At 69.8% G+C, this 111,949-nt stretch carries 102 protein-coding genes, 5 pseudogenes and 1 riboswitch; of the genes and pseudogenes, 51 read left to right on the forward strand and 56 right to left on the reverse strand.

Translation table 11 applies throughout. The features are described 5' to 3' along the window. Nucleotides 1-104: 104 nt before the first annotated feature. Nucleotides 105-950, forward strand: a pseudogene (locus ACFU8W_RS27975) (DMT family transporter); the annotation flags it as partial. Nucleotides 951-1,043: 93 nt separating this feature from the next. On the opposite strand, the gene ACFU8W_RS27980 reads toward ACFU8W_RS27975, so the two are convergent. Continuing rightward, entirely contained in the window at nt 1,044-1,874 is an 831-nt protein-coding gene (locus ACFU8W_RS27980) for an alpha/beta fold hydrolase (protein ID WP_384042614.1), read from the reverse strand. 294 nt (nt 1,875-2,168) lie between these two features. Between ACFU8W_RS27980 and ACFU8W_RS27985 the strand changes: the two genes are divergently transcribed. The 3 genes from ACFU8W_RS27985 (at nt 2,169) to ACFU8W_RS27995 (ending at nt 5,763) form a co-directional block, all read left to right on the forward strand. Then, nucleotides 2,169-3,797, forward strand: a complete 1,629-nt coding sequence (locus ACFU8W_RS27985) for an IS200/IS605 family accessory protein TnpB-related protein (RefSeq protein ID WP_384042617.1) — start codon at nt 2,169-2,171, stop codon at nt 3,795-3,797. A 56-nt stretch (nt 3,798-3,853) separates the two neighbouring features. Continuing rightward, nucleotides 3,854-4,738 carry an RNA polymerase sigma-70 factor gene (locus tag ACFU8W_RS27990; protein WP_384042620.1) on the forward strand — a complete coding sequence of 295 codons (885 nt, stop codon included), beginning with the start codon at nt 3,854-3,856 and terminating at the stop codon, nt 4,736-4,738. A gap of 260 nt (nt 4,739-4,998) precedes the next feature. Next, the gene (locus ACFU8W_RS27995; RefSeq protein WP_384042623.1) at nt 4,999-5,763 is read left to right on the forward strand and encodes a GntR family transcriptional regulator; all 765 of its coding nucleotides are present in this window, start codon (nt 4,999-5,001) and stop codon (nt 5,761-5,763) included. A 48-nt stretch (nt 5,764-5,811) separates the two neighbouring features. Here the strand turns inward: ACFU8W_RS27995 and ACFU8W_RS28000 are convergent, their stop codons facing one another. The 3 genes from ACFU8W_RS28000 to ACFU8W_RS28010 all read right to left on the reverse strand — a co-directional run bounded on the left by ACFU8W_RS28000 (nt 5,812) and on the right by ACFU8W_RS28010 (nt 8,897). Continuing rightward, nucleotides 5,812-6,969, reverse strand: coding sequence for an ROK family protein (locus tag ACFU8W_RS28000; protein WP_384042627.1), 1,158 nt, complete (start codon nt 6,967-6,969; stop codon nt 5,812-5,814). 100 nt (nt 6,970-7,069) lie between these two features. Beyond that, nucleotides 7,070-7,720: a response regulator transcription factor gene (locus ACFU8W_RS28005; RefSeq protein ID WP_266988374.1), complete on the reverse strand. Its 651-nt coding sequence runs from the start codon at nt 7,718-7,720 to the stop codon at nt 7,070-7,072. Between the two features lie 4 nt (nt 7,721-7,724). Further along, complete coding sequence (locus ACFU8W_RS28010) at nt 7,725-8,897, reverse strand: sensor histidine kinase (RefSeq protein WP_384042630.1); 1,173 nt, start codon at nt 8,895-8,897, stop codon at nt 7,725-7,727. 107 nt (nt 8,898-9,004) lie between these two features. Between ACFU8W_RS28010 and ACFU8W_RS28015 the strand changes: the two genes are divergently transcribed. Both ACFU8W_RS28015 and ACFU8W_RS28020 read left to right on the forward strand, forming a co-directional pair. Further along, the gene (locus ACFU8W_RS28015; protein WP_384042636.1) at nt 9,005-9,943 is read left to right on the forward strand and encodes an ABC transporter ATP-binding protein; all 939 of its coding nucleotides are present in this window, start codon (nt 9,005-9,007) and stop codon (nt 9,941-9,943) included. 2 nt (nt 9,944-9,945) lie between these two features. Next, nucleotides 9,946-10,683 (forward strand): ABC transporter permease, encoded by a 738-nt coding sequence (locus tag ACFU8W_RS28020; RefSeq protein ID WP_345511779.1) that lies wholly within the window; start codon nt 9,946-9,948, stop codon nt 10,681-10,683. A 128-nt stretch (nt 10,684-10,811) separates the two neighbouring features. On the opposite strand, the gene mug is transcribed toward ACFU8W_RS28020, so the two are convergent. The 5 genes and pseudogenes from mug to ACFU8W_RS28045 all read right to left on the reverse strand — a co-directional run bounded on the left by mug (nt 10,812) and on the right by ACFU8W_RS28045 (nt 17,873). Beyond that, nucleotides 10,812-11,369 (reverse strand): G/U mismatch-specific DNA glycosylase, encoded by a 558-nt coding sequence (mug, locus tag ACFU8W_RS28025; protein WP_384042640.1) that lies wholly within the window; start codon nt 11,367-11,369, stop codon nt 10,812-10,814. A gap of 19 nt (nt 11,370-11,388) precedes the next feature. Beyond that, nucleotides 11,389-12,831, reverse strand: a complete 1,443-nt coding sequence (gene purB, locus ACFU8W_RS28030) for an adenylosuccinate lyase (protein ID WP_266988384.1) — start codon at nt 12,829-12,831, stop codon at nt 11,389-11,391. Nucleotides 12,832-12,962: 131 nt separating this feature from the next. Next, nucleotides 12,963-14,148, reverse strand: a pseudogene (locus tag ACFU8W_RS28035) (APC family permease). A 281-nt stretch (nt 14,149-14,429) separates the two neighbouring features. Continuing rightward, nucleotides 14,430-17,147 carry an FG-GAP-like repeat-containing protein gene (locus ACFU8W_RS28040; protein WP_384042644.1) on the reverse strand — a complete coding sequence of 906 codons (2,718 nt, stop codon included), beginning with the start codon at nt 17,145-17,147 and terminating at the stop codon, nt 14,430-14,432. Nucleotides 17,148-17,588: 441 nt separating this feature from the next. Continuing rightward, nucleotides 17,589-17,873 (reverse strand): hypothetical protein, encoded by a 285-nt coding sequence (locus tag ACFU8W_RS28045; protein WP_384042647.1) that lies wholly within the window; start codon nt 17,871-17,873, stop codon nt 17,589-17,591. Here ACFU8W_RS28045 and ACFU8W_RS28050 point away from each other — a divergent pair. The 5 genes from ACFU8W_RS28050 (at nt 17,860) to ACFU8W_RS28070 (ending at nt 22,080) form a co-directional block, all read left to right on the forward strand. Next, the gene (locus tag ACFU8W_RS28050; RefSeq protein ID WP_384042650.1) at nt 17,860-18,426 is read left to right on the forward strand and encodes a L,D-transpeptidase; all 567 of its coding nucleotides are present in this window, start codon (nt 17,860-17,862) and stop codon (nt 18,424-18,426) included. The genes ACFU8W_RS28045 and ACFU8W_RS28050 overlap by 14 nt on opposite strands. A 124-nt stretch (nt 18,427-18,550) precedes the next feature. Further along, nucleotides 18,551-18,985 carry a hypothetical protein gene (locus ACFU8W_RS28055; protein ID WP_384042654.1) on the forward strand — a complete coding sequence of 145 codons (435 nt, stop codon included), beginning with the start codon at nt 18,551-18,553 and terminating at the stop codon, nt 18,983-18,985. A gap of 178 nt (nt 18,986-19,163) precedes the next feature. Further along, nucleotides 19,164-19,790 carry an RNA polymerase sigma factor gene (locus ACFU8W_RS28060; protein WP_384042657.1) on the forward strand — a complete coding sequence of 209 codons (627 nt, stop codon included), beginning with the start codon at nt 19,164-19,166 and terminating at the stop codon, nt 19,788-19,790. After that, on the forward strand, nt 19,787-20,548 hold the full coding sequence (locus ACFU8W_RS28065; protein WP_384042660.1) for a hypothetical protein: 762 nt from the start codon (nt 19,787-19,789) through the stop codon (nt 20,546-20,548). Before ACFU8W_RS28060 ends, ACFU8W_RS28065 begins: the two co-directional genes overlap by 4 nt. A gap of 383 nt (nt 20,549-20,931) precedes the next feature. Beyond that, complete coding sequence (locus ACFU8W_RS28070; RefSeq protein WP_384042664.1) at nt 20,932-22,080, forward strand: glycosyltransferase; 1,149 nt, start codon at nt 20,932-20,934, stop codon at nt 22,078-22,080. 372 nt (nt 22,081-22,452) lie between these two features. On the opposite strand, the gene ACFU8W_RS28075 is transcribed toward ACFU8W_RS28070, so the two are convergent. The 5 genes from ACFU8W_RS28075 to ACFU8W_RS28095 form a co-directional block, all read right to left on the reverse strand. Next, nucleotides 22,453-23,295 (reverse strand): SGNH/GDSL hydrolase family protein, encoded by an 843-nt coding sequence (locus ACFU8W_RS28075; RefSeq protein ID WP_384042666.1) that lies wholly within the window; start codon nt 23,293-23,295, stop codon nt 22,453-22,455. A 184-nt stretch (nt 23,296-23,479) separates the two neighbouring features. Then, nucleotides 23,480-24,499: a hemolysin family protein gene (locus ACFU8W_RS28080; RefSeq protein WP_384042670.1), complete on the reverse strand. Its 1,020-nt coding sequence runs from the start codon at nt 24,497-24,499 to the stop codon at nt 23,480-23,482. Continuing rightward, nucleotides 24,496-25,833, reverse strand: a complete 1,338-nt coding sequence (locus ACFU8W_RS28085) for a hemolysin family protein (protein ID WP_384042673.1) — start codon at nt 25,831-25,833, stop codon at nt 24,496-24,498. Before ACFU8W_RS28085 ends, ACFU8W_RS28080 begins: the two co-directional genes overlap by 4 nt. A 196-nt stretch (nt 25,834-26,029) precedes the next feature. Next, complete coding sequence (locus ACFU8W_RS28090) at nt 26,030-26,455, reverse strand: GNAT family N-acetyltransferase (protein WP_345511761.1); 426 nt, start codon at nt 26,453-26,455, stop codon at nt 26,030-26,032. Between the two features lie 54 nt (nt 26,456-26,509). Then, complete coding sequence (locus tag ACFU8W_RS28095) at nt 26,510-27,391, reverse strand: LLM class F420-dependent oxidoreductase (RefSeq protein ID WP_384042677.1); 882 nt, start codon at nt 27,389-27,391, stop codon at nt 26,510-26,512. Nucleotides 27,392-27,511: 120 nt separating this feature from the next. Here ACFU8W_RS28095 and ACFU8W_RS28100 point away from each other — a divergent pair, with 120 nt between their 5' ends. The 3 genes from ACFU8W_RS28100 (at nt 27,512) to ACFU8W_RS28110 (ending at nt 28,654) form a co-directional block, all read left to right on the forward strand. Continuing rightward, nucleotides 27,512-27,739 (forward strand): antitoxin, encoded by a 228-nt coding sequence (locus tag ACFU8W_RS28100; protein WP_345511758.1) that lies wholly within the window; start codon nt 27,512-27,514, stop codon nt 27,737-27,739. Continuing rightward, nucleotides 27,736-28,107, forward strand: coding sequence for a fic family toxin-antitoxin system, toxin component (locus ACFU8W_RS28105; RefSeq protein WP_384042680.1), 372 nt, complete (start codon nt 27,736-27,738; stop codon nt 28,105-28,107). Before ACFU8W_RS28100 ends, ACFU8W_RS28105 begins: the two co-directional genes overlap by 4 nt. A gap of 64 nt (nt 28,108-28,171) precedes the next feature. Next, on the forward strand, nt 28,172-28,654 hold the full coding sequence (locus ACFU8W_RS28110) for a hypothetical protein (protein WP_384042683.1): 483 nt from the start codon (nt 28,172-28,174) through the stop codon (nt 28,652-28,654). 30 nt (nt 28,655-28,684) lie between these two features. Here the strand turns inward: ACFU8W_RS28110 and ACFU8W_RS28115 are convergent, their stop codons facing one another. The 4 genes from ACFU8W_RS28115 to bioB all read right to left on the reverse strand — a co-directional run bounded on the left by ACFU8W_RS28115 (nt 28,685) and on the right by bioB (nt 32,686). Further along, the gene (locus ACFU8W_RS28115) at nt 28,685-29,368 is read right to left on the reverse strand and encodes a class I SAM-dependent methyltransferase (RefSeq protein ID WP_384042686.1); all 684 of its coding nucleotides are present in this window, start codon (nt 29,366-29,368) and stop codon (nt 28,685-28,687) included. A gap of 139 nt (nt 29,369-29,507) precedes the next feature. Beyond that, complete coding sequence (gene bioD / locus ACFU8W_RS28120) at nt 29,508-30,203, reverse strand: dethiobiotin synthase (protein WP_345511754.1); 696 nt, start codon at nt 30,201-30,203, stop codon at nt 29,508-29,510. 1 nt (nt 30,204) lies between these two features. Next, nucleotides 30,205-31,509 (reverse strand): adenosylmethionine--8-amino-7-oxononanoate transaminase, encoded by a 1,305-nt coding sequence (locus ACFU8W_RS28125; protein WP_384042689.1) that lies wholly within the window; start codon nt 31,507-31,509, stop codon nt 30,205-30,207. After that, the gene (gene bioB / locus ACFU8W_RS28130; RefSeq protein WP_384042692.1) at nt 31,502-32,686 is read right to left on the reverse strand and encodes a biotin synthase BioB; all 1,185 of its coding nucleotides are present in this window, start codon (nt 32,684-32,686) and stop codon (nt 31,502-31,504) included. Before bioB ends, ACFU8W_RS28125 begins: the two co-directional genes overlap by 8 nt. Nucleotides 32,687-32,830: 144 nt before the next feature. On the opposite strand from bioB, the gene ACFU8W_RS28135 reads away from it, so the two are divergent. Continuing rightward, nucleotides 32,831-33,973 carry an 8-amino-7-oxononanoate synthase gene (locus ACFU8W_RS28135; protein ID WP_384042695.1) on the forward strand — a complete coding sequence of 381 codons (1,143 nt, stop codon included), beginning with the start codon at nt 32,831-32,833 and terminating at the stop codon, nt 33,971-33,973. Between the two features lie 13 nt (nt 33,974-33,986). Here the strand turns inward: ACFU8W_RS28135 and ACFU8W_RS28140 are convergent, their stop codons facing one another. Together ACFU8W_RS28140 and ACFU8W_RS28145 are read right to left on the reverse strand one after the other, a co-directional pair. Further along, nucleotides 33,987-34,193: a DUF397 domain-containing protein gene (locus ACFU8W_RS28140; protein WP_384042698.1), complete on the reverse strand. Its 207-nt coding sequence runs from the start codon at nt 34,191-34,193 to the stop codon at nt 33,987-33,989. A 27-nt stretch (nt 34,194-34,220) separates the two neighbouring features. Next, nucleotides 34,221-35,078 (reverse strand): helix-turn-helix transcriptional regulator, encoded by an 858-nt coding sequence (locus tag ACFU8W_RS28145; RefSeq protein ID WP_345511750.1) that lies wholly within the window; start codon nt 35,076-35,078, stop codon nt 34,221-34,223. Nucleotides 35,079-35,281: 203 nt separating this feature from the next. On the opposite strand from ACFU8W_RS28145, the gene ACFU8W_RS28150 reads away from it, so the two are divergent. Next, entirely contained in the window at nt 35,282-35,713 is a 432-nt protein-coding gene (locus ACFU8W_RS28150) for an ATP-binding protein (protein WP_384042703.1), read from the forward strand. Nucleotides 35,714-35,735: 22 nt separating this feature from the next. Here the strand turns inward: ACFU8W_RS28150 and ACFU8W_RS28155 are convergent, their stop codons facing one another. Beyond that, entirely contained in the window at nt 35,736-36,653 is a 918-nt protein-coding gene (locus tag ACFU8W_RS28155) for a LysR family transcriptional regulator (protein ID WP_384042710.1), read from the reverse strand. Between the two features lie 72 nt (nt 36,654-36,725). Here ACFU8W_RS28155 and ACFU8W_RS28160 point away from each other — a divergent pair, with 72 nt between their 5' ends. Next, nucleotides 36,726-37,367, forward strand: a complete 642-nt coding sequence (locus tag ACFU8W_RS28160) for a LysE family translocator (protein WP_384042713.1) — start codon at nt 36,726-36,728, stop codon at nt 37,365-37,367. A gap of 41 nt (nt 37,368-37,408) precedes the next feature. Here ACFU8W_RS28160 and ACFU8W_RS28165 read toward each other — a convergent pair whose 3' ends face one another. The 3 genes from ACFU8W_RS28165 to ACFU8W_RS28175 all read right to left on the reverse strand — a co-directional run bounded on the left by ACFU8W_RS28165 (nt 37,409) and on the right by ACFU8W_RS28175 (nt 39,338). Continuing rightward, a complete protein-coding gene (locus ACFU8W_RS28165; protein ID WP_345511745.1) occupies nt 37,409-37,882 on the reverse strand; it encodes a C40 family peptidase in 474 nt (157 codons plus the stop codon). A gap of 3 nt (nt 37,883-37,885) precedes the next feature. Further along, a riboswitch (cyclic di-AMP (ydaO/yuaA leader) is annotated at nt 37,886-38,071 on the reverse strand. Nucleotides 38,072-38,386: 315 nt separating this feature from the next. Continuing rightward, complete coding sequence (locus ACFU8W_RS28170) at nt 38,387-38,695, reverse strand: hypothetical protein (RefSeq protein ID WP_384042717.1); 309 nt, start codon at nt 38,693-38,695, stop codon at nt 38,387-38,389. Nucleotides 38,696-38,702: 7 nt separating this feature from the next. Next, entirely contained in the window at nt 38,703-39,338 is a 636-nt protein-coding gene (locus ACFU8W_RS28175) for an ATP-dependent Clp protease proteolytic subunit (protein WP_384042720.1), read from the reverse strand. A gap of 87 nt (nt 39,339-39,425) precedes the next feature. On the opposite strand from ACFU8W_RS28175, the gene ACFU8W_RS28180 reads away from it, so the two are divergent. Further along, complete coding sequence (locus tag ACFU8W_RS28180; RefSeq protein ID WP_327247675.1) at nt 39,426-39,710, forward strand: type II toxin-antitoxin system Phd/YefM family antitoxin; 285 nt, start codon at nt 39,426-39,428, stop codon at nt 39,708-39,710. A gap of 73 nt (nt 39,711-39,783) precedes the next feature. On the opposite strand, the gene ACFU8W_RS28185 is transcribed toward ACFU8W_RS28180, so the two are convergent. Further along, nucleotides 39,784-40,770: an ABC transporter permease gene (locus ACFU8W_RS28185; protein WP_384042724.1), complete on the reverse strand. Its 987-nt coding sequence runs from the start codon at nt 40,768-40,770 to the stop codon at nt 39,784-39,786. Nucleotides 40,771-40,876: 106 nt separating this feature from the next. Between ACFU8W_RS28185 and ACFU8W_RS28190 the strand changes: the two genes are divergently transcribed. The 8 genes from ACFU8W_RS28190 (at nt 40,877) to ACFU8W_RS28225 (ending at nt 47,871) form a co-directional block, all read left to right on the forward strand. Then, nucleotides 40,877-41,497, forward strand: a complete 621-nt coding sequence (locus tag ACFU8W_RS28190) for a TetR/AcrR family transcriptional regulator (protein WP_384042727.1) — start codon at nt 40,877-40,879, stop codon at nt 41,495-41,497. A gap of 138 nt (nt 41,498-41,635) precedes the next feature. Then, the gene (locus ACFU8W_RS28195) at nt 41,636-41,938 is read left to right on the forward strand and encodes an urease subunit gamma (RefSeq protein WP_266990894.1); all 303 of its coding nucleotides are present in this window, start codon (nt 41,636-41,638) and stop codon (nt 41,936-41,938) included. Between the two features lie 12 nt (nt 41,939-41,950). Next, nucleotides 41,951-42,262 (forward strand): urease subunit beta, encoded by a 312-nt coding sequence (locus ACFU8W_RS28200; protein ID WP_384042731.1) that lies wholly within the window; start codon nt 41,951-41,953, stop codon nt 42,260-42,262. After that, nucleotides 42,255-43,976, forward strand: coding sequence for an urease subunit alpha (locus ACFU8W_RS28205; protein ID WP_384042734.1), 1,722 nt, complete (start codon nt 42,255-42,257; stop codon nt 43,974-43,976). Before ACFU8W_RS28200 ends, ACFU8W_RS28205 begins: the two co-directional genes overlap by 8 nt. Before the next feature lie 13 nt (nt 43,977-43,989). Then, nucleotides 43,990-44,652 carry an urease accessory protein UreF gene (locus ACFU8W_RS28210; RefSeq protein WP_384042737.1) on the forward strand — a complete coding sequence of 221 codons (663 nt, stop codon included), beginning with the start codon at nt 43,990-43,992 and terminating at the stop codon, nt 44,650-44,652. A 37-nt stretch (nt 44,653-44,689) separates the two neighbouring features. Beyond that, nucleotides 44,690-45,367: an urease accessory protein UreG gene (gene ureG, locus ACFU8W_RS28215; protein ID WP_384042740.1), complete on the forward strand. Its 678-nt coding sequence runs from the start codon at nt 44,690-44,692 to the stop codon at nt 45,365-45,367. Beyond that, a complete protein-coding gene (locus ACFU8W_RS28220; RefSeq protein WP_384042743.1) occupies nt 45,364-46,125 on the forward strand; it encodes an urease accessory protein UreD in 762 nt (253 codons plus the stop codon). The genes ureG and ACFU8W_RS28220 overlap by 4 nt, the downstream gene beginning before the upstream one ends. A gap of 168 nt (nt 46,126-46,293) precedes the next feature. Continuing rightward, nucleotides 46,294-47,871 carry an alpha/beta hydrolase gene (locus ACFU8W_RS28225; RefSeq protein WP_384042746.1) on the forward strand — a complete coding sequence of 526 codons (1,578 nt, stop codon included), beginning with the start codon at nt 46,294-46,296 and terminating at the stop codon, nt 47,869-47,871. Nucleotides 47,872-47,938: 67 nt separating this feature from the next. On the opposite strand, the gene ACFU8W_RS28230 is transcribed toward ACFU8W_RS28225, so the two are convergent. Together ACFU8W_RS28230 and ACFU8W_RS28235 are read right to left on the reverse strand one after the other, a co-directional pair. After that, on the reverse strand, nt 47,939-48,988 hold the full coding sequence (locus ACFU8W_RS28230; protein WP_384042749.1) for an NAD-dependent epimerase/dehydratase family protein: 1,050 nt from the start codon (nt 48,986-48,988) through the stop codon (nt 47,939-47,941). A 65-nt stretch (nt 48,989-49,053) separates the two neighbouring features. After that, the gene (locus ACFU8W_RS28235) at nt 49,054-49,764 is read right to left on the reverse strand and encodes a lysophospholipid acyltransferase family protein (RefSeq protein ID WP_327247683.1); all 711 of its coding nucleotides are present in this window, start codon (nt 49,762-49,764) and stop codon (nt 49,054-49,056) included. Between the two features lie 250 nt (nt 49,765-50,014). Between ACFU8W_RS28235 and ACFU8W_RS28240 the strand changes: the two genes are divergently transcribed. Next, a complete protein-coding gene (locus ACFU8W_RS28240) occupies nt 50,015-51,589 on the forward strand; it encodes a DUF4874 domain-containing protein (RefSeq protein WP_384042753.1) in 1,575 nt (524 codons plus the stop codon). Nucleotides 51,590-51,663: 74 nt separating this feature from the next. On the opposite strand, the gene ACFU8W_RS28245 is transcribed toward ACFU8W_RS28240, so the two are convergent. The 5 genes from ACFU8W_RS28245 to ACFU8W_RS28265 form a co-directional block, all read right to left on the reverse strand. After that, nucleotides 51,664-51,822 carry a hypothetical protein gene (locus tag ACFU8W_RS28245; RefSeq protein WP_266988512.1) on the reverse strand — a complete coding sequence of 53 codons (159 nt, stop codon included), beginning with the start codon at nt 51,820-51,822 and terminating at the stop codon, nt 51,664-51,666. A gap of 66 nt (nt 51,823-51,888) precedes the next feature. Next, complete coding sequence (locus ACFU8W_RS28250) at nt 51,889-52,839, reverse strand: cytochrome c oxidase assembly protein (protein WP_384042757.1); 951 nt, start codon at nt 52,837-52,839, stop codon at nt 51,889-51,891. A gap of 111 nt (nt 52,840-52,950) precedes the next feature. Next, on the reverse strand, nt 52,951-53,976 hold the full coding sequence (locus tag ACFU8W_RS28255; protein WP_345511726.1) for a 6-phosphofructokinase: 1,026 nt from the start codon (nt 53,974-53,976) through the stop codon (nt 52,951-52,953). A 158-nt stretch (nt 53,977-54,134) separates the two neighbouring features. After that, on the reverse strand, nt 54,135-54,863 hold the full coding sequence (locus ACFU8W_RS28260) for a type 1 glutamine amidotransferase (protein ID WP_384042760.1): 729 nt from the start codon (nt 54,861-54,863) through the stop codon (nt 54,135-54,137). 34 nt (nt 54,864-54,897) lie between these two features. Then, nucleotides 54,898-56,136, reverse strand: a complete 1,239-nt coding sequence (locus tag ACFU8W_RS28265) for a MurT ligase domain-containing protein (RefSeq protein ID WP_345511723.1) — start codon at nt 56,134-56,136, stop codon at nt 54,898-54,900. A 114-nt stretch (nt 56,137-56,250) separates the two neighbouring features. Between ACFU8W_RS28265 and def the strand changes: the two genes are divergently transcribed. Next, a complete protein-coding gene (gene def / locus ACFU8W_RS28270; RefSeq protein WP_384042764.1) occupies nt 56,251-56,796 on the forward strand; it encodes a peptide deformylase in 546 nt (181 codons plus the stop codon). A gap of 16 nt (nt 56,797-56,812) precedes the next feature. Here def and ACFU8W_RS28275 read toward each other — a convergent pair whose 3' ends face one another. Further along, nucleotides 56,813-57,463, reverse strand: a complete 651-nt coding sequence (locus tag ACFU8W_RS28275) for a TetR family transcriptional regulator (RefSeq protein WP_345511720.1) — start codon at nt 57,461-57,463, stop codon at nt 56,813-56,815. 183 nt (nt 57,464-57,646) lie between these two features. On the opposite strand from ACFU8W_RS28275, the gene ACFU8W_RS28280 reads away from it, so the two are divergent. Next, nucleotides 57,647-58,873, forward strand: a complete 1,227-nt coding sequence (locus ACFU8W_RS28280; RefSeq protein WP_384042769.1) for an acyl-CoA dehydrogenase family protein — start codon at nt 57,647-57,649, stop codon at nt 58,871-58,873. A 152-nt stretch (nt 58,874-59,025) separates the two neighbouring features. Here the strand turns inward: ACFU8W_RS28280 and ACFU8W_RS28285 are convergent, their stop codons facing one another. The 4 genes from ACFU8W_RS28285 to ACFU8W_RS28300 are packed head-to-tail and all read right to left on the reverse strand — an operon-like array spanning nt 59,026 to nt 61,109. Then, nucleotides 59,026-59,514, reverse strand: coding sequence for a glutathione peroxidase (locus ACFU8W_RS28285; RefSeq protein ID WP_384042772.1), 489 nt, complete (start codon nt 59,512-59,514; stop codon nt 59,026-59,028). A gap of 35 nt (nt 59,515-59,549) precedes the next feature. Continuing rightward, nucleotides 59,550-59,930 carry an Lrp/AsnC family transcriptional regulator gene (locus tag ACFU8W_RS28290; RefSeq protein WP_384042775.1) on the reverse strand — a complete coding sequence of 127 codons (381 nt, stop codon included), beginning with the start codon at nt 59,928-59,930 and terminating at the stop codon, nt 59,550-59,552. 15 nt (nt 59,931-59,945) lie between these two features. After that, nucleotides 59,946-60,515, reverse strand: a complete 570-nt coding sequence (locus ACFU8W_RS28295; RefSeq protein WP_384042778.1) for a GNAT family N-acetyltransferase — start codon at nt 60,513-60,515, stop codon at nt 59,946-59,948. A gap of 12 nt (nt 60,516-60,527) precedes the next feature. Further along, on the reverse strand, nt 60,528-61,109 hold the full coding sequence (locus ACFU8W_RS28300) for a helix-turn-helix domain-containing protein (protein WP_384042781.1): 582 nt from the start codon (nt 61,107-61,109) through the stop codon (nt 60,528-60,530). Nucleotides 61,110-61,355: 246 nt separating this feature from the next. On the opposite strand from ACFU8W_RS28300, the gene ACFU8W_RS28305 reads away from it, so the two are divergent. From ACFU8W_RS28305 to ACFU8W_RS28315, 3 genes are all read left to right on the forward strand, one after another. Further along, the gene (locus ACFU8W_RS28305; protein ID WP_384042985.1) at nt 61,356-61,706 is read left to right on the forward strand and encodes a hypothetical protein; all 351 of its coding nucleotides are present in this window, start codon (nt 61,356-61,358) and stop codon (nt 61,704-61,706) included. A gap of 113 nt (nt 61,707-61,819) precedes the next feature. After that, the gene (locus ACFU8W_RS28310; protein WP_384042784.1) at nt 61,820-63,334 is read left to right on the forward strand and encodes an MFS transporter; all 1,515 of its coding nucleotides are present in this window, start codon (nt 61,820-61,822) and stop codon (nt 63,332-63,334) included. Next, nucleotides 63,312-64,328: a glutathione S-transferase family protein gene (locus ACFU8W_RS28315; protein ID WP_384042787.1), complete on the forward strand. Its 1,017-nt coding sequence runs from the start codon at nt 63,312-63,314 to the stop codon at nt 64,326-64,328. The genes ACFU8W_RS28310 and ACFU8W_RS28315 overlap by 23 nt, the downstream gene beginning before the upstream one ends. 151 nt (nt 64,329-64,479) lie before the next feature. Here the strand turns inward: ACFU8W_RS28315 and ACFU8W_RS28320 are convergent, their stop codons facing one another. Then, nucleotides 64,480-65,955 carry a DUF2252 domain-containing protein gene (locus ACFU8W_RS28320; RefSeq protein ID WP_384042790.1) on the reverse strand — a complete coding sequence of 492 codons (1,476 nt, stop codon included), beginning with the start codon at nt 65,953-65,955 and terminating at the stop codon, nt 64,480-64,482. A gap of 219 nt (nt 65,956-66,174) precedes the next feature. Further along, on the reverse strand, nt 66,175-66,858 hold the full coding sequence (locus ACFU8W_RS28325) for a hypothetical protein (RefSeq protein WP_384042793.1): 684 nt from the start codon (nt 66,856-66,858) through the stop codon (nt 66,175-66,177). A gap of 69 nt (nt 66,859-66,927) precedes the next feature. On the opposite strand from ACFU8W_RS28325, the gene ACFU8W_RS28330 reads away from it, so the two are divergent. After that, the gene (locus ACFU8W_RS28330) at nt 66,928-67,158 is read left to right on the forward strand and encodes a DUF6011 domain-containing protein (RefSeq protein ID WP_384042796.1); all 231 of its coding nucleotides are present in this window, start codon (nt 66,928-66,930) and stop codon (nt 67,156-67,158) included. A gap of 6 nt (nt 67,159-67,164) precedes the next feature. Here the strand turns inward: ACFU8W_RS28330 and ACFU8W_RS28335 are convergent, their stop codons facing one another. Both ACFU8W_RS28335 and ACFU8W_RS28340 read right to left on the reverse strand, forming a co-directional pair. After that, entirely contained in the window at nt 67,165-68,037 is an 873-nt protein-coding gene (locus ACFU8W_RS28335; RefSeq protein ID WP_384042799.1) for an acyl-CoA thioesterase, read from the reverse strand. 46 nt (nt 68,038-68,083) lie between these two features. Then, a complete protein-coding gene (locus tag ACFU8W_RS28340) occupies nt 68,084-70,597 on the reverse strand; it encodes a DEAD/DEAH box helicase (RefSeq protein WP_384042806.1) in 2,514 nt (837 codons plus the stop codon). 138 nt (nt 70,598-70,735) lie between these two features. On the opposite strand from ACFU8W_RS28340, the gene ACFU8W_RS28345 reads away from it, so the two are divergent. Beyond that, nucleotides 70,736-71,527, forward strand: coding sequence for a metal-dependent hydrolase (locus tag ACFU8W_RS28345; protein WP_345511705.1), 792 nt, complete (start codon nt 70,736-70,738; stop codon nt 71,525-71,527). A gap of 24 nt (nt 71,528-71,551) precedes the next feature. Here the strand turns inward: ACFU8W_RS28345 and ACFU8W_RS28350 are convergent, their stop codons facing one another. Continuing rightward, the gene (locus ACFU8W_RS28350; RefSeq protein ID WP_384042813.1) at nt 71,552-72,610 is read right to left on the reverse strand and encodes a LacI family DNA-binding transcriptional regulator; all 1,059 of its coding nucleotides are present in this window, start codon (nt 72,608-72,610) and stop codon (nt 71,552-71,554) included. 117 nt (nt 72,611-72,727) lie between these two features. Between ACFU8W_RS28350 and ACFU8W_RS28355 the strand changes: the two genes are divergently transcribed. From ACFU8W_RS28355 to ACFU8W_RS28375, 5 genes are all read left to right on the forward strand, one after another. Further along, complete coding sequence (locus ACFU8W_RS28355; protein ID WP_384042818.1) at nt 72,728-74,023, forward strand: ABC transporter substrate-binding protein; 1,296 nt, start codon at nt 72,728-72,730, stop codon at nt 74,021-74,023. Continuing rightward, on the forward strand, nt 74,020-74,928 hold the full coding sequence (locus tag ACFU8W_RS28360; RefSeq protein WP_384042822.1) for a carbohydrate ABC transporter permease: 909 nt from the start codon (nt 74,020-74,022) through the stop codon (nt 74,926-74,928). Before ACFU8W_RS28355 ends, ACFU8W_RS28360 begins: the two co-directional genes overlap by 4 nt. A 4-nt stretch (nt 74,929-74,932) precedes the next feature. Continuing rightward, entirely contained in the window at nt 74,933-75,799 is an 867-nt protein-coding gene (locus ACFU8W_RS28365) for a carbohydrate ABC transporter permease (protein WP_384042825.1), read from the forward strand. 35 nt (nt 75,800-75,834) lie between these two features. Continuing rightward, complete coding sequence (locus tag ACFU8W_RS28370) at nt 75,835-76,716, forward strand: nucleoside hydrolase (RefSeq protein ID WP_384042828.1); 882 nt, start codon at nt 75,835-75,837, stop codon at nt 76,714-76,716. 377 nt (nt 76,717-77,093) lie between these two features. Next, nucleotides 77,094-77,627 (forward strand): HAD domain-containing protein, encoded by a 534-nt coding sequence (locus ACFU8W_RS28375; protein ID WP_345511698.1) that lies wholly within the window; start codon nt 77,094-77,096, stop codon nt 77,625-77,627. Nucleotides 77,628-77,657: 30 nt separating this feature from the next. On the opposite strand, the gene ACFU8W_RS28380 is transcribed toward ACFU8W_RS28375, so the two are convergent. From ACFU8W_RS28380 to ACFU8W_RS28400, 5 genes are all read right to left on the reverse strand, one after another. Further along, the gene (locus ACFU8W_RS28380) at nt 77,658-79,439 is read right to left on the reverse strand and encodes an ABC transporter ATP-binding protein (protein WP_384042831.1); all 1,782 of its coding nucleotides are present in this window, start codon (nt 79,437-79,439) and stop codon (nt 77,658-77,660) included. After that, on the reverse strand, nt 79,436-81,310 hold the full coding sequence (locus ACFU8W_RS28385; RefSeq protein ID WP_384042834.1) for an ABC transporter transmembrane domain-containing protein: 1,875 nt from the start codon (nt 81,308-81,310) through the stop codon (nt 79,436-79,438). The genes ACFU8W_RS28380 and ACFU8W_RS28385 overlap by 4 nt, the downstream gene beginning before the upstream one ends. Before the next feature lie 199 nt (nt 81,311-81,509). Beyond that, on the reverse strand, nt 81,510-82,970 hold the full coding sequence (locus ACFU8W_RS28390) for a Gfo/Idh/MocA family protein (protein WP_384042837.1): 1,461 nt from the start codon (nt 82,968-82,970) through the stop codon (nt 81,510-81,512). Between the two features lie 232 nt (nt 82,971-83,202). Further along, nucleotides 83,203-86,127 carry an FAD-binding and (Fe-S)-binding domain-containing protein gene (locus ACFU8W_RS28395; protein ID WP_384042840.1) on the reverse strand — a complete coding sequence of 975 codons (2,925 nt, stop codon included), beginning with the start codon at nt 86,125-86,127 and terminating at the stop codon, nt 83,203-83,205. 164 nt (nt 86,128-86,291) lie between these two features. Next, nucleotides 86,292-86,735 carry a MarR family transcriptional regulator gene (locus ACFU8W_RS28400; protein WP_327247728.1) on the reverse strand — a complete coding sequence of 148 codons (444 nt, stop codon included), beginning with the start codon at nt 86,733-86,735 and terminating at the stop codon, nt 86,292-86,294. A gap of 117 nt (nt 86,736-86,852) precedes the next feature. Here ACFU8W_RS28400 and ACFU8W_RS28405 point away from each other — a divergent pair, with 117 nt between their 5' ends. The 3 genes from ACFU8W_RS28405 to mltG all read left to right on the forward strand — a co-directional run bounded on the left by ACFU8W_RS28405 (nt 86,853) and on the right by mltG (nt 90,539). Then, nucleotides 86,853-88,658, forward strand: coding sequence for an ABC transporter ATP-binding protein (locus ACFU8W_RS28405; RefSeq protein WP_384042844.1), 1,806 nt, complete (start codon nt 86,853-86,855; stop codon nt 88,656-88,658). A 66-nt stretch (nt 88,659-88,724) separates the two neighbouring features. Beyond that, entirely contained in the window at nt 88,725-89,333 is a 609-nt protein-coding gene (locus tag ACFU8W_RS28410; RefSeq protein WP_345511689.1) for a hypothetical protein, read from the forward strand. 357 nt (nt 89,334-89,690) lie between these two features. Then, nucleotides 89,691-90,539 carry an endolytic transglycosylase MltG gene (mltG, locus tag ACFU8W_RS28415; RefSeq protein ID WP_384042851.1) on the forward strand — a complete coding sequence of 283 codons (849 nt, stop codon included), beginning with the start codon at nt 89,691-89,693 and terminating at the stop codon, nt 90,537-90,539. Between the two features lie 9 nt (nt 90,540-90,548). Here mltG and ACFU8W_RS28420 read toward each other — a convergent pair whose 3' ends face one another. From ACFU8W_RS28420 to ACFU8W_RS28440, 5 genes and pseudogenes are all read right to left on the reverse strand, one after another. Next, a complete protein-coding gene (locus ACFU8W_RS28420; RefSeq protein WP_384042854.1) occupies nt 90,549-91,676 on the reverse strand; it encodes an NAD(P)-binding domain-containing protein in 1,128 nt (375 codons plus the stop codon). A 38-nt stretch (nt 91,677-91,714) separates the two neighbouring features. After that, on the reverse strand, nt 91,715-92,923 hold the full coding sequence (locus ACFU8W_RS28425) for an LLM class flavin-dependent oxidoreductase (RefSeq protein WP_384042988.1): 1,209 nt from the start codon (nt 92,921-92,923) through the stop codon (nt 91,715-91,717). Further along, nucleotides 92,920-93,077 (reverse strand): annotated as a pseudogene (locus ACFU8W_RS28430) (ABC transporter substrate-binding protein); the annotation flags it as partial. The gene ACFU8W_RS28425 and the pseudogene ACFU8W_RS28430, both read right to left, overlap by 4 nt. A gap of 1 nt (nt 93,078) precedes the next feature. Then, nucleotides 93,079-93,513: pseudogene (locus ACFU8W_RS28435) on the reverse strand (ATP-binding cassette domain-containing protein); the annotation flags it as partial. A 209-nt stretch (nt 93,514-93,722) separates the two neighbouring features. Next, nucleotides 93,723-93,806 carry a putative leader peptide gene (locus tag ACFU8W_RS28440; RefSeq protein WP_345511934.1) on the reverse strand — a complete coding sequence of 28 codons (84 nt, stop codon included), beginning with the start codon at nt 93,804-93,806 and terminating at the stop codon, nt 93,723-93,725. A gap of 93 nt (nt 93,807-93,899) precedes the next feature. Between ACFU8W_RS28440 and ACFU8W_RS28445 the strand changes: the two genes are divergently transcribed. After that, nucleotides 93,900-94,322 carry a secondary thiamine-phosphate synthase enzyme YjbQ gene (locus ACFU8W_RS28445; protein WP_384042857.1) on the forward strand — a complete coding sequence of 141 codons (423 nt, stop codon included), beginning with the start codon at nt 93,900-93,902 and terminating at the stop codon, nt 94,320-94,322. Nucleotides 94,323-94,482: 160 nt separating this feature from the next. Here ACFU8W_RS28445 and ACFU8W_RS28450 read toward each other — a convergent pair whose 3' ends face one another. After that, nucleotides 94,483-96,408, reverse strand: a complete 1,926-nt coding sequence (locus ACFU8W_RS28450; RefSeq protein ID WP_384042860.1) for a DEAD/DEAH box helicase — start codon at nt 96,406-96,408, stop codon at nt 94,483-94,485. On the opposite strand from ACFU8W_RS28450, the gene ACFU8W_RS28455 reads away from it, so the two are divergent. The 3 genes from ACFU8W_RS28455 (at nt 96,370) to ACFU8W_RS28465 (ending at nt 101,492) form a co-directional block, all read left to right on the forward strand. After that, on the forward strand, nt 96,370-97,125 hold the full coding sequence (locus tag ACFU8W_RS28455; RefSeq protein ID WP_384042863.1) for a hypothetical protein: 756 nt from the start codon (nt 96,370-96,372) through the stop codon (nt 97,123-97,125). The genes ACFU8W_RS28450 and ACFU8W_RS28455 overlap by 39 nt on opposite strands. A gap of 104 nt (nt 97,126-97,229) precedes the next feature. After that, on the forward strand, nt 97,230-100,226 hold the full coding sequence (locus ACFU8W_RS28460; protein WP_384042866.1) for a DEAD/DEAH box helicase: 2,997 nt from the start codon (nt 97,230-97,232) through the stop codon (nt 100,224-100,226). Between the two features lie 876 nt (nt 100,227-101,102). Next, entirely contained in the window at nt 101,103-101,492 is a 390-nt protein-coding gene (locus ACFU8W_RS28465; RefSeq protein WP_384042869.1) for a hypothetical protein, read from the forward strand. Nucleotides 101,493-101,547: 55 nt separating this feature from the next. Here ACFU8W_RS28465 and ACFU8W_RS28470 read toward each other — a convergent pair whose 3' ends face one another. Further along, complete coding sequence (locus ACFU8W_RS28470; protein ID WP_384042872.1) at nt 101,548-102,024, reverse strand: substrate-binding domain-containing protein; 477 nt, start codon at nt 102,022-102,024, stop codon at nt 101,548-101,550. A gap of 7 nt (nt 102,025-102,031) precedes the next feature. Next, nucleotides 102,032-102,496: an STAS domain-containing protein gene (locus ACFU8W_RS28475; protein ID WP_384042875.1), complete on the reverse strand. Its 465-nt coding sequence runs from the start codon at nt 102,494-102,496 to the stop codon at nt 102,032-102,034. A gap of 401 nt (nt 102,497-102,897) precedes the next feature. On the opposite strand from ACFU8W_RS28475, the gene ACFU8W_RS28480 reads away from it, so the two are divergent. The 5 genes from ACFU8W_RS28480 (at nt 102,898) to ACFU8W_RS28500 (ending at nt 111,396) form a co-directional block, all read left to right on the forward strand. After that, the gene (locus ACFU8W_RS28480) at nt 102,898-105,729 is read left to right on the forward strand and encodes a hypothetical protein (RefSeq protein WP_384042878.1); all 2,832 of its coding nucleotides are present in this window, start codon (nt 102,898-102,900) and stop codon (nt 105,727-105,729) included. A gap of 49 nt (nt 105,730-105,778) precedes the next feature. Then, the gene (locus tag ACFU8W_RS28485) at nt 105,779-106,075 is read left to right on the forward strand and encodes a hypothetical protein (RefSeq protein ID WP_384042881.1); all 297 of its coding nucleotides are present in this window, start codon (nt 105,779-105,781) and stop codon (nt 106,073-106,075) included. A 147-nt stretch (nt 106,076-106,222) separates the two neighbouring features. Beyond that, the gene (locus ACFU8W_RS28490; protein WP_384042884.1) at nt 106,223-107,449 is read left to right on the forward strand and encodes a hypothetical protein; all 1,227 of its coding nucleotides are present in this window, start codon (nt 106,223-106,225) and stop codon (nt 107,447-107,449) included. Between the two features lie 451 nt (nt 107,450-107,900). Beyond that, a complete protein-coding gene (locus ACFU8W_RS28495) occupies nt 107,901-108,305 on the forward strand; it encodes a hypothetical protein (protein WP_384042887.1) in 405 nt (134 codons plus the stop codon). A gap of 970 nt (nt 108,306-109,275) precedes the next feature. Further along, complete coding sequence (locus tag ACFU8W_RS28500; RefSeq protein WP_384042890.1) at nt 109,276-111,396, forward strand: LamG domain-containing protein; 2,121 nt, start codon at nt 109,276-109,278, stop codon at nt 111,394-111,396. A gap of 222 nt (nt 111,397-111,618) precedes the next feature. On the opposite strand, the pseudogene ACFU8W_RS28505 reads toward ACFU8W_RS28500, so the two are convergent. Next, nucleotides 111,619-111,924 (reverse strand): annotated as a pseudogene (locus tag ACFU8W_RS28505) (RHS repeat-associated core domain-containing protein); the annotation flags it as partial. Nucleotides 111,925-111,949: the final 25 nt, after the last annotated feature.

Below are 111,949 nucleotides of genomic sequence, written 5' to 3' on the forward strand. Positions count from 1 at the left end.
TCCTCATACTGGGCGTATTCGGGCGTTCCGACAACGCAGCGAGGTGCCGTAGCTGTCGTCGTGCGCCCGCCAGGGATTACGGGACAGCCCTTAGCGTCGGCTCCATGAACGTGACTTCCGTACGCGGGGCGCTACTCGCGGCCTTCGCCTGCGTGCTCGTGGGCGCCTCCTTCACCGCCAACAGTGTTCTCGGCGACTATCCGTACGCGGGCGGCCAGGCGCTGCGCTACAGCCTTGCCGCGCTGTTGCTCCTGCCGCTCCTCCGCCGCGGGGTGCACTCCGGCCTCGCTCCCCTCCGCACACTCACCCGCCGCCGGTGGACCCGGCTCGCGCTGCTCGCAGCCGTCGGCATGGTCGGCTTCAACCTGGCGGTCCTGGCCGCCGAACGGTCTGCGGAACCCGCTGTTCCGGGCGTGTTCGTCGGCTGCGCCCCGATCCTTGTCGCCGTCCTCGTCCCACTGCTGGACGGCCGTCGTCCGACCCGGACCGTCCTGTGCGCGGCCGCGCTGGTCGTCGCCGGGGCCTTCACGGTCCAGGGCTGGGGCCGGACCGACGTGGCGGGCATCCTCTGCTCGGTCGCCGCGCTCGCGGGCGAGGTCGGCTTCGCCGTCCTGGCCGTACCGGTGCTGCGGCCGCTCGGGCCGAAACTGCTGTCGGCCGTTGTCTGCGCCATCGCTGCCGTCGAGTCGGCACTGCTCGGTGTCCTGCTCGACGGCAGCGGATTTCTGCGGATGCCCACACCCGCGGAGACGGCGGCGCTCCTGTGGCAGGCAGCCGTGGTCACGGTCGTCGGGTTCGTCTGCTGGTACATGGGCATGCAGCGCATCGGCGCCGAACGCGCCACGCTCTTCTCCGGGCTGATCCCGGTCTCAGCGGCACTCACCGCGCCGCTCGTCGGCACCGGTTCGTACGGGATCGCGCAGGCCGGCGGGAGTCTGCTGGTGGGTTGCGGAGTGGCGCTCGGTTCAGGTGTCCTGCGGCGCAGCAGGCCGAGAGGTTCCTCCGGTTCGAGGACCGGCGCCGACTCCGCGACCGGTACCCGTTCAGCGACTGGTGTCGAGGATGACGCGCGCCACGAGCGCGGGATCGTCGTTCATCGGCACATGACCGCAGCCGGGCAGACGTACCAGCCTGGCACCGGGAATGGCGTGCTTGGCCCTGACCCCCTGCCGGCGCAGCAGCAGCCGGTCGCGGCTGCCCCAGGCGATGGTCACGGGCAGCCCCGGCACATCCTCGGTGAAGGCGACATTGCGTCCGACCGCGAGAGTCTCGTGGAAACCGGTCGCTTCGCGCAGGGCGACAGTCTCCGAGACAACGGCCTCGGGTGAACGGCGCCCGGGCCTCGCGTAGATGGTGCTCGTCAGCGCCGCACGCCCGGCAGCGCTGCGCGAGAGCCGTTCGATCAACGGCACCGGCAGAACCAGTGCTCCCCGCCGCATCGCCCGCAGAGTGCCGAAGGCGTAGAGCCGCTCGCTCTCCGTCCAGAAGCCGGCGGGCGACAGCGCCGTCACCGACCGAACGAGCTTCTCGCGTCCCAACTCCAGGGCCAGCAGTCCACCGAGCGAATTCCCTGCGACATGAGGCCGGTCCAGGCCGAGCGCCTCACAGAAGGAGCTGAGCACCGGGACCACGCTCGCCAGGTCGTACGGAACGCCGTCCGGGAGCGCCGCGGAGACGCCGAAACCGGGCAGATCAATGGCTATGACATCCCGCGCCGATGCCAGTACCGGCAGCACCGGATCCCAGGCCTGACGATGGTGGCCGATGCCGTGGAGCAGCAACAACGGCTCCCCGGAACCGCTGCGCTCGTACGCCACGGACACGGTCCGCGGTCCTCCGGGAGAGTCGACGGTGAACGAGACCGAGGTGGCCATGCTGTTGCTCCCGGGGGGTGTCCGGCACGAATGCGCCTTGCTGAAGCAGCTCTGCGCAAAGGGACTTAGACGTCCCGTCAATAACAATTACCGTTCAGTAGTCCACAGTTCAAGGGGTTGCGAGCTGCTGTCGGTTGGCTGCACTGAAGTGAGTGGTGGTGTGCGGGAGTGAGTCCCGTCAGCGGGTTTGCGGGGGCGTGAACGGGGGTTCTGTGGTCGAATGGGTGACCTTGGCGGCTGCTGCTCGTTGGGCTGGACAGCGGGTGGCTGGCCTTTGAGGGCGGGGGTGATGTGGTGGGTGGTGTGAGGAAGTTGGCCGTGCCCTTCGTGGTGCCCGGGCCTTGCGGGGTGGCGGTCCGGGACCGGCTCAAGCACCTCACCTCCCGGGACGAGGAAGTCCTGCGTGCGGTCGGTGAGCATCAGGGCCGTCTGGCTTCCCGTGATCTCAAGGCCCGCTGTGCGGACGGTCTGGAGCACAGTGCTCAGACGTGGGCGTCGCGCAAGCGGGACCTGACGAAGGAGTCGTCGTCGCGGATCGCCGGTGCGATCACCAAGGCCACACACGATCAGTGGGCGCTCGCGCGCCGCTGCCAGGCAGCGCACATCCAGACGCTGGAAGCCGGGATCAGGACGCTGCGGCACCGCCTGTCCCTCCCGGTCGGTGAACCCGGAACGAAGCGGGCCGCAGGAGGCTACCGCTCCCGGAGCGAGTGGTTCCACAAGTCCCGCCGCCTCGCGGCCCTGGAGGCGCGGCATGCGGCCGTTGTCGCCGACCGGCAGGCCGGACGCGTGCGGGTCGTACGGGGCGGCAGACGTCTGCTCAGCACCCGCCACCACCTCGCCGAGGCCGGGCTCACCGAAGAACAGTGGCGGGAACGCTGGGAGGCGGAGCGGTGGTTCATCGCGGCGGACGGCGAGTCGGGGAAGCGGTTCGGGAACGAGACGATCCGCGTCACCCCGGACGGCGAAGTGTCCATCAGGCTGCCTGCCCCGCTCGCGCACCTGGCCAACGCCGGGCACGGCCGGTACGTCCTCACCACCCGGATCGCGTTCGCGCACCGGGGTGCGGAGTGGGCCGACCGCATCGCCGCCAACCGGGCCGTGGCCTACCGCATCCACCTCGACACCCGGCGCGGCCGCTGGTACCTCACCGCGTCCTGGCAGCGCCCCGTCGTGCAGACCATCCCGCTGGAGGCCGCCCGCGCCCGGGGCATGATCGGCGTCGACACCAACGCCGACCACTTCGCCGCCTACCACCTGGACCGGCACGGCAACCCCCTCGGAGACCCGCACCGCTTCGGCTTCGACCTGTCCGGGACCGCCGGTCACCGCGACGCGCAGATCCGCCACGCGCTGACCCGGCTGATCCACTGGGCGGTGCGTGTCGGTGTCGCGGCGATCGGCATCGAAGACCTCGACTTCACCACCGAGAAGACCCGGGAGAAGCACGGCCGCAGGAAACGGTTCCGGCAGCTCATTTCTGGTATTCCTACTGGGAAACTGAAGGCCCGGCTGGTGTCGATGGCCGCCGAACAGGGCCTGAGCATTGTCGCGGTCGACCCGGCCTACACCTCCCGGTGGGGTGGCCAGCACTGGCAGAAACCACTGGTCACCCCGCACCGCACCATGTCCCGTCACGATGCCGCGGGTATCGCGATCGGGCGACGCGCCCTCGGGCACCCGGTCCGGCGTCGGACGGCACCGCCCCCGCACGACCGGAGTGATCGTGCGGGGCATCGGACCGCCCAGGCCGGACCAGGCACCCGGGGGCGTGAGGGAACCCGCCCACCCGCAACGGACCGGCCCCCCGGAGGGCCGTCGCCGAACGGGACGCGAACGCGGGAACCCAGCGCATCCCACACCGTTCGGGATGCGCCCAGTACGCAGCAGTGGGTCCCGGACTCACTCACGCACACTGGCTAGGAACGGTTGGATGATTTGCGCTGGACACGGCCCGGAGCGTCGGCTGGGATGGGACGGTGACAGCCGACACCGTTACCGACGTCTTCGAAGAACACCGCCCCGTACTGACCGGGGTCGCCTACCGCATGCTCGGCCGGATCGCCGACGCCGAAGACGTGGTGCAGGAGGCGTGGCTGCGCTGGTCGGCCGCGCCACGCGACGACGTACGGGAGCCGCGTGCATTTCTCGTGCGGACCACCACCCGCCTCGCCATCGACCGGCTGCGCCAGCTGCAGATCCGTCGCGAGGCCTACGTCGGACCATGGCTCCCCGAACCGCTTGTCACCGACTTCGGCCCTGCCGTGCCCGACACTGCCGAGCAGGCCGTTCTCGCAGACTCCGTATCCGTCGCCGTTCTGGTCGTCCTCGAATCGCTCTCCCCGCTGGAGCGCGCCGTCTTCGTCCTGCGTGAGGCCTTCGGCTTCCCGTACGGGGAGATCGCCACGACGCTCGACAGGACCGAGGCCGCGGTGCGCCAGCTCGCCGGGCGTGCGCGGCGGCACGTGGAGGAGCGCAAGCCGCGTTACGACGTCGACCCGGCCCAGCGCCGTGACCTCACCGAACGGTTTCTCGCCGCGGCGGCGGGCGGCGACATCGAGGAGCTGCTGATGCTCCTCGCCCCCGATGTGCGTCTGGTCGGCGACAGTGGCGGAAAGTCCAAGGCGCCGCTGCGGATCATCGAGAGCCAGGACAAGGTCGGTCGCTTCCTCCTGGCCGTCGCACAGGATCAGCCTGCCGACTTCGAGATCCGGGTCATGGAGCTCAACGGTGGCCCCGCCCTGGTGGCGCTTTCCGGCGGTAAGCCTGATTCCGTCTTCCAGATCGACGTAAGGGACGGTGTCATCCAATGCGTATATATCGTCCGCAACCCTGACAAGCTTGCCAATCTGGCCGTCGAATAGTCGCCTGTCAGGCACCCTGCCCGGCCTGAGCTCCTCCAAGCCCCACGGACCCTCCGGACGTGGGGCTTTGTGCTGCGCGCGCCGCACGGCACCACGAACGTCCCGTGAACGCTCTGCGGCAGGGACCCGATTCGCAGCGTGACGGAACGAGGATTGGTCTTGACCAAGGTGGTGTGCCGCCCTATGGTCTCAACGTTAAGACAGGAACCTTTAATAAATAACGTCGCGGAAAAAGACGCTGGGTGATTGCGGAGGACAGGGTGGGGACCACGCAGCTGGAATCGGTGCAGGAGCCGAAGTACTGGCACCTCAAGACCGTCCTCAGTGAGGCACTCGACTCGGACTTTGCGGTGGGAGAGATCCTGCCCAACGAGCGCGAGCTCGCAGCCAGGTTCGGCGTCGCCCGGGCAACGCTCCGACAGGCTCTGGAGCAGCTCGAACTCGAAGGCAGGCTGCAGCGTCGCCGTGGCGTGGGGACCACTGTCGCCCCGCCGCGCGTGGGCGTCGCCGTCTCGACCGCGCAGCACGACTGGACGGGCGGCGCCGACGAGGCCTGGCAGCCGATCGGCTGTACCACCGCGACGGCGCCCGCCCCGGTCCTCGCCATGCTCGACGTGGAGAGCGACGAGCCGGTGCACATCGTTCGCCGGATCCGGGTCGCTCAGGGGCAGCCGGTCGCTGCGGAATTGCTGTACGTGCCGTCGGCGTCCGTGCCCGAACTGTCCGCGATCGAGAGCTCGCCGAGTGCCGCCCGCGCCCGCAGCGTCGTGCGGGAACTGCACCGTCTCGGCCTCGACGGCCAGGACCGCTCGGTGGAGCTCGGCTCCGCGCGAGCGGACGACGCCAAGGAACTCGACCGGCTCCCCGGCGCACCGGTCCTCGTCGTCACCACCCGTTACCTCGCGGCAGGCGGCACAGCTGCGGTCTCCGTCGCCACCTACCGGGCCGACACGTGCCGACTCACCTTCGGTGACTCCGGCGATCTGGAGATCAGCCACCCCGGCCAGGAGCGCCACGCGTCCTGAGCCCGGCCGGCCCCGCCGGCTTCGAACGAAACGCACGGCCCGTCGCGCTCAGCGGCGGGCCGTCACCGATCCCTCCACGGCGAAGAGCTGCTCCTCGACATGGTCGAGCGCCAGCCGCAGCGCGCCCGTGGCCACGGCCGCCTCGCCCAGCAGCGACAGCGCGACCCGCGGCGGCCGGAGACAATACCGGGCCAGCTCACCGCGGAGCGGATCCAGCACGCCGTCCAGTCCGGCGGCCCAGCCGCCGATGACCACCAGCTCCGGGTCGAGTGCCAGCACCAGCGCCGCCACATCGTGCACCAGCCGCTGGATGAACCGCTCCACCGCAGCCTGAGCCCGCACATCGCCGTGCCGGGCCTCCGCGAACACCGCGGCGACCGCCTGCTCGTCCAGCGGATCCAGCGGGGTGTCCGTCGTCGACAGCAGCTTCTCCGGTGTGACCTTGCGGCCGAGCAGATGGAGTGCGCCGATCTCGCCCGCCGCACCGCCGTAACCACGATGCAGCCGTCCGCCGATCAGTGAACCGGCCCCCGGGCTCAGCCCCGCCAGGACGAACACGATGTCGTCCGACTCGGTTGCGGCACCCTTCCAGTGCTCTGCCACCGCCGCGGCGTTGGCGTCGTTCTCCACGAGCACCGGACAGCGGAAGGAGCGCCGCAGGCGCTCACCGAGCGCGAGACCGGTCCAGTCCGGCAGCGCGGTGCCCAGGCGTACGGTCCCGTCGGCCTCCACGATCCCCGGACTTCCCACCCCGACCGCACGCAGGCTGCTCCGGGCCACCCCTGAGCGTCGCAGCAGATCGGCGACGACGGCCCGCACCCGGTCGAGCCGGTCGTCCGCGGAAGCCGTCTCGGACACCTCGCGGGAACCGGCGCCGATGATCCTGCCGTCCAGCCCCGACAGAAGTGCGGAGACGCGGTGCGGGCCGATCTCGATGCCGAGCAGATGTCCCGCCTCGGCGCGGAACCGGAACCTGCGGGCCGGCCTGCCCTGACGTCGGGTCTCGCCCTCGTCGGGCGCGGATTCGACGACCAGACCGGCCTCGAAAAGCCCCTCGACGACGCCCTCGACCGTTGGCCGGGACAGACCTGTGATACGAGTCAGATCCGTGAGCGTGGGGGAGTGGGCGCCCCTGAGGGCATGAAGTACCACCGCGGAATTGATCCGACGCAACAGCGACGGGTCCCCACCGGTCAACCGGCCCACGGTGTGTCCTCCCAGCTCGCGAGCATGTCAGGCGGATCGTACTCGCTGCCCGGAGGCGGAGCGACCGTGACCCGGAACAGGGATCCGGGCGCCGTCGGCGTCAGCCCGGAGCCACGAACCCCGACTCGTACGCAGCGATCACCGCCTGCGTCCGGTCCCTGGCCCCCAACTTGGCCAGTACGGCGCTGACATGGGTCTTCACCGTCTCGACACCGACCACCAGCTTGGCGGCGATCTCCGCATTGGACAGTCCCCGGGCCATCAAACGGAGCACCGCCCCCTCCCGCTCGGTGAGCGCCGCGCTCTCCATGGCCGCCTTGGCCTTGCTCGTCCCGTACTCGGCGGCGAGCTGCCGGACCGCGGCCGGGAAGAGCAACGACTCGCCCTCGGCGACCAGACGCACCGCATGCACGATCTCCGAGGGCCTGGCCCGCTTGAGCAGAAAACCGTCCGCCCCGGCGCGCAGCGCCTCGTACACGTACTCGTCGTTCTCGAACGTCGTCACCACCAGGATCTTCGGCGGATCCGGCACCGTGCGCAGCACTACCCGGGTTGCCTCGATGCCGTCCATCAAGGGCATGCGCACGTCCATCGCCACCACATCGGGGCGCAGCCGGCGCAGCAGCGGGATCACTGCGGCACCGTCGGCGGCTTCGCCCACCACCTCGATATCGGGCTGGGCCTCAAGCACCGCGCGCAGTCCTGCGCGCACGAGGGGTTCGTCGTCGACCAGAAGAACGGTAACCGGCATCCGGTCAGCGTAGGCCGTCCAGAGGGAGGCTCGCGTGCACCCTCCACTCGCCGTCGTACGGACCGGTCTTGGCCTTTCCGCCCAGGAGCGCGGCCCGCTCACGTATGCCCCGCAGTCCGCTGCCGCCGCCCGGCGTACCTATCGACCCGGTGAGCGGATTGGTCACCTCAAGCTCCAGCCAGCCGTCCGCGACTGTGATCCTCACCCGCACGGGGACGGACCCGGAGTGACGCAGCACATTGGTGAGGGACTCCTGCAGGATCCGGTACCCCTCGCGGGACACCGGTCCCGGTACCAACTCCACCGCACCGGAGACGTCGGCGTCGACCTTCGCCCCCGAACCGCGCGCCGAGTCCAGCAGCCGGTCCGCCTCGGCGAGTGTCGGCCGCTGTCCCACCGGTGCTTCCGACTCCCGCAGGACCCGGAGCACCCGCTCCAGATCGTCCAGTGCAGTCCGGCCCGTCTCCTCGATAGCGGCCAGTGCCCGCTCGGTGAACGCCGGATCGTTCGCCGCCCGCGCCGCACCTGCCTGGACGACCGCCACGGTCAGGGCGTGCCCGATCGAGTCATGCAGCTCGCGCGCAATGCGATTGCGCTCCAGCAACTGCTCGGTGCGCTCCTCCAGCGCGGTCAGCCGCTCCACCGGTGACGGACCGAGCAGTCGTCGCGCCGCCGCCGTGATCACCTTGCCGCATATCACGACAACTGCGAGCAGCAGGAGAAGAGGCACGGGTGCAATCAACGCGTACCACCAGTGCGGCTCCACCCCGCGGATCAGCCAGTCGTCGCTCGGGCCCGAACCCGACGCGGTGAGGACGAGGTCGACTGCCGTGGCGGACAGCCACACCGTCGCGAACCCGGCCACCACCGAGAGCAGCAGCCGCACCTCCAGCCAGACCACGGTCCGCCAGCGGGCCGCCCAGTTTTCTGCCGGAGCCGCGGAGATCGCTGCGTCGGGCCTGCCGCGCTCCGACGGCATCAGCAACAGCTGGGCCTGAACCCCCTCGGCGAGCCGCATTCCGGGGACCAGCCCCACGGGCACGGCAAAGATCATGAGGGCCCAGGGGGTGTCCATGGAGATGAACAGCCACACGCTGGCGACCGCGCACGGAATGAGCATGTGCAGCCAGCGGGTGTAGGTGACCGGCTCGGTGAGTGGACGGAGAAGGCGGCGCATGCCGCCATCGTGCCAGCCGTCGCGAATCTGGCGGCTCCCCCGAGCGAGGGAGATGATCCCCTCCGGCGGGGGAGGGCGGGAGCGGGCGCGGCGGCCAGGCTGAGGACATGACCAGCATCGACGTCCATGAGCTCACCAAGGAATACGGCGCGACCCGCGCCGTGGACCACCTCACGTTCAGTGTGCGACCCGGCCGGGTCACCGGCTTCCTCGGCCCTAACGGCGCCGGTAAGTCCACCACCATGCGACTCGTCCTCGGCCTGGACCGCCCGACCAGCGGCTCCGCGACGATCGGCGGTAAGAACTACGCCGCACTCGATCATCCGCTGCGCCGGGTCGGCGCGCTGCTCGATGCCCAGGCTGCCCACGGTTCCCGGACCGCGCGGAACCATCTGCTGGCTCTCGCGACGAGCAATGGTCTGGCTGCCGGCAGAGTTGAGGCGGTTCTGGAGGAGGCGGGTCTCGGCCGGGTCGGCGGCGACCGGATCAAGACGTTCTCGCTGGGTATGCGACAGCGCCTCGGCATAGCGGCCGCTCTGCTCGGCGACCCGGACGTCGTCATGCTGGACGAACCGTCGAACGGGCTGGATCCGGAAGGCATCATCTGGATCCGGGAGCTGATGAAACGGCTGGCCCGCGAGGGCCGCACAGTTCTCGTCTCCAGTCATCTGATGAACGAGACGTCGTCGTTCGCCGACCACCTCGTGGTCCTCGGGCGGGGCAGGCTCCTTGTCGACCTGCCGATGCAGGAATTCCTCGACTCCCGCAGCCGCCCACGCGTGCGCGTACGCACGACTGAGTCGGGGCGGCTCCGCGATGTGCTGACCGGCAAGGGACTCGAGCTCGTACAGAGCGACGACGGGCGCTGGATCGTCGAGGGTGCCAGGGCGGAGGAGGTCGGCGCCATCGCAGCCTTCGAGGGCATCCCCATTCTTGAACTCACCGACGAACAGGCCACTTTGGAGCAGGCCTATCTCGATCTCACAGCCGATGCGACGGAATTCGCGTCCGCAGTAGCATCACCCGCTACCCGTCAGGAGGCCTGACCATGTCGACCACCGACGTGCTCCGTTCCGAGTGGATCAAGATCAGATCGGTACGGTCCGTGTCCGGCTCCTTGACGGCGGTCTTCCTGGTGACACTCGCTGTCACCCTGCTTGCCTTCGCCACCGTTGGTCAGGCCGAGGCGGAGAACGGGGACACCGACCTGGTTTTCGGCGCCTTCTACGCACTGAACTTCGGCCAGATCGCTGCCATCAGCTTCGGCGCCACAGCGCTCTCTTCCGAGTATCTGAATGGCGCTTTGCGGATATCGCTCGCGGCGGTGCCGCGCCGTGACCTCTTCTACGCGGCGAAGATGACCCTCATCGGCGTGCTCGCCCTGGTGGTCGGGCTCGCCACCAGCTTCACCGCGTTCCTGGTGGGTCAGCTGTTCATGGGGAAATACGCGATCGGTCTGGGCGAACCCGGAGCTCTCCGAGCCGCCTTCGGCGGCGGCATATATCTCGCCCTCATGGCCCTGTTCGCCGCCGGCCTGACGGTGCTCTTGCGCAGCGCGGTCGCCGTGCTCAGCCTGCTCATCCCGTTCGTCCTGATCGTTTCCTTCGTGGTCGGGGACATCGCGAGCGGCGTGGCGCTCTATCTGCCCGACCGGGCCGGACAGTTGGTACTGCACCAGAATCCGGAAGGCAGTGTGGGGCCATGGGCGGGGCTGGCTGTCACGGCCGGCTGGGCAGGCCTCGCGCTGCTCGCCGGCTGGTGGGCGATGAGGCGCAGGGACGCCTGAGGACCGATCTCCCTTGGGTCGGTGGTGGGGCAGGTCGGGAGGTGATCGCGGAAGGCGCCGGGAACGGCGCCGGGCATGGGCTCCCCCGAGCTCTCGCAGACCTCTGGTGCTCGCTTCCGCAGAGCGACTCAGTCCGAAGGGCTGGGAGCGGTGAAGCCAGCCGCCGCGCGGAGGCGCCCGTACTCCTCGGCCATGCTCTGAGCAGTCCAGTGGGCGTTGAGGCCGCTGGGGTTGGGCAGGGCCCAGACCCGGGCACCGCCGATTGTCCGGTCCTGCGGGCCGATCTGTGCGTGACGCTCGCCGAAGGCGGTGCGGTAGGCGGTGACCCCCACCACCGCCAGCCACTGCGGGCGCAGTTGCTCGACCTTGGCCGTGAGGATCAGTCCGCCCTCGCGGAACTCCTCGGCGGTCAGTTCGTCGGCTCGCGCCGTGGCCCGGGCGACCACATTGGTGATGCCCAGACCGTAGGTCAGCAGCTCGCGCTGTTCCGAGGGCTTCAACTGGCGGGGAGTGAAGCCGGACAGGTGGAGCACCGGCCAGAAGCGGTTGCCGGGGCGGGCGAAATGGTGGCCCGTGGCACCCGTCATCAGGCTCGGGTTGATTCCGCAGAACAGCACGCGCAAGCCGCCGGCGACCACATCGGGAACGATGCGGTCGCGGGCGGCCTGGAGCTCTTCGGGGGTCATCCGGCGCTGGTTCCGACTGTCAGAGGATCGAGCCCGGCGTGTATCCCGCAGCCTCGGGGTGCTGCTTGGTGATCTCCTCGATCCGGGCGACGAGCGCGGTGACCTGGTCGCCGGCCGCTCCCGTGAAGGAGAGCTTGTCGGCCATCAGCGCGTCCAGCTGCTCCCGGTCCAGCGGGATGCGGTCGTCGGCGGCGAGCTTGTCGAGCAGTTCGTTGCGCTCCGTGCCCTGCTCGCGCATGGCCAGAGCGGCGGCGACGGCGTTCTCCTTGATGGCCTCGTGGGCGACCTCGCGGCCGACACCGGCGCGTACCGCACCCATCAGTACCTTGGTCGTGGCGAGGAACGGCAGGTACCGGTCCAGTTCGCGGGCCACGACCGCCGGGAACGCCCCGAACTCGTCGAGCACCGTGAGGAAGGTCTCCAGCAGACCGTCGAACGCGAAGAACGCGTCCGGCAGCGCCACCCGGCGGACCACGGAGCAGGACACGTCGCCCTCGTTCCACTGGTCGCCCGCCAGCTCACCCGTCATCGAGGCGTAGCCGCGCAGGATCACCATCAGTCCGTTGACGCGTTCGCAGGACCGGGTGTTCATCTTGTGCGGCATCGCGGACGAGCCGACCTGACCCGGCTTGAATCCCTCGGTCACCAGCTCGTGCCCGGCCATCAGCCGGATCGTCTTCGCGACCGACGAGGGCGCGGCGGCCAGCTGCACCAGTGCGGTCACGACGTCGTAGTCGAGCGAGCGGGGGTAGACCTGGCCGACCGAGGTGAACGCCTGTCCGAAGCCGAGGTGGCCGGCGATGCGCTGCTCGAGGTCGGCGAGCTTGGCGGCGTCACCGCCCAGCAGGTCGAGCATGTCCTGCGCCGTGCCGACGGGTCCCTTGATGCCCCGCAGCGGGTAGCGGCCCAGCAGGTCCTCCAGTCGACCGTACGCCACCAGCAGCTCGTCCGCCGCGGTCGCGAAACGCTTGCCGAGCGTGGTCGCCTGGGCGGCGACATTGTGGGAGCGGCCGGCGATGACCAGCTCGCCGTATTCGCCCGCAAGCCTGCCGAGCCGGGCCAGGACGGCCACGGTGCGGTCGCGCATGAGCTCCAGCGAGAGCCGGATCTGCAGCTGCTCGACGTTCTCGGTGAGGTCCCGGGAGGTCATGCCCTTGTGGACCTGCTCGTGCCCGGCGAGAGCGTTGAACTCTTCGATCCGTGCCTTGACGTCGTGCCGGGTGACCTTCTCGCGTTCCGCGATGGAGGCGAGGTCGACCTGGTCGAGGACACGCTCGTAATCGGCGAGGGCGGCGTCGGGTACCTCGATCCCGAGGTCCTTCTGAGCGCGCAGCACCGCCAGCCAGAGCTGGCGCTCCAGCTTCACCTTCTGCTCGGGGGACCAGAGGACGGCCAGCTCCGTGGAGGCATAGCGGCCGGCCAGGACATTGGGGATGCGAGGCTTCGCAGACACAGCAGTCACGTGTCCAGATTCTACTGGTGGTTTCTGCAGGCCAGCGCCGTGGTCGGGTTTGTGGCTTACGACAAACGCGGCCGTTCGTGCGACAGGGGCGCCCCGCGGCGGGCGGGCCGAGGGACCGGGGAGGTCGCTGTTCAGCGACTCGGACGGTGTCGGCGCCTGCCCCTGCGTACGCCATAGGCGGCCGCGCCGACCAGCACCACGCATGCGCCCGACAGAACCGAATGCAGGGGAAGCGTGAATGCCAGGACCAGGCAGCCCACCATGCCGAGGGCCGGAACGGCACGTGGAGGGCGGCCCTCGGACGGCGTGAGGGTCCAGGCGGCCGCATTGGCGACGGCGTAATAGAGCAGGACGCCGAACGAGGAGAACCCGATCGCGCCCCGGACATCGCCGGTGGCGGCCACGAGGGCGGCGACCGCGCCTACGGCCAGTTCTGCGTGGTGCGGGACGGCGAACCGGGGGTGGACGGTGGCCAGGGCACGCGGCAGGTGGCGGTCGCGGGCCATTGCCAGCGTCGTACGGGAGACGCCGAGGAGGAGGGCGAGCAGGGAACCCAGTGCGGCGAGTGCCGCACCGATGCGGACCACCGGTGCCAGGCCGGGCGCGCCGGCCGCGCGGACCGCGTCCGCCAGCGGAGCCGTGGCGTCGGCGAGCCGGGCAGACCCGAGCACCGACAGCAGCGCCACAGCCACCGCCGTGTACACGATCAAGGTGATGCCGAGAGCAAGAGGGATGGCACGGGGGATCGTGCGGGCCGGATCGCGGACCTCCTCGCCCAGCGTGGCGACGCGGGCGTATCCGGCGAAGGCGAAGAACAGCAGCCCCGCCGCCTGCAGCACCCCGCCCGCCGTGGCGTCGCCCCCGGGCACCAGCCGGGACGGCTCGACCGTGTCGCCGGTCAGACACGTGGTGACGGCGGCGGCCAGGACCGCGAGGACCACCGCCACGATCACCCTGGTCAGCCCTGCGGATTTCTGCACGCCCCGGTAGTTCACGGCGGTGAGAGCCACCACGGCGCCGACCGCCACAGCATGGGCCTGGCCCGGCCAGGCGTAGGCGCCGACCGTCAGGGCCATGGCTGCGCAGGAGGCGGTTTTGCCGACGACGAAGCTCCAGCCGGCCAGGTAGCCCCAGAATTCTCCCAGGCGCTCACGCCCGTAGACGTACGTACCGCCGGAGGCCGGATAGCGGGCGGCGAGCCGAGGACGTGGCATTGCAGTACGCCACGACCGCAGCCACACCCAGCCCGATCAGGAGCCCCGACCCGGCCGCCGCCGCGGCGGGTGCCGGCGCGGCGAAGACACCGGCCCCGATCATCGACCCCAGCCCGATGACCACCGCGTCGAACACACCCAGTCGCCGTCCGAGTCCGCCGCCGTCGGACGCGTCACCGCCGCCGGACCCGTCAGCGCCGACCGCACCACCGCCGGGCACACCCGCCACGCCACTCACCCTTTGCCTTCACTCGCAGTCGCTGTCCGTAGGGGCGCACCGTACAGACCGAAGGTGACGAGGCGGTGCCCGCGCCCACGCATGACCGGAGCCCCTCGGGTGAGGCCGAGGGGCTCCGGGGTCCCTGTGCGGGGGGAGGACGGGAGTTACGGGGCCAGGTTCAGCCCGATCCGGATACCGGTGGATGAACCGAGCGCCGACACCCCGTAATAGAGGCCGGTGCCGGTGACGATGCCCGAGGTGCTGGTGTTGTCCATCTGCAGGATCGTGCCGTTGTTGGCGTCCTCGCCGTCCGCGCCGATCGCGATGTCCGCCCGGGAGTAGCCGGAGAGATCGGTGAGCGACACGGACGAGCCGAGCCGGTCGTTCGGCTCGGTGGAGCCGGGGATGCCGGTGGTGTCCTGGCTGTATCCGACCGCCCCGGTGCCGGGGGGACCGGTGGCGGAGCCGCGGATCAGGAAGACCTGTCCGGCGTTGCTCTGGTTGACGCCGCCACGGGTGATGTCCTCGCCCGGGGCACCGGTGAGGATGTCGCCGTACCCGTCGAGGTCGACGTCGCCGATGGAGACGGACGCCCCCATGTCGTCGCCGGTCTCGCCGCCGCCCGGTACGCCGGTGGTGTCCTGGTGGATCGTCTTGCGGCCGGTCGAGGTCAGGCCGGTCGCCGAACCGAAGACCGCAGTGACGGCGCCGCCCTTGGCGGTGTGCCCGGACTCGGTGGCGGAGGGCTGTCCGACCGCGAGGTCGGTCGCACCGTCGCCGTTGATGTCACCGGCGGCCAGCGAACGTCCGCCGCGGGCGTCGAGGATGCCGACCCGCTGGAGACCGGTGGTGGAACCCTTCAACCACAGCAGGCGCCCGATGCCGCTCGGGTCACGGTAGCTGACGGCAGTGTCCGCGTAGCCGTCCTTGTTGAAGTCGCCGGTGACCGAGGCCGCGTAGCTGACCGCGGAGGTGTAGGCGGTGGTGTTCAGATATCCGGACTTTGCTGCGCCGGTCCTGCCGTCCCAGGCCCACCAGCGGCCGGGCTTGCCCGGCGCGACGGAGAAGATGTCGGCCTTGCCGTCGGCGTTGAAGTCACCGGTGGTGACGGACGTACCGAGCTTTTCGCCGCCGATCCGCCCGGACGACGTGACCGAGTAGCCCTTGCCGGTCGTGAGGCCGGGACCGTACATCACGACGACCGTGCCGTTGTCGGCCTGGGTGATGTCCTCGCCGGGCCCGCCGACGACCAGATCGGCGTACCCGTCGCCGTTGACGTCGCCCCAGGCGTTGGACGAGCCGAACTGGTCGCCCGCCTCGGAGCTGCCGGGCACGCCCGCGCTGTTCTGGTTCAGCGTCCGCTTCGCCGCCGAGTTCGGGCCGTCCTCGGTGCCGGGCAGCACGGTGACGCTTCCGTCGCTGCTCGCCGCCTTCGGGAGGCCGACGATCAGGTCGGTGATGCCGTCCCGGTTGAAGTCGGTGGTCGGGATCGCGGCGTTGCGGGTGCCGTTGGTGGCGTATGTCCGGATGGAACTGAGCCTGGAGTACAGGTACGTGCCGGGGCACTTGGTGGCGTACCCGTCGCGGTGTCCGGCGATGGTGTTGAACGTGACGTCACCGTCGGGCGCGGTGTTTCCGTCGGCATCGGTGACGAGGCGGGTCAGCGTCACCTTGGCGGTGGGGCTGACGCCGTACTGACCGAGCTTCCAGGCGGCGATGCGGGCCGCGGACTGCAGCGCGGCCGGAGTCGGCTTGCCCGTCTCGAAGTTGCCGAGCAGCGAAATGCCCGTCGAGTAGGAGTTGAAGCCGTACGTGTGGGCGCCCTTGACCGGCAGGTCGGCGCCGCCGGCGCGGCCCTCGAAGATCTGACCGCACTTGTCGACCAGGAAGTTGTAGCCGATGTCGTTCCAGCCGTCGGTCTTCACGTGGTAGGTCATGATCGCGCGGACCATCGCGGCCGAGTCGCCGCAGCTGTAGTTGTTCGTGTCGACGGTGTGGTGGATGAAGACCGCCTGCACCTTGTCGATGTACTCGGGCGGATCCTCGACCAGCGACTCGTCGGCGCCCCACTGGACACGGCTGATGATCGGCGGCCGGTTGACCGTCGACGGCGGTGCTGTGGGTGCGGGAGTCGGGGTGGCCGTGTCCGTGGGCTTCGCGGTGACGGACTCCGTCGGGGTGACGGGGGCCGTCTGCGTCGGGGTGACGGCAGTGGTCTCCGTCGGAGAGGCGGCGTCCGTGGCCGACGGTGTTCCGGGACCGGTCGGCGTGGCGGTGTCGGTGGCAGCACCGGCGGTGTCCGACGCCGTGGGCGTCGAGGTCCCCTCCAGCGCGAACGCCGCATTCTCAGGACCGCCGGGGGCGAGGGTCGCCCCCGCAGGGTTCTTGGACTCCGCCTTGCTGACGCCTGGGTCGACCATGTGCAGTTTGAGGCCCTTCGGCAGCGCCTTGCCCTGCCGCCCCGACCCCACCTTCACCTGTACGGCGTCCGACGCTCCGACCCACAGCGGCTCGGTGGCGCGGTGCGCGGCGGCCTGCTCCCGCCCGTCCGGTCCGTCGGGGGACACCTCCAGCTCGCGCCAGGACGACCACGTGCCCTTGTCGGCCGACCGCGTACGGACCTGAGCGGTGGCGTCCACCTTCGCCGCTCCGTCCCAGCCGATGCCGACCAGCGAGAACGGCGCCGTGCTGGTGGTCGGCAACTGCCGCTCCGTGGCGGTGCCACCACTGATCGCGAGCGACCGCAGCGTCGCCGGACGCGCCTTTGGGCCCTTGGGACCGGCCGCACCGTCGGACGGATTCGCGATGGCGACCGTCACCACGCCGGCCCCGCCGAGAACGACGGCGCCGACGGTCAGCCAGGCGCGGCGTTTCAGGCTCATCGGTCTGTACGCATGCGACGTGCGCGGGCTCAAATGCCCCACCCCTCAGAGAAGTTTGCCGGAGGCACACCCGTCACACAGGCGGCCTGGGTTACCCAGCGCACGCAGGTGTCGAAACGTCACACAGCTCGGCCTCGTGTGGCGTGCATCACGGTTTGGGCGGCGACGGCGGGGGCGGCGATGGGGTGGCTGGACCGCCCGTGGTCGAGCTGGTGACGATTCATCCGAAATGTTCGCGGGCTCGCGTGTTGATGGCAAGCTGATATATAACCGCGTCGCTCTCGCCGTCCCGCCTTCTCCCCGCCTCTCTCGCCGGCGGCCGGGACGCCCACTTCACCTGCCCCCGGAGGAATGCGCCGTGCTGCCCTTTTCCCGAAAGATGCCCATCATTGTGGCCGTTGCCGGCGTCATGCTCCCGGCGTCGGCCTGCGGCCGGCAGGATCACGGCGCCGCTGCCGCAGATGTCGTGCCGAGTTCCCGTAGCGAGGCTGCGAAGGTGCCGAACGCGTCCCACTCTCCCAGCAGTTCCGCCTCGGCCTCGGCCTCGGCCTCCGCCTCCGCGTCCCCTTCCGCGTCGGCCTCCGCCTCCGTATCCGTGAAGCCGTCCGGCAGCCGTTCGCCGTCCGCCGGTGGGACGGGGACGCATGCGGACGGCGGTAAGGGGGGCGGCCAGGCGCCGACATCGGCGCCCTCCTTCCCCGTGCCCGCTTCCGTGGGTGACGCCACGCAGCTCATCACCGTGAAGGCGAGCGGTTCGTACGCCACCGTCACGGCGTGGGCCAAGGGTTCGGGCGGCTGGAAATCGGTCCTCTCCACGAGCGGCCGGGTCGGGTCGAACGGTGTCGTGGACGGTGCCACCCGCAAGCAGAGCACGTACACCACGCCCTCGGGGACGTACACCATCACCGAAGGCTTCGGTGTCGAAGCCGGGGGCACGGCCATGCCGTACACCCGGGTCAACTCCAGCCACTGGTGGGTGGAGGACCCGGAGTCGAAGTACTACAACTCGATGCACTCCTCCGCCGGTGCGGACTTCCCCCTTGTCGAGACCGGTGACCGGGGGAGCGAACACCTTGTCAACTATCCGACGCAGTACGCCAAGGCATTAGTGATCAACTTCAACCGCTGGCCGGCCACCCCCGGTCGCGGGGCCGGAATCTTCCTTCACGTCAACGGGAGTGGGGCGACCGCGGGGTGCGTCTCGGTGCCGCGCGCCACCATGGACAGCATCATGGCGTGGATCAAACCCTCCGCCCATCCGCGTATCGCCATCGGCTGATGCGGTGGGGCCTGCCGACGCGTGAGAGGAACGGTGGGTTGTACAACTGGCTGGAACTCGCCGTATGAGAACAGACACGTCCGATACCTGTGATGCTCTCCGGCCGTCCGTCGCTGGGGCAGGCATGGATAGTGATCTTGAGAAGCTTCCTGCGGTGTCGGAGATGCGTGCCTATGTCACGCGCTTCGTCGCGCAGCTGACCGAGCGGAACCGACTGCCGCTCGACTACTCCGTGGTCAGCCTGCGGCTCGTCGACCTGATCGTCGACGGGCTGCGGCACAGCCGGCCGGAGCGGGCACAGGTCGAGCCGTTTCTGCGGGGGCTGGGCGCGTACACCGGCGAAGTCATGGTGCGCCGGGCCGGCGGCCGGTGGGTGGACCTCGACGACGGCCAGCGGGAGCTGTTCGGACAGCCGGCGGGTGTCCGCATGCCCGACGGGCGGGTCTGGAACCCGATCGGGAAGGTGGCGAACCGATTCGAGTCGGCGTCGGAGGAGCCGCTCCAGCGCTTCTACCTGCTGCTGCACGGGCGCGCCCGCCGCCCCGTCGCCGCCCTGTGACCTGGGTGGATCCGGACTCGCGCAGCAGATTGCCCTCGCATCGCGAACCCCCTGGCTGTGACATTTCTGTGTGCCCTCACGCAGAGGAAGTAGAGGGGTGGACGGGCCGAGGGACGAGGGCCCGGTGAGCCGTTTCGGGGCGGTATACGTCGGACGCAGTCGGTACGAAGAGGAAAGTGTGGCCAAAGGCGGGGAACAGCGCCGCGGGCAGATGGACGACGTCGAGCTCGGCGCCGCGGTGGAGCGGGCTCAGCAAGGTGACGAGGAAGCCTTCGCCGTGGCGTACCGGCTGGTTCATCCCGGGCTGCTCGGCTACGTACGGGGACTGGTCGGCGAGGACGGCGAGGACGTGGCGTCCGACGCCTGGTTGGAGATATCCCGTGACCTCGGACGGTTCCGTGGGGACGGGGCGGGGTTTCGCGGCTGGACCGCGACGATCGCCCGGCACCGGGCGCTGGACCACTTGCGCAAGCAGCGGCGGCGGCCGCGAACAGCATTTCTGGAGCAGGACATCCTCGAACTGCCGGACGGTCAGGACACCGCCGGATCCGCCCTGGAGACACTCTCCACCCAGCAGGCGCTCGCACTCATCCGCGAGTTGCCGCGGGAGCAGGCGGAAGCCGTTCTGCTCCGTGTCGTCGTCGGCCTCGACGGTCCCGCGACGGCGCGGGTACTCGGCAAACGTGCGGGGGCCGTACGCACCTCCGCCTACCGTGGGCTGAAGAGGTTGGCCGAACATCTGGGATCAGGAGGGTCGGGCAGTGTGACGTCTGCGTCACGCCGCACGCTGAGAGATGAGACATGAGAGATGAATCGCCACAGGCGACCGATGCGCCGGTATCCCCCGAAGTGGCCGCTCTGCTGGCAGCCGTGCAACGTTCCGGTGAGGCCGGCCCCGTAGCCGAGCAACGAGCGCTTGACGCCTTCCGGTCGGCGCGCGACGAGGGGGCAATCGCACCCGCGTCGCCGCTGCGGCGTCGCAGACGCGATGACTGGCGACCGGTCGAGCGGCTGCGCTTCGTCCGCTCGGCGCGGGCGATGATCGTCGGCTTCGCGGCCGCTGCGGCGCTCGGCGGGGTCGCGGTGGCCGCGGGGTCGGGCGCGATGCCGACACCGTTCGATGACGACGGGCGCGACCGGACGCGTCCCGAACACCCCGCGAGGAGTGACTCCACCGCATCCGATGCGCCCGGCAGCCCCCAGTCAGGTGCGCCGAATCCCGCCGCAGGCCGTACACAACAAGGGCCGACGGATCTGCCGGGCGCCGGTCGATCCGCCGGCCACCCGGACCAGGCACAGGACGACGAGGCGCACTGCCGTGCGTACCGCCTGGATCAGGGGAAGGGAAAGGCCGCGGACGCTACGGCCTTCGACCGCCTGGAGGCTGCGGCCGGTGGCGCATCGGCGGTGCCGGGCTACTGCGACGGGCTTCTCGGTCCCCAGACATCGAAGGACAAGGACCGGACGGACAAGGGGAAGTCGGATGTACCGGACCCTGGGCAGGCCTCGGAATCGGTGAAGGGCAACCGGAACGCCGCCCAGAGCGACTCCACCGCACGCTGAGACCGGCCCTGGACGGGGAGTTCACCCCGGTGGGGCACAACCACGCTGTCATGGCTGAGTCCGGTCAGGACCGCTTCGGACCGGACGGAACCCGGGCCCGGTCCGACGACCCCTCGGACTGTGCTGAGGCGGTCCCTGGGCGGTGGGACGGATTGCCGAATCACCCTTCTGAGGGGCGGGAGCCGGCGTGGAAGAGGGCGTGATCGACCTGGTTCGTCCGGTCGGCAGCGGCAACGGCGTGACTGTCCGGGTGACGGGCCGCGATGCCGTGGGGGACCCGTGCGATTGCGACCCCGGTGCCCCTACTCCGGCGTGCCGCCACCACCTTCCCGGGTGGTTTCCCTAAGGTCTCTCGGACCTACTTGCCGGGGATTGGTGTTGCCATGAAGCCGTCCATCTACCTGTGCATGATCGTCAAGAACGAGGCGCGCGTCATTGAGCGCTGCCTCGCTTCCGTCCGCGGTCTGGTGGACACCTGGGTGATCTCCGATACCGGCTCGACCGATGGAACCCAACGGCTGATCCGTGCCGCACTCGACGGCATCCCGGGCGAACTCCACGAGGATCCCTGGGTGGACTTCGGCCACAACCGGAGCCTGAACATCCGGCGTGCGCACGCCAAAGCCGACTACCTGCTTCTCCTGGACGCCGACCTGGTGGTCCGCAGGACCGGTCCACTGCTCCTGCTGACCGCCGACTCGTACTTACTGCGGCACGAGGGCGCGACCGAGTGCCGCAGCAAGCGCCTGGTCCGCGGTGACATCGCCTGGCGGTACGAAGGCGTCGCCCACGAGTTCCTCACCGCCGACCAGCGCGACGACGAGGAGCTGCTGGACGCTCTCGTCATCGAGGACCACGACGACGGAGGATCGCGGCACGACAAATTCGAACGCGACGCACGGCTGCTCGGCGCCGAGCTCGAACGCGACCCCGCCAATGCCCGCACCGTCTTCTATCTGGCCCAGACCATGCGCGACCTCGGCGAGAGGGAGAAGGCGATCGCGCTGTACGAGCGCCGTGCGCAGATGGGGGGCTGGAGCGAAGAGGTGTACTGCTCGCTGCTGCAGGCCGGGATCCTCAGAGCCGACTCCGACGACTGGCCGTCCGCCATGGATGCCTTCTCGCGCGCCTGGGAGGCCCGCCCGGAACGGCTCGAAGCCTGCTACGAACTCTCCTCGCGGCTGCGCGGCCTCGGCCGCCATCACGCCGCACACGCCTTCGTCTGCGCGGGACTCGACCGGGAGGCGCCGGACGACCTGCTGTTCGTCCAGCCCTGGGTGTACCGCTGGGGGCTGCTCTTCGAGTACTCGGTCACCGCCTGTCGGGTCGGTGACATCGACGGATCGCTCCGGGCCTGCGACCGGCTGCTGTCGATGCCGGATCTCCCCGACGCCTATCGCCGACAGACGCTCACCAACCGGGAGTTCGCGGAGCGGCGGCAGGCTGCGCGGACCGCCTCGTGGGCGTCGCCCCCGGACTGGCGGAGGGGCCCGCACCTCACGGTCGGCAGCTGCAGCAGCTGCCACGCCTGACGCATCGCCCGTTCGAGCACGTGGCAGCCCGCGACACCAGGTTCTCAGTGCCGGACGTTCGACTGTCTTTCATGAACCGGCAAGAGCTGCTCACGGCGACCCAGGCCCTCGTCCGGCCGGACACCGAACACCTCGAGTGCGCGGAGGGCGGGCGTGCCGGGCGGTGCGCCGGGGCAAAGCTTGCCGGGAGGGGCACTAGGGCGTGTGTCGGAAGTCCCGCCTGCCCGGCGACGCCTGGCACGCACGCTCGCCGCGTTGTCGGGCTCGCCCGAGTACGTCCAGTACGAGGACGACCCTCCGCCTTGCGATCGCACGCACCAGACGCCGCCGGGCCCACCCTTCGGGCGGACGGCGGGACTTCCGACACACGCCCTAGCGGGCGCCGTCCACCCGGCGCCAGGTCGCCACCGGGCCCGGGGCGAGGGCGTCCTCGGGGGTGACCCAGAATGCCTTCCCCAGCTCAGCGTTGAACTGGGCGCCGGTCCGTCCGTCCCCGGAAGACCGGCCGGTCAGACGCCGCCCTATCCACGGCGCCAGATGCTGCCGCGCGAAGCGGAGGTCGTCGACGCGCCGTATCGCCCACCGCGGGGGCACCGCGGTGGGAAGTGGCGCCTGCCAGTCGTGCTCCGGTGGCAGTCCGAGCGCCTGCCAGACCGCCTCGGCGACCCTGTGGTGTCCCTCGGCCGTCAGATGCAGCCGGTCGACGTCCCACAGCCGGGGATCGCCGAGTGCCGGTGCCCCGTACAGATCGACGACCAGCGCACCGTGGCGATCCGCCAACTCGTCGACCAGGGAGAACAGCTCCTCCATGCGGGGGCGGAAGCGCTCCATCACCGGTCCGTTGCGGCCCGGGCTGCGCATCAGCACGAGCTTCTTGCACGACGGCGCGAGGCGTTCCACGGCTTCTTCCAGCCGACCGCGCACCATTCCCATGTCGCACTTGGGCCGCAGGGTGTCGTTGAGACCGCCGACCAGCGTGACGACGTCCGCCTGCATGGCGGCGGCAGCATCGACCTGCTCGGTCACGATCTGGCGGATCAGCTTCCCGCGCACGGCCAGATTCGCGTACCGGAACCCGGGGGTGCGGGCGGCGAGTCGGCCTGCGAGGACATCGGCCCAGCCGCGGTACGAGCCGTCGGGCAGCAGGTCCGACATGCCCTCGGTGAAGGAGTCGCCGACCGCGACAAGACTGGTGTAGGAGGCATTCATTTCCATGGCCATGGGATCGTATCGCGGTGGCGTCCGGCCCTTTCCGGGCGGAGCCGCGCCCCGCGTCCGGGGGCGAGGGCAGTCGCTGAGGGCCGGCCACGTGGCGCGTCCCCCGCCACGTGGCCCCGCCGCTCGCGCCCCGGCGCGGGGCCACGCCCGTGAGCGCTGTCGCGTACCCCCGGTCGGTCCGTCAGCGTGCCTGCGGCCGTCCGACCAGCTCGCGCAGCACATCCTCCATCGTGACCATGCCGGCGAGCCTGTCGCCCTCGTCGAGCACCGCCGCCAGATGCGTACGGCTCCGGCGCATCGCGGTCAGCACGTCGTCGAGAGGCGTCGCCGCCCGCACCCGGGCGATCGGCCGCATCGCCGTGACCGGGAACGGCACATCGCGTGGCGCGACGTCCAGGGCGTCCTTCACATGGAGGTACCCCAGGATCCGCTGCTCGCTGTTCATCACCGGGAAGCGCGAGAATCCGGTCTCGGCCGAGAGCCGCTCCAGCTCCTCGGGTGTCGTCCCGACCCTGGCGTAGACCACCTGCTCGACCGGTAGCACGACGTCCCGTACCGGGCGACGGCCCAGCTCGAGCGCATGGTGCAGCCGCTCGGCGGCGCGGTCGTCGACCAGCCCGGCGTCACCGGCGTCCTGCACCAGCCGGGCCAGCTCGTCGTCGGAGAACGTCGAGGACACCTCGTCCTTCGCCTCCACCCGCAGCAGCTTCAGCAGCGTGTTGGCGAAGGCGTTGACCGTGAAGATCACCGGACGCAGCGCCCTGGCGAGGGCGACCAGCGGCGGACCGAGCAGCAGCACGGTCCGTACCGGCTCGGCCAGTGCGACGTTCTTCGGGACCATCTCGCCGAGCAGCATGTGCAGATACGTCGCCAAGGACAGGGCGATCACGAACGAGATCGGATGGACCAGTCCGTGCGGCACACCCACCACATCGAAGACCGGCTCCAGCAGATGCGCGATGGCCGGTTCGGCGACGATACCGAGGACCAGTGTGCAGAGCGTGATGCCGAGCTGAGCCGCCGCGAGGAGCGCCGACACATGTTCCAGGCCCCAGATGACGCTCCGCGCACGCCGGTTCCCGGCCTCCGCCTGGGGCTCGATCTGGCTGCGGCGCACGGAGATCAGCGCGAACTCCGCGCCGACGAAGAATGCGTTGACGACCAGGGTCAACAGACCGATGAAGAGCTGGACGGCAGTCACTGTCCGTCCTCCGTCTCGTCGTCGGAGCCGGGCAGCGGTGCGTGCAGCAGCGCCCGTGCGGCGCGGCGCCCGGAGGCGTCCACGACGTCGAGCCGCCAGCCGGCCAGCTCGATGGAGTCACCGACGACGGGGATCCGGCCGACTTCCGTGGCGATCAGTCCGGCGAGCGTCTCGTACGGTCCGTCCGGCACCCGCAGTCCGATCGTCCGCAACTGGTCCATGCGGGCGGCGCCGTCGGCCGACCACAGGGTGCGCCCGTCGGCGTCCTCACCTGCCGGTGCGAGGTCCGGCGTCTCGTGCGGGTCGTGCTCGTCGCGCACCTCGCCGACGACCTCCTCGACGATGTCCTCCAGCGTCACGACACCGGCCGTGCCGCCGTACTCGTCGATGACGACGGCCATCGGGAACTTGCTGGACAACCTGTCGAGCAGCCGGTCCACCGTGAGGCTCTCCGGTACGAGCAGGGGTTCGCGCGAAATCTCCGACACGCGCTTGCGGTGCCTCTCCTCGGCCGGGATCGCCAGGACGTCCTTGATGTGCGCGACACCGACGACGGTGTCGAGGCTGCCCCGGTAGACGGGGAAGCGGGACAGCCCAGTCGCCCGGGTGGCATTGGCGACGTCCTCGGCGGTCGCCTGCACCTCCAGCGCGGTGACCTGCACCCGCGGGGTCATCACATTCTCCGCGGTCAGTTCGGCCAGATTGAGGGTACGGACGAACAGTTCCGCGGTGTCCGCCTCCAGCGCGCCCGCCTTGGCCGAGTGGCGGGCGAGCGCCACCAGCTCCTGCGGGCTGCGGGCGGAGGCCAGCTCCTCGGCCGGTTCGAGACCGAAGCGGCGCACGATCCGGTTGGCCGTGTTGTTGAGGTGGCTGATGAAGGGCCGGAAGATCGCGGTGAAGGCACGCTGCGGGGTGGCCACGGCCTTCGCCACGGCGAGCGGCGAGGAGATCGCCCAGTTCTTCGGGACGAGTTCGCCCACAACCATCAGGAAGACCGTGGACAGCGCTGTTCCGAGTACCAGCGCCAGCGAGGACGAGACGCTCGGGGACAGGCCGGTGGCCTCCACCGGGCCGCGGATCAGCTTTGCGATCGACGGTTCGGAGAGCATGCCGACGACCAGATTGGTGACGGTGATGCCGAGCTGTGCGCCGGAGAGCTGGAAGGTGAGACTGCGCACCGCCTTCATGGCGCTCGCCGCGCCCCGTTCACCCCGCTCCACGGCTCGTTCGAGCTGGCCGCGCTCGACCGTGGTCAGAGAGAACTCGGCGGCGACGAAGGCACCACAGGCGAGTGAGAGCAGGACCGCCACGAGCAGCAGAAGCACTTCGGTCATCGGTTCACCTCCGTCCCATGATCGGGCAGTGGCAGGAGGCTCGCCTGGCGTCGGCGATGTCGGCTACTGGGAGGCTCGCCCATGGGCGGACGCTCACACCTTTCGGGAAGGGGCGGTCATATGAACATCCATGGTAAAGGACGGGCAAAGTTGCGCCGCATGCGGGTGATCTCCGCGAGCGTCCCAGCCCTCGGTCTCAGTCCTTGAGGTGCTTCACCCAGCGGCTCCACTGCGGCTCGGGCGCATACCCCGCAGCATGCCAGGCGTGGTGCGCGAGCTCGTTGCGGTTCAGCACCATCGCATCGCCACGCCGTCCGCCCAGCTGTACGAATCGTTCCTCCGCCGCCGTCAGCAGCGCCCGGCCGACGCCCTGCCGCCGCTGGTCCGGATGGACCGCGAGCCGGTAGAGGTGGCACCGCCAGCCGTCGAAGCCCGCGATCACCGTTCCGGCGAGCTCGCCGGAACGTTCCGCGAGTATGAGGGCTCCGGGGTCGCGGGCGACCAGCCGTTCCATGCCGTCCCGGTCGTCGCTGATGCTGGTGCCTTCCGCCGCCACTTTCCAGAAGGCGAGGACGGCGTCGAGGTCGGCCGGTGCCGCTGTGCGGATCGCGAGATCATTCATGCTTTTACCCCATCACCGGGCCCGCCGCACCGTCGAACGAATTCCGCCATGCGGTCAGCTCCCCGCGAGTTCCTGGAGGATCGGGGCGAACGCCTCCATGTTCGGCTCCAGCACCGTCAGGTAGGAGAAGCCGTAGCGCTCCCGCTGTTCTCGGAGCTGTTCGGCCATCTGCCGGACCGTCCCCACCGTGAACAGCGGCAGGGCCAGCGCCTGGTCCTCGTCGAGGTGAGGTGTCTTCGGCAGCACTTCGCGCACGGCCGCACGACGGTCGCGGGTGGCCCGGACGTGCTGGATCAGCAGGTTCAGTTCGGCCGGGCTCTCCCGCCCCGCGGCGAATCGCCGGTAGGCGGCGACACGCCCGTCGAGCTGCTCGGCGGTGAGGGGCGTGAGTGTGCCGTTCCGATCGCTGACGGCCCCGGTGAACGCGACGATCTCAGCAAACTGTGCCGCCAGCCGCAGGACCCGGTCCCCGTTCCCGCCGATCAATAACGGGGGCCGGGGCTTCTGCGCGGACCTCGGCAGCCGGGTGTCCTCGCGCAGCAGGCGGTCCACCTCCTCGACCGTATGTCGCAGATGATCCACCCGGCCGCCGGGGGAGAGGAACTCGATGCCCGCCCGGTCGTGCTCCTCGCGGACGTATCCGGTCCCGATTCCCAGCTCCAGACGTCCCTCGGTCAGCGCATCCGTACCGGCCGCCTCGCGGGCCAGCAGCGCCGGATTCCAGAAGGCCGCATTCAGTACGAAGGTGCCGACACGGGGGCGCTCCGTGGCCTCCGCGGCGGCCACCAGTGCGGGGAAGGGGGCCGGCATGCCCAGATGGTCGGGGACCAGGATGACGTCGTAGCCGAGTTCCTCAGCGCGGCGGCATCGGGCGCGCCACTCGTGCCCACCGGTCGGCGTCAGCATGTTCACTCCGAATCGGAACGACCTCGTCATGAACTCTCCTTGTGCCGGGACCTTCGATGGACGGGCCACCTACTCTGTCAAGGGCGGGCTGCATCCGTACGCCGAACCGCCCTCTTGCCGGTGCTAGCAATCCGGCGCTAGCTTGGTGGTGTGCCCAAGACTCAGCTGAACGTACGAGTGGACGAGGCCACCGCCGAGGCCGCGCGGCAGCGCGCGCTGCAGAGGGGGATGAGCGTGAACCGCTACATAGAGGAGCTCGTCAAACAGGACGCGGGCGAAGTCGGACACACCTTTGTCGAAGCCGCTGCCGACTTCATGAAGCAGTACGAGTCGGTGTTCGCCGAGGAGTTCGGCCCGGAGCGCAAAGGTCACCGTTGAACCTCCGGATCGACCTTTCCTGGCTGCTCATGGTCGCCGAGCACAAGACGCCCGGTGACCCGCAGGTCGTCGACTGGGGAGCGCTGGTCGCCGCAGTCGCCCGTCATGAGGCGGAGATCTTCGGCAGCCCCGTCTACAGCGATCCGCACTCCAGGGCTGCCGCGCTCCTGCAGTTGCTCATCCATGTCCCCGCGCTCGAACATTCCAATGCGATGTTCGCCTCCGCCGTCGCGTACGGCTATCTCGTCGCCTCCGGGCTGAAGGTCATCACCTCGGCCGAGCAGGTGCGAGACCTGGCCCGGCTGGTCAAGGAGGGCAAGGCCGACGTCCGGGCCGTCGCCGACGAACTGCGTCAGTGGAGTCTGTGAATCCTGTTGTGCGAGTCTCCTGGAATGCCGCCTTCCGTCGTCAAGCATCGTTAACGTCCGGCGCATGACACAGATAAGGAACACACGTGCGAGACGGATGACGGTCGCGGTCGTGGGTGCTGCGGCGGCTCTGGTGCTCGGAGTCGGCGGAGCGATCGCCGTCGGCGCACCGGACGACGGCTCTGCCGATCCGACCCCTGTCCCCACCGCGACGTCCGACCCCGGCACGGGCGAGGTCGGCGGCAGCACCGTCGGCGGCGGCACCGTCGGCGGCAGCACGGACGGCGGCGGCTCCGACAGCGGCAGCGTGAGCGGTTCGGGCGGTGTCGACCCCAGCCCGAGCGAGGCGCCGAGCCCGACCGGAACCCCGGATCCCACCGACAGCCCGGATCCCACCGGCAGCCCCGCCCCCAGCGAACCGGCGAGCCTCGACGACTTGGCGAAGCGGATCGACGAGCTCGACAAGAAGATCGACGAGCTGCCCACGAAGAAGGACCTCGCCGACGCGCTGCGGGCGCTCGCGGACCGGCTGGAGCAGGACGACTAGCGCCTGATCCGAAAGACAGACCCGCACGCCTCAGGAGGTGTCCACCACGGTGGTCCGGCGGGCCACGCCCAGCACGCACTCAGAAGTGGGGAGCCGGATCCCCCAGTCCGGCATCTTCACCTTGCGGTACGTCTCCACCACGAAGCCGGCCTCCTCGATCGCGGTGAGCGTGTCCCGCGCCGTATGACACCCGCCGCCCAGCAGCGGCCACACCGTGCGGTCCAGTGCCTGCTGCACCGTCGCCATGGCGCGGTCTTCGGCCCGCACATGCTCGAAGAAGCGCAGCTCCCCGCCGGGACGCAGCACCCGCTCGATCTCCGCGAGCGACCGTTCGACATTCCGTACGGTACACAGCACCAGTGACGCGACGGCCCCGTCGAACGCCTCGCTCTTCACCGGCAGCGCCTCCGCGGCACCCGGCACGACATCCACCGGAATGCCGGCACGCAGCGCGGACCGTACCGCCAACTGCCGCAGGGCGCGCTCGGGTTCGATCGCCACCACTTCGGAGACGGCGGGCGGATAGTGGGCGAAGTTCAGGCCGTTGCCCACACCGACCTCGATGATGCGTCCGGACAGGCCGGCGAGCAGTTCCGAGCGAATGGCCGCCATCCCGGCCCTGGTCTCCGCCACCACACTCATGCGGGCGTAGAACCGGGCGAAGACCGGGTGGTGCACCGCGTCCTTCGGGATCTTCGTGCTCCGCAGATGCATGACGGACCTCCTCGACAGGACCGGCTGCACCGGACGGCTCGGTCGGGCGGGACCGCCCGACCGGAGCTGCCCGACGTGAAAAACCCGGCCGGCAAAGTACGGCTACTTTGATTCTGCCCCGTCCCGGGCCACTCAGCCGTCAGTCGGCGGTCCGGTTCCCGCCCAACTCCGCGGTCAGCCAACTCGCCGCCCGGGCACGGAATTCGGCGGGTGCCAGGGCGCCCGCGCCCGCCGGTACGGCGCCCAGCAGCGGCGCGCCCGCCGCCACCGGCAGATCGTCGAGATTGCAGCGCGCGGCCAGATCCGGTTCGGCGGGCATGCTGCCCACGACCACGCCCAGGCACTCCAGCCCACGCGTCCGCAGCGCCTCCGAGGTCAGCGCGGTGGAATTGAGCGTGCCGAGCCCTGCGGGTGCCACGACCAGGACCGGAGCGCCGAGCAGCCGCGCCGCGTCCGCGAGCGTGGCGCCTTGGTCGTCGAAACGTACGAGCAGCCCTCCCGCGCCCTCGACCAGCACCAGATCGTGCTCGGTGGCGAGCTTCTCGGCCGCCTCCGCGATCTGTTCCGGGCGCACGGGCGTCAGGCCCGCCCGCCGCGCGGCCGTGTCCGGCGCCAACGGCTCGGGGAACCGGGCCAGTTCGAGGCCGGTCACCGTCTCGCCGGCAAGCCTGCGCACCTCGAAGACATCGCCCGGCTCGCCCGGCGCAACGCCCGTCTGGGCAGGCTTGAGCACGGCCACCGAACGCCCGGAGGCGACCGCCACCGCGGCCACGGCCGCCGTGACGACCGTCTTGCCGATCTCCGTACCCGTACCGCTCACCATCAGTACCGACATCTCAGCCCTCCCGCGCCGCCGCGCACACCGCACGGCAGATTCGCGCCAGATCGTCGTCGCCCGTCACATACGGCGGCATCGTGTAGATCAGGTCCCGGAACGGGCGCAGCCACACGCCCTCACGGACCGCGGCCTCGGTGGCCGCCGCCATGTTCACGTCGTGATCGAGCTGTACGACGCCGATGGCGCCCAGAACGCGTACATCCCGTACACCTGCGATCGCGCGGGCCCCGGCCAGGCCCCCCAGCAACCCCGCTTCCAGGCGCTTGACCTCCTGCTGCCAGTCCTGGCCGAGCAGCAGATCGATCGAGGCGAGGGCCACCGATGCGGCCAGGGGGTTGCCCATGAAGGTCGGCCCGTGCGCAAGCACCGGGACCTTGCCGCGCGAGATACCGTCCGCCACCCGTGAGGTGCAGAGGGTCGCCGCCATCGTCAGATAGCCGCCGGTCAGCGCCTTGCCGACGCACATCACGTCGGGGGAGACCCCGGCATGCCCGGCGGCGAACAGCTTCCCCGTACGCCCGAAACCGGTCGCGATCTCGTCGAACACCAACAGCACGTCATGGGCGTCGCACGCCTCGCGCAGCACCCGCAGATAGCCGGGGGAGTGGAACCGCATCCCGCCCGCACCCTGCACCACCGGCTCCACGATCACCGCGGCCAGCTCATCGGCATGCTGTGCGATCAGCCCCCGCAGATGCTGTACGTACGTCTCATCCGGTTCCTCGTCGAAACCGCCGGGCGGCTCGTCGGCGAAGACCTGCCGGGGCAGCACGCCCGACCACAGCTCATGCATGCCGCCTTCGGGGTCGCAGACGGACATCGGCTGCCAGGTGTCACCGTGGTAGCCGCCGCGCCAGGTCAACAGCCGCTGTTTGGCCGGCTTTCCGGTCGAGTTCCAGTACTGCAGACACATCTTCACCGCGACCTCGACCGACACCGAACCCGAGTCGGCGAGGAAGACATGGCGCAGCGGTTCCGGTGTGATCTCGACCAGCCTGGCGGCCAGCCGCACGGCGGGCTCATGGGTGAGCCCGCCGAACATCACATGGCTCATCCGCTCCAGCTGGCCGCGGGCCGCCTCGTTGAGCACCGGGTGGTTGTAGCCGTGCACCGCCGACCACCAGGACGACATGCCGTCGACCAACTCGCTCTGGCCGTGGGCCGGTTCGGCGAGCCGCAGACGTACTCCGGACGCGGACTCCACGACCAGCGGCTCCTGCCGGCCCGGCATCGGGCCGTACGGATGCCAGACGTGGTCCCGGTCCAGGGCCCGCAGTTCGGCCGGGGAGAGGGGCTCAGGCATTGGGTGCGAGATCCGTTCCCGCGCCACGACGGCGGACCGCCACCAGATCCGTACGCGCGCCCGGCGTCCCGGCCTCGGCGTCCGCCGGCTCGTCGGCCACGTCACCGCAGGGCGCACAGCCCCCCGCGTGCGAGCCGCAGCCGCCACCGGTCTCCGCTCCGGCCGCCGCGTCCGTACGGTGCCGGGGCAGCGTCGTCGTACCCGCGCCCTCCACCTCGAAACCGGCGTCCGCGATCATGTCCAGATCCGCCTGCCCCGCCTGGCCCTCACTGGTCAGATAGTCGCCCAGGAAGATCGAGTTGACCAGGTGCAGGGCGAGCGGCTGCATCGAGCGCAGATGCACTTCTCGGCCGCCCGCGAGCCGGACCTCGACATCCGGGCAGACGAACCGGACCATCGCCAGAATGCGCAGACAGCGCTGCGGGGTGAGGTTCCACTCCTTGGCGAGAGGGGTCCCCTCGAACGGGATCAGGAAGTTCACCGGAACCGAGTCCGGGTCCAGCTCGCGCAGCGAGAAGACGACGTCGACCAGATCCGCGTCGCTCTCACCCATTCCGGCGATCAGCCCGGAGCACGCCGAGAGTCCCGCGGCCTGCGCCTGCTGGACGGTCTCCACCCGGTCCGCATAGGTGTGGGTGGTGGTGATGTCCCCGTACGTCCCCTCGGACGTATTGAGGTTGTGGTTGTACGCGTCGGCGCCCGCGGAACGCAGCCGGTCGGCCTGCCCGGCGGAGAGCAGACCGAGGCAGGCGCACACCTCGACGCCCTCGTTCTGCTCCTTGATCGCCTCGATCGTCTGCGACACCCGGTCGACGTCCCGGTCCGTCGGACCGCGGCCGCTCGCCACCAGACAGACGCGCTTCGCGCCGCCCGCCACCCCGGCGGCGGCGGCCTTCGACGCCTCGTCCGGTTTCAGCCAGGTGTACTTGAGGATCTCGGCCTTCGAGCCGAGCCGCTGAGAGCAGTACGAGCAGTCCTCCGGGCAGAGCCCGGACTTGAGATTGACCAGATAGTTCAGCTTCACCCGCCGGCCGAACCACTGACGGCGCACCTTCCCGGCCGCGGCCACCACTTCGAGGAGGTCGTCGTCCGAGGTCGCCAGCACGGCGAGCGCTTCTTCGCGGGTCGGCAGCTCGCGCCGCAGCCCCTTGTCCACCAACGTGTTCAGGAGGTCCATGGTCACGATCCTGGCTTACGGCACCGCCCGCAGCCAAGGAGGAACCGGACAACAGAGCCCCCAGAGCCTGTGTGTATCGCCACACCATGACGGGCCGCGCCCCCGGTTAGGGTCTGTGAGCTGCCTACAAAAGGGACCGCCGCCATGTCCTTCGCCCCGTTCGACTGGATCGATGACGAGGCGCGCCGCCGTGCGGACGCCGGGCTCGTCCGTACTCTGCGCCCCCGGCCCGCCGAGCCGGAACTGCTGGACCTCGCGAGCAACGACTACCTGGGCCTCACCCGGCATCCCGAGGTGACCGCTGCCGCCGCCGAGGCCGCGCACCGGTGGGGTGCGGGCGCCACCGGCTCCCGGCTGGTCACCGGTTCCACCGCGCTGCACGCCGAGCTCGAACGCGAACTCGCCGAATTCTGCGGTTTCGAAGCGGCCCTCGTCCTCTCCTCCGGCTACGCGGCCAATCTCGCCGCCCTCACCGCCCTCACCGGCCGTGGCTCCCTGATCGTCTCCGACGCGGGCAATCACGCCTCCATCGTGGACGGCTGCCGCCTCTCCCGGGCGGACACCGTCGTCGTACCCCACGCCGATCCCGAAGCCGTCGCCAAGGAGCTGCGCGCGCACGGCGGCCGCGCCCTGGCCGTCACCGACTCGGTCTTCTCCGTCGACGGAGACGCCGCGCCGCTGCCGGAACTGGCCGACGTCTGCCGTACGGAGGGCGCCGCGCTGCTCGTCGACGACGCGCACGGTCTGGGCGTGCTCGGGGAGGGCGGGCGCGGCGCCCTCGCCGCCGCCGGTCTCGCGGGTGGTGACGGGATCGTCACCACCCTCACCCTCTCCAAGTCCCTGGGCAGTCAGGGCGGCGCGGTCCTCGGCCCGGCCCGGGTGATCGACCATCTGATCAACGCGGCCCGCACCTTCATCTTCGACACCGGGCTCGCACCGGCCGCGACGGGCGCGGCTCTCGCGAGCCTGCGCCTGCTGCGCCGCGAGCCGGCACGCGCGGGCAGGGCCCGTACGGTCGCCACCGCACTGTACGAACGGCTGACCGCGGAGGGGCTGACCGCCGTACGCCCCGACGCCGCAGTCGTCTCGGTCAGGGCGCCTTCGCCGGAAGCGGCGGTGCGCTGGGCGGCCGACTGCCGCGCGGCCGGGATCGCGGTGGGCTGCTTCCGCCCGCCGTCGGTCCCGGACGGCATCTCGCGGCTGCGGCTCACCGCACGGGCCGATCTGACGGAGGCGCAGATCGCGACCGCGGTGGCGACCGTCCTGCGAACCGCGCCACTGACCTGACGGAGCCGGCCGGTCAGCCGACCGGACCGTCGTTCAGGCCGGAGACGAACGAAGTCCAGGCCGCCGCGGAGAACCGCAGCGGGGGCCTGGACACGTCTTTGGAATCCCGCACGGCCAGCTGTTCCGCGCCGAACGGAGCTGCTTCCACGCAGTTGTTCATACCCGTGCTGCGGCTACTGCGCCGCCACCGTAACTCGTGCTGTGCGAGGCAATCGGACATCGGGCCCCCTCGGGCAGTCTGAGGTTCCTAACCGTCGCGGTCGATCGCGGCGATGAGGTCCAACGAGTGCTCCGGCGACAGCGCGTGTGCCTGCATCGTGCGGAAGGCCGAGCTGTACGCCTCAAGGTCTTCTTTCCGCTCCAGGTAGAGGCTACTCGTCAAATGGTCAAGGACGACCACATCCAGATCGGAAGTATTCGGAAATGAGAAGATAACGAACGGTCCAGTGATGCCGATATACCCGCCGACCGAGAACGGCAGCAACTGCACCTGTACATGGGGTAGTTGGGACAACCGTGCCAAATGGCGCAGCTGCTCCCGCATCACTCGGCGCCCGCCGACCTCGCGCCGCAGCACCGCCTCGTCGAGCACCGCGGTCAACCGCAAGGGCGGGTCTGTCCGCAGCACCCCCTGCCGCGTGAGCCGCACCTCCACCAGCGAGTCCAGCTGACCGGCGGGCAGCCCGTCCAGGGACGAACGGGTCACCGCCCGTGCGTAGTCGGCGGTTTGCAGCAGCCCGGGAACAACCGAGGTTTCCAATGTGCGGGCGGTCCGGGCCTGGGACTCCAGACTGATGAAGTCCCGGTACTGGGGTGGGATGAGGCCGCGGTAGGCGTGCCACCAGCCCGTGCCACCACCGCCCGCCGAGCCCGCAAGCATCTCCAGGAGCGCCCGCAACTGTGCGTCGTCCACGCCGTAGGCATCAAGCAACCGGCCCACATCGGCCGGTTTCACCCCACTCGCACCGGTCTCGATCCGGCTCACCTTCGACTGGTGCCAGCCGAGGATCCGTGCGGCGTCCCGACTGGTCAGTCCGGACGTGTGGCGCAGACTCCGCAGTTCCTCCCCGAGTTTGCGGCGACGTACTGCAGGGCCGTGCTGCATCGGAGGCCTCCCTCCCTCTCGTACAGAGGGGCCAGTGTGCCGCCACCCACGCCTGTCCGGGCCGGAGTTCACCGCTTCGAGCGACAGATATATGCATATCTCGTTGGATTGCCGTCACAGCGGGCAGCATCAGTGGCAATCTGGCGCGAAGCGCATCCCGGACCGGTCGTGGGTCGGTCCGGGCAGGAAAGGGACGGCTCGCCATGGCAGACCATCAAGAAGCACGTGTCACTCTGCCCAGCGAGCCGGTCTCGGTCCCCGCAGCCCGGAGATACGTTGCCCGGGTGCTCGCCGATTGGGGACTGCCCGATGACACCGAGACCGCCGACACCATTCGGCTCATCGTCTCGGAACTCGTGACCAACGCCGTCCAGCACACCTTCGGTCAGTCGCCCACCTTCACCGTGGACCTCCGGCTGGAGCGTGAGGAGCAGCTGCACGTCGGGGTGACGGACAGTCACCCCCGTCGGCCCCGGCGCCTGCCCGCCGCCGTGCAGCAGGACAACGGCCGCGGCATGGTGATCATCCGCTGTCTGGCCAAGGAGTGCGGCGGACGTCTCAGGGTCACGCCCACCAGCGAGGGAGGCAAGACCGTCTGGATCGCGCTCCCGTGGACCGCACCCGCCCAGACCTGACTGCCCGAGCGGGCGGCGCACGTCACTGCACCGACGTCGCCCGCCCGAAGCCGCCGCGCAGCAGTGCGCACAGCGTCGCCGCCGCTCCGCTCGCGCGCTCGCCGTGGTGCACCACTGAGATCGTCCGCCGGAACGCCGCGGGTTCCAGCCGCCGCACGGACAGTGGAGTCGGCGACATCGCGGCGACCATCTCCGGCACCACCGCCATCCCGATCCCCGCGCTGACCAGGGCGCACACCAGGGCATAGCCGGGCGACTCGCAGACCACCGCGGGCGTCGCCCCCACCTCGGCCAGGGCGTTCTCCACCCCGCGGCGGGGCGGATGGGCCGGTGCGCTGCTGATCAGCGGCCGGCCTGCCAGCTCCGTCACCGGCAGCCGTCCTGTGCCCTCGGACAGCACCTGGCCGACCGCAGTGATCAGCACCAGCTCCTCGACCAGCAGCGGCTCCACGCAGACCCCGGACGGCACCGGCGCCGCGGGCCCCGGCTCGTACGCATGGGTCAGCGCCAGATCGACCTCGCCCGAGGCGACGGCGGCGATCCCCCCGGGCGGTTCGTAGTCCGTGACGGACAGCTCCACATCCGGGTGGGCGCGCCGGAACGCACTCAGTACCGGCGGCAGCAGATGGATACCCGCCGTGGTGAACGTGCCGACCCGGAGGCGTCCGCCGGAGAGCCCGGCCAGTCGGCTCAGTTCGTGGCGCGCACGGTCCATCTCGTCGAGGACCCGCCGGGCGCGTACGACCAGCAGCTCGCCCGCGGCCGTCAGCCGGGCGCCACGGTGGTGGCGCACCAGCAGCGCGGCGCCCGCCTCCCGCTCCAGCTTGGCCAGCTGCTGGGAGAGTGCGGGCGCGGTGTAGCCGAGGCGGGCGGCGGCGCGTGTGATCGAACCGGCCTCGGCGACAGCCACCAGCGCCGCGAGCCGCGTCGGGTCGAACATTAAGCGTTCCTTTTGGCAGACCCAGAAGATTGCAAGTACATGCTGAAGGCTACGTCGGTCCATGGTGGACCCATGGACGGACAACTCATCGCCTTCATCGGGGTCGCCGCAGGGATGGTGGCGCTGCCGGGCGCGGACTTCACGGTGGTCGTACGGAACGCACTCGCCTCGCGTGCGGCCGGGGTGGCCACGGCGCTGGGGGTTGCCGGGGGACTGCTCATCCACACCGCGCTCGCCGTCGCCGGGCTCGCGGCGGTCCTGGTCACCGTGCCCGTCCTGTTCCGCACGGTGCAGCTGCTCGGCGGGGCGTACGTCCTCTATCTGGGAATCAGCGGCGTGCACGCGGCACGACGCCGCGCCAGGGATGCGGGCGTGGACACGGGAGTGGACGGAGGGCCGACGGCGACCAGCACGCGGCGCGCCCTGCGACAGGGCTTTCTGACCAACGCTCTGAACCCCAAGGCGCCCGTGCTCTTCCTGAGCCTGCTGCCGCAATTCGTCCCTGACGGGCAGCCGCCCCTCCCCAGGACCCTGCTGCTGGCCACCGTCGTCGTGCTGCTCGCGCTGATCTGGTTCCCGTCCGTGGCGCTCCTGGTGGACCGCCTGGGCCGGTGGCTGCGCCGGCCGCGTACCGCCCGCGCCATCGAGGGCGGCAGCGGCGCGGCGCTCACCGCGCTGGGGCTGGTCCTGGTGACCGGACCCCTGGTGCACTGAAGCACGTGGTGAATGGGGGAGCCGGAGGAGAATCGGAGGGATCAGCGAACTCGTCCGTACCAGACGCTCCTCGTCCAGATCTTCTCCAGCCGCACGACGGAACCGGTCTTCGGGGAGTGCCAGATCTTCCCCTTGCCGGCGTAGATGCCGACGTGGTAGACGCTGCGTCCCCAGTGGAAGAAGACCAGATCGCCACGTTTCCGCTTCGACGCCGAGATGTGGCGGGTCTTGTTGTACTGCTGCTGGGCCGTGCGTGGGAGCCTCTTGCCCACCTTCTTGAACGCATACAGCATCAGCCCGGAACAGTCGAAACCGTGGGGGCCGGTGGCCCCGTACCGGTACGGCGATCCTTTCTTCGACGCGGCGATCTTGAGCGCCGTGGTCGCATGCGTCGCGGCCTGGGCGTCGGTCACGGCGCCGGGGACGATCATGGAGCCGCCGACGGCGGCGAGCGTCAGAACCGTGGCCGTACCGGCCCGGGCGCTCAGAAACGGGACATGAACCTGCGCAGTCATGCGCAACCCTTCGTCAGCCGCCTGTGAAGGATGACCTGTCGGGTTCGGGCTGGCGAAGTTGCCCGGCCGCGCGATGCGGCTTCACCCCGAGGGTCGACCGGATGCCGGTCGACCCGTTGTGCTCGGGTCCTCCACTCCTGCCGATCCACTTCTGTCGACCAGTCATCCGGGCGGCGGCAGGACTCGGCGTCCGCCCGGACCGCCTCGCCGTGGTGGCGGGGGCTTGTCGTCCCACGGATCCTGACTCACCGACTGCCGGATTTCCGAACTAAAACAGCGATATGCGAAGTTCACTACCAATCGTCTATTTGGGTGAGCGAGGGGTGATGTGTGTACTCGTCAGGCTGTCTCGACCGGTCCCGTACCAGCGGCGGAACGGCATATTTCGCTCCCCGTCCACGTCGGCGGCGCAAGTCGAGTTGTCCCTCTCGCGGGGGATTCCTTGCGCCGGACGAGCGAGAAAAATTGATCAGCGTGCCGGGCGTGTCGCCCATGGAGAGATGATCAACTCATCGGGGCCGGGGGCACGGTGACCCGTCCGGCCCGCCGTTCCCCGTCCAACACGCGCAGTGCCCGTGCCAACGTGGCGGCGTGGATCTGTGCTTCACCCCGCTCGTGCATCAAGGTGAGCGCGTCCCGCAGGGCGCCCGACCGCGAGGCGAGTGCCTGGGCCGCGCGCAGCGCGCCGTAGGTGTCGCTGCCGCGGGCCGGGTTGATCCGGCCCAGCTGGTCGAGCACTTCCAGGTAGCAGTCGATGAACTCGGCCTCGGCGTGCGTCAGTGCGGGCAGCGGTGGGAGGTGGGGCGGCTGCATCGGCGGTTCACCTCACGCTGTTCGGCGGGAGCGACGCCTTGCGGTTCTCCAGGACGTGGTCCACCAGCCCGTACGCCTTGGCTCCGGCGGCGTCGAGGATCAGGTCGCGCTCGAAGTCGGCGGCGATCCGTTCGGCGCTGCGGCCGGTGTGGCGGGCCAGCACACGGGTGAGCAGCTCACGGACGCGGACCAGTTCCCGCGCCTCGATCTCCAGATCGGACGGTTGGCCCTGAACCGGCTCCGGGAGCTCGGGCTGCTGGACGACGACCCTGGCCCCGGGCAGGGCGTGCCGTCGGCCGGGAGCGCCCGCGGCGAGCAGGACCGCCGCGCTGGAACCGGCCTGGCCGAGGCAGAACGTCTCCACCTCGCAGGTGAGGTAGTCCATCGTGTCGTAGATGGCGGACATGGCACCGAACGAGCCGCCGGGGGAGTTGATGTAGAGCGAGATGGGTCGCTCGGGCGCGGCGTGCTCCAGATACATGAACTGCGCGATCAGGTCGTTGGCGGCGGTGTCGTCGACCGGGGTGCCGAGGAAGACGATGCGCTCGGCGAGCAGCTTGGAGTACGGGTCGAGGGTGCGGGTCCCGTCGGTCGTGCGCTCGGTGAACTCTGGCAGGACGTAACGGGCGGCAGGGCGGAACATGGCTGGCCTCTCCTCCGGTGTCTGTACGCGCCTGCAGGGGCGTCTGTAAAAAATGTACAGGACGTACAGAAGGTTATGATGGGGACTATGGCCTACGAGATTCCGGTGACGCAAGCGCGAGCTGAACTCGCCGAACTGATCAACCGCGTCGTCTACGGCGGCGAGCGGGTCGTGGTGACGCGGCACGGAAAGCCGCTCGTGGCGCTCGTCTCGGCCGCTGACCTGGAGCGACTGGAGAACGACGCGGCTGTCGCGGAGGAGCAGGTGATCAGCTCGGTCTCCTCGATCGGCCCCGCGGTGTCCGCTCCGGGCGAACGGCGGCGCTTCGGTATCGCGGCTGAACACCGGGGACAGCGCGACGGGGGCAACTGACCGCCTCTGCACGCAAAAGCCGTGCACCCCCGTCCGCTACGGCAGGGGTGCACGGCGGCTGCGACGGTGGGACTCAGCCCACCAGGGCCGGCTCCGGCGTGCCGGGTGCCGGGGTCGCCGCCGGTGTTCGGCGTCGGCCTCCGGCGAGAACGGCGGTCAGTCCCAGGGCCACCCAGACGGTGAGGGTCAGTACGGCGCCGCCCGCGGCGCTGCCGTCGAAGAAGGCGACCGACCGCAGCAGTGATCCACCCGCGCCGGGCGGCAGCAGCTGTCCGATCGTGCCGGCCGGCCGGGGCAGCAACTCGGGCGCGCTGGTGACGCCGGAGAACGGGTTGCCCAGCAGCACCATGACCAGGGCGCCGAGCCCGACCCCGGACGGGCCGATCAGTGCAGCGAACCCGGCCACGGTCGCGCCGATGGCCAGCACCGTGAGCCCGAGCACCCCGGCCTCGGCCCACCAGTTGCCCGTGACCACCCCGAGCCAGCTGTCCGTAAGGGCTGTGGCGGCCATCCCGACGAGCGCCGCCACACCGATCAGCGCCGCGGCGGCCCGGCCGCCGCGCAGCTTCAGCATGGTCACGGCGGACCCGCCGGCGACACCGGCGATCGCCAGCGGCAGGATGCTCGCGCCGAGCGCGCTGCCGCGCGGATCCCGGGCGGGCGCCGCCACGACATCCGTGACCGGCACCTGACTACCCGTCGGGGCCTGTGCGGTGACGGCGTCGCGCAGCAGCTGGGCGACCACCGGGCTCGCCGCGGACGCGGTCAGGAGGTGCGGTCCCTCGGGCGCGATCACGATCGCGCCGTATACGACCCGGTTTTCGATGGCGGTACGGGCCGCGGCCTCGCCGCCGTAACGGTGCACATCGAAGGCGTCGCCGTTCCGCTCGAACTGTTGCTGGAGCCGGTCGGCGGCGGGCGCGGAGCCCGCGATGCCGACGGGCAGGTGGCGCGGCGCGATCCGGGCGGCGGGCCAGACGAAGGCCCAGAGTGCGATGGTCACCACGACCGGGATCAGGAGGACGACTGCCACCATGCGGCGGTTCGGCGTGGCGGGCATGGGGGCCTCGATTCAAAGAGAAGGATCGTTCGTTTTACGTCTCGCCCTCACTGTTCCGCCGGTGTGGGAGCTTGTCAAGAAGGAATGTTCGTTTTAGATTGACCACATGGCTCGCGTCTCCCAGGAACACCTCGATGCCCGCCGCCGTCAGATCCTCGACGGCGCCGCGCGCTGCTTTTCCCGGAACGGATTCCATGGCACGTCGATGCAGGACGTCCTGCAGGAGGTGGGTCTCTCCGCGGGCGCGGTCTACCGATACTTCAGCGGCAAGGACGATCTGATCGCGGCCATCGCCGGGGAGGCGGTCGGCGGTGTCCGGCGGGCGTTCGAGGAGGCTGCCCGGGTCAGCCCGCCGCCCACCCCCGATGTGCTGATCGGCCGGGTGGCGCGCACGCTGTTCTGCGGCGACGACCGGGGAATGGACCGGCAGGCCTACGCCGGGCTGATCGTGCAGGTGTGGTCCGAGACGCTGCGCAGCGAGCGGCTGGCCGCCACACTCAGCGAGGCGTACGGCGGTCTGCGGCTGGCCTGGGCGGAGCTGGTCGAGGCGTACCGCGACACCGGTATGCTCGCCGCCGATGTGCCGTCCGACCACGTGGCCCGCACGCTGATCGCCACCGCCCAGGGGTTCATTGCGCAACTGGCGATGTTCGGGGACGCCGCGCCCGAGGTGCTGGAGGACGGCCTGCGCGGGCTGATGTCCATGGATCTGCAAAAGATCAGTTAACGCGCCGGAAAAACTTGCGCCCTAACCTGCAATACCTCGCCGTGAGACAGCGGTTCCGCGTTCAACAGTCTGTTGAGCGCGGTTAGTGTCTCGCTGCGCTCAGAACCGGACTGGGCGAAAGACTGTGAGGTGGACGCGTTGCAACTGACCCCGCATGAGCAGGAACGCCTGCTCATTCATGTGGCTGCCGATGTGGCGGAGAAGCGCCGGGCACGTGGACTGCGGCTCAACCACCCCGAGGCGGTCGCGCTGATCACTGCGCATCTGCTGGAGGGTGCCCGCGACGGCCGTACGGTCGCGGAGCTGATGGCGTCCGGGCGGAAGGTGCTCACCCGCGACGACGTCATGGACGGGATCCCCGAGATGGTCCACGACGTCCAGGTCGAGGCCACCTTCCCGGACGGCACCAAGCTCGTCACCGTCCACGATCCGATCGTCTGACGGGGCGCCGCCGTGATCCCCGGAGAGATCCTGTTCGCGGACGGGCCCGTGCCGCTCAACGCGGGCCGAGCCGTCATCCGCCTCACCGTTCTCAACGCCGCCGACCGGCCCGTCCAGGTCGGCTCGCACTACCACTTCGCCGAGGCCAACCCGGGTCTGGACTTCGACCGTTCGGCCGCGCACGGTCTGCGGCTGAACATCACCGCCGGAACCGCCGTCCGCTTCGAGCCCGGCATCCCCGTCGACATCGAACTCGTGCCCCTCGCCGGACGGCGCATCGTCCCGGGCCTGCGCGGCGAGACCGGAGGTGCCCTCGATGGCTGAGCTCAACCGTGCCGTGTACGCCGATCTGTTCGGGCCCACCACAGGCGACCGCATTCGGCTCGCCGACACCGATCTGCTCGTCGAGGTCGAGGAGGACCGTTCCGGCGGTCCCGGACTCGCGGGCGACGAAGCGGTGTTCGGCGGCGGCAAGGTGATCCGCGAGTCGATGGGCCAGGCGCGCACCACCCGCGCCGAAGGAGCCCCCGACACCGTCATCACCGGCGCCGTCATCATCGACCACTGGGGCATCGTCAAGGCGGACATCGGCATCCGCGACGGCCGGATCACCGGGATCGGCAAGGCGGGCAACCCGGACACGATGGACGGCGTCCACCCCGACCTCGTCATCGGTCCCGAAACCGAAATCATCGCCGGAAACGGCAAGTTCGTGACGGCCGGCGCCATCGACGCCCATGTCCACTTCATCTCGCCGACCATCGTCGACCAGGCGCTCTCCGCCGGTGTCACCACGCTCGTCGGCGGCGGCACCGGACCGGCCGAGGGCACGAAGGCGACCACGGTCACTCCGGGCGCCTGGCACCTGGCCCGGATGTTCGAGTCGCTGGAGGCCTACCCCGTCAACATCGGGCTGCTCGGCAAGGGCAACACCATGTCCGGCGACGCCATGCGGGCTCAACTGCGCGGCGGTGCACTCGGATTCAAGATTCATGAGGACTGGGGGGCCACCCCGGCCGTCATCGACGCCTGTCTGAAGGTGTGCGAGGAGAGCGGCGCACAGCTCGCCATCCACACGGACACCCTGAATGAAGCCGGATTCGTCGCCGACACCCTCGCCGCGATCGCCGGGCGCTCCATCCACGCGTACCACACCGAAGGTGCCGGCGGCGGGCATGCCCCGGACATCATCACCGTGGTCTCCGAGCCGTACGTCCTCCCGAGCTCCACCAATCCGACCCGGCCGCACACCGTCAACACCATCGAGGAACACCTCGACATGCTGATGGTCTGCCACCATCTCAACCCCGCCGTGCCGGAGGACCTGGCGTTCGCCGAATCACGGATCCGGCCGTCCACCATCGCGGCCGAGGACATCCTCCACGACCTCGGGGCGATCTCGATCATTTCCTCCGACGCCCAGGCGATGGGCCGCGTGGGCGAGGTCGTCCTGCGCACCTGGCAGACCGCCCATGTGATGAAGAAGCGCCGTGGCCCGCTGCCCGGCGACGGTCGGGCCGACAACCACCGGGTCCGTCGCTATGTCGCCAAATACACCATCAATCCGGCTGTCGCCCAGGGCCTCGACCAGGAGATCGGCTCCGTCGAGACCGGCAAACTCGCCGACCTGGTGCTCTGGGAGCCGGCGTTCTTCGGCGTCAAACCGCAGACCGTCATCAAGGGCGGACAGATCGCATACGCGCAGATGGGCGACGCCAACGCATCCATCCCCACCCCGCAGCCGGTCATGCCCAGGCCCATGTTCGGCGCACTCGGCCGGGCGCCCGCGGCGAACTCGTTCAACTTCGTCGCGAGCGCGGCCATCGAGGACGGGCTGCCCGAACGCCTCGGACTCGGCAAGAGGTTCGTACCGATCACCAGTACCCGTGGCGTGACCAAGGCGGACATGCGGGAGAACGATGCCCTGCCGCGCGTCCACGTCGACCCGGACAGCTTCGCCGTGACCATCGACGGCGAGCCGGTCGAACCCGCGCCCGCCGACGAACTCCCCATGGCCCAACGCTATTTCCTCTTCTGAGACAGGGCATGTGATGAGCCGCGCAGCTCTGCTCGTCCTCACCGACGGCCGGTTCCCCGCCGGTGGCCACGCCCACTCGGGCGGCGCCGAACCGGCCGTCGGGGCGGGACGCATCCGTAACGCCGAGGACCTGGCCGCCTTCTGCCGGGGCCGCCTGCACACCACCGGACTCACCACCGCGGCAATCGCCGCGGCGGCCGCCCACGGCCTCGACCCGCTCGCCCTCGACGAGGCCGCCGACGCGCGCACCCCGTCGCCCGCCCTGCGAACGGTCGCGCGCAAGCTCGGCCGTCAGATGATGCGGGCCGCCCGCGCCACCTGGCCCAGCCCCGAACTCGCCGCGCTGGCACAGGCCCGCCCGCGCGGTGCCCACCATCCCGTGGTGCTCGGCCTCACCGCACGTGCGGCGGGGCTCGGGCCCGAGGACGCGGCGCACTGCGTGGCGTACGAGACGGTCAGCGGACCGGCCACCGCGGTGGTCCGGCTGCTCTCCCTGAACCCCTTCGAGGCCACCGCTGTCCTCGCCCGCCTGGCACCCGAACTCGACCGGGTCGCCGAACAGGCCGCCGCCGCAGCACGGAGCGGGATCGACGCGCTGCCCGCCGCATCGGCGCCACTGCTCGACATCACCGCGGAGGCCCACGCCGCGTGGCCGGTCCGCCTGTTCGCCTCGTAGAACCACACGCACCACACCCCACCAGGAGCCGCACCCCATGCATCTCGACCACTCCCACGACGGCCCGGCCGCGGTGAGCGCCGATGCCGCACGTCCGGACGGCACCCGCCGCGCCCTGCGCATCGGGCTCGGCGGGCCGGTCGGCTCCGGCAAGACGGCGACGGTCGCCGCGCTCTGCCACGCGCTGCGCGAGCAGCTGTCCATCGCCGTCGTCACCAACGACATCTACACCCGCGAGGACGCCGAGTTCCTGCTTCGCAACGCCGTGCTCCCGCCCGAGCGGATCCAGGCCGTCGAGACCGGTGCCTGCCCGCACACCGCCATCCGTGACGACATCTCCGCCAACCTCGAAGCCGTAGAGGACCTGGAGGACCGCGTCGGACCTCTCGATCTGATCCTCGTCGAGTCGGGCGGCGACAACCTCACCGCCACCTTCTCCAAGGGCCTCGTCGACGCCCAGATCTTCGTCATCGACGTGGCGGGCGGCGACGACATCCCGCGCAAGGGCGGCCCCGGCGTCACCACCTCCGACCTCCTCGTGATCAACAAGACCGACCTCGCTCCGTACGTCGGCTCCGATCTGGACCGGATGGCCCACGATGCCGCACGGCAGCGCGGCGCACTGCCCGTGGCCTTCACCTCTCTCACCTCCGGCGAAGGGGTCGGACCCGTGGCGGCCTGGCTGCGCGCACAGCTCGCCGCCTGGACCGCATGAGCGTCCAGGCGGCCGCCCGGATCACCGCCGTCCTCGACGGCCGCGGCGCCACGACCCTTCCCGTGCTGGAGAGCGACGGGCCGCTCGCCCTGCGCCGGACCAGGGCCACCACCCCGTACGCCCGCGTCACCGTCGTCGGCGCGATGAGCGCACCCCTGGGCGGCGACCGGCTCTCCATCGCTGCGCGCGTCGAGGAGGGCGCCCGGCTCACGGTGGACTCCGCCGCGGCCACTGTCGCACTGCCGGGACCCGGTCGGATACCCCAACCCGCCTCGTACGATGTCGCGTTGACCGTGGGAGAGCGGGGAGTGCTCAACTGGCTTCCGGAGCAGCTCATTTCCGCGTCCGGCAGCGAGCTGCACATGACCACCCGGGTCGAACTCGCCGCCACGGCACGGCTGGTGCTGCGTGAGGAGCAGGTCCTCGGTCGGCACGGCGAGTCCACCGGCACCCTCGGCGCCCGCCTCACCGTCCACCGCGCCGGTCGTCCGCTGCTCGACCAGGAGGTGGCGTACGGTCCCGGGGCGCCCGGCGGCTGGGACGGCGGGGCCGTACTCGGCGGCCATCGCGCGGTCGGTCAACTCCTGGTCGTGGACCCGGGATTCGAGGACAAAAGCCCCGAGACCCGGCTGCTGGGGCCGACCGCCGTACTCACCCGTCTCGCAGGCCCCGGGGTTCTGGTGACCGCGGTGGCTCCCGATGCTCGACTGCTGCGTACCGTCCTGGACGGCGCCCTGGGTGAGCTGCTGGACGCCTGACGAGGGTGAGCACCGCTCAGCGGGACACGGGTCTCCGGTTATCGATTCGGTAAAGAAGTGCGTGTACAGCCTGTTCCCAGGAACCCCACAGGCGACAGGATCCGCGGGAGGACCCGATGTGAACTGCGTCGCCTTCTGCGGCGCTTCAGACAATGGGGGAGGTTCCACTTGAGACGCACAGCAGTGCTCGGCTCGGCCGGCACTCTGATCGCGGGCACGCTCATGGTCGGCGCGATAACCGCACCGACGGCCACAGCCGACGGCCGCCACCACAGCGGTTCGGAGGCGCGCGGCGTTCAGGTCGCCGCCGCACGGGCGGCCCACGCCGGCATCGACTGGAAGGACTGCCCGGCCGACTGGGCCCTGGCCACACCTATCCAGTGCGGCTGGGTGACCGTACCGCTCGACTACGCCAAGCCCGACGGCAAGCAGATCAAGCTCGCGGTCGACCGGCACGTCAGTACCGGTACGAAGGAGGAGCGGCAGGGTGCGCTGCTCTACAACCCGGGCGGCCCCGGTGGTTCCGGGCTGCGTTTCCCCACCCGGATCACCAATAAGAACCCGCTGTGGACGAAGGCAGCGAAGGCGTACGACTTCGTCGGCTTCGACCCCCGCGGTGTCGGTCACTCGGCGCCGATCTCCTGCGTCGACCCGCAGGAGTTCGTGAAGGCCCCGAAGGCCGACCCGGTACCCGACAGCGAGGCCGACAAGCGCGCCCAGCGCAAGCTCGCCGCCGAGTACGCGGACGGCTGTGCCGAGCGCAGCGGCGACATGCTGCCGCACATGACCACGCCGAACACCGCACGCGACCTGGATGTCATCCGCGCCGCGCTCGGTGAGAAGAAGCTCAACTTCCTGGGCGTCTCCTACGGCACCTACCTCGGGGCGGTCTACGGCACGCTGTTCCCGGACCACGTCCGGCGCATGATCGTCGACAGCGTGGTCAATCCGGCGAAGGACAACATCTGGTACGAGGCCAACCTCAACCAGGACATCGCCTTCCAGAAGCGCTGGGACGACTGGAAGGCATGGGTCGCCCAGAACGACGCGGCCTTCCACATCGGCACCACCCCTGCCCAGGTGGAGCAGGAGTGGCTGAAGCTGCGTGCCTCGGCCAAGAAGAACCCGATCGGTGGGGTCGTCGGACCCGCCGAGCTCATCGGCTTCTTCCAGAACGCGCCGTACTACGACTCCACCTGGGCGCTCGTCGCCCGGACCTGGAGCGACTACCGGGCCGGCGACACCCAGGCACTGGTCGACGCCGCGGGCCCCGACATGTCGGACCTCGCGGGGAACGCCTCCTCCGAGAACGGCAACGCCGTGTACACGGCCGTCGAGTGTGCGGACGCCAAGTGGCCCACCAACTGGCAGAAGTGGGACCGCGACAACACCCGGCTGCATAAGGACTACCCGTTCATGACCTGGGCGAACGCCTGGATGAACCTGCCCTGTGCGACCTGGTCGGCCAAGCAGCAGACCCCGCTGGAGGTCAAGACCGGCAAGGGTCTGCCGCCGGTGCTGATCGTGCAGTCCACGCGTGACGCCGCCACCCCGTACGAGGGCGCCGTCGAGCTGCACAAGCGGTTCAAGGGTTCGCGTCTGATCACCGAGAAGGACGCCGGTTCGCACGGCGTCACGGGCCTGGTCAACCCCTGCATCAACGAGCGGGTGGACACCTACCTGCTCACCGGGCAGACCGACGGGCAGGACGTGACGTGCACCCCGCACGCCACGCCGAAGCCGTAGGCGACTGAGTGACGGGGACGGGCGGCCGGAGAACCACCGGCCGCCCGTCCTGCCGTACGAGGACCGTTCACACCCCCCGGTCGTACCGCTCCAGCCAGGCGTCCTCCGCCGAGTAGTCGAAGAGGACCTCGCCGTACGCCCGCAGCATCGCCGGGAAGGCGTCCCGCCAGTCCCGTCCGTCCAGCCGCGCGGCGAGCCACTCCACGGTCTCCGGCAGCGACTCCGCATAGCCGGTGACCGGCCGGTAGCCGAGTTCCTTCTCGGCGGCCGTCATGTCGTACACGATGGGATGGGCGCTGCTCCACGGCGTCCCGCCCACGTGCCCCGCGGGAGGCGGTCCGTCCACCAGCACTGTCTCCGCCTCCAGCCCCAGCACCCCGTCGATCGCCGACGCGATCTCCGCGACCGTGGGCGCCGTCGGATCGCCCGCGTTGAGCACCCGCGATCCGGGCCGAAGGGCGGCGAGCCTGATCAGCTCGGCGATGTTGGACACATGGACCGGATGGAACCGGCTCGCACCGTTGTGCGCGAGCACCCGGCGCCTGCGGCCGTCCAGGAGCCGTTTCACGAAGTACAGTTCGCGCGGGGAGCGGCAGTACGGGCCATGGATCGCACCGGCCCGCAACAGCGTCACCGGCAGGGCGTCACCCGCCGCCAGCAGATCCCGCTCCAGCCGGATCTTCCGGGTCCCGTACGTGGCAGCGCCGGGTGCCACCGTGGTCTGCGTCTCCGGGATCGGCAGCGGGTACTGCGGCGCGCCGTCGGGCTCTCCCTGCGTGTCGAAACTGCGGCCGCGGTCGTCCTGGTACACCGCGCCGCTGGAGATGACGACGGCCGAACCGATCCGGTCGGCGAGCCCGGTCAGCTGCCGGGCGTGCTGCTCGCCGTACGCCACCATGTCGACCAGCACGTCGCACCCGTCGCCCAGTGCCGCGGCGAGTGCCCCCTCCTCGTCGCGGTCGAGGGCGACGGCCCGTACCTCATCGGCCCATCGCTCGTCCCGGCCGCCCGCGCGCGAGGCCGCCGTCACCTTCCAGCCGTCCTCGGCGAGTGCCCGCACGGCCACCCGCCCGATCTGTCCCGTTGCTCCGAGAACCCATGCGTGTCCCTTGCCCATGAGCTGCACGCTAGGCGGCGGCCGGCCCGTCGGACCATGGGAGTTCGCCCCTCGCGGATTCGCCGTCAGCGTCGCCGTTTCGGGAACTTCTTCGCCTGCTCGGCCTGTTCGGCCTTCACCTTGGCCGCGTACTCGTCGACGTACTCCTGACCGGAGAGCCCGAGGATCGCGTACATGATCTCGTCGGTGACCGCCCTGATCGCCGCCTTCTGGTCCTCCATGCCGGCGTAGCGGGAGAAGTCCAGCGGCTCACCGAAGCGGATGGTGACCTGTTTGATGCGCGGCACGACCCTGCCGGGAGGCTGGATCTCGAACGTACCGACCATCGCGCACGGCACGACGGGCACCCGCGCCTTGAGCGCCATCACCGCGACACCGACCTTGCCCTTGTAGAGCCGGCCGTCGTGCGAACGGGTGCCCTCCGGGTAGATCCCGAGCAGCTCGCCCTTGCTCAGCACCCCGAGCCCTTCACGGATCGCGGCCTGTCCCGCGTCCTTCCCGGATCGGTCCACCGGAATCTGCCCGGCGCTCCGGAAGAACGCCGCAGTCAGCCTCCCCTTCAGGCCCGGGCCGGTGAAGTACTCCGCCTTGGCGAGGAAGGTGATGCGCCGTTTGATGATCGCGGGCATCAGGAAATGGTCGGAGAACGACAGATGGTTGCCGGCGACGATGGCCGCACCGTCCTCCGGGATGTGCTCCAGTCCCTCGATCCTGGGCCGGAACAGCAGGCGCAGCAATGGCCCCAGAATGACGTATTTGAGCACGTAGTAGAACACCGGATTGGCTCCTCGCTCCGCCCGACCCGCCCCGGGGCCGTGTTCTGCCAGGTCAGTGGATGGTTCGGGGCGGTCAGTGTAAGTGCAGGTGTCGTCCTGTGTAACCATCGCCGGTCGGACCCGCGTCCACCGCCTGCCGGATTCGGACCGACCGGAAAGTGCAAGCCTCGCCGCAACTCCGTCCATGGCTGGGAAGCCGGCCCCCTGCGAAGCTCGGGGGCTGTCGTCCACACGTCCAGGGGAGTGGCTCATGACCGTGGAACCCGTGCCGGAGAGCATCCGTCCGACCCGGCGCCGACTGCTCGCAACCGGCCTCGGGGCCGCCGTGGCCCTTCCGCTGCCGGCCGCCGTGGCAGGCTCGCCCGCCCACGCGGCGACACGGACCTGGCGCACGGTGGCACACCGCGGGACCCGGCCCGACGACCCGGACGGCCGGGAGCCACTGCACAATCCCCGACGCGGCTTCCGCTACGAGATGTCGTACAACGCCGCCGATCTGACGAGCCCCTGGCAGAACGAGCAGGACCACTCGCCGGACTCCGCCCAGACGCTGGAACTGCTGGAGCGCGAATACGGCACCGGGGCCCGGCTCACCCAGCTGTACTTCTACCTCTGGGAGTACGCGACCACCACGATCCCGCAGAGCGCCCTCGACAACATCGAGAAGGTCTTCGCCGGCCTGCGCCGCAAGGGGTACGCCGCGGTTCTGCGATTCGCGTACGACGACGGGGTGCGCGAGGGACGCCGCTACACGGTGCAGGACATCCGGCGTCACATCGGCCAGCTGGCGCCACTCGTCGAGCGGAACAGCGATGTGGTGGCGGTCTGGCAGGCAGGGTTCCTGGGTGCCTGGGGCGAGTGGCACGGCAGCTACTACCAGCACGAGAACTATCCCGATGCCGTCACCGCCATCATGACCACCCTGGTCGAGGCGTTGCCGCCGGGCATGCACACCCAGGTGCGGTACGCGGAGAAGCGCAACATGATCACCAACACGGCGATCCTGGACCGCGTCGGATTCCACAACGACTACATGACGCTCGGCGGCGGCCTCTGGGACTACTACGTGCCGTCCAACCCCGAATGGAGCACCTACCTGGACGTCACGCGACGGGCGATGACGGACGGCGAGATGCCCTGGGACAAGGGCCAGAGCGCCGACCCGTACGCATGGTCCACGGTCATCGACGGCCTCTCCACCGCCCGCCGCCTCCAGACGCTGCGCTTCGACTCGCTGTCGATCGTGCACAACGCGACCGTCACCGTCCCGGCCTGGAAGGTCACCGAGCTGACGGAACGGCAGACGGCCGACGCGCTGCTGCCCGTCTCCGACGGGTACTTCCGCGACCGGCACGGGAACCCCGTGGCCCGCACCCCGTTCGAGTATCTCCGTGACCATCTCGGCTACCGGGTGGAAGTACGCCGGGTGCGCTACGACCTCTCGGCGCTCGGCCGCGGCCGGCTGCCCGTCGAGGTCGACGTCGTGAACCGAGGGTTCGCCGCGGCCAAGCATCCCCGCCCCGTACGGATCGTGGCGCTGGGCGCCGACGGACGGATCGTCGCCTCCGCCGAGACCGGCGCGGACTGGCGCACCTGGCTGCCCAAGGGGCGGGCGGAGACCACCGACGACCATGCGGAACCGGTGCCGTCGACCGTGCGCGCCACGCTGGAAGTGCCTCGCGGCGCCCGGGGCACATACCGGATCGGACTCGCCCTGCCCGACCCCCGCTTCGAGGGGGCGGCCTGCGCGGTGCGCTGCGCGAACGCCACGACGCGCTGGGTGAACGGAGTGAACGTGCTGGCCGAAGTCCCGGTCGGGCGCTGAACCCCTCGGTCGACGGGTGGCCCAGGGCCCGACCGGGCTCTGGGCCACCCGTCGTACCGGACAGAGGGCCCCGCTCAGGTGTCGCGCGTGGCGACCATTCCCAGAGTGATCAGCCCGAGCACCACCCAGCCGAACCAGAGCCAGCCGTTGCTCCCCAGCGCCACCGTGTAGGCGGTGACCGCCACCAGGGCCCCGACGGTGAGCATCCCCATCGTCTTCGTCGATCCGGACATGCGCGCACCCTCCTCGTCGGCCGCGCGGCCGTGGACCCCATCGTCACCCGGAAGATGTCTCCACCGCTACTGTCCGCGCGCCTGCAACGAGGCGAGATAGGCGTTGTACGCCTTCAGCTCCTGGTCCCCGTCGCGGTCGGCGGCGCGGTCCGCACGCTTCGCGGTCCGCTGCTCGGAGCGGTACCACTGGAAGACCAGCGCGATCAGCACCAGCACCGACGGGATCTCGCTGAACGCCCAGGCGATGCCGCCCGCCCAGTTCTGGTCGCTCAGCGCGTCGATGCCCAGCGAGGCCGGCGGATGCTTGTACGTCTCCACCATCGGAGAGGTCGCCATCATCAGTGCGATGCCGAAGAACGCGTGGAACGGCATCCCCGCGAACAGCTCCAGCATCCGCATCACATAGCCGGGCCGGTGCGGTCCCGGGTCGACGCCCATGATCGGCCAGAAGAAGACCAGTCCGACGGCGAGGAAGTGCACCATCATCGCGAGGTGACCGGTCTTCGAGCCCATGAGGAAGTCGAAGAGCGGGGTGAAGTACAGCGCGTACAGGCTGGCGATGAAGAGCGGGATGGTGAAGACCGGATGCGTGATGATCTTCATGTACCGGCTGTGCAGCAGCAGGAGCAGCAGTTCGCGCGGGCCCGTGCGGTCACGGCCCGCGACCGGCAGTGCGCGCAGCGCCAGGGTCACGGGGGCGCCCAGCAGCAGCAGGATCGGTGACAGCATGCTGATCACCATGTGCTGCACCATGTGCACGCTGAACATGACCATGCCGTAGTCGTTGAGCTTCGTGCACATCACCAGCGCGATGCTCAGCACGCCGACCGTGAAGAAGACGAGCCGGTTGACCGGCCAGCCGTCCCCGCGGCTGCGCAGGCGCAGCACCGCGTAGCCGTACAGGCCGAGCGCGAGGACGCAGCCGATCAGGAATACGGGGTCCGCGGAGAACTGGAGCCCACGTCCCAGCGTGAACGGCGGCAGATCCATGTTCATGCCGTGCCCGCTGTGATCCATCTGTTCACTCCCGATGGGGACGTCCCCGTTTCGCGCCGGTTGTCCCGACCAGAGTAGAACTGCCCCCGGCCGCAGCTGCGGCCGGGGGCAGTTCTCAGCTGCTGGTGTCGCTCAGAGCACGCACTCGGCCTCGGCGTACCGCTCGGCCGGTACCGTCTTCAGGGTCTCCACGGCCTGGGCCAGCGGCACCATGGTGATCTCCGTGCCGCGCAGCGCCGTCAGCATGCCGAACTCGCCACGGTGCGCCGCCTCGACCGCGTGCCAGCCGAAGCGGGTCGCCAGGACCCGGTCGTACGCGGTCGGGGTGCCGCCGCGCTGGACATGGCCGAGTATCACCGGGCGGGCCTCCTTGCCCAGGCGCTGCTCCAGCTCGACGGAGAGCTGCGTGGCGATCCCGGTGAACCGCTCGTGGCCGTAGATGTCCTTGGCGCCCTGCTCGAACTCCATGGAGCCCGCGCGCGGCTTGGCGCCCTCGGCGACGACGACGATCGCGAACTTCTTGCCCGCCGAGAAGCGCTTGCCGACCAGCTCGGTCAGCTCGTCCATGTCGAAGGGGCGCTCCGGCACGACGATGGCGTGCGCACCGGCCGCCATGCCCGAGTGGAGTGCGATCCAGCCGGTGTGGCGGCCCATGACCTCGACGATCAGGACCCGCTGGTGCGACTCGGCGGTGGTCTTCAGCCGGTCGAGGGCCTCGGTGGCCACGCCGACCGCGGTGTCGAAGCCGAAGGTCACATCGGTCGACGCGATGTCGTTGTCGATGGTCTTCGGCACGCCGACGATCGGCAGTCCCGCCTCGGAGAGCAGATGAGCCGCCTTCAGCGTGCCCTCGCCGCCGATCGGGATGATCGCGTCGAGACCGAGATCGGCGACATGGCCCTTGGCCTGCTCGACGCCGCCCCGCAGATGTGCGGGCTGGACCCGGGACGAGCCGAGGATCGTACCGCCGCGGGCGAGAATGCCGCCGACCGCGTCGAGGTCGAGCTTCCGGTAGTCGCACTCAAGGAGGCCCTTCCACCCGTCGTGGAAGCCGATGACCTCGTCGCCGTGGTCGACCACCGCGCGGTGCACGACGGAACGGATGACGGCATTGAGGCCGGGGCAGTCGCCGCCGGAGGTGAGCACACCAATACGCATTGCCCGGGAAACCTTTGCAACGTGGGCCGACGACCGGACCACGTCGTCCGGTTGGATCCCTGCCACCCTACCGGCGCAGGGTGGCGGGACCGAACCAGGCGTCCGCCTGCTGGACTCCGCTCAGTTGAGCGAAATATGCGTCATGCGGGCCATGCGGGTCACGCGGGCTGGGTGGCCGACGCGATGCGCTCGGTGCGCAGCGCCTCGTACCAGCGGTCGTCCGTCGGCGGCAGCGCGTTGACGTCCAGGGCCAGCTTCAGGAGCAGGTCCGCGATCATCGGGTTACGGGCCATCACGGGCCCGTGCATGTACGTACCGAAGACCGTGTCGTTGTACGCCCCCTCGGTGCCGTCACCCGTGCCGTTGCCCCGGCCGAGCTTCACCCGGGCGAACGGCCGCGCCGTCGGGCCGAGATGAGTGACGCCCTGGTGGTTCTCGAAACCCGTCAGCGGCGGCAGGCCCAGCTGCGGATCGATGTCGGCCAGTACGTCACCGACGCACCGGGCGCCCTCGCCACGCGTGGAGACCACGTCGAGCAGACCGAGACCGGGCTCGCGCTCACCGAGGTCGTTGATGAACTCGTGGCCGAGGATCTGGTATCCGGCGCAGACCGAGAAGATGATCGCGCCGTTGGAAGCGGCCCGGCTGAGGCCGCCGTCACGGCGCAGCCGCTCCGCGGCGAGGCGCTGCGGCCGGTCCTCACCGCCGCCGATCAGATAGATGTCGCCGGACGTCGGGACCGGCTGGTCGCTGCGGACGTCGACGCGCTGCACGTCGAGACCGCGCTGCCGCGCCCGGCGCTCCACCACCAGGGCGTTGCCCTGGTCGCCGTAGGTGCTCAGCAGGTCGGGGTAGACCCAGACCAGACGCAGACCGTTGTTGCTCATGCTTCGTCCTCTCCGGAGGTGGCCGGGGCCGGGGTCAGTTGCCGACACGACGGCGCAGATCCTGGAAGGCGGTGTAGTTGGCGATGACCTCGATACGGCCGGGCGGGGCCTGCTGCACGGCCTCGTCGAGGTTTTCGCAGACCCGGAAGTCGAGCCCGGCCACTTCGAGGCGGACCGCGAGGTCCAGCTTGCGGTCGCCGAGCACGAAGATCGGGTGGCCCGCGAGCTGGGTGTAGTCGACGTCCCACAGCCAGGAGGTGTCCGTGCCGTCCGCGCCCCGGGCGTTGACGGAGAGGATCACCGGTGTGGGTGGCGGGTCGATCAGGGAAAACGTTTCGAGCCAGCCCGCCGGGTTCTTCGCCAGCAGGAGCCGCAGCTCACGGCCGAGGAAGGAGACCACGTCGTAGCGGCCGGCGACGGCCTGCACCTGATACATGCGCTCCAGGGCGACCTGCGGCGGCACACCGAAGACGGCCGCGACGGCGGCCGAGCTGGTGGCGTTCGCCTTGTTCGCGCGGCCGGGGAGCTGCAGGTGGATCGGCCACGCCGAGCCGTGCGGGTCCAGGACGTAGTCGCCGTGCAGCACCCAGCTCGGGGTGGGACGGCGGAAACCGCACTCGCCGCAGAACCAGTCGTCGCCGGGGCGCTGCATCACACCGCCGCAGGACGGGCAGGACCAGGCGTCGTCCTTCCACGCCTGCCCGGCCGCGACCCACACCACGTTGGGGGAGGAGGACGCCGCCCAGACAATCAGCGGGTCGTCGGCGTTGGCGACGATCACGGCCTTCGAGCCGGACAGCCCCTCGCGCCACTTCTCGGCCAGCATCCGCGTTTCCGCGGCGCGGTCCAGCTGGTCGCGCGAGAGGTTGAGCAGCGCGATCACCTTGGGTGTGGTGTCCCGCGCGACGCCGGCGAGGTACTTCTCGTCGACCTCGATCACGCCGTACTTCGCGTCCGAGCCACCGGCCAGGGCCGAGGTGATACCCGCCGGCATGTTGGCGCCGAGCGCGTTCGACACGACCGGGCCGGCGGCCCGTAGTGCCTCGGCGATGAGCCGGGTCGTCGTGGTCTTGCCGTTCGTCGCCGACACGAGGATCACGTCCAGGTGCTGCGCCAGCCGCCCCAGCAGGTCGGGGTCGAGCTTGAGCGCCACCCGGCCGCCGATCACCGATCCGCTGCCGCGCCCCGCAGCGCGCGACACCGCCGCTGCGGCCCTGCCCGCCGTCACCGCCAGCTTGGCCCGCGGCGACAACGGCTCCGTGTTGCCTGCCATCGTCCTAGATCCTCCTTGCATCGGTCCGCGCCCAGCCTATCGATGTCCGGCGCGGCGACCGCACCACGGCACCACCAGGAAGGCGGAGGTCACATGGAACGTACGATGGCGGCCATGCGAAACCGCCCGATCCCCGGCAGTTCCGGACTCGTCCGCGCCATGACTCTGCTCGGTGACCCGGTGCTCCACGGCGCCTGCGAGGACGTCACCGATTTCGGTCCGTCGCTCGCCCGGCTTGTCGAGGACATGTTCGCCACGATGTACGCGGCGCAGGGGGTCGGTCTCGCGGCCAATCAGATCGGCATACCGCTGCGGGTGTTCGTCTACGACTGTCCTGACGACGACGATGTCCGTCACCTCGGCCATCTCGTCAATCCGAAGCTGGTCGAGGCGGACGGCATCACGGTACGCGGACCGGAGGGCTGCCTCTCGCTTCCCGGCCTGGAAGCCGGTACCCCGCGCTTCGACCATGCGGTGGTGGAGGGCGTGACCGTCGACGGGGAGCCGGTGCGGGTCGCCGGCACGGGCTGGTTCGCGCGCTGTCTCCAGCACGAGTGCGACCACCTCGAAGGCACCGTCTACACGGACCGGCTGACCGGGCTGCGCCGGGCGAGGGTACTGCGCGCGGCCCGCCGGGCGCCCTGGGGACGTACCGACTGACCACGCTCTCCCGCCGTCAGAAGCCGGGCCCGCCCGGCAGGTCGCCCGCGGCGGCCAGCCTGCCCCACAACAGATCGGCCAGGCTGCGCACCAACTGGGCGCGTGAGCAGGGGCGTTCGCCCAGCCACCAGTCGCCCGCCGCATGCATCATGCCGACGATGCCATGGCCCCAGATGCGGGCCATCTCCTCGCTGTCCGGGCCCAGGTCCACGCGCTCGGCGATGACCAGGGCGAGCTCTTCGCCGAGCCGGCGCAACAGCGGGGCGGAGTGGCGCCCGACGTCGAAGCCCTGCTCGGGGGAGGGGGTGGCGTCGTCGGACGGGTGCATCAGGAAGCGGTAGACCTGAGGGCGGGCCTCGATTGCCGCGAGATAGGTGTCGAGTGTCGCCTCCACCCTCTGGCGGCGCTCGGCGGGGGCGTCGAGTGCGGCCCGCAGCGCGCTCAGCAGCGCGTCGGTGTGGCGCTTGGCGAGCGCGCGGTAGAGGCCGCCCTTGTCGCCGAAGTGCCGGTACAGGATGGGCTTGGTGATCCCGGCCTCCGCCGCGATGGCGTTCATCGAGGCCTTGGGCCCGTCCCTGAGCACCACGCGGTCGGCGGCCTCCAGCAGCTCCCGGCGGCGCTGCTCGGCCGCGGTCCGCTGTTTTTCGGCCTGTCGTGTGGTCTCCATGTCGCCTCTCCCCACCCTGGCCGTGCAATTGGCCATGCAAGTCCGTTACGCCTGCGCAACGTAACACCCTGCCCATCGGTGGTGCCGATCGGAGTCTGACCGGTTGACAGAGGCTACTTGTCGGTAACAGACTTCGGTTACCGCAAGTAACGGTGATTTTTACGGTATTGCATGGAGGGGAACATGGCCGAGTTCACGCTCGATCTCAACGACGACCAGAAGCAGGTCCGTGACTGGCTTCACGGTTTTGCCGCGGATGTGATCCGTCCGGCTGCTTCGGAGTGGGACGAGCGTGAGGAAACGCCCTGGCCCGTCATTCAGGAGGCGGCCAAGGTCGGCATCTACTCCCTCGACTTCTACGCCCAGCAGTTCTTCGACCCGACGGGGCTCGGCATCCCGATGGCGATGGAGGAACTGTTCTGGGGCGACGCGGGCATCGCCCTGTCGATCGTGGGTACGGGCCTGGCGGCCGTCGGCGTCCTCGCCAACGGCACCGAGGAGCAGATCGGCACCTGGATCCCGCAGATGTACGGCGATGCGAACGATGTGAAGGTCGCCGCCTTCTGCTCCTCGGAGCCGGACGCCGGCTCCGACGTCGCCTCGATGCGGACCCGTGCGGTGTACGACGAGGCCAAGGACGAGTGGGTGCTGAACGGCACCAAGACCTGGGCGACCAACGGCGGCATCGCCAATGTCCACGTCGTCGTCGCCGTGGTCGACTCGGAGCTCGGCTCCAAGGGCCACGCCTCCTTCATCGTGCCGCCGGACACCCCGGGGCTCTCGCAGGGCCAGAAGTTCAAGAAGCACGGCATCCGGGCCTCTCACACGGCGGAGGTCGTTCTGGAGGACGTCCGCGTCCCGGGCCACTGCCTGCTCGGCGGCAAGGAGAAACTGGACCAGCGCCTGGCGCGGGCACGCGAGCGCGCCCAGTCCGGTGGCGAGCGCGTGAAGAACGCGGCGATGGCCACGTTCGAGGCGTCCCGCCCGGCGGTCGGTGCGATGGCGGTCGGCACCGCGCGCGCCGCGTACGAGGTCGCGCTGGACTACGCGAGGACCCGGACCCAGTTCGGCCGTCCGATCATCGACAACCAGGGCGTCGCGTTCCAGCTCGCGGACATGCGGACGCAGATCGACGCGGCCAGGCTTCTCGTCTGGCGGGCATCCTGGATGGCGACCACCGGGAAGCCGTTCGAGTCGGCCGAGGGCTCCATGTCCAAGCTGTACGCGAGCGAAACGGCGAAGAAGGTCACCGCGCAGGCGATCCAGATCCTCGGCGGCAACGGCTTCACCCGTGAATACCCAGTGGAGCGGATGCACCGGGACGCGGCCATCTACACGATCTTCGAGGGTACGAGCGAGATTCAGCGGCTGGTGATTGCGCGCACGCTGTCGGGCATGCCGATTCGCTAGCGCTGTGCCGCAGGGGCGGCGGGGCGCCGGGGCGGTTGCGGTGCCCCCCGGCGCCGCTTCGTCCTCAATCGCCGGACGGGCTTGATCGTGTGTCCGGCGGGGGTGAGGTCGTGCCGGGCGGGCCATCAGGCCGCCCGGCACGTCGCCGCCCGTCAGGCGACCAGCAGGGCCTCGATTGCCGCCACGAGCTCCGGCGCCTCCGGTTCCGTGCGGGGGCGGATGCGGGCCACCGGCTCGCCGGACGGGGAGATCAGGAACTTCTCGAAGTTCCACTGCACGTCGCCCGCCTCGCCGTCCGCGTCCGCGAGCTGCGTCAGCTCCGCATACAGCGGGTGCCGTCCGTCACCGTTGACGTCGACCTTCGCCAGGAGCGGGAAGCTGACTCCGTACGTCGTCGAGCAGAAGGTCTGGATCTCCTCCGCGCTGCCCGGCTCCTGGCCCGCGAACTGGTTGCACGGAACACCGAGCACGGTGAAGCCCCGGTCCCCGTACTCCTTCTGCAGTCGCTCCAGGCCCGCGTACTGCGGGGTGAGCCCGCACTTGGAGGCGACGTTCACCAGCAGGACCGCCTGGCCGCGGTAGGCACCGAGGGTGGTCGGCTCGCCGGTGAGCGTGTGGAGCGGAATGTCGTACAGCGTCATGAGGGTCTCCTTGTAAGTCGCTTCCGACGCCATTCTTACGCCCACAGGTTCATCGGCACGAAGCCGACGGCCCGGCCGTCCGGATCCAGCAGCCGGCCCATGAGCCTATTGATCGGACCGGCCAGGGCCAGGCACTGCCGGATCTCCGGAAGCTTCGCCAACTCTTCTGCGGTGGACTCCAGATGCTCTGCCGCCACGCTGCCGAAGAGCGTCACGGCGACGGGCGAACCCGACAGTGAACGGGCCAAGTCGCAGCGGAGCACCAGCTGGCCCGATTCGAGGAGCCGGTTCAGCCTGCGGCTTGCGGTGTCCACGGAGACGACCAGCACCTCGGCGAGTTCACCGAGCGGCGTCCGGCCGTTCTCGCCGATCGACGTCCACGCACTCGGCGATCCGGCGAACATCCTGCTCGTCATGAAGGACGGCGTTGTCTACGAGGACGTCGAGGGACTCGTTGCCCGACCGTCCGTACCGGCGCCCGCCGCGCCGATCGCCTTGTAGTAGAAGGTGGTCGGCTTCAGAACCCCGGCCGGGTCCCCGGCGTAGTCCGGAATGGACCCGCACTCCATCCAGCCCGCCGAGCGGTAGAGCCGCTCGGCGGGGCTGTCGGTCTCGGTGTCCAGGACGAGCAGCGTCAGACCGGTGCCGGCTGCCGCCTGCTCGGCGGCGGCCAGCAGCGCCCGGCCCAGCCCCCGGCCGCGCATCGAGGGGCGCACCATCACCTTCGTCACCTCGGCGCGATGCCGGGCGTTCGGCAGCGGAGCCAGGTTCAGGCCGATGGTCCCGGCCACCCGCTCGCCGTCGCGGGCGAGCCAGACGCGCTGATGTCCGGCGTCGACGGCCTCGGCACGCCCTCGCCACCAGGCTGCGGCCGCATCGCGGTCCAGGGGCGCAAGGAACCCCACCGACGCCCCGCCCTCCACCGTCTCCACCAGGAGAGCGGCGAGCTCATCGGCGTATGTGACCAGCTCGGGGCCGGACACGGGGACGACCTCGGTCATGGCGGGGTCCTCTCACGGCAGAACGATCATCAGGGCATAGCGGACGGGGTTCGGGCCCGGGCAGTGGAAATGTGAGGGTCCGCGCAGCCGGAACCGCAGACAGTCGCCCTGGTGCAGGGTGTGCACGGTGTTCTCGACGGTGATCTCGACCGTCCCGTGGAGCACCCAGATGTGCTGCTCCAGACCGGGCACGGGGGCGTCGTCGTAGGCGATGGCGGCGCCCGCGTCGAGCGTTCCCTCGATGATCTCGGCGCGCAGTCCGGCGTGCGGCGGTGAGACCGAGCGGCGCACGAATCCGGACGCCTCGTCCCGCCACACCGGCTGGCGCTCGGCCGGCACCAGTTGCGGCGGTTCCGCCTCCACCTCCGTCAGCAGCCTCGACATCGTCCGCCCGTACACCGTGCACAGCCGTCCCAGCTGGGCGGCGGTCGGGCTCAGCTCGCCGCGCTCCAGGCGCGACAGTGTCGAGCGGCTGACGCCGCTGCGCCGGGACAGTTCGTCCAGCGACCAGCCGCGCTCGGTGCGGAGCTCACCCAGCCGGACGGCGAGCCGGGCATCGACGGACATCGGCTCCACCACGTCAGACTGTCTCATGCGAGAGATGTTATCCCTGATATGAGAGGAGCTGGGCGTCGTCGGCCGAAGTGCCTACGGGGAGCCACCGTGTCAGGCTGAGACGGTGGATCCCGCCCGGTCCGGCCTGCTCGGCCGGACCGAGTGCACCGTCACCTCAAGGAGGCCGACATGGCCAGTGACACCACCGGACCCCGAGCGGCCCGCGCCTACCCGAGCCCCACGCACGCGCCCACATCGGGGATCACCGTCCTGGCAGCATCCCTGATGATCTTCGGTGGAGCGATGGCGATCCTCGAGGGGATCGCGGCCATCTCCAAGGGCGACATCTTCCTGGCGACGCGCCACTACGTGTTCGAGTTCAGCCTGACGGGCTGGGGCTGGGTCCACCTCATTCTCGGCATCGTCCTCGTCCTCGCCGGCTGCGCCGTGCTCAGCGGAGCCCTGTGGGCACGCTACTTCGGTGTCGTCGTCGCCGGGCTGGGCGCGATCGCCAACTTCCTGTGGATCCCGTACTACCCCCTGTGGGCCATGGTGCTGGTCGCCGTCAACATCTTCATCGTCTGGGCGCTGTGCACGGGCATGCACCGAGAAGCGGACGAGGCTCTGAGGGCCTGACCCGACCCGGGGCGTGCTCGATGGTCCGGCGCCCTCTCCCGGGCGGCGAACGATTACGGCAGTCGGCCCAGTCGAGCCGACGGAATCCGGACATGCCGCCTAAGGTGCGAATTATGCCGGAGAGCGCAACGTCCAAGGAAGGTGTGGCGGGGGGCGGGGCGGCCCCGGCGCCCGACCCCCGCCGCTGGCAGGCACTTGGTGTGTGCCTGGTGGCGGGCTTCATGACGCTGTTGGACGTGTCCATCGTCAACGTCGCCCTGCCGTCCATCCGCAACGGCCTGCGGAGCCCGGAATCCGATCTGCAATGGGTTCTCTCCGGCTACTCCCTCGTCTTCGGACTCCTTCTCATCCCCGCCGGACGGCTCGGAGACGCCCGGGGGCGCCGCGAGGTGTTCCTGGCGGGACTGGCCGTGTTCACGCTGGCGTCGGCAGCCTGTGGAGCCGCGCCGACCAGTTTCTGGCTGGTGGTCGCCCGAGTGATTCAAGGCGTCGGTGGAGCCTTGATCTCGCCGCAGATCTCCGCGTTGATCCAGCAGATGTTCTCAGGCCAGGAGCGGGGCCGCGCCTTCGGCATGTTCAGCACGGTGGTCGGTATCTCGACCGCCGTCGGCCCCCTGCTGGGCGGGCTGTTGATCCAGGCGGCCGGACCGGCCGAGGGCTGGCGCTGGGTGTTCTACGTCAACCTGCCGCTGGGCGTCGTCTGCTTCCTGCTCGCTCGGCGCCTCCTGCCGGACACCCCGTCGGCCGGCCGCGTGCGGCCGCGCGACCTGGACCCCGTCGGCGTCCTCCTTCTCGGCGCGGGCCTGCTGGCCCTGCTGCTGCCTCTCGTCCAGGAACAGCAGTGGCCCGGCAACGAGAAGTGGCTGCTGCTGGTCGTGGCCGCGGCTCTGCTCGCCGCCTTCGTCGGCTGGGAGTCCGGGTGCGGCAGGCGCGGCACCGCGCCGGTCCTCGACGTGTCGCTGTTCCGGCTGCACTCCTACTGGCTGGGCTGTCTGCTGAGCCTGCTGTACTTCGCCGGATTCACCTCGATCTTCTTCATCAGCACGCTCTATCTGCAGGCCGGCCTGCACTGCACCGCCCTCGAGGCCGGACTGGCCATCACACCGTTCGCTCTGGGGGCGGCGGCCGCCGCGGGACCCGGCGGCCGGATGGTCGGCCGTTACGGCCGGCCGCTGGTCGTCGTGGGGCTGTCCATGGTGGTCGTCGGACTCGGGGCCACCGCGTTCGCCGTGCACGTCGTCCCGGGCCGTGGCGTCGCCTGGGCGATGGCGGCCCCGTTGCTCCTGGCGGGTGTGGGCAGCGGCCTCGTCATCGCCCCGAACCTGACCCTGACTCTGTCCCAGGTGCCGGTGGTCGGCGGCGGGAGCGCCGGGGGCACGCTCCAGACCGGGCAGCGCGTCGGCTCCGCGATCGGGATTGCCGCGGTCGGCTCGGTCTTCTTCGCCCAACTGGCCTCCGAGGGCTGGACCACCGCGTTCGACCTCGGGCTCGTCGTCTCCGTCGCCTTCGTCATGGGGGCACTCGTCGTGGCTCTGGCCGATGTGGCGGCATCCCGGCGGGCCAGGAGACATATGTCCCACCCGTCCGACCGAGAGCGAGGCCGCGATGAGCAACCCGACCGGCAGTGAGCCGGACGGCAACGCAGCGTACGGACGCACGACCTTCAAACGGTCCAGGAGCCACTTCGCCGACCGGATCACGGCCGACGGGAGGGACGGCTGGCCGGTCGAGGCGGGCCGTTACCGGCTGGTCGTCAGCCGCGCCTGCCCCTGGGCGAGCCGGGCACTCGTCTCCCGGCGGCTCCTGGGCCTGGAAGACGCCCTGTCGCTCGCTGTCGCCGACCCGATCCAGGACGACCGCAGCTGGCGCTTCACTCTGGACGAGGGCGGACGGGACCCGGTGCTCGGCATCGCGTACCTGAGCGAGGCGTACGACGCGCGCGAACGCGGCTACCCCGGTGGCGTCAGCGTGCCCGCGATCGTGGACGTACCCAGCGGGAAGCTCGTCACCAACGACTTCCAGCGGATCACCCTGGACTTCGCGACCGAGTGGACCGCGCTGCACCGGTCCGGGGCCCCCGATCTCTACCCCGAACGGCTGCGGGACGAGATCGACGAGGTCATGGACGGTATCTACCGCGATGTGAACAACGGCGTCTACCGGGCCGGATTCGCCACTGAACAGGACGAGTACGAGGCCGCGTACCGCGCGGTGTTCCGTCGGCTCGACCTGGTCTCCGAACGCCTCGCGGACCGGCGCTATCTGGTCGGGGACACTCTCACGGAGGCGGACATCCGGTTGTTCACCACGCTCGTCCGCTTCGACGCCGTCTACCACGGGCACTTCAAGTGCAACCGCTCGAAACTGACCGAGGACCCGGTGCTGTGGGCCTACGCCAGGGACCTGTTCCAGACCCCCGGATTCGGTGACACGGTCGACTTCGACCACATCAAGCAGCACTACTACCGGGTCCACACGGGGATCAACCCCACCGGCATCGTGCCCCTGGGACCGGATCTCTCCGGTTGGGGGACACCGCACCGTCGCGAGCAGCTCGGGGGCCGCCCGTTCGGAGACGGCACTCCGCCGGAGCCGAGTCCGGCCGGCCGCACCCGAGTGTGAAGGACACGTCACGGTCCCCGAAGCGCACGTTCACGGCGGTGGACCGGCGGACGCCCCGTGCGGGGCGGTGGCCGGCTCCGCGGCGAACGCATGAGCGCGAGGGGACCGGGTGGCGCGGTGGCGGATGCTCCGGCGGGCTCGGCCGACACGGTCATGTTTTCCTCGTCGTCGGAGCGTCCGGTGCGCGCGGGGCCGCGGCCGGGCCGTTCGGCTCGGACGCGGGAAGGCGCCCTGTGCGGACCGCGTCGACCAGAGCCTGGTGGTCCCGCTCATTCAGGTCGGCGTACGTCTCCGCGAACCGTGCGATCGCACGGTCGAAGGAGTCGCTGCGTCCCAGATACGCGGCGATGGCGATCCGGTCGCCGGACCTCGCGTGGGCGCGGGCCAAGGTGCTGCCGCAGACCTCACCGAACGTCCGCATCCCGACCGGCACCATGGACTCCGGCCCGATGGCGCCCTTCCAGTCGCGCAGCTGCCGCAGATAGAAGTCGCGGCGCCGCCCGTCGGTCCATTCCGTGCGTTGCCAGCCGAGGAAGATGTCGCTCGCCGCCTGCATCAACCGCTGCCCGGCAACCACCCGCTCGCCCTGGTTCCGGTACGTGCTGGGGCCGGCGTATGGGGCGAGCACCGAGGCCTCGGCCTCCTTGGCCTGAAGGAAGAGCGGATCGCGGTCGTCCCTGCCGAGCAGCAGGATGATCCAGCACCGCGTGCCGACGCTGCCGATCCCGACCACCTTGCGGGCCACGTCCACGAGCCGGAAGTCCTGGAGCAGAAACCGCCGGTCGGACGGGAGACTCAGCGCGTAGCTCCTGATCAGCTCGCGGAACCAATCCATCGTCGCATCGCGCTCCTCAGCGGGCAGCAGATCGGCGAGCGGTACGAGCAGGGGCGGATCCGCGGCGATCCGGAGCCGGCCGTCGACCACCTCGGTCAGCTTGTCGAAGGCCTGCAGACTGTCCCGGGTACGGGCCTTGGCCATGGCACGGTTCAGGCTCTCGCGGCCACGTTTCGCCAACTGCTGCGACGCCACGGTCCGGAGGCGTTCCACATCAGTCTTCGTGTACCACACATCAAGGTTGCGCATACCCGCGAACCGGATCATCGACTCGCGGTACGACCGCACCGCTGCCGGCACGATGTCGGCGCTCTCCCGCTCCGTGAAGCCGTTCGCCCGCCCCGCGACGACAAGGCTGACCGCCAGCCGTTTGACGTCCCACTCCCAGGGGCCCGGCAGCGTCTCGTCGAAGTCGTTGATGTCGAACAGCAGGTGCCGTTCCGGGGAGGCGAGCAGCCCGAAGTTCAACAGGTGTGCGTCTCCGCACAGTTGGGCCCTGATCCCGGAATCGGGGCTGGCGGCAAGATCGGCTGCCATGATCGCGGCGGCGCCCCGGTAGAAATGGAACGGCGACTCGGCCATCCGGCTGTGGCGGATCGGGACGAGCTCCGGAACCCTGGTCGCGGACTGGGCCCCGAGGATGCCCATGGGGTCGGGACGGTCGGCCTGGGGTGCGAACGAGGCGTGGCTCGAACGGGGGGTGTGTCGGCGGGCGGCCTTTCCGGCGGCCGCCCGCTCCTCGGGCGTCAGGTGCGGCGCGGCGCGGTGGTTCGACGTGGCGTCCTGGGGCATCGAAGACTCTCCTGACTGCCCAGACGCCCTACCGCCCGGACGTGTGCTGCCCCTCGACGTGTGCTGCCCCTCTCCGATTATCACGGGTAGCCCCGGCCTCCGGCATCATCTGGTGGGCCAACGGGCTGGGGGACGATCATGGCCGTGCCATCCGCGCGGACCCTCGACGAGCCACGCGACGCCCGCGACCGCCGACGCGACCCGGGTATGTCGTCCGCGTCACGCCCGCTTGTCGTCCCAGGGGGTCCCCAGCCAGCTGTCGAAGGTGCGCAGCAGCGCCACCAGAGCCGCGCCCAGCCGCCAGTCGCACCACTGCGCGTGCTGAAAGAGATGGTCGTCCTGGAACTCCAGCGGGGTCTTTGTGCCGGCCCGCCAGAAGATGCGACGCGGCCCGCGGGCGACATCACCGCTGCCGCTGAGGAGGCTGCCCACGATGATGACCGCCTGAACGGGGGACAGCAGCCACCACACGTACCACCAGAAGATCCGCCCCTTGTAGCCGACGGCCTCGGGGCAACCCGTCTGCGTGACCGTCCAACGGGTCCGCAGCCCGCTGCCGGAGAGTGCCTTCTCGCGGACGAACGTACCGATGGGCTCGCCCTGGGCCCCGAGTACCTGATACGTCGCCACGCCGTCGCCGGCGGACGTGGTGATCACCGTGGCCAGCCGCGCCCGGCGCTGCGGATCGGCCCACAGGACGAAGGAACGCGTCCCGTTCTTACGGGCCGCAAGGTACGCCGGTATGCCGCCCGGGGGCAGTTCGCGCTCCACGTAGGCGACGTTCCGGGCCTGGTCGCCGACCGTGTCCGCGTACGTGATGACATGCCCGACAGGATCGACGCCGCCCGGTGCGGCGCTCTTCTTGTCCCGGGGGACCGGTTCCATGGTCAGCACGCTGCTCATCCGCGAACTCCTCCGTTGTGCTTCGTTCGGAAGTCGCAGGGTAGAACGCGGACTTGAGAAGATCGATTCGTGGAGAATCCTGAGCCGTTCCCCGGGTCCGACATCGAGGCCCCGGCCGAGCCCGACCGGGCGACCGGCCGCCGTCCGGTCCGCTGCCGCCTGTGCGGTCGCCCGCTCACCGGCAGGGAATCACGCCGCACCGGGCTCGGCCCCGCCTGCGACGCCAAACTGCACCCTGCGGCACCGGACATCCGCACCCGCCGCCACGAGGTCGAACAGGACCCGCTGCCCGGCACGTGAGCCGGGCTACGCGCCCAGTCGGCGGAACAACCCCTCCTGCACCACGGACACCAGCAGATTGCCGCCCCGGTCGTAGATCCGGCCGCGCGCCAGTCCCCGCCCGCCCGTCGCGATGGGCGACTCCTGGTCGTACAGGAACCATTCGTCGGCCCGGAACGGACGGTGGAACCACATTGCGTGGTCCAGCGACGCCATGTCGAACCCGCGCGGCCCCCACAGGGGTTCCACCGGAATACGGACCGCGTCGAGAAGCGTCATGTCGCTCGCGTACGTCAGCGCGCAGGTGTGCACGAGCGGATCGTCGCCCAGCGGGCCGACCGCACGCATCCAGACCGCGCTGCGCGGGTCCGCGTCCTTGATCTCCTCCTGCGTCCAGCGCAGCCGGTCCACATACCGGATGTCGAACGGCTGGCGTCTGGCCATCCGCTCCAGTGCCTCCGGCAGCGCCCCGAGATACTCGCGCACCTCTTCGGCGACGGTGGGCAGCTGCTCGGGGTCCGGAACGGTCCGGGCGGGCGGCAACTGGTGCTCGAAGCCCGCCCCCTCCGGCCGGTGGAAGGACGCCGTCAGATTGAAGATCGTCCGGCCCTCCTGCACGGCGGTGACCCGGCGCGTGGTGAACGACCGCCCGTCCCGGACCCGCTCGACGTCGTAGACGATCGGCACGCCGGGGCGGCCCGGCCGCAGGAAGTAGGCGTGCAGCGAATGGACCGGCCGGTCCCCGTCGGTGGTCCGGCCGGCCGCCACCAGCGCCTGCCCGGCGACCTGGCCGCCGAAGACCCGCTGCAGCGACTCCTCGGGGCTGCGCCCCCGGAAGATGTTGACCTCGATCCGCTCCAGGTCGAGCAGGTCGACCAGGCGCTCGGCGGGGTTCGTCATGCCGTTCGTCTCCACTCTCGCAAAGGTGCCGTCGCGGCGGTCACGTTCACAGCTGGCCGACCGAGGTGACCCGGACGACCGCCCGGCCCTCTTCGTCGGAGGCCGCCAGATCGACCTCCGCGCTGATGCCCCAGTCGTGGTCGCCGTTCGGGTCGGCGAACGTCTGCCGCACCCGCCACAGGCCGTGCGCGGCGTCCTCGTCGATCTTCAGCAGCTTCGGACCGCGGGCGTCCGGGCCGGTGCCCAGATCCTCGTACTCGTCCCAGTACGCGTCCATGGCCTCGCCCCACGCGTCCTCGTCCCAGCCCGCCTCGCCGTCCAGCTCACCGAGCTCGGCGACCTTGTCCAGCGCGGCCAGCTCCACCCGGCGGAACATCGCGTTGCGGACCAGCACCCGGAAGGCGCGGGCGTTGGCGGTGACCGGCTTGACCTCGTCGGCCCGCTCCTGCGCCTGCTCGGCCGTCTCCACCTCAGGGTTGGCGAGCTGCTCCCACTCGTCGAGGAGACTGGAGTCCACCTGACGGACCATCTCGCCGAGCCAGGCGGTCAGATCCTCCAGGTCCTCGGACTTCAGGTCGTCCGGGATGGTGTGCTCGAGCGCCTTGTACGCGCTCGCCAGATACCGCAGCACGATGCCCTCGGTGCGGGCCAGCTCGTAGTTGGAGGTGAACTCCGTGAAGGTCATGGCCCGTTCGTACATGTCCCGGATCACGGACTTCGGCGAGACGGGGTGGTCGCCCACCCACGGGTGGCTCTTGCGGTACACGTCGTACGCATGCCACAGCAGCTCGCTCAGCGGCTTCGGGTAGGTGACGTCCTGGAGCCGCTCCATCCGCTCCTCGTACTCGACACCGTCCGCCTTCATCTGGCCGACCGCTTCGCCGCGCGCCTTGTTCTGCTGGGCCGCGAGGATCTGCCGCGGGTCGTCGAGCGTCGACTCGACGACGGAGACCATGTCCAGGGCGTACGACGGCGATTCGGCGTCCAGCAGGTCGAAGGAGGCCAGCGCGAACGTGGACAGCGGCTGATTGAGCGCGAAGTCCTGCTGGAGATCGACGGTGAGCCGCACGATGCGGCCCTCCGCGTCCGGCTCGGCGAGCTGTTCCACGACGCCGCCGTCCAGCAGCGAGCGGTAGATCGCGATGGCCCGGCGGATGTGGCGCAGCTGTGCCCTGCGCGGCTCGTGGTTGTCCTCCAGCAGATGCCGCATCGCCGCGAAGGCGTTGCCGGGACGCGCGATCACGGACAGCAACATCGTGTGCGTGACCCGGAAGCGGGAGGTCAGCGGTTCCGGCTCGGACTGGATCAGCTTGTCGAACGTGGTCTCCGACCAGGCGACGAAGCCCTCGGGGGCCTTCTTGCGGACCACCTTGCGCTTCTTCTTCGGGTCGTCGCCCGCCTTCTTGACGGCCTTCTCGTTCTCGATGACATGCTCGGGCGCCTGCGCGACGACGAAGCCCGCCGTGTCGAAGCCGGCCCGGCCCGCGCGGCCGGCGATCTGGTGGAACTCACGGGCGCGCAGCGTACGGACCCGGGTGCCGTCGTACTTGGTGAGCGCCGTGAACAGCACCGTACGGATGGGGACGTTGACGCCGACGCCGAGTGTGTCCGTACCGCAGATCACCTTCAGCAGACCCGCCTGGGCGAGCTTCTCCACCAGGCGGCGGTACTTCGGGAGCATGCCCGCGTGATGCACCCCGATGCCGTGACGCACATAGCGGGAGAGGTTCTGGCCGAACTTCGTGGTGAAGCGGAAGTTGCCGATCAGATCGGCGATCTTCTCCTTCTCCTCCTTGGTGCACATGTTGATGCTCATCAGCGACTGCGCCCGCTCGACGGCCGCGGCCTGTGTGAAGTGCACGATGTAGACCGGCGACTGCCGGGTGTCCAGGAGTTCGGTGAGCGTCTCGGTGATCGGGGTCAGCCGGTACTCGTAGCTGAGCGGGACCGGCCGGGTCGCCGAGCGCACCACGGAGGTGGGGCGGCCGGTGCGCCGGGTCAGGTCCTCCTCGAACATCCTGACGTCACCGAGCGTCGCCGACATCAGGATGAACTGGGCCTGCGGCAGCTCCAGGAGCGGGATCTGCCAGGCCCAGCCGCGGTCCGGCTCCGCATAGAAGTGGAACTCGTCCATCACGACCTGGCCGATGTCGGCGTACTTCCCGTCGCGCAGCGCGATGGAGGCCAGCACCTCGGCGGTGCAGCAGATCACCGGGGCGTCCGCGTTGACGGAGGCGTCGCCCGTGAGCATGCCGACATTCTCCGTACCGAACAGCTTGCACAGATCGAAGAACTTCTCCGAGACCAGCGCCTTGATCGGGGCGGTGTAGAAGGTGACCTTGTCCTGGGCCAGAGCTGTGAAGTGCGCACCCGCCGCGACCAGGCTCTTTCCGGAACCCGTGGGGGTGGAAAGGATCACGTTCGCCCCGGAGACCACCTCGATCAGCGCCTCCTCCTGAGCAGGGTAGAGGGTGATGCCCTGGGTCTCGGTCCATGACGAGAAGGCCTCGAAGAGGGCGTCCGGGTCGTCGGTCGGGGGCAGCTGATCGATAAGGGTCACGCCCCCATCTTGCCTGCCTTCCGCCCGGATGCGGGAACCGGACGACCGTACGAAGATCACGGACGGTACGCTGCCCACTCAACTCGGCCGCATCGCAACGTCGATGGCGGCCGGACAAACTTTGGGGGCGGAAGAACCATGATGGGACCGGCACACTCGCTGTCCGGGGCGGCGGCCTGGCTGGGGGTGGGCGCGGCGGCGGCAGCCGCGGGCCATACGATGCCGTGGCCCGTCCTGGTCGTCGGCGCACTGATCACCGCGGGCGCCGCGCTCGCCCCGGACCTCGACCACAAGTCCGCGACCATCTCGCGCGCCTTCGGACCGGTCTCCCGCGCACTGTGCGAGATCGTCGACAAGCTCTCGCACGCCGTCTACAAGGCGACCCGGGGCTCCGGCGACCCGCGCCGCAACGGCGGTCACCGGACTCTGACACACACCTGGCTCTGGGCGGTGCTGATCGGTGCCGGGGCCTCCGCCGCGGCGATCACCGGCGGCCGGTGGGCGGTCCTGGCCATTCTCTTCGTCCACCTCGTGCTCGCCGTCGAAGGACTGCTGTGGCGGGCCGCCCGGATGTCCAGTGACGTCCTGGTGTGGCTGCTCGGCGCGACCAGCGCGTGGATACTGGCCGACGTCCTCGACAAGCCGGGCAACGGCTCGGACTGGCTCTTCAGCGCCCCCGGCCAGGAGTACCTCTGGCTCGGGCTGCCGATCGTCCTCGGCGCCCTCGTCCATGACATCGGCGACGCGCTGACCGTCTCCGGCTGCCCGATCCTGTGGCCGATCCCGGTGGGACGCAAGCGCTGGTACCCGATCGGGCCGCCGAAGGGCATGCGGTTCCGCGCCGGAAGCTGGGTGGAGCTGAAGGTGCTGATGCCCGCGTTCATGGTGCTCGGGGGAGTGGGCGGGGCGGCCGCCCTCAACTTCATCTGAGCACCCCACCCGGCCGCCGGGGGATCAGGCCGATTCGCGCGGCACCAGACGGTGCGCGAGAACGATCTCCCGGGCCGGGCCCGAGTCCTCGCCCTCCAGCCGGTCCAGCAGCAGCTGCGCCGCCGAACGCCCGATCTCCCGGGCCGGGTTGAGCACAGTGGTCAGCGCGGGCGAGACCAGTGACGCCGCCTCGATGTCGTCGTACCCGGTGATCGCCACCCGGTCCGGTACCCGCAGCCCAGCCGCCCGTGCGGTGTCCAGCGCGCCGATCGCGATCAGATCGTTGGCGCACGCCACGGCGTCCGGCGGCTCCGTGGCGTTCAGTACCGCCGTCGCCCCGGCCCGTCCGCCCTCGCGGGTGAAGCTGGTCCAGGCGACCAGCTCCTGGTGCACCGGCAGCCCGGCCGCCTCCAGAGCCTTCCGGTAGCCGGCGAACCGCTCCTCGCCCGGCTCCACCCCCGGCGCGCCCCCGATGTAGGCGATCCGCCGGTAGCCGCGCCCCACCAGATGGCTGACCAGGTCGTACATGCCCTCCGCCTCGGCGGCCCGCACCACATCGCCGAGCCCGGGCGCCAGCGGCCCGCCGAGACGTACGAGCTTGGATCCCGAGGCCGTGATCCGGTCCAGATCCTGCCGCGTGGCGCCGTACCTGCCGACCACGATGCCGTCGATACGGCGCGCCACCAGCTGCCGGATCACTTCGGGCAGGTGTGGGCCGTCCATCGGCGCCTCGCAGACCACGGTGAGGTACTCGTGGGCCAGTGCGATCTCCTGCATGCCCGCCGCGATGGCGGTGTTGAACGGGTTGGTGATGTCCGGGACGACCAGGCCCAGGGTGCGGGTGCGTTGCGTACGCAGTCCGCGCGCCGAGGGATCCGCCTGGTAGCCGAGCCGCTGTATGACGTCCTCGACCCGGGCGCGGGTGGAGGCCGAGACCGGGCGGCGGCCGCTCAGCACATGGGAGACCGTGGTGACGCTGACGCCCGCTTCGGATGCCACATCCACGATCTTGATCCGGCCGGCGCCGCGCACCATCAGCCTCCCGTTGTTGTCCAGGGCTGTTGTCCTGGTGTTCGAGGTCACTCTATCCAATGTGCAAAACGTTTTGTATGGTGCTTCCGATCGTGCCGCACGGAGGCCGAGCCAGGTTATGCAAAACGATTTGGAGAACGCGATGTCCATCGCAGGCAGGAGAGCCGCATGACGAGCTCTCCCAGCCGCAGAACCGTGCTCGGGGCCGCCCTCGGCGTGGCCTCGGCGGCGGCCCTGGCCGGCTGCTCGGGCGGCCGACCGGCGGACGGCAGAACAGCGGTGCGGTTCCTCGGCCCGGAGACCCCCGAGACGTTCCGGGCGGTCATCCGCGGCTTCGAACGCGCCAACCCCGGTATACGGATCGACTACACGCCGGTCCCGCCCGACCAGCTCGGCGACGTCCTGCAACTGCGGCTCTCCGCGAAGGACAGCGCGATCGACGTGTACGCGGTCGACCAGCCGCGCGTCCCGGCGCTGACGGCCCGCGGCTTCCTCACCGACCTGAACCGGATCGCGGACCGCACCAGGGCCGCCGTCACCCCCGAGCAGTACGCCGTCAGCTCCTGGGACGGCACACTCCGCTCGCTGCCGATCTGGACGTCCACCCAGTACCTCTTCTACAACGCGGACCTGCTGGCCAAGGCCGGGGTGGCACTCCCCGGCGCGGCACCGGCCGACCGCTGGAGCTGGGAGCGGACCAAGGCCGCGGGACGCCGGGCGATGGACCGGGCCGGAGCCGACTACGCGCTGCTGCTGGAGCAGACGGACCTCTACTACGGGCTGCAGCCGCTCATCGAGTCCCTTCACGGCGGATCAGGCATCACCGGAAAGGACATGCTCACGCCCGCCGTCACCACCCAGGGCTGGATCGACGCGCTGGACTGGTACCGCACGCTCTTCGCCGACGGCTCGTCGCCCCGCGGCATCCCGTCCTACCAGCTCTCCTCCCTCTTCACCTCGGGCCGCGTGCCGTTCTTCGTCGGCGGCCCGTGGAACCTCGGTGCCTTCGCCGGACTCAGGGACTTCACCTGGGGCACGGCCCCGCAGCCGAAGTTCGCCCACGGCCGCGCCGTCACCCCCACCGACTCCTGGTCCTGGGGCGTCAACCCGTACGCCGAACACCCCGAAGCGGGCCTGCGATTCATGGAGTACGCCGCACTGACCACCGAGGGCAGCCTCTCCACCGTCGAGGCGTCCCCGCTCATCCCGTCGAACCGCAAGGCCTTCGACCGGTACGCGGCGGACCTGGCGGACAAGGCGACGAAGAGCACCGCCGGGGTCGCCACGATCATGCGGTACGAACTTGCTCACACCGCCGTCAGCCGGCCACGCAGCATCGGTTACACGCAGTTCGAGACCGTCATGGGCTCCGCCTTCTCCGACATCCGCAACGGTTCCGCCGTGGAACCCCGGCTGGCGAAGGCCTCCGGTGAACTGGTGCGTACCTGGGAGCGCCTGCGATGACCACCTCACCACCCCGCACCCCGCCGCGGCCCGCACGCCGCCGTGCATCGCAGGGCCGGACCGCCCTGTACTTCCTGGCACCCGCGCTGCTCGCCCTCGTGGTGCTGCGTCTGCTGCCCGCCGCGATGGCCCTGGTCAGCAGCGCGCGCCACCACAGCCTCGTCGACGGCACCACCACGTTCGTCGGCCTCGGCAACTACACGGACCTCTTCTCGGACTCCCAGTTCTGGCAGAGCGTCCGGGTCACGCTGCTGTTCAGCCTGGTCATCAACCCGCTCCAGGTGCTGATCGCGCTCGGCCTCGCCGTACTTCTCAACCGCAGGTTCGCGGGCGTCCGCTTCTGGCGCTCGCTGGTCTTCGCACCCATCGCCGTGCCGCCCGCCGTGTCCGCCGTCATCTGGGGCATCCTCTACCGCCCCGAGGGACCGCTCAACGCGATCCTCGGTGCCCTGGGGATCCCGCCGCAGCCCTTTCTCACCAGCTCCGAGCAGGCGCTCTTCGCGCTCATCGTGCTGATGTCCTGGGTCGGCGTCGGCTACTGGATGATGTTCCTGATCGCCGGACTCCAGGACATTCCGCAGGAGTGCTACGACGCGGCCGCCGTCGACGGCGCCTCCGCCTGGCAGCGCTTCTTCCATGTCACGCTGCCGCTGCTGCGCCGCCCGCTCGCCTTTGTGCTGGTCGCCGACACCGTCGCCAACTTCCTGGTGTTCGCACCCGTGCAGCTGCTCACCCGCGGCGGCCCCGACGGCTCCACCAATCTCATGATGTACGACGTGTTCCGCCGCGCCTACAGCGTCGGCGACATCAACTTCGCCCAGGCCGAAGTGGTGGTGCTCGTCGCCATCACGCTCGCCGTCGTCGTCGTCCAGTTCCGGATGATGCAGGGCAAGGGCGAGGAGTGACCCAGTGAAGACCACGAACGCGCCGGCGTCCTCGGCACCGCGCCGCCTCTCCGCTCTGCGGCACATGCCGCTCGTCACCGCCGTCGTCATGGGCGTGCTGTTCGCGCTGCCCCTGCTGTGGGTGCTCGCCGGCTCGCTGCGCCCCGGTGACAAGGTGCTCGCCGGGCTCGACCGGGTGTCCTGGCACAGCCTGATCCCGACCGATGCCACGCTGCACAACTATGTGACCCTGTTCCAGGGCGACTTCGGCCGAGCGGTACTCAACTCCATCGGCGTCGCTGCCGCCACCGTCCTGCTCGGGCTGGTGCTCTCCGCGATGGCGGCCTTCGCCCTCTCGGTCTTCCGGTTCCGCGGGCGCGGGCTCGTCTTCGCCGTGATCCTGCTCAGCTTCATGATCCCGTTCGACGCGATCGCGATCCCGCTGTCCGACATCTTCCGGGACTGGGGACTGCAGAACACGTATGCCGGTCTGATCCTGCCCGGCATGGGCAACGGCCTGGCGATCTTCCTGCTGCGCCAGTTCTTCCTCGCCATCCCGCGCGAACTCGTCGAGGCCGCACGGATGGACGGGCTCAGCTGGTGGGGCGTCTTCACGAAGATCTACATACCCCTGTCGCGGCCCGCCCTGATCGGCGCCGGATTGACCCTGTTCACCTTCCAGTGGCAGTCCTACATGTGGCCGCTGCTCGTCGGCACCGAACCGGACAAGCAGCTCGGCCCGATCGCCCTCGGCACCCTGCAGGGACAGATGGTCGTCGACTACGGCCAGGTGTTCGCCGCCGCCGTCGTCCTGACCGTCATCCCGCTCCTCGTACTGCTGCGCCTGCAGCGGTACTTCACGCAGTCCATCGCGGGCAGCGGCCTGAAGTGACCATCGATCCACCCGCCAACGACCCCAGGAGCAAAGTGAACCAGCCCACGGCAGACGTCCTCCTCGACACCGACATCGGCAGCGACGTCGACGACGCCCTCGCCCTCGGTGTGCTGCTCGGCTCGCCCGAGGCACACATCGCCGGCATCACCACCGTCTACGGCGACACCCTGCTCAGGGCCCGCCTCGCCCACCGGCTCGGCGCCCTCGCCGGACGCGACCTCACCGTCGTGCCCGGAGCCACCGAGACCCTCTCCGGCAAGGACGTCTGGTGGGCCGGACACGAAGGACGGGCCTTCCCCGACCTGGCGACCGAACCGGTACGCGACGACATCGCCGCCGACCGCTTCCTGGTCGACACCGTGCTTGCCGAGCCCGGCGCGAGCGATGTCATCGCCATCGCCCCGCTCACCAACATCGCCCGCGCGATCCGCCTCGACGACCGCTTCGCCCCGGGGGTACGCACCCTGTACCTGATGGGCGGAGACTTCGGCCCGCGCGCCAAGGCCGAGCACAACATCGTCAGCGACATCACCGCCGCCCGCATTGTCTTCGGCTCGGCCGTGCGCATCGTGGTCACCGGGCTGGACATCACCACCCGGCTGCGCATCGAGCGGGACGGCGTCGAGACGATCCGGGCGGCCGGCCCGTACGGGGAGGCGCTCGCCCGCGAGATCGACGGCTGGACCGGCTTCACCGGCGAATCGTGGAGTGTGCCGCACGACCCGATCACGGCGCTGTCCCTGCTCCGCCCCGACCTCTACACCACCGAACGCGGCACGGTCGAGGTCACCGATGAAGGGCTGACCCTGTTCACGTCCGACCCGGAGGGCAATGTGGACCTCGTCGTCGACGCCGATGTGCAGGCGATCGCCGAGCAGATCGTCGCCCGGATCGTGCGGGCCCAGGGCCTCTGAGAGGGGGCGCCATGTCCACCCGACCGGCCTCCACCGATGCCGTCGTGGGTGGCTGGGCCGACGCGGACCTCATGGCCGCGTCACACGCCGCCCCGGCACCGGGGAGACCGTGCTCGGCGGCGACCTGACGGTCCATCCGGGCGGCGAGGGTGCCAACCGGGCCGTCACCGCCGCCCGGCGCGGAGCGGCGACCTGGTCACCGCGGTGAGGTACCCGGTCGGGGCCGGCGCTGCCGCCGTGCGGGGCGTGGGTGCGCAGAGCGCGTACCCCACGGAAGGGGACCTGGCGGGACTGTGGCACGACGGTGCCCGTGGTGGAAGGCGATCCACCACGGGCGCCCTCGTCGCGTCCGCCCGGAGAGCGGGTACCGTGCAGCCGTGACCGGTTCCGCGCAGCGCCCGCTTCTCTTCCTCGACGTCGACGGGCCGCTCATTCCGTTCGGAGCGACGCCGCAACAGCGCCCGGACGGGTATCCGACGTACCGCACGGGGGCCGCACCCGGGCCGGCCGAGTCGAATCCTCTTCTGAGCAGGATCGACCCCGCGCTCGGGCCCCGGCTGACGGCTCTGGGCTGCGATCTCGTCTGGGCCACGACCTGGTTGGACGAGGCCAACGAGTGCATCGCACCATGGCTCGGCCTGCCGGAGCTGCCCGTGGTGGCCTGGCCGGATCCGGCGTACGAGGACGAACTCGACCGGAGGGACGGGCTGCACTGGAAGACGCGCCCCCTCGTCGACCACGCGGCAGGGCGCCCCTTCGTCTGGGTCGACGACGAGATCACCGGCACCGACCGGGCCTGGGTGGCCGCACATCACCCGGGGCCGGCCCTCCTCCATCGCGTCGACGCCGCCCAGGGGCTCACCGACGCGGACTTCGCCGCTCTCGACGTGTGGCTGCGCGCGAACCGGTGACGGTCCGCGCGCCACCTCCGCCTGCTCCGCTCAGCCGTGCCAGGACCGCCACAGCGCCGCATACGCGCCGTCCGCCGCAACCAGCTCGTCATGGCTGCCCAGTTCGCTGATCCTGCCGCTCTCGACCACCGCGATCACATCCGCGTCATGCGCGGTGTGCAGCCGGTGCGCGATCGCCACGACCGTACGGCCGTCGAGCACTCGCGCCAGCGAGCGCTCCAGATGGCGGGCCGCCCGCGGGTCCAGCAGCGAGGTCGCCTCGTCCAGCACCAGAGTGTGCGGATCGGCCAGCACCAGCCGGGCCAGGGCGATCTGCTGCGCCTGCGCCGGGGTCAGGGCCAGACCGCCCGAACCGACCTCGGTGTCCAGACCCTCGCCCAGCGCCTTCGCCCAGCCGTCCGCGTCGACCGCGGCGAGCGACGCCCACAGCTCCGCGTCCTGCGCGCCTTCACGGGCCAGCAGCAGGTTGTCGCGGAGCGAACCGACGAACACATGGTGCTCCTGGTTGACCAGCGCCACATGCGTACGCACCTGCTCCGCCGTCATCTGCGACAACTGCGCACCACCCAGGGTTACTTCACCGCTGCGCGGGGCGTAGATCCCGGCCAGCAGCCGGCCGAGCGTGGATTTGCCCGCACCGGACGGGCCGACCAGCGCGAGGCGCGTGCCCGGGGCGACGTCGAGGGACACCTTGTGCAGCACGTCGACCCCGGCGCGGTAGCCGAAGTGCACACCGTCCGCCCGGACGTCCCGGCCGTCCGGGGCGACCTCCGCGTCGCCCGCGTCCGGTTCGATGTCCCGCACGCCGACCAGCCGGGCCAGCGACACCTGTGCGACCTGCAACTCGTCGTACCAGCGCAGGATCAGACCGATCGGGTCGACCATCATCTGCGCCAGCAGCGCACCCGTCGTCAGTTGTCCGACAGTGAGCCATCCCTCGATGACGAACCAGCCGCCGAGCATCAGCACCGCGCCGAGGATCGTCACGTACGTGACATTGATGACGGGGAAGAGCACCGAACGCAGGAACAGCGTGTACCGCTCCCAAGCCGTCCACTCCTTGATCCGCCGGTCCGACAGTGCCACCCGGCGCGCGCCGAGACGGTGCGCCTCCACCGTCCGTCCGGCGTCCACGGTCTCCGCCAGCATCGCGGCGACCGCCGCGTACCCGGCGGCCTCCGAGCGGTACGCGGACGGCGCCCGACGGAAGTACCAGCGACAGCCGAGGATCAGCACCGGCAGGGCGATCAGTACGGAGAGTGCCAGCGGGGGAGCGGTCACGGTGAGCGCACCGAGCAGCAGCCCCGCCCACACCACACCGATCGCCAACTGCGGCACGGCCTCCCGCATCGCGTTGGCCAGCCGGTCGATGTCGGTGGTGATCCTGGAGAGCAGATCACCGGTCCCGGCCCGCTCCAGCACGCCCGGCGGCAGCCCGACCGACCGCACGAGGAAGTCCTCGCGCAGATCGGCCAGTATCTCCTCGCCGAGCATCGCGCTGCGCAGCCGCATCATCCGGGTGAACACGGTCTGTACGAGCAGTGCGAGCCCGAACACCGCGGCGGTGCGCTCCAGATGGAGGTCGGCGACCCCGTTCGACAGGTCCTCGACCAGTCCGCCCAGCAGATACGGCCCGACGATCGAGGCGATCACCGCGACGGCGTTGACCGAGATGAGTACGGCGAACGGCTTGCGGTGGCGCCGCATCAGGTCCCGTACATAGCTGCGTACGGTGGTGGGGGTGCCGACCGGCAGCGTTGTCGCCGACTCCGGGGCGGCCGGGTCGTACGTCGGTTGTGCGACGCCGATCATGCCCTCTCCTCGATTCCTTCGATCTCTTCGATCGCCTTGATCCCGCTGATCCCGTCGATCTCGTCCGATGCGGTCAGTGCCGCGATCTCGTCGTCGGTCTCCCGGGTGACGACAGCCCGGTATTGCGGTTCGGTGTGCAGCAGTTCGCGGTGCGTACCGACCGCTGTCACGGTGCCCCGGTGCACCAGCACCACCCGGTCCGCGAGGTCCAGCAGCAGCGGCGACGAGGCGAACGCGACGGTCGTACGACCCTGGCGCAGCGCCTTGATACCGGCAGCGACCCGGGCCTCGGTGTGCGAGTCGACGGCGGACGTCGGCTCGTCGAGAACGAGTGCCTCCGGATCGGTGACCAGGGAGCGGGCCAGGGCGAGCCGCTGCCGCTGGCCGCCGGAGAGCGACCGGCCGCGCTCGGTGATCCTGGTCGTCATCGGATCGCCGTCCCTGGTCACCGAGGCCTGTGCCAGCGCGTCGAGCACGTCACCGCACTGGGCGGCGGCAAGCGCCTCCTCAGCGCTCACCTGGCCGGACGACGGTATGTCCAGGAGCTCCCGGAGCGTCCCGGAGAGCAGCACCGGGTCCTTGTCCTGGACCAGCACCGCGGTCCTGGCGGACGCCAGCGGCAGCTCGTCCAGCGGGACGCCGCCGAGCAGGACGGACGGGTTCTTCTCCGGCGACGGCGAGCCCTCGGGAGCGTCGTCCGTCGTGTCCTGCTCCGCGGCCGGCTCGGCGTGCCCACCGAGCCGTTCGGCCAGTCGGCCGGCCTCGTCCGGGTCGCCGCAGACCACCGCGGTGAACCTGCCCGCGGGGGCCATCAGCCCCGTGACCGGGTCGTACAGATCACCGGAAGGCACCACATCGACGGTCGACGGCTCGACGGTGCGGTGCAACGACAGCACCCGCACGGCCCGCTTGGCGGACGGCCGCGAGAAGGAGTACGCCATCGCGATCTCCTCGAAGTGCCGCAACGGGAACAGCATCAGCGTCGCCGCGCTGTACACCGTGACCAGTTGGCCGACCTCGATCCGGCCCTCGCGGGCCAGCGTCGCTCCGTACACGACCAGCGAGATGAGCAGCACGCCCGGCAGCAGCACCTGGATCGCCGAGATCAGTGACCACATCTGCGCGCTGCGGACGGCCGCCCTGCGGACCTCCTGCGAGGCACGCCGGTAGCGGCCGAGGAACAGCTCCTCGCCGCCGATCCCGCGCAGCACCCGCAGCCCGGCCACGGTGTCCGACGCCAGTTCGGTGGCCTTTCCGGCCTTCTCGCGCTGAAGATCCGCGCGCCGGGTGGCGCGAGGGAGCAGCGGCAGCACGGCCAGTGCCAGCAGCGGCATGGCGAGTGCCACCAGCGCTCCCAGCGACGGCAGGTAGACGACGAGTCCGACACAGATCAGCACGAGAGCGGCGGCGGCAGCGGCGAAGCGGGAGAGCGCCTCGACGAACCAGCCGATCTTCTCGACGTCGCCGGTGGACACCGCGACGACCTCGCCCGCGGCGACCCGGCGGGTCAGTGCGGACCCGAGTTCCGCGGTCTTGCGGGCCAGTAGCTGCTGGACGCGGGCCGCGGCCGTGATCCAGTTGGTGACGGCGGTCCGATGGAGCATGGTGTCGCCGACCGCGATCAGCACACCGAGGACGGCGATCAGCCCGCCGGCCAGGGCGAGCCGGCTGCCGGAACGGTCGACGACGGCCTGCACGGCGAAGCCGACGGCGAGCGGCAGCCCGGCGACGGAGCACTGGTGCAGCAGGCCCCAGGACAGGGACTTGAGCTGTCCGCGGATCTGGTTGCGGCCGAGCCAGAGCAGGAAGCGTGGGCCTGACCGGACATCGGGATCGCCAGGATCCGAGTAGGGAAGATCGCGAATGTGCATGACGTCCCATGGTTCTGAAGATCGGTTCTTGTTCGGTGACTGACTCAAACCGTGCAAGGTTCACCCGGGGGCCCCGGTCGAAGCAAAGGGTTTTCTCCACGGAATGCGTATTTCGCGCCAAGGTCACCGAGCGGGCCGTGGGAGGTCGCACTGCGGGGCCCGGCCGCACAGGCCGGGCCCCGCAGCGTCGCGCCGGTCGTCAGGCCTTCGCGGGCTTCGCCGAGTCCATGCCGGGGCGGGCGTTCTTCCACTCACCGCGGGTGAAGTCCGGGATCTGCTGCGGCGCGCCCTTCGCCTTGATGGAGAGGTGGCTGAGCGGTACCGGGGATGTCCAGGTCGCCGCGTCGTACACATCGAAGTCGGGAACGAGCCCCAGACGCATGCACTGCATCAGCCGGAACACCAGCATGTAGTCCATTCCGCCGTGCCCGCCGGGCGGGTTGGCGTGTTCCTTCCACAGCCAGTGGTCCCATTCGGCGTACGCGCCGAAGTCGCCCCAGGCGTCGTTGGTGTGGTCGGGCTCGATATAGATGCGGGCCGGATAGTCCTCGAAGAGCCCCTTCGTGCCGCCGAGACTGTTGATCCGCGAGTACGGATGCGGTGTGGACACGTCGTGCTCCAGCCGGATCACCCGTCCCTTGGCGGTCTGGACGAGACTGATCGTGCGGTCGCTCTCGATATAGGTCTCCTTCCAGCTCGGGTCACCTGCCGGCATGTGCTTCTTCCGGTACTCGGCGAGCCCCAGGGACGGCGAACCGACGCTGGTGATGCTCACCGCACGGTCCCCGCGGTTGAGATCCATGTAGTTGGCGACCGGACCGAACCCGTGGTTGGGGTAGAGGTCGCCGCGCAGCCGGGTGTGCCACAGCCGGCGCCATGGACCCTCGTAGTAGTCCGGATCGAACATCAGGCCGCGCAGATCGTGGTTGTACGCGCCCGCGCCGTGCAGCAGGTCGCCGAAGAGACCGGCGTGCGCCATGCGGAGCACCCGCATCTCGTTCCGCCCGTAGCAGCAGTTCTCCAACTGCATGCAGTGCCGTCTGGTGCGCTCGGAGAGATTGACCAGCTCCCAGAGCTGATCGAGCTGGAGAGCGATCGGACACTCCACCCCGACATGCTTGCCGTGGAGCATGGCGGTCTTGGCCATCTCGAAGTGCAAGTCCCAGGGAGTCGCCACATAGACGAAGTCGATGTCCCCACGCTTGCAGAGATTCTCGTAGTCGTCCTCGCCGTTGGTGTAGACGGCGGGAGCCGGCTGACCGGCGGCGGTCACCTTCGCGGCGGCCCGCTGGGCTTTCTCCTTGACCGGGTCGCACACGGCGACGACCTGCACTCCGGGGACGGCGAGATAGAGATCGATCATGCTGCCGCCGCGGTTGCCGAGGCCGACCAGGCCGACCCGGATGGTGGAACGCCCTTCGAACGGCACTCCCACCATGGTGGCGCCCTGGCGCTGCGGCGAGGCCGTCTGCGCCTGTGCACCGGCGGCGGAATCGGAGCCGAGGGGGGTGGCGGCGGATGCGGTGCCGCTGCCGAGACCGCCCAGTCCGAGCCCGGCACCGGCCACGCCGGCGGCGGTCGTCCACAGGACCGAACGACGGCTCATCGAGTCGTCGTCACCGTCCTCCGTACCGTGGTTCTGCTGTGCTGCGTCGTTCATCGATCCTCCAGGAGGGGGGTCTGACGTGCGCGGCTGTTGCACTGAACCTCGGTCACGACCTTCATAGTTGAGACTGCTGATACGCAAGGGGAGGGGTTGGACTCTCGAAACCGAATCCATGGACTTTCGTGCGAGGCCCACGGGTGTGCAGGAGAACGCCGACCGCCGGGCGGCCCGGCGGATGCGGCCGGTCCCGGAGGTCGGTTGCGTACGCGGTCGTGCGAGAGACGGGTCAGGGGCGCGTCGCCCGCTCCAGTTCCATCAGGACGGAGTGGTACGCGCGCCCCGTGGCCCGGTCCATGCCGATCTCGCACATCCGGTTCGCGGACAGATAGGCGTCGTACTCACGGGAGTTGACCTCGGCCGCCTCCTTCGCCGTGGCCGACGCGGTCAGTTCCTTGTGCAGCATTCCGCGGTCGCCCGCGAACGCGCAGCACCCGGCGTCGTCCGGTACGACGACCTCCTCCGCACACGCCTCGGCGACTGTACGCAACTGCTCCACGTCGCCGAGATGCTGCATGGAGCACGTCGGGTGAAGCACCGCCGAGCCGGTCTTCCGCAGGATCGTCAGTTTCGGCAGCAGCTCGTCGGCCGCCCAGACGAGGGAGTCGACGACCGTCAGCTCCCGGTGCAACTCCCGGTTGTCCTCGGTGAGATAGGGCACGACCTCATGGGCGATGCCCAGCGTGCACGACGAGGCGTCGACGACCAGGGGCAGCTTTCCACCGGCTGTCCAGCCCCAGGCGGCCTCCACGATGCGGTTGGCCATCACGACGTTGCCCTCGTCGTAGCCCTTGGAGTGCCAGATCGTCGAGCAGCAGGTCCCCGCGACGTCCTCCGGGATCCACACCGGCTTTCCGGTACGGGCCGAGACGGCGACGACGGCCTGCGGCAGCGACGGGCCACGGTGGCCTTCCGGACCGCCGAAGATCCGGTTCACGCACGCCGGATAGTAGACGGCGCTCGCCCCGACCCGCGAGGTGCGGGGCAGCTTGCGGGGCGCCGCGCCGGGGATCTCGGGGAGCCACTCGGGCACCAGATCGGGGCGTACGGCCTTGCGGGCGAGCCCCGTGACGGTTTCCAGCAGCCGGTCGCCGATGGTGTCGGCCGCCGCGACCGCGAGCCGCGCCGAGGCCTCCACCGCCTTGAAGTTCCTCGCGGTGAGTGCCGCGATCCGTTCCTCGCGCGGTGAGTGCCGCTGGTGGCGGAAGTCCTTCATCATGGCGCCGGTGTCGATGCCGACCGGGCAGGCGAGTTTGCAGGTGGAGTCACCGGCGCAGGTGTCGACGGCCTCGTACCCGTACGCGTCGAGGAGCCCGGTCTCCACCGGCGAACCGCCGGGCTGGCGCATCATCTCCCGTCGCAGCACGATCCGTTGACGCGGGCTGGTGGTGAGGCCGTGACTGGGACAGGTCGGTTCGCAGAACCCGCACTCGATGCACGGGTCGGCGATCAGCTCGACCTCGGGAATGGTCTTCAGCCCGCGCAGATGGGCCTTCGGGTCGCGGTCGAGGACGATCCGCGGCGCGAGCACCCCGTCGGGGTCGATGACCTGCTTCGTACGCCACATCAGCTCGGTCGCCTTCGGGCCCCACTCCAGCTCCAGGAAGGGCGCGATATTGCGACCGGTGGCGTGCTCCGCCTTGAGCGAGCCGTCGAAGCGCTCCACCGTCAGCCGGCAGAAGTCGTCCATGAACGCGGCGTACCGGTCGACATCGGACGGCTTCGCCGCGTCGAACGCGAGCAGGAAGTGCAGATTGCCGTGCGCGGCATGGCCCGCGACGGCGGCGTCGAAACCGTGCTCCGCCTGGAGCCGGAGGAGGGCTTCGCAGGCGTCGGCGAGCAGCGACGGCGGGACCGCGAAGTCCTCCGTGATCAGAGTCGTACCGGACGGGCGGGAGCCGCCGACCGCGGTGACGAACGCCTTCCGGGCCTTCCAGTAACCCGAGATGACCCTGGCCTCGCGGGTGAACTCATTGGTCACCGAGGCGACCGGCGCGACAAGGTCCAGTCCCTCGACGACCGCGGCCGCCGCCCGCTCGTACGCCTCCTGTCCCGGCTCGTCCGGAGCCCGGAACTCCACCAGCAGCGCCGCGGTCTCCTTCGGCAGCTCGGCCCAGTCCGCGGGCACGCCCTGGACGCTCACCGACGCCCGCAGCGTGTTGCCGTCCATCAGCTCGACGGCGATCGCCCCCGCCTCGTTGAAACGGGGCACGGCAGCGGCGGCGGCGGTCAGCGAGGGGAAGAAGAGCAGGGCGCTGGAGACCTTCCGGTCCAGCGGCAGCGTGTCGAAGACGACCTCGGAGATGAAACCGAAGGTGCCCTCCGAGCCGACCATCAGTCCGCGCAGGATCTGCACGGGGGTCGAGCCGTCCAGGAACGCGTCGAGCCGGTAGCCGTTGGTGTTCTTGATCTCGTACTTGGCGCGGATCCGGGCGGTCAGTTCCGCGTCCGCCTCGATCTCCGCCTTCAGGGCGAGCAGCCCCTCGCACAGCTGTGGTTCGGCGTGGGCGAGCAGTTCGTCCGCCGCCGGATCGGCCGTGTCGACGACCGTGCCGCTCGGCAGCACGAAGGTGAGCGAGGCGACGGTGCGGTACGAATTGCGGGTGGTGCCCGCGGTCATTCCGGAGGCGTTGTTGGCGACGACCCCGCCGATCGTGCACGCGATGGCGCTGGCCGGGTCGGGGCCCAGCAGCCTTCCGAACCGGGCGAGGGTGGCATTGGCGCGCATGACCGTGGTCCCGGGGCGGATCCGGGCCCGCGTACCGTCGTCCAGCACCTCGATGCCCGCCCAGTGGTGGCGGACGTCGACAAGAATGTCCTCGCCCTGCGCCTGGCCGTTCAGGCTGGTGCCCGCGGCCCGGAAGACGACTTCGCGGCCCTTGCCGTGCGCGTACGACAGGATCGCCGAGATGTCGTCGATGTTCTCCGGGACGACGACGACCTGCGGGACGAACCGGTAGGGGCTGGCGTCGGAGGCGTATTTCACCAGGTCGGAGACGGTCCACAACACCTTCTCCGGCCCGAGCAGCGCGGTCAGTTCACCGCGCAGCGGCTCGGGTGTGCCCGTGGCCCGCACGTCGGGGACCCGGTCGGGGGACGGGGTGCGTGCCGCACCCGGGCGAAGGGCTTCCGGCTTCGGCTCCAACAGCGGCATGGCGATGGTCCCCTCGGTGGGTCGGTGCGGTCCTCCCACCTTTCTACCAGCGAGGATTCCCACCGCTCACGATCGGTGCAAGGCCTCGAGGCCGGCTTGCGTACAGGCCCGGCACGGGGTTGCGCCGACTCACCCCGGCACCCGGTACATCCGAAGGGGGAGCCTCAGCAGCGACGCTCCGGCATTCCCGCGACCAGAGCGGACAGCAGCCCGCCCAGCACCTCGCGCTGATCGGCGGTCAATGGAGCCAGGATCTCCTCGGCGGCCGCCCTGCGCGCGTCGCGCAGCGAGCGCAGCGTGGCACGGCCCTCGTCGGTGATCTCGATCCGGACCACCCGGCGGCTGTCCGGATCCGGGGCGCGGCGCACCCGGCCGCTCGCCTCCAACGCGTCGACCAGGCTGGTCACGGCACGCGGCACGACATCCAGGCGCTGTGCGAGATCCGCCATCCGGGGCGGCCCGTCGTAGTGGGCGACCGTGCGCAGCAGCCGGAACTGGGCCGGCGTGATGCCGATCGGCTCCAGCTGGCGGCTCTGGATGCGCTGGAGCCGACGGGTGAGCCGCAGCAGTTGCTCGGCCAGCAGGCCGTCGGAGTCGGGGGAGTCCATGGGGGAACAATATCAGGACGACGTTCATTGTGAGTATAGGTAACAATGAGCTATGCTCGCAAAGGTCGGACTGCCGCATGCGGCAGTCTCCCTCCGTCACGTCTGCCGAAGGAGCCCATGAAACCCGACGAACCCACGTGGACACCCCCGCCCGGGGACGGTGCGCGGCCGCCCGCCGAGCTGCGCCGCATCCTCCGCCTCTTCCATCCGTACCGCGGTCGGCTCGCGCTGGTCGGACTGCTCGTCGGCGCCTCGTCGCTGGTGTCGGTCGCCTCGCCGTTCCTGCTCCGCGAGATCCTCGACACGGCCATTCCCCAGGGGCGGACGGGACTGCTCTCGCTGCTCGCCCTCGGCATGATTCTCACCGCCGTGATGAACAGCGTCTTCGGCGTCCTGCAGACCCTGATATCCACCACCGTCGGCCAGCGGGTCATGCATGACCTGCGCACATCGGTCTACGCCCAGCTGCAGCGGATGCCGCTCGCCTTCTTCACGAAGACCCGTACCGGCGAGGTGCAGTCCCGTATCGCCAATGACATCGGCGGCATGCAGGCCACCGTCACCTCCACCGCCACCTCGCTGGTTTCCAACCTCACGGCGGTCATCGCCACCGTCGTCGCCATGCTGGCGCTCGACTGGCGGCTCACTCTCGTCTCGCTCCTCCTGCTGCCGGTCTTCGTCTGGATCAGCCGCCGGGTCGGCCGCGAGCGCAAGAAGATCACCACCCAGCGCCAGAAGCAGATGGCTGCCATGGCGGCCACGGTCACCGAGTCCCTCTCCGTGAGCGGCATCCTGCTCGGCCGGACGATGGGCCGCGCGGACTCCCTCACCCGGGGCTTCGCCGACGAGTCCGAGCGCCTGGTCGACCTCGAAGTGCGCTCCAGCATGGCCGGGCGGTGGCGGATGTCGACGATCGGCATCGTCATGGCCGCCATGCCCGCCGTCATCTACTGGGCCGCGGGACTCGCCCTGCAGTCCGGGGGACCCGCTGTCTCCATCGGCACGCTCGTCGCCTTCGTCTCGCTCCAGCAGGGTCTCTTCCGGCCTGCCGTGAGCCTGCTCTCCACCGGGGTGCAGATGCAGACGTCCCTCGCACTCTTCCAGCGGATCTTCGAGTACCTCGACCTCAAGGTGGACATCACCGAGTCCGAGGAGCCCGTCCGGCTGGAGAAGGTCCGCGGCGAGATCCGCTTCGAGGACGTGGACTTCAGTTACGACGAGAAGAGCGGTCCGACCCTCAGCGGCGTCGATGTCACCGTGCCGGCCGGAGGCAGCCTCGCCGTTGTCGGACCGACCGGTTCCGGCAAGTCCACGCTCAGCTACCTGGTGCCACGGCTGTACGACGTCACCGGGGGCCGGGTCACGCTCGACGGCGTCGACGTACGCGAACTGGACTTCGACACGCTCGCCCGGGCCGTCGGTGTGGTCTCCCAGGAGACGTACCTCTTCCATGCCTCCGTCGCCGAGAACCTGCGCTTCGCCAAGCCGGACGCGACGGACGCCGAGATCGAGGCGGCCGCCCGCGCGGCACAGATCCACGACCACATCGCCTCGCTGCCCGACGGCTACGACACGCTGGTCGGCGAGCGCGGCTACCGCTTCTCCGGCGGCGAGAAACAGCGACTGGCCATCGCCCGCACCATCCTGCGCGACCCGCCCGTCCTGATCCTCGACGAGGCGACCAGCGCCCTCGACACCCGTACCGAATTCGCCGTACAGGAGGCGATCGACGCACTGTCTGCCGGGCGCACCACGATCACCATCGCTCATCGCCTCTCCACCGTTCGCGACGCGGACCAGATCGTCGTCCTCGACGGTGGCCGGACCGCCGAGCGCGGCAGCCACGAGGAGCTGCTCCAGCAGGACGGCCGCTATGCCGCGCTTGTCCGCCGGGACACCCAACTCGACCCCGTGACAAGCTGATCGGGGCGCGGAGAAGTGAGCACCGGGGGTGTGGGGCCGGTTCTCCGTACGGCATGATCGCCGCCTATGAGAGCTCTGCTCGGGGTGGAACTCCCCGGATTCCGGCCCATGGACCACGACACATGGGGGAACGACGACGGCGATGTGCTGTCGGTGCATTTCTTCGGACTGCCGCCGGACCTGCCGGCGGGTCTCGACGACGGCCCCATGCTGCGGGAGTCGCTCACCCACTACACCGCGCAGGCGGGCGGCGGCCTGATCGAGGCGTCGGTGAAGCGTCTGGGCGAGCTGCCCGCACTGCGTCAGATACTCAAGCTGCCTCTGCCGGGGCAGCAGCACGGACAGGCGTTCATCGGAAGCTTCACCGTGCCGCGTGCCGGGTGCAGCACGGTGGTGAAGGTCCAGGCGGCCGAGCATGGCATGACAGGGATGCGGGAAGCGGTGGTGCTGGCGAAGGTGGGCCATGAACACTACTTCCGGCCCCACCCCTACGCTCCTGACGTCCAGGGCGGGCTGCCGTTCCACGCGGCGGACCACGAGCGGTGGGACGCCGAGTTCCCCGACCATCCCCTGACCCGGGTCCGCCGTACCCTCGCCGTGCTCGCGGAGGCGGTCACCGTGGTACCCGAGTTCGCCGCCCTCCCCGAGTTCACCGGGCCGGGGAGCCGAGGCTGAGACCGCACACGCGACGGCGCCGCCGCCCCCGTGGGACGGGGAGCGACGGCGCCGGGGCGGAGCAGAGGTCAGGCGAGCCAACCCGCGAAGTGGACGAGGCCGGCAAGCAGGTTGGTCAGGACGTTCATCAGGTATTTCTCCTCGTACATGGTGCATCTCTGGGACAGCGCAGTCGCGGTCTGCAGCCCGTTGCTTGCGCCCTGTAATCGTCAGCTGTCGCAGGTGAGTTGAGCAACGATCGGCCAAACGATCACGCGTTCCAGCGAACATCCGATCCCCTGTTCGCGTGTTCTGTCCTCGCGGTGTGGAGCCGTGTCGTCCGTCCGAGCCGCCTACGGCCCGGGATAGCGTGCCCGCATGGCGAACGAGTCCTCGACCACCCGTCCCCACCGCAGACTTCGCCCCACCCGTCGCGGCCGCCTTGTGCTGTTCCTCGGCATCGTCCTCGTCCTCGGTGTCGCCGCAGCCGTCCTCGTGCCGCTGCTGACCAGGGAAGCGAAAGTCGGCCCGGAGCGCACTCTCGTCATCCCGGAAGGATGGCGGGCCTCCCAGGTGTACGCGGCAGTCGACAAGGCGCTCGATGTGGCACCCGGCACGGCAGAGAAGGCCGTCGGAGCGGCGGAGCTCGCACTGCCGCCCGAGGCGAAGGGCAACCCCGAGGGCTACCTCTTCCCGGCGACGTACCCGCTCGCCTCCGGCGCCACCCCGGCAGGCCTGCTGACCTACATGGTCGACACGGCAGGGCGGCGATTCGGTGGGGACCACATCGCCGCAGGGGCCCGTCGCAACAACGTCTCCGTCCACCGGACCGTGACGATCGCCAGCATGGTGCAGGCCGAGGCGGACACCACGGACGACATGGCCAAGGTCGCCCGCGTCATCTACAACCGGCTGGCCAGGGACATGCCGCTCCAGATGGACTCGACGCTCAACTACGCACTGAACCGCAGCACCTTGGACACCACCATCGGCGACACCAGGATCGACAGCCCGTACAACAGCTACGAGCGCAAAGGGCTGCCGCCCACCCCCATCGGCAACCCGGGGGAGCAGGCGATGGAAGCGGCGATCACGCCGACGCCGGGCCCCTGGCTGTACTTCGTGACGGTCGCACCCGGGGACACCCGGTTCACCGACAGCTATGCCGAGCAGCAGAAGAACGTCGAGGAGTTCAACCGCAACCGGCAGGCCGCGAGCGGCAGTTGAAGGGCGAAGTCACACCAGAGCGGCAGTGTGCTCGCCCCCGCGGTCGACGGCGTCGTCCTCATCGGCCTTCAGCAGCTGCCTGATGGCACGCACCGCCGCCCGCCCCGCCCGATTGGCGCCGATGGTGCTCGCCGACGGCCCGTACCCGACCAGATGGATCCGCGGATCCCGTACGGCCTGCGTGCCTTCGACCTGGATGCCGCCGCCGGGCTCGCGCAGCCGCAACGGCGCAAGATGGTCGATGGCGGCGCGGAACCCGGTCGCCCAGAGGATCACATCGGCGTCCACCGTCCGCCCGTCGTCCCAGGCCACCCCGGTCGGAGTGATCCGGTCGAACATCGGCAGCCTGTCGAGTACCCCCTCCTCCCGGGCCCGCCGCACGGCGTCGGTGACCGGCAGCCCGGTCACGCTCACCACGCTCTGCGGCGGCAGCCCCCGCCGTACGCGCTCCTCCACCATGGCGACGGCGGCCCGCCCCTGGTCCTCGCCGAACGGCCCCTCCCGGAAGACCGGAGGCCGACGCGTCACCCAGAAGGTGTCCGCCGCGACCTCGGCGAGTTCGATCAGATGCTGCGTGCCGGAGGCGCCGCCACCGACCACGACCACTCGCTGTCCGGCGAACTCCTGGGGACCCGGATAGTTCGCGGTGTGCAGCTGACGCCCCCGGAAGGTCTCCTGGCCCGGGTAGCGCGGCCAGAACGGCCGGTCCCAGGTGCCGGTGGCGTTGATCAGGGCGCGCGTGGCATACGCACCCTCGGAGGTCTCGACGAGCAACCTCCCGCCGTCGCCATCGCGCACCGCACTCACGTCCACGGGCCGGTGGACCCTCAGGTCGAAGGTGTGCTCGTACGTGTCGAAGTACGCGCCGATCACTTCGGACGACGGGCGGCTGTCGTCGGCGCCGGACAGTTCCATGCCGGGCAGCGCATGCATGCCGTGGACCTTGCCGTACGTCAGTGAGGGCCACCGGAACTGCCAGGCGCCGCCCGGACGGGGCGCGTGGTCGAGCACGACGAAGTCGCGGTCGGGCTCCAGACCTGCGCGGCGCAGATGATAGGCGCCGGACAGACCAGCCTGTCCGGCGCCGATGACGACCACGTCCACTTCGCGTGCTGCCACGACCCCAAAGTTGTTCACGCTTCTACCAACGACTTCGGGCTCAGGGATCTTCCCGGTCAGCGGCCCCCGGCGATCAGCAGCGGCGCCCCGCCCGGAGCGGACGCCGGGCGGCCGTTCGCGGCAGGAACCCCCAGCAGCGGCGATGCCGGAACGGTCGACAGCAGACCGCGCGCCGCCAGCTCCGGTGTCACACCCTCGCCGAACCAGTACGCCTCCTCCAGATGCGGGTAGCCGGAGAGCACGAAGTGGTCCACGCCCAGCCCGTGATACTCCTCGATCCGGTCCGCGACATCCGCATGGCTGCCGACCAGCGCCGTGCCCGCGCCGCCCCGCACCAGACCGACGCCCGCCCACAGGTTGGGCGCGATCTCCAGCCGGTCGCGCGAGCCGCCGTGCAGGGCCAGCATCCGCTGCTGCCCCACCGACTCGCTCCGCCCCAGTGCCTGCTGCGCCGCGGCGATCGTCTCGGGATCGAGATCGCCCAGCAGCCGGTCCGCGGTCGCCCACGCATCCTTCGCCGAGTCGCGCGAGATGGTGTGCAGCCGTATCCCGAACCGGACCGTACGGCCCTGTTCCTCCGCGAGCCCGCGGATCCAGTCGATCTTCTCCTTCACGGCGGCCGGCGGCTCGCCCCAGGTCAGATAGACATCGGCGTGCGCGGCGGCCACGGGCCCGGCTGCCGCCGATGATCCGCCGAAGAAGATCTCCGGCAGCGGTTCCGGCGGCAGCGCCGTCAGGCCGCCCTCCACCTGGTAGTGCTCACCGTCGAAGTCGTACGGCTGCCCGCTCCACGCGCCCCGCACCACCGAAAGGAACTCAGCGGTCCGTGCATAGCGCCGGTCGTGATCCAGATGGTCGCCGAACCGCCGCTGCTCGGTGGAGTCGCCGCCCGTCACCACATTGAGCAGCAGCCGCCCCCGGGTGATCCGCTGATATGTCGCGGCCATCTGTGCGGCCAGTACCGGCGAGATCACCCCCGGCCGGAACGCCACCAGGAACTTCAGCCGCTCGGTGTGCTGCGCCAGCGCCACCGTCGTCAGCCAGGCGTCCTCGCACCACGTACCCGTCGGCGTCAGCACCGCCTCGAAGCCGAGCTGTTCGGCTGCCTTGGCGATCTGCGCCAGATACTCGATGTCCGGCGCCCGCACCCCGCTCACCGGCGTGTCGCGGTCCCGCTCGATCCCGCCGTCGGTGTACGCGTGCCGGTCGACGAGCGTGCGGCCGTCACCGCCCGTGGGCAGGAACCAGTGCAGATGAACAGTCATGACGAGGCCTTTCCGTACGAGCGGGGGCTGCCGAGGACGCGGGCAGATCGCGGTTGAACCTGGTGTCGACGAAGTCCTTGAAGGCGAAGCGGCGCGGAATGTGCTTCGGATCGGCGAACGTGTCGGCGATCTCCAGCTCCGACGCGATGGCCGCCGGACAGCGCGTCGAGCGCACCGAACGGCTCGTCGAGCAGCAGCCGATCGGGTTCGCGCACCGGGGGCCGAGCCGGCGAAGCCCGCTCCGCCTCACCACCGGAGAGCTTCTCGGGCCACGCCCCGGCCCGCTCACCGAGCCCGACCTCTTCCAACGCCCGTTCGGCCACCGCCCGTTCGGGCTTGCCCGGCAACCCGAGCAGTACATTGCGCCAGACCCGTTTCCACGGCATCAGTAGAGGCGCCTGGAAGGCAACAGCCCGCCGTCTGGGCACCAGTACTGTGCCTGTGAGTTGCTCGTCCACGCCCCGGATACCGGCGCGTGAGCCGAGGGCGGACGTCGGCACGACGGGCTCGAGTTCGGCTTCCCGGTATGAATCGGCTGTATTGATTTCCTCTGATCCAGCCGGCGGGGTGAGGGCATGGTCAAGGGGCATGAAAGCTCCACGAGCAGTCCACGGACGGGGAGAAGACACGGCTCGACAGCCCTGCACCCGGACGGCGGACCCGTTACGGCACGGGAGCTACGACAGGGGAAGGGCGCGGCGGCGTCCGACGAGGCGCCTTACGGCAACAGAGCGGTGTACAAGTCAGGTGCGGGACAGAGGAACCCTCGGTCACCTGCGGAATACGTGCTGAAGGAACGTCAGCAGCCGTGACAACACACGGCAGAAGCCACCCGCAGCAGGTCGATGTGACCGCGCGAAGTGAGCAGAGCTGAACGGGACATGTCGCCGAACGTAGCGACGTAACCCGGAACCGGTCAACGCTGTCTCGGCACGTGGATGCGCCATCTCGTGTCGCGAGGGAGAAGATGGGGGGCATGCCTGATGCCTTCATCACCAGCGTTCTGCACATCACGACCGGTGCCGCCGAGACGGTCACCGATCTGACGGACGACTGCGTACGGTTCCTCACCCGCGCCGCCGTCGGCCGGGACGGCCTGCTCAACATTTTCGTGCCCCATGCCACCGCCGGAATCGCCATCCTGGAAACCGGGGCGGGCAGCGACGACGACCTCCTTGCCACCCTTCACACACTGCTACCCGCGGACAACCGCTACCAGCACCGCCACGGCAGCCCCGGCCACGGTCGCGACCACGTCCTGCCGGCCTTCATCGCACCGCACGCCACATTGCCGGTGATCGGCGGACGGCTGGAACTGGGTACATGGCAGTCGGTGTGCCTGGTCGACACGAACATCTCCAACACCGACCGTCAGGTTCGTCTGAGCTTCCTCGGCTGACCAAGATCGTTCCCGAGGGTCGTGCCGCCAATTCTCTGGAGCACGACAGGGCTCATGGCGGCCTTCCGAGTAGGAGTTGAGGAGTGTGGCTCTGGCGGCGGTCAGAGGGATGAGGGCGCCTGGAGCGGCCGACTGTAGTCGGCTCCGTGTCTCGCGTCCGTCAGCTGCCCGTGAGTAGGCGCTCGCGCTCGGCCGCCACGATCTCCCGTGCCAGCTCAGCGTCCGTGATATCGAACGCTTCCGGGGCGCTGTCGGCGGTTTCGGAGACGCGGGCAAACTCCGCGAAGAGCTGGTTCTTGCGCGCCAGGATCTCAATGATGCGCTGGTCGACGCCTTCCTCGGAGAGCAGGCGGTGTACTTGTACCGACTCCAGCTGCCCCATCCTGTGGGAGCGGCCGATGGCTTGCCATTCGGTCGTCGGCTTGAGCTGGGGCTCGCAGATCACGACGACCGATGCCGACTGAATGTTCAGACCGACGCCGCCTGCCACGATCTGCGCGATGAGGACTGCCCCGTGACGGGCTTGGGAGAACTCGTCAACCATGCTCTGTCGCTGCGCGGCGGGAACGGAGCCGGTAAGGGGCCCGAACACCTTTCCCGGAAGGACCGACGCCACTTCGTCGAGGACGTCACGGAAGTACGAGAAGACCAGCACCTTACGCTCGTTGTCCTCTGCCTCCTGGACGATGTCGATGAGGCGCTGCATCTTCTCGGACTTGGCGCCGGCGCGTAGCGCGGCCTGGCGCATGGCCATGAAGTTGCCTTCGATGACAGCCGCTCGGTAGTGCTGCTCGTCGGCGTTGGACATCGGCATCCACTCGTCGACGTCGAACCGCTCCGGGAGCTCGGTGAGGACGTCTTCCTGATTGCGCCGAAGGTAGGCCGGTGCCACTTGCTTCCGGAACTGGCGAGGAGCGATTTCCGAGGCACTGATCGACAGGTCTGGCCGGAGATAGCCGACGAGATTGCGGAATTCCTCGATCCGGTTCTCTAGCGGGGTGCCGGTCAGGAGGATCGCCCGTTCCGAGCGCTCGATCAGGGCCGTGGAGCGCCGGGTTCGCTGGGCGCCCGGATTCTTGATGTAGTGCGCTTCGTCGAACACCAGGCATGCAGGCCGGGCGCGTTCGGGGATCCGGCCTTCCAGCCAACCGAGGATGTCGTAGGTGGTGACCGCGACTCCACCGTTGCGGATCCAGGACTTCAGGGCATCGTCGCGACCGGGCCCGTGCAGGCGATACGCGCGCAGATCGGACTTGGTCTGGACTTCGCGCACCCAGTTGGTCACGACAGCGGCTGGGCACACGACCAGGAAGTGGGAGGAGCCCTTGGCGCGCAAGTGGGCGAATACGGCGAGTGATTCGACCGTCTTTCCCAGCCCCATCTCGTCGCCGATAATGACCTTCCGTTGCACGATCGCGAAGCGGGCACCGAATGCCTGGTACCCACGCAGGGACGCTTTCAGATGGGTGGTGTCGAGCTTGAGTTCCCTGACCGCCTCGACGATTTCGGTCGGTAGGTCGCCTTGGCTCTTCTCGGCGTCGTCGGCCAGGAATCCGAGCTCCGCGAGCATCGCGTAGTAGTCGGCCGGGCGGGCGATGAAATCCTCCCAGGGATCACCCCCTGCGGCGGTGTCCCCGCCCTTGAGTAGCGCCCCGCGGTGCTCGACGGCCGCCAGCGCGGTACGCAACTCGGCGACGGTCCGGGCCTCGGGGACGACAACCACGTGGGAGGTCTTGGAATCAAGGCTTTGGAGGAGCGGCCGAACCGCGTCGGCGGCAGCGAGGTCCGCTGTCGCGCTGCGGATCGAGCGTGCCGCGTCCCAAGCACGCATCGTCTTGAGGAGCTGCGTGGTGGCGCGGGATCGGTTCTTGATGTCGATCCGGACCGGCATCTCGTCCAGCGTGGTCTGCCAGATGGTCCGCGCGGCGCCGACCATCCGGTTGCCCGTCGTCTCACCGACTCCGGGGAGGGATCGGATCCGTGATTTCTGGTCGAGGACCTGCTGCACGTTCCTGATTCCGGCATCGATGAGCGCCGTGATGCGCAGTTGGCCGCTGGTTGCGTCTTTGAGCCGCTCGACGGGCATCTCGGCGACCAGCTTGCGAGTCTCGTCCTGTCGGACGGCATTGCCGGCGGCATTGACTGCCGTTCTGAACTGGTCCTCGCGCTGCAGGGCCTGATCGATCGCGCTGACCGCGGTCTTGGCGACGTCCAGTTCATGCCGCCCGACGAGCTCGGCCCGGTCGCCGAGGCGCTGGGCGAAGCCGACCGTGTCATCGAGGATGGTCGAGGGCCCGATTGCGGGGAGCGTCTTCCCGTCCCATGCTGCCAGGCTTTCCAACTCGCTGACGAGTGGGGTGCTCGCAGCCCACTCGTGGAGGGATATCAGGTATGCCGCAGCTTGCCCTGCTTCGCCCTTGCGGCTCTTGCCCGAAAATATCCGGCGGGCACCGAACAGTGGCCGGACGGCCGTCAGCGCCCGGCCGGCGTCGTTTGTCAACTGGTGGATGCCGTGCTGGGCATTCGCCGTGCACGCCGGAAGAGCGTGACGGCGTGCCAGGGAGATCATCAGATCGACATCGGACGGCGAGACCAGCAGTACGCGCCATGCGGTGGTGGCGCCGGTCCCGAGAGAAGTCACTCGGCCGAAGAACTGCCTGGCCGCATCTTCCGCCGCTGCCTCGACGGGCTCACGTTCCTTGACGATTCTCGCCGCGAGTTTGCGCCACCCGCTGACTTCCTCCACCACACCACGAAGGTGCTGACGTTCTTCTCGCTCCATTGCCCCCGCCGACTCGCATGACCTCTGCGAAGATTAGCGACCCCGGTTGACGAAGTCGACGGGACCGCAAAATCGCCGGAACGTCCGAGTAGCGTTCGCAGGCTGCCAACCAGGAGGTTCTGTACGTGCTGCTCGAGGAGCTCAAGCCGGGTTTGCGCATCGAGGGACTCATACCGGCGGAGATCGTCACGGTCATCGCCGCCCAGTGGCACGGTGCGAACGCACTCGAGCTGACCTACAAGACCGCCGCGGGCGGCCTCGACCAGCGGGTCGTCTTCCGAAAAGACGAGGACAAGCTGAGCGTCGCCCGCAGCGGCAGCCGCGCCTTCGATGCGAACGCAAGCGACTTCAAGCTGGTCGCCGAGGCTCAGCGGATCTCGCTGGCCGGCCTGTTCGACCCGATGCTTGCCGTGGCGACCAGCGACGTTCAGCCGCTCCCGCACCAGATCCGCGCCGTGTACGGCGAGCTCATGCCCCGTATGCCGCTGCGCTTCCTGATCGCCGACGATCCGGGCGCAGGAAAGACCATCATGGCTGGGCTCTACATCAAGGAGCTCCTGCTGCGCGATGACGTCAAGCGGTGCCTCATCGTGGCCCCAGGAGGCCTGGTCGATCAGTGGCAGGACGAGCTCTTCTTCAAGTTCGGTCTCCGTTTCGACCTGCTCACGAACCAGCTCATCGACTCCCAGCTCAATCTCAACGTCTTCGAGACCAACCCGCTTCTGATCGCCCGCATGGACCAGCTCTCTCGTAACGAGCACCTGAAGGTGCAGCTTCAGGAGACGGAGTGGGACCTGATCGTCGTTGACGAGGCGCACCGCATGGGTGCCCACTACTTCGGCGGCAAGGTGGAGAAGACCAAGCGGTTCCAGCTCGGCGAGATGCTTGGCGAGATCACTCGTCACCTGCTCCTGATGACAGCGACCCCGCACTCGGGCAAGGAGGAGGACTTCCAGCTCTTCCTCACCCTGCTGGACCGTGACCGGTTCGAGGGCAGGCAGGAGAGGAGCGCCGACGTCAGCGGGATCATGCGGCGCATGATCAAGGAAGACCTGCTCACCTTCGAGGGCAGGAAGCTCTTCCCCGAGCGCATCGCGGAGACCGTCCCCTACGAGCTCACGGAACTCGAGTACGACCTTTACGAGGACGTCACGCACTATGTCCGCGAGGGGATGAACCGCGCTGATCGCGTCGGTGGAAAGCGCAAGAACACTGTCGGTTTTGCGCTTACCGTTCTGCAGCGACGCCTGGCCTCCAGTCCCGAGGCGATCTACAAGAGCCTCGTGCGGCGTACCGAGCGCCTGGAGCGCAAGAAGCAGGAGATCCTCAACGGCACCTGGCGCGAGAGCATGCCCACCATCGACCTCGCCGACTTCGACAATGACGACTTCAATGCCGAAGAGATCGAGGAGACCGAGGACGAACTGCTCGATGCCGCGACGGCGGCGCAGACGGTCGAGGAGCTCAACGTCGAGCTCACCGAGCTGAGGGCCCTGGTGAAGACGGCGCAGCGGGTCCGGGAGGCAGGCACGGACCGCAAGTGGACCGAGCTGTCCGCCCTCCTTCGAGACCACGCGCTGGTGACAGACGCCAATGGCCGGCCTCGGAAGCTCATCATCTTCACCGAGCACCGCGACACCCTCCAGTATCTGCAGCACAAGGTCGGGTCGCTTCTGGGCAAGTCCGATGCAGTCAAGGCCATTCACGGCGGCGTACGCCGGGTCGAGCGGCGGCAGATCACCGAGGAGTTCACCAAGAACCGCGACGTTCAGATTCTGCTGGCCACCGACGCCGCCGGCGAGGGACTCAACCTGCAGGCCGCACACCTGATGGTCAACTACGACCTGCCCTGGAACCCCAACCGCATCGAGCAGCGCTTCGGCCGCATCCACCGCATCGGCCAGGAGGAGGTCTGCCGGCTCTGGAACCTCGTCGCCTCCAACACCCGCGAGGGCGAGGTCTTCACGCGTCTGCTGGAGAAGCTCGACCAGATGCGCGAGACGTACGGCGGGAAGGTCTTCGACGTCCTGGGAGAGGCGTTTGCCGAGACCCCGCTGCGGGACTTGCTGCTCGATGCCATCCAGTACGGTGAGCAGGCCGATGTCAAGGAAAGGATGCGCGAAGTCATCGACACCACCGTCGGAGACGGCCTCAAGGGCCTTCTGGACGAGCGTGCGCTCACTTCGGAGTACCTCTCGGATGCCGATCTTCGTGCTCTGCGCGCCACGATGGACGAAGCCCGCTCTCGACGTCTTCAGCCGCACTACATCGAATCGAACTTCAAGGACGCCTTCACCCGGCTCGGTGGCCGGATCGTCAAGCGCGAACGGGGGAGTTACGAGATAGCCAACGTGCCCCAGCACGTCCGATCGGCAGGCAACGGACCAATTGCCACCAGGTACGACCGCATCACCTTCGACCTTGGCCACGTCCAGCCTGACGACCGCGCCCGCACCGACCTGCTCGCCCCCGGCCACCCGCTGCACGACGCCGTCATGGACGAAACCATCCGGAACTTCGGGGGCGCCCTGAACCAGGGCACCGTCCTCGTCTCGGCCACCCTCAAGGAACCGCACCTCCTCGTCGGGGTCGTCGAGGAGGTCGCGGACGCCACCGGTGAGTCGGTGGCCCGACGGTTCGCCTACGCCTACGTCGACAGCCACGGCACCGTGCACCCGGCCGGCCCCGCGCCCTACCTCGACTGTGCTGCGGCGCCGAACGGCGCGGCGACCGACATCGCATGCGGACTTCCCTGGCTCGCAGACGCCGAGGACAAGGCAACCAGCTGGATCATCGCCAACCAGCTTCCCGAATACCTGGCCGAGGTCCAGCCCCGTCGCCTGGCGGAGTTGATCAGAACCCGGGAACTGGTGACTAAGCGTCTGACCTCGGAGACCGAGCGGTTGCTCCTCCATGCTGCGGCGGCCGCCGAGAAGGAACGGTGGGGTGAGAAGCCCAAGGAGTCCGCCGAGAGCCTCCGTCGCAAGGCTGTCGAGCTCGATGTACGCCTTCGAAAGCGTCTCGCACTGCTTGACCAGCAGCAGCTGATGTCGACGAAGCCACCGCAGATCCTCACCGCGGCGCTTGTGCTGAGCGTTTCCGATCTACCCTCTGGCGACTGAAGATCGTTTCTTTGTGCGATCGCGAGGGGCCATGAATCGCGCTCGGGTAGGGGGCGGGAGCGTAGCGAGGACCTCGATGCCTTCGTACGCCGGGCCTGGAGAACCGAGGGGCAGCGGGTGGGCAGCCTACGGCGGGCGCCAGCCGGCCGCCGCCCCTGCCGCGCCGGCAGCTCGTTCGGGTCGGCATAGTCGCCGAATGGAACAGCCTCACCACCGGTTCCCACGTGCTCTGTACAGAGCCGCCTACCCGGCTGGGGCTGGAGACCTCTGGCTATGCTGCGGGTTGTCTTAACGGAGTTTGGTGGATACAAACACCAGCAATACCAACAGGCAGGTGCGACTGTCGTTCCTCGGGTAGGTCCGAGGAAGTCACGACTGTAGGGGTGTTTTCCGGCCGTACCAAGTGAGAGGGACCGCCCACCTCTGGCTAGCGGCGCAGGCGGGCTTACCCGTTGCCCGGGTCGCGGTCGGCACCTTAAGGGCTCCTCGCCTGCAGCGATCACAGCACGGCGGCTTGTTTCGGCTCCTGAGGCGCTGCGCCTCAGACTCTGTCGCCGAAGACGACGCCCAGGTCTTGAGTCGCCGTGTACGTCCATGGGGCCGAGCGCTCCCACGATGTGGCCCTCGACGGCGCCACCGATCCCGACAATGTCACCGCCAGTAGTGAGGCTGCCCGCCTCAACCGTGCTGGAGAGCCGTCGCCCGCAGATCACTTGGCCTCGCGGCCGGTAATCGCCGCCGTGCGGATGCGCCGTGGCAAAGCGAAGACTCCCGCGACGCCCCGAAGTTTGTCAGTGAGGCCCTGACCACGGCCGTGGAGGCCGGCTGCATCGGCATGCGCATCCTGCGGGCGACTCACAGTTCCACAACGCCGGGGTGATCGCCGCCTGCCGCCGGGCCGGCGCCCACTTCTCGATCACCACTGGCATGAACCCCTCCATCAAACGCGCCGTCCTCAGCGTCCCGGACGCGGCATGGCAGCAGATCAGTTATCCCACCGCCGTGCCCGATCCCGAGACCGGCAAGCTCATCTCGGACGCCGAGATATCCGCCTACACCGCGTTCGCCAGCCGCAAGAAAACAGAGCGGGTCACCGCCCGACTGATCGTGCGCCGGGTCCGTGACCTGGCCAAACCCGCCGTCCTGGGCGAGCAGGGCGAACTGTTCCCCGTCTGGCGCGCGCTCGCACTCCCCGTGGACGCCCGGCGAGGGATCCTGATGTGTCCTGCTCCGGACATCGGGCCCAGCCGAGCGCCTGCGAAATAACGTTATCCCGAGCGATCGCCCATGACCGGAGCCCGTGTCAAGGGGTGTCGGGACGTCAGGCCGGCACCTCGCCGGAGCCGCGGATCTTCAGGCTGACCGGGACGACCACCGTCTGCACCGGACGGTTCGGGTCGGCCATGCGCGCGCGGAGCAGCTCCACGGTGGTCTGGCCGATGATGGACGTCTCCTGGGCAACCACGGTGAGCGCTGGCTTGGTGATCACGTCGGGGCGCTCGAGGTGCGCGGCGCGCGAGACGTACGCGTCGCCGGGAATCAGGTCGTCCGCACTCGGCGCCGGCCTACCGCCGGGGGCCGGTCGCACGCACGGCTCGACGGCCTGAGAATGGTACGCCGCCATGAGCGAACCGCCGCCGGAGTTGCCGAGTAGGATGACGTACTCGACCCCGGCCTCTTTCTTGAGCCACCGCACGCCGACGCCGATGTCCACGAGCGCGCGGTCGAGGACGAAGTCCGGCTCGTGGCCCCGGTAGCGCGTGTTCCAGCCCAGGAACCCGATGCCGCGCGCGGCCATGTGCGCGTCAGCTGGCGCGCCTGACAGTGCCAGGTGCCCGGAGGTGAGGCGCGCTTTCGGGCACCGCGCGTCGATGCGCGTAGTTGGGTTCCTCACGGAGCAACCACTCTTCCGCTTCCTGAATGGTCGGATGGATGGGGAAGATCTTGGTGAACCCGAGGGTGCGGAACATTTTCATGACGCGTTCAGGGCCCTGACTGAGGGCAATCATGCCCCTCGGTACGGGCTTGCGGACGCGGTACAAGGCGCCGACCAAAGTGCCGATGCCGGTGCTGTCGAGCAGGTCGATACCCTCCAAGTCCACAGCCAACAGACAGTGCCCCTGATTGATCAGGTCGACAAACACACCTCGCATGAACGAGGCTTGGTAGGAGCCTCCGATCTCGCCCATGGGCTTTACCACGGTGACTGAAGCGGAGACATGTTCATACGCGACGCTCAGGCCCGCGCCATGGAAGGTGATCAGCTCCACTAAATCCCCCGTCCGGGTCGTTTCTGGCAAGTATAGGGTCACCGGACCTCACGCGATGGCTGTGCCAACACGCCTGTCCAGTACGTGAGTTGACTTATGATCCGCTCAGCCCGCACTCCTCCCTCCCGCAGGAATGGCAGAACGGCGAGCGCCGGAAGGCTGGCCAGCGTCGCCAGCAGCAGGGGCAGGGCGAGGACAGTCACCACGAGACACGCAGGCATGGTGCGGGTCGGTGGGATGGATAGAGAGATCAACGGAGCCTCCGTGGCGGGGAATCGTGGCGCCCTTGGACGGACGCTGTCATTGATCCGAGAATGACTGCCTATCCGTGGCTCTCAACCAATGGCGACGAGAGGCGGCGGCGACTTGGGCAGACTGTTCGAGGATGAGGGGACCGTGCGATGAGAGGCGACGAGAGCCGGGGTTCGGGACGCAAGCCGCGCCAAGTGGCACCGCCGCGCCTGCCGCCCGGGGCGCTGCGGGACTTCAAGCGGCACCTGTACCGGCTCTATCTCGCCGCTGGCGCCCCCAGTCTGGGAGAGATCACCGAGCGGATCGCCCTCGATGACGCCCTGCCAGGTGCCCCCAGCAAGGACACCGTCAACCGGCTCTTGACCGGGGCGAAGCTCCCCGGCCTGCACGACGCAGTGGCGGTCGCCGCGGTGCTGGCCGGCGACGACGGCGGGCAAGCGGTCGGACGGATCAGGCAGTTGTGGATCGATGCGAAGGAGCGGCCCGGACCGTCTCCTCGGACGGCCGAGCTGTGGGAGGCTTCCCGGCTCGGTGTGCACCACGCGGTAGACGTGGACGGCGAGGGGTACGGCAGACTCACCACCTACATCGAGCGCAAGCACGACGAGCCGCTGCGGGAGCGGCTGCGTCATGCCGCGGAGGGCGGGCAAGCCGTGCTGGCCGTCCTGGTCGGCCAGTCCTCCACGGGCAAGACCCGGTCGGCCTTCGAAGCCGTACGCCGTGAACTCCCTGACTGGCCCCTGCTGTTTCCGTCTGGCGCACGGGAACTCGTTGACTGGATCGCTACCGACTCCGTGGACGCCGGAACGGTGGTCTGGCTCAACGAGACACAGCGTTATCTGACCGGACCCGCCGGTGAGGACGCGGCCGAGGCCCTGGCCGATCTGCTGGCCCGGGTTTCGCCGCTGGTGGTGATCGGCAGCATGTGGCCCGAGTATCTGCGGCTGTTGACCACTCGCGGCAGCGGCCCGCAGGACGAGCACTTCCGAGCGCGTGACCTGCTCAAGGCTCACCGAGCCGAGATCCTCGTCCCGGACCGCCTCGGCGGCAGTCTCCAGCGAGCCCGGAAGGCAGCCGTCCATGACCGCCGGCTGCGGGCGGCACTGGCGGCGGCGGGCGAACAGGCACGGGTGATCCAGCAGTTGACCGGAGGTCCGGAGCTGGTCCGGCAGTACGACATGGGTCCGGGCAATGCCCTGTCTCACATCGAGCACGCCGTCGTCACGGCTGCGGTCGACGCACGACGCCTCGGGCACACGAGCGCGCTTCCCGCGGAACTCCTCGCCGAAGCCGCGGCCGGATACCTCACGACGACGGCCCGAGTTACGGAGGATCGTGGATGGTTCGCGAAGGCCGTCCAATCCCTATGCTCGCAGGACACCACTCACCTGCCCGCCCTGGTGCCCGACCGGATGGCACTGGGCCTCGGTGTCGCCGACGGCTTCCATCCCGCCGACTACCTCGACCAGAGCGTGCGCCGAGCCCGCGCCAGGCTGGCCCCGCCCGCGCAGCTCTGGGAGGCGGCCGAGGCGCACGCCCGTACGGCTGACGACCTGTACGCCCTTGGGCAGGCGGCCCAGGATCGTCGACGCTACAGGCATGCGGTACGGCTCTACCGGCGGGCCGTCGATCGCGGTTCGCAGGCGGCCCGGTCAGCGCTGGCTCGGCTGTTGGAAGAGACCGGTGACCGGGACGCGGCCGAGACCGTGGCGGCGGACAGCGCTCAGGTCTGGTCCGTGTTGGCCGCCGCGAGGGAGGCCGCGGGGGACGCAGGGGGCGCCCGGCGTGCCGTCGAGAGTTCGTTGCGGGAGGCTGCACCCCGCGCCTGGGGAGCCATGGCTCTCGTCCACGAGGACGCCGGGGAGAGGGCCCGTGCTGAGGAGGCTGCCGCCGCTGCGGCCCGGTTCGGGTACCCGCAGGGGTGGCTGACGCTGGCCCGGCGACGTGAGCGGACGGGCGACGAGGTGGGCGCTCACGCGGCGTACGAGCGGGCCGTGGCGGCAGGGGAGCCCTGGGGCTGGATGGGCAGGGCGCGGCTGTACGAGCGGACGGGCAGGGACACCGAGGCCGGGACCGCCTACCGTAAGGCCGCCGCCGCGGGTGTCACCGCCGCCTGGACGGGCCTGGTCCATCTGCATCGGCGGGTGGACGACGCGTCCGGCGCCGAGGAGGCAGCCGCGCGAGCCGCGGATCAGGGGGATGCCGAGGCCTGGAGCGCGCTGATCCGCATCCACCTGCAACGCGGGGAGGGCGACGAGGCCGAGCGGGCGTGTCTGCGGGCCGCCGCCGCCGGGGCGACCGCCGCGTTGGCCCATCTGGCCCAGATCAGGGAGCAACGAGGTGACCACGAGGGCGCCGAATCCGCCGCCGCTGAGGCAGCGTTCCTGGGTGACGCCGAGGCGTGGGTGGCGCTGGCCCGGCTGCGGCAGGAGGCGGCACGGAGCTCGGCTGCGGACATCGCTGCGGCTGCGGCGACCAAGGCGGGCGACACCGAGGTGTGGACCATCCTCGCCCGGTTGAAGGAGGCCGCAGGGGACACGGGGGGTGCTGAGCGAGCCGCTAACGAGGCCGCCGAAAACGGTGATGCGGAAACTTGGGCCGTGCTGTCCCGCATCAGGGAGCGAGCAGGCGACCGAGAGGGTTCCTGGCGGGCTGCCGAGTTGGCCGTCGCCGCTGGCAGTACGGCGGTCTGGACCGCGCTGGGGCACGTGCGGCAGCAGCAGGGCGACCTGGCGGGAGCAGAGGCTGCTTACACTGCTGCGGCGGAGGCCGGGGACACGTCGGCCTGGGCCGCGCTCGCCCGGCTCCACGAGGGACGCGGTGACCGGCGGCGCGCCGAGTGGTGTTACTGGACAGCCGTCGACGCCGGTGACACGGAGGCATGGGAGGGACTCCTGAGGAACAGCGGTGGAGACCAATCGACTGCGAACCACGGCCGGTTCGGCCTCGACGCGGTGGGCGGGTGGGTCGAGTCTCTGTGACTCCCGAACTCGCTCCCGCTCGAAGTGAGCCCTCCGCCAACACGAATCGGTGGCGGCCATCGGCCGGGAAATCGGGCTCCATCAGGCCACCGTCCGCAAGCTCGTCAACGCCTGCTCCGTCGACGACGTCATCACCAAGACTCTCCAGCGCGCGCACGTCGTCGATCCGTACATCAGCTACCTGCATCGTCGCTGGAACGAGGGTGTCAGAAACGCCGCCCAGTTCTACGCGAGATCCCAGAACTCGGTTACTCAGGCGGCGAGTTGGCTGTCAAGCGTCACCTTCGCTGCTACCGGGACGGGCGCGGCCACTCGTTCGCCTCGCGCCCGGGCCGCACCCACGTGACCACCGGTTCCCCCTGCTTCGCCCCCCGCCTCCGTGGCGCGCCTCACACGGGGCACCGGGGCGGCCTTGCCGCCGCCCCCGGGAATGGCCGTAACCCGTCTCTCCGGCATCTACTGACGCTCGGATTCCATCCATACTCTTCCCGTCATGAGCATTTCACGCAGATCGCTGTTAACGGGATTGGCCGCCGCGCCCTTGGCTTCGGTCACCGCAACCGTTGCCCTGTCCACCCCTGCGACGGCGCAGCAAGCGAGCGACTACCGGTTCAGCCGACGACTGCACACAACCCGGGGCCCCGGCCGCACCCTGTACCGGGAAGCGATCGCCGGCTTGGCGCGGATCCTTCCGAAGGTGTCGGAGGAGCGCGTGCTCGCGGACAGCAACCGAACCGGAGGGCTGGTCGATCCGGCCGAGGGGCGGGCCAACATCGCCGAGCGATACGCCTACGGTTTCAACTGGGACGTCGACCATGACCAGTCGGCGGCTGGATGGCGCCCGCAGGGGGTCACCACCGCGTACGACAACTTCGGGGTGGGTTCCACTCTGTACGTCTCCTGGTACGACCTCGGCGGTGCGCAGGACCAAGGGCTGCGGGTCAGCTTCGTCGACTGGAGCCCCAGCGGAGCACCGCGGTATCGCCACGTTCTGCTCGTCGAGCCGTACAGGACTGCCAACGGCCTCTACACATACGGCCCTGTCCGCATCCACGCGGGCGGCATCGCCGCGTACAACGGCTGTCTGTACGTCGCGGACACGTACAACGGCCTGCGCGTCTTCGACCTCGGCACCATCCTGGTGGCCAGGGACGACCGGCCGCAGTGGGTCGGACTCCACGGGAACGGGGACGCCGGGGACTACTACTCCTACGGGTACAAGTACGTCCTCCCCCAGGTGGGCGCGCTCGACAACGCCGGCCTCAGGCTGCGCTTCTCCGCGGTGTCGGTCGACCGGACGGCCTCTCCCCACAGTCTCCTGGTCTGCGAATACGACCAGGACGGAACCATCAGTTACAACAGTGACTTCCGGGGACGGCCCAACCGCAGCAGGAAACCCAAGCTTGTCCGCTGGCCGCTGTCGCCGGGCTGGACGGACGAGACGGGCAGCATGGTGGCCAACGAGGTGCATGAGGTCGGCCGGCGTCAGATGCAGGGGGCGGCCAGCGTCAACGGGACCTACTACCTCTCCGTCAGCGCCGGCCGGACCAGGCGTGGACAACTGATGTCCTGGAAGCCCGGTGGCAGATCGCCTGTACGGCAAAGCCTCCTGTCCACCGGCCCGGAGGATCTCAGCTATCACGGGTCCGAGAAGGTGATGTGGACGGTCGGCGAGTACCACGACTTCCGCTACGCCTACGCGGTGGATCCGACCGCCTGAACCAACCGAACCGGTCGTGCGGCCAGGCCCCGGAACGTGGCGGAGCCCGGGAGTCGTATCCAGCTCCCGTGCCCCTGGGGATGCCATCCGATCGCGCACGCCGGCGGCGTTCAAGGACGGCGATCAAAATGCGGCGGCGGGACCGGCCGCGGACCCGGATGACGGGGATGTGCCCCGGCGGGCCCAGGTGCGGGAGGTAGGCGGCGTCATCGAGAAGCCTGGCTCGTCCTCGAGGCGAGCCAGGCCCCGAGCGCCGTCGCGGTGTCTCCACCGGCGGCCGGGTCTCCTTCACCCAGCCGCAGATCGTCTCCTCGTCCTTGTGGCCCGGGGCGGAGACAGGGGCCCCGGGCTGAATGCGCGAACTACCCGGTAGTCCGCGAAAGGTTGTCCTGCACGTGTCGTTGCCACGCCCCTACCGAGTCCTCCCAACGGATCGTGACCGTCCGGCCCGTTGGGTCTGGGGCAGCGAGGCCTTCGAGGTCCACCAGAGTCAGCCCGTGTTTACGCGTGGATCGCCGACCGCACTGTCGCCGACGAGTACTTCGCCGTCTCCGAGAAGGTCGAGGCACTCTACGACGCCGCGCGTCAGCTGCCGGCCGATGCCGAGGGCACGGAGATGGCCAAGCTCCGCCGGGGGATGCACCGCCGGATGCTCGGCAACGGCTACTGCGCTCGCCCCGTCGAGATGGACTGCCACTTTCAGTCGATCTGCGAATCGTGCACGTTCTTCGTCATCACAATCGAGTTCCGGCCCACCCTCGAACGCCAGCGAGACGACGCCGCAGTCAAGGGACAAGTCGCACGTGAGCAGATCTTCGACGGACTCCTCAGCCGACTCGACGATGAAGCCTCCTGACCCTGTCGGCACATGCGTGATGTACCCAGCCCAGTACATACATTGCCTCGCCGTCGCCGCCCGCGTTGCGGCGCTCCCGCGCAGCTACCATCACGGTTGTCTTAACGGAGGTTGGTGGACACGAACATCTCGAATCGCAACCGTCAGGTCCGGCTGTCGTTCCTCGGGTAGCTCTGCGGCAGCCACAACTGTAGGAGCGGTTTCCGGCCGCACCAAGTGAGAAGGACCGCCCAGCTCAGGCCAGGGCCACGCGAGCCTCCCGTACGGCGAGGACACGGTAGCCGGAGAGGACCGAGGACCCGTCTCCCGGTGTTCGTGGGGCCCTCGCGAGCAATCCCGCGATCGGTGAGGAATGCATACGCTCGCGGCGGACACCGACCCCGCCGTGCGCAGGCAGCTGCCGCCGAACCCGCGCCGCCCATCGATCTGTTCGGCAGGCTGGCGAGCGGCAGCAAGATCGGTGCAACCTTGCTGCCGCTCGGCCGACCTTCAGGCGCTTGATCTCCACGGCCTCCTCCGAGGTCACACCGAGCCGCCGGCTGGCATCGGCCTCGGCCTTGCGGACCCAGGTCCGCACCGTCTCGGCGGCACCGACGCAAGTTTCGTGGTGACCGCCATCATCGCGGCCCACTCGGTGGGGTAGTTGGGGCGGATCTCCGCGATCACGCAGACCGAGCGTCCGGGAGGTTCTGCCGTCGCTTCTCCCGCCGCGTCCTGCAGCCGGCGTGCCGGAACTGATAGGTGGGCCCCGCCGCGCAGCGGGTTGCGGCGTCGGGCCTGTTGTGGCCCAGGTGTCACGGTTCTGCGCCGACCGGAAAATCGTTTTGAACTCGTTCGAAAAGCGCTATAGTCGTGCAGCCCGAGACTGGCGGTGAGCATGACAGCTGCTGGTCTCTGCGTGGGCGCGAGCCGAAGGCGGCGAACCGCCCCCGCGCAGGACTGGACAACCGAAACGGGGGGACCCAACCGCATGAACACACATTCCGGTCGGCGCGCCAGAACCGCCGCCGCGGCCACGGGACTGGCAGCCGTGCTGCTCGCCGTCACCCCGGGCACCGCCACGGCGGCCGGGGAGAACCTTCCTCCGCTTCAGCCGAGCACCGACACCCTCACCGTCGATTCGACCAAGGTCTGCTCCGACGAGCCCGTTTACGTCCCCCGCGCGCCCGAACTCCGGGCCACCGTCGAAGACACGACGGAGGACAACGAGGACTGGGAGACCAACGCGGCCGGCGCCGAGTTCGAGGCCTGGTGGACCGACGTTGACGGAGCGCAGCAGCGCCGCACCTACACTTCCCACATTCTGAAATCTCCTATCACCCAGTTGTGGCGGACCCCTTCCGACCTCCCGGCCGACACGGTCGTCTCCTGGCACGTCCGGGCCGTCGACGACGAGGGTGCGACCTCCGCCTGGAGCGACGAAACCCCCGGCATCACCTGTCGGTTCGTCATCGATACGGTCAACCCCGAGCCGGCGACGGTTGTCTCGGAGCAGTACCCGGACGACGACAGCGGCTGGCACGACGGCGTCGGCGTCTACGGCAGCTTCACGTTCGACTCCCCGTCCGACGACGTCGTCGAGTACGTCTACTCCGTCCTCGGCTCCGGACCCACGCGGGTCCGGCCCGAGGAGCCGGGCGGACCGGTCACCATCCGGTGGATGCCGGAGGACAGCGGGCCCTACTACCTGCAGGTCCGCGCCGTCGACCGGGCAGGGCGGTCCAGTTCCCAGACGACTCACTCGATGCGCGTCGCCGCCGGCCGCACCCCCGTCGCCCACTGGACGCTCGCCGATCCCGCCGGGGCCGACAACGCCGCCGCCGAGGCCGGCCCCGTGGCCCGCGCCGCGGACGGCGTCGTCTTCGGCGCCCCCGCTCCCTCCCGCACCGACCTCACCTCCACCATCACCCTCGACGGCCGGGGCAACAGCTACCTCACCCCGGACGCCCCCGCGACGGACACCGCCAAGACCTTCGCCCTCTCCGCCTGGGTCCGCCCCGCCGCCACCGGCACCCCGATGACGGTGGCCAGCCAGGACGCCGCCGACGGCACCTCCGCCTTCACCCTCGGCCTGCGCCCGACCGCGGATGGCCCGGCCGCCTGGTCCTTCCGCTACGGCGCCACCACCCTCACCGGTGGCAGCGCCTCCGTCGGCGGCTGGGCCCACCTGACCGGCCTGTACGACACCGAGGACAACACCCTGCGCCTCTACGTCAACGGCAAGGAAGTCGCCTCCAAGACCGACGTCGCCCCGATGGCCGCCCCCGGCGCCTTCCAGATCGGCCGCGCCCGCGGCGACGCCGGTGCGCGCTGGCAGGGCGAGATAGGCGACGTCCGCGTCTGGAACCGGGTCGTACCCCGCAAAGAGATCGAGAGGCTGGGGTCCCGCCCCGCCGAACTGGTCGCCGCCTGGGACATCGAGCGGACCGATGACGACGTGATCCCCGACCGGGACGGCGACAAGCCGCTCACCCTGCACGGCGGCGCCGGCTTCTACACCCCCGACTACGAGGCCTGCCTCGAAGACCCCGAGTGCTTCGAGTTCCCGGCCGGCGCCCTCGACGGCAACGACCACCTGACCCTGGACGGCACGGACGACTACGCTGCCACCACCGGCCCCGTCGTCGACACCGCCGACAGCTTCAGCGTCGGCCTGCGGGTCCGCTTCGCCGACACCACCCCCGACCGGCCGATGACCGTCCTGTCCCAGGGCGACGCCGACAGCGACGCCTTCAAGGTCCGCTACGACCCGGCCGCGTCCGAGTGGCAACTGGTCGTCACCCGCGGCAGTGAACCGGACGCCGAGGAGACCGTTGTTGCCGGACCCGGCGCTCCCACGTCCTACTCCGACGAAGTGGTCGTCGTGTACGACGACTCCGAAGGTCACATCACCCTGTACATCAAGGGCAAGGCCGTGGCCACCGCGGAGTTCAACGCTTCTTGGAGCGCCCCCGGCCCGCTGCAGATCGGCCGCGGCCACACCGCCGACGGCGGCTGGGGCGAGTACTTCCACGGCGGGGCGGACACGGTCCGCGTCTTCAACGGAGCCCTCACCGCGTCCCAGGTGAACTCGTTCGCCTACCTCTACTGAGGTACGCAGGAGCATCCTCCAGCAGTTCTCGATTCTCGAACGGCTTGCGGAAGGACGGCCCCATGCGTGAGGACCCGCGCCCTGAGTCTTCACACCGGACTCGCGGATGCCGTGGAGGACCGCCTCGGACTCCGCCGGATCCTTGGTGGGGATCCACCCGCTCAGATTCATGTGTCCCCCAGAGTCTGCCCACTTGGTAGTTCGGCCAGAGCCCAGTGGATCGGCGCAGGTGTGGGGATTGTCGATGCAGGGCGCCGGATGGGGTGCGGGTGCGAGGCCCACGGGGTCCGGAGTCATGGAGTGCCCGGTTTCCGGGTCGTGGTGGCGGAAGACGTTGTAGTGGAGGTTGATCTCGGGGACGTAGTACTGGCCGTGGAAGCGCAACGGAGTGTAGGCGGTGGTGCCCCCGAGGTGGTGCGGGCGCGTCATGCGATGTCGCCGGTCGTCGACGAGCTTGGTGGGGGCGCCGATGAGGTCGGCGGCGGTGGCGAAGAAGCGTTGGGTTCGCACTTGGCTCACTGACCTCATCAGGGCTGCGTCGTTTTGGCGTTGT

The organism is Streptomyces sp. NPDC057565 (assembly GCF_042801455.1).
Lineage (GTDB): Bacteria > Actinomycetota > Actinomycetes > Streptomycetales > Streptomycetaceae > Streptomyces > Streptomyces yanii.

Excerpts from the sequence above, each read along its gene's own strand:
- ACFU8W_RS27980 (WP_384042614.1), bottom strand. The coding sequence starts at position 1,874 with ATGGCCACCTCGGTCTCGTTCACCGTCGACTCTCCCGGAGGACCGCGG.
- ACFU8W_RS28005 (WP_266988374.1), bottom strand. The coding sequence starts at position 7,720 with ATGCCGGTTACCGTTCTTCTGGTCGACGACGAACCCCTCGTGCGCGCA.
- ACFU8W_RS28010 (WP_384042630.1), bottom strand. The coding sequence starts at position 8,897 with ATGCGCCGCCTTCTCCGTCCACTCACCGAGCCGGTCACCTACACCCGC.
- ACFU8W_RS28015 (WP_384042636.1), top strand. The coding sequence starts at position 9,005 with ATGACCAGCATCGACGTCCATGAGCTCACCAAGGAATACGGCGCGACC.
- ACFU8W_RS28020 (WP_345511779.1), top strand. The coding sequence starts at position 9,946 with ATGTCGACCACCGACGTGCTCCGTTCCGAGTGGATCAAGATCAGATCG.
- mug (WP_384042640.1), bottom strand. The coding sequence starts at position 11,369 with ATGACCCCCGAAGAGCTCCAGGCCGCCCGCGACCGCATCGTTCCCGAT.
- ACFU8W_RS28040 (WP_384042644.1), bottom strand. The coding sequence starts at position 17,147 with ATGAGCCTGAAACGCCGCGCCTGGCTGACCGTCGGCGCCGTCGTTCTC.
- ACFU8W_RS28055 (WP_384042654.1), top strand. The coding sequence starts at position 18,551 with ATGGATAGTGATCTTGAGAAGCTTCCTGCGGTGTCGGAGATGCGTGCC.
- ACFU8W_RS28065 (WP_384042660.1), top strand. The coding sequence starts at position 19,787 with ATGAGAGATGAATCGCCACAGGCGACCGATGCGCCGGTATCCCCCGAA.
- ACFU8W_RS28070 (WP_384042664.1), top strand. The coding sequence starts at position 20,932 with ATGAAGCCGTCCATCTACCTGTGCATGATCGTCAAGAACGAGGCGCGC.
- ACFU8W_RS28075 (WP_384042666.1), bottom strand. The coding sequence starts at position 23,295 with ATGGAAATGAATGCCTCCTACACCAGTCTTGTCGCGGTCGGCGACTCC.
- ACFU8W_RS28085 (WP_384042673.1), bottom strand. The coding sequence starts at position 25,833 with ATGACCGAAGTGCTTCTGCTGCTCGTGGCGGTCCTGCTCTCACTCGCC.
- ACFU8W_RS28090 (WP_345511761.1), bottom strand. The coding sequence starts at position 26,455 with ATGAATGATCTCGCGATCCGCACAGCGGCACCGGCCGACCTCGACGCC.
- ACFU8W_RS28095 (WP_384042677.1), bottom strand. The coding sequence starts at position 27,391 with ATGACGAGGTCGTTCCGATTCGGAGTGAACATGCTGACGCCGACCGGT.
- ACFU8W_RS28110 (WP_384042683.1), top strand. The coding sequence starts at position 28,172 with ATGACACAGATAAGGAACACACGTGCGAGACGGATGACGGTCGCGGTC.
- ACFU8W_RS28115 (WP_384042686.1), bottom strand. The coding sequence starts at position 29,368 with ATGCATCTGCGGAGCACGAAGATCCCGAAGGACGCGGTGCACCACCCG.
- bioD (WP_345511754.1), bottom strand. The coding sequence starts at position 30,203 with ATGTCGGTACTGATGGTGAGCGGTACGGGTACGGAGATCGGCAAGACG.
- ACFU8W_RS28125 (WP_384042689.1), bottom strand. The coding sequence starts at position 31,509 with ATGCCTGAGCCCCTCTCCCCGGCCGAACTGCGGGCCCTGGACCGGGAC.
- bioB (WP_384042692.1), bottom strand. The coding sequence starts at position 32,686 with ATGGACCTCCTGAACACGTTGGTGGACAAGGGGCTGCGGCGCGAGCTG.
- ACFU8W_RS28135 (WP_384042695.1), top strand. The coding sequence starts at position 32,831 with ATGTCCTTCGCCCCGTTCGACTGGATCGATGACGAGGCGCGCCGCCGT.
- ACFU8W_RS28140 (WP_384042698.1), bottom strand. The coding sequence starts at position 34,193 with ATGTCCGATTGCCTCGCACAGCACGAGTTACGGTGGCGGCGCAGTAGC.
- ACFU8W_RS28145 (WP_345511750.1), bottom strand. The coding sequence starts at position 35,078 with ATGCAGCACGGCCCTGCAGTACGTCGCCGCAAACTCGGGGAGGAACTG.
- ACFU8W_RS28150 (WP_384042703.1), top strand. The coding sequence starts at position 35,282 with ATGGCAGACCATCAAGAAGCACGTGTCACTCTGCCCAGCGAGCCGGTC.
- ACFU8W_RS28155 (WP_384042710.1), bottom strand. The coding sequence starts at position 36,653 with ATGTTCGACCCGACGCGGCTCGCGGCGCTGGTGGCTGTCGCCGAGGCC.
- ACFU8W_RS28160 (WP_384042713.1), top strand. The coding sequence starts at position 36,726 with ATGGACGGACAACTCATCGCCTTCATCGGGGTCGCCGCAGGGATGGTG.
- ACFU8W_RS28165 (WP_345511745.1), bottom strand. The coding sequence starts at position 37,882 with ATGACTGCGCAGGTTCATGTCCCGTTTCTGAGCGCCCGGGCCGGTACG.
- ACFU8W_RS28170 (WP_384042717.1), bottom strand. The coding sequence starts at position 38,695 with ATGCAGCCGCCCCACCTCCCACCGCTGCCCGCACTGACGCACGCCGAG.
- ACFU8W_RS28175 (WP_384042720.1), bottom strand. The coding sequence starts at position 39,338 with ATGTTCCGCCCTGCCGCCCGTTACGTCCTGCCAGAGTTCACCGAGCGC.
- ACFU8W_RS28180 (WP_327247675.1), top strand. The coding sequence starts at position 39,426 with ATGGCCTACGAGATTCCGGTGACGCAAGCGCGAGCTGAACTCGCCGAA.
- ACFU8W_RS28185 (WP_384042724.1), bottom strand. The coding sequence starts at position 40,770 with ATGCCCGCCACGCCGAACCGCCGCATGGTGGCAGTCGTCCTCCTGATC.
- ACFU8W_RS28190 (WP_384042727.1), top strand. The coding sequence starts at position 40,877 with ATGGCTCGCGTCTCCCAGGAACACCTCGATGCCCGCCGCCGTCAGATC.
- ACFU8W_RS28205 (WP_384042734.1), top strand. The coding sequence starts at position 42,255 with ATGGCTGAGCTCAACCGTGCCGTGTACGCCGATCTGTTCGGGCCCACC.
- ACFU8W_RS28210 (WP_384042737.1), top strand. The coding sequence starts at position 43,990 with ATGAGCCGCGCAGCTCTGCTCGTCCTCACCGACGGCCGGTTCCCCGCC.
- ureG (WP_384042740.1), top strand. The coding sequence starts at position 44,690 with ATGCATCTCGACCACTCCCACGACGGCCCGGCCGCGGTGAGCGCCGAT.
- ACFU8W_RS28220 (WP_384042743.1), top strand. The coding sequence starts at position 45,364 with ATGAGCGTCCAGGCGGCCGCCCGGATCACCGCCGTCCTCGACGGCCGC.
- ACFU8W_RS28230 (WP_384042749.1), bottom strand. The coding sequence starts at position 48,988 with ATGGGCAAGGGACACGCATGGGTTCTCGGAGCAACGGGACAGATCGGG.
- ACFU8W_RS28240 (WP_384042753.1), top strand. The coding sequence starts at position 50,015 with ATGACCGTGGAACCCGTGCCGGAGAGCATCCGTCCGACCCGGCGCCGA.
- ACFU8W_RS28245 (WP_266988512.1), bottom strand. The coding sequence starts at position 51,822 with ATGTCCGGATCGACGAAGACGATGGGGATGCTCACCGTCGGGGCCCTG.
- ACFU8W_RS28250 (WP_384042757.1), bottom strand. The coding sequence starts at position 52,839 with ATGGATCACAGCGGGCACGGCATGAACATGGATCTGCCGCCGTTCACG.
- ACFU8W_RS28255 (WP_345511726.1), bottom strand. The coding sequence starts at position 53,976 with ATGCGTATTGGTGTGCTCACCTCCGGCGGCGACTGCCCCGGCCTCAAT.
- ACFU8W_RS28260 (WP_384042760.1), bottom strand. The coding sequence starts at position 54,863 with ATGAGCAACAACGGTCTGCGTCTGGTCTGGGTCTACCCCGACCTGCTG.
- ACFU8W_RS28265 (WP_345511723.1), bottom strand. The coding sequence starts at position 56,136 with ATGGCAGGCAACACGGAGCCGTTGTCGCCGCGGGCCAAGCTGGCGGTG.
- def (WP_384042764.1), top strand. The coding sequence starts at position 56,251 with ATGCGAAACCGCCCGATCCCCGGCAGTTCCGGACTCGTCCGCGCCATG.
- ACFU8W_RS28275 (WP_345511720.1), bottom strand. The coding sequence starts at position 57,463 with ATGGAGACCACACGACAGGCCGAAAAACAGCGGACCGCGGCCGAGCAG.
- ACFU8W_RS28280 (WP_384042769.1), top strand. The coding sequence starts at position 57,647 with ATGGCCGAGTTCACGCTCGATCTCAACGACGACCAGAAGCAGGTCCGT.
- ACFU8W_RS28285 (WP_384042772.1), bottom strand. The coding sequence starts at position 59,514 with ATGACGCTGTACGACATTCCGCTCCACACGCTCACCGGCGAGCCGACC.
- ACFU8W_RS28290 (WP_384042775.1), bottom strand. The coding sequence starts at position 59,930 with ATGACGAGCAGGATGTTCGCCGGATCGCCGAGTGCGTGGACGTCGATC.
- ACFU8W_RS28295 (WP_384042778.1), bottom strand. The coding sequence starts at position 60,515 with ATGACCGAGGTCGTCCCCGTGTCCGGCCCCGAGCTGGTCACATACGCC.
- ACFU8W_RS28300 (WP_384042781.1), bottom strand. The coding sequence starts at position 61,109 with ATGAGACAGTCTGACGTGGTGGAGCCGATGTCCGTCGATGCCCGGCTC.
- ACFU8W_RS28305 (WP_384042985.1), top strand. The coding sequence starts at position 61,356 with ATGATCTTCGGTGGAGCGATGGCGATCCTCGAGGGGATCGCGGCCATC.
- ACFU8W_RS28310 (WP_384042784.1), top strand. The coding sequence starts at position 61,820 with ATGCCGGAGAGCGCAACGTCCAAGGAAGGTGTGGCGGGGGGCGGGGCG.
- ACFU8W_RS28315 (WP_384042787.1), top strand. The coding sequence starts at position 63,312 with ATGAGCAACCCGACCGGCAGTGAGCCGGACGGCAACGCAGCGTACGGA.
- ACFU8W_RS28320 (WP_384042790.1), bottom strand. The coding sequence starts at position 65,955 with ATGCCCCAGGACGCCACGTCGAACCACCGCGCCGCGCCGCACCTGACG.
- ACFU8W_RS28325 (WP_384042793.1), bottom strand. The coding sequence starts at position 66,858 with ATGAGCAGCGTGCTGACCATGGAACCGGTCCCCCGGGACAAGAAGAGC.
- ACFU8W_RS28335 (WP_384042799.1), bottom strand. The coding sequence starts at position 68,037 with ATGACGAACCCCGCCGAGCGCCTGGTCGACCTGCTCGACCTGGAGCGG.
- ACFU8W_RS28345 (WP_345511705.1), top strand. The coding sequence starts at position 70,736 with ATGATGGGACCGGCACACTCGCTGTCCGGGGCGGCGGCCTGGCTGGGG.
- ACFU8W_RS28355 (WP_384042818.1), top strand. The coding sequence starts at position 72,728 with ATGACGAGCTCTCCCAGCCGCAGAACCGTGCTCGGGGCCGCCCTCGGC.
- ACFU8W_RS28360 (WP_384042822.1), top strand. The coding sequence starts at position 74,020 with ATGACCACCTCACCACCCCGCACCCCGCCGCGGCCCGCACGCCGCCGT.
- ACFU8W_RS28380 (WP_384042831.1), bottom strand. The coding sequence starts at position 79,439 with ATGATCGGCGTCGCACAACCGACGTACGACCCGGCCGCCCCGGAGTCG.
- ACFU8W_RS28385 (WP_384042834.1), bottom strand. The coding sequence starts at position 81,310 with ATGCACATTCGCGATCTTCCCTACTCGGATCCTGGCGATCCCGATGTC.
- ACFU8W_RS28390 (WP_384042837.1), bottom strand. The coding sequence starts at position 82,970 with ATGAACGACGCAGCACAGCAGAACCACGGTACGGAGGACGGTGACGAC.
- ACFU8W_RS28395 (WP_384042840.1), bottom strand. The coding sequence starts at position 86,127 with ATGCCGCTGTTGGAGCCGAAGCCGGAAGCCCTTCGCCCGGGTGCGGCA.
- ACFU8W_RS28400 (WP_327247728.1), bottom strand. The coding sequence starts at position 86,735 with ATGGACTCCCCCGACTCCGACGGCCTGCTGGCCGAGCAACTGCTGCGG.
- ACFU8W_RS28405 (WP_384042844.1), top strand. The coding sequence starts at position 86,853 with ATGAAACCCGACGAACCCACGTGGACACCCCCGCCCGGGGACGGTGCG.
- ACFU8W_RS28410 (WP_345511689.1), top strand. The coding sequence starts at position 88,725 with ATGAGAGCTCTGCTCGGGGTGGAACTCCCCGGATTCCGGCCCATGGAC.
- mltG (WP_384042851.1), top strand. The coding sequence starts at position 89,691 with ATGGCGAACGAGTCCTCGACCACCCGTCCCCACCGCAGACTTCGCCCC.
- ACFU8W_RS28425 (WP_384042988.1), bottom strand. The coding sequence starts at position 92,923 with ATGACTGTTCATCTGCACTGGTTCCTGCCCACGGGCGGTGACGGCCGC.
- ACFU8W_RS28440 (WP_345511934.1), bottom strand. The coding sequence starts at position 93,806 with ATGTCCCGTTCAGCTCTGCTCACTTCGCGCGGTCACATCGACCTGCTG.
- ACFU8W_RS28445 (WP_384042857.1), top strand. The coding sequence starts at position 93,900 with ATGCCTGATGCCTTCATCACCAGCGTTCTGCACATCACGACCGGTGCC.
- ACFU8W_RS28450 (WP_384042860.1), bottom strand. The coding sequence starts at position 96,408 with ATGCCCGTCGAGCGGCTCAAAGACGCAACCAGCGGCCAACTGCGCATC.
- ACFU8W_RS28470 (WP_384042872.1), bottom strand. The coding sequence starts at position 102,024 with ATGGCCGCGCGCGGCATCGGGTTCCTGGGCTGGAACACGCGCTACCGG.
- ACFU8W_RS28480 (WP_384042878.1), top strand. The coding sequence starts at position 102,898 with ATGAGAGGCGACGAGAGCCGGGGTTCGGGACGCAAGCCGCGCCAAGTG.
- ACFU8W_RS28490 (WP_384042884.1), top strand. The coding sequence starts at position 106,223 with ATGAGCATTTCACGCAGATCGCTGTTAACGGGATTGGCCGCCGCGCCC.
- ACFU8W_RS28500 (WP_384042890.1), top strand. The coding sequence starts at position 109,276 with ATGAACACACATTCCGGTCGGCGCGCCAGAACCGCCGCCGCGGCCACG.